Source organism: Marinobacter sp. AN1, assembly GCF_026013985.1.
GTDB lineage: Bacteria > Pseudomonadota > Gammaproteobacteria > Pseudomonadales > Oleiphilaceae > Marinobacter > Marinobacter segnicrescens.
This window is the reverse complement of the sequence record NZ_CP110342.1, coordinates 3,046,865-3,162,207: the sequence shown is the minus strand read 5'-3', so window position 1 is coordinate 3,162,207 and position 115,343 is coordinate 3,046,865. Positions and strand designations below refer to the sequence as shown.

98 protein-coding genes and 4 pseudogenes (2 of these 102 running past the window's edge) are annotated in these 115,343 nt (G+C 57.2%); 75 read left to right on the top strand and 27 right to left on the bottom strand.

Annotated features, from left to right (window positions below; all coding sequences use genetic code 11):
• The 3 genes and pseudogenes from era to pdxJ form a co-directional block, all read left to right on the top strand.
• Window positions 1–286, top strand: partial view of a GTPase Era gene (gene era / locus LJ360_RS14450; RefSeq protein ID WP_091852402.1) — the 3' portion only. Its footprint begins 632 nt before the window's first position; only the last 286 of its 918 coding nucleotides appear in the window; its start codon lies beyond the left edge, outside the window; its stop codon occupies window positions 284–286.
• Between the two features lie 7 nt (window positions 287–293).
• Window positions 294–1,016, top strand: coding sequence for a DNA repair protein RecO (gene recO, locus LJ360_RS14445; protein WP_091852399.1), 723 nt, complete (start codon window positions 294–296; stop codon window positions 1,014–1,016).
• Between the two features lie 45 nt (window positions 1,017–1,061).
• Window positions 1,062–1,795: pseudogene (gene pdxJ, locus LJ360_RS14440) on the top strand (pyridoxine 5'-phosphate synthase).
• Window positions 1,796–1,806: 11 nt separating this feature from the next.
• On the opposite strand, the gene LJ360_RS14435 reads toward pdxJ, so the two are convergent.
• Window positions 1,807–4,683 (bottom strand): ATP-binding protein, encoded by a 2,877-nt coding sequence (locus LJ360_RS14435; RefSeq protein ID WP_091852392.1) that lies wholly within the window; start codon window positions 4,681–4,683, stop codon window positions 1,807–1,809.
• A gap of 260 nt (window positions 4,684–4,943) precedes the next feature.
• Between LJ360_RS14435 and cysM the strand changes: the two genes are divergently transcribed.
• From cysM to LJ360_RS14410, 5 genes are all read left to right on the top strand, one after another.
• Window positions 4,944–5,837 (top strand): cysteine synthase CysM, encoded by an 894-nt coding sequence (gene cysM / locus LJ360_RS14430; RefSeq protein WP_091852389.1) that lies wholly within the window; start codon window positions 4,944–4,946, stop codon window positions 5,835–5,837.
• Window positions 5,838–5,864: 27 nt separating this feature from the next.
• Window positions 5,865–7,196 carry a 23S rRNA (uracil(1939)-C(5))-methyltransferase RlmD gene (gene rlmD, locus LJ360_RS14425; protein WP_091852386.1) on the top strand — a complete coding sequence of 444 codons (1,332 nt, stop codon included), beginning with the start codon at window positions 5,865–5,867 and terminating at the stop codon, window positions 7,194–7,196.
• A gap of 46 nt (window positions 7,197–7,242) precedes the next feature.
• Window positions 7,243–9,480: a GTP diphosphokinase gene (relA, locus tag LJ360_RS14420; RefSeq protein ID WP_091852383.1), complete on the top strand. Its 2,238-nt coding sequence runs from the start codon at window positions 7,243–7,245 to the stop codon at window positions 9,478–9,480.
• Window positions 9,477–10,331 (top strand): nucleoside triphosphate pyrophosphohydrolase, encoded by an 855-nt coding sequence (gene mazG / locus LJ360_RS14415; protein WP_091852380.1) that lies wholly within the window; start codon window positions 9,477–9,479, stop codon window positions 10,329–10,331. Before relA ends, mazG begins: the two co-directional genes overlap by 4 nt.
• A gap of 172 nt (window positions 10,332–10,503) precedes the next feature.
• The gene (locus LJ360_RS14410; RefSeq protein ID WP_091852377.1) at window positions 10,504–10,848 is read left to right on the top strand and encodes a pilin assembly protein; all 345 of its coding nucleotides are present in this window, start codon (window positions 10,504–10,506) and stop codon (window positions 10,846–10,848) included.
• A 205-nt stretch (window positions 10,849–11,053) separates the two neighbouring features.
• On the opposite strand, the gene LJ360_RS14405 is transcribed toward LJ360_RS14410, so the two are convergent.
• Window positions 11,054–11,281 carry a hypothetical protein gene (locus tag LJ360_RS14405; protein ID WP_091852374.1) on the bottom strand — a complete coding sequence of 76 codons (228 nt, stop codon included), beginning with the start codon at window positions 11,279–11,281 and terminating at the stop codon, window positions 11,054–11,056.
• A gap of 114 nt (window positions 11,282–11,395) precedes the next feature.
• Here LJ360_RS14405 and ppc point away from each other — a divergent pair.
• The 6 genes and pseudogenes from ppc (at window position 11,396) to LJ360_RS14375 (ending at window position 18,566) form a co-directional block, all read left to right on the top strand.
• A pseudogene (gene ppc / locus LJ360_RS14400) lies at window positions 11,396–14,073 on the top strand (phosphoenolpyruvate carboxylase).
• A gap of 197 nt (window positions 14,074–14,270) precedes the next feature.
• Window positions 14,271–15,644: an HDOD domain-containing protein gene (locus LJ360_RS14395; RefSeq protein WP_091852368.1), complete on the top strand. Its 1,374-nt coding sequence runs from the start codon at window positions 14,271–14,273 to the stop codon at window positions 15,642–15,644.
• A 207-nt stretch (window positions 15,645–15,851) separates the two neighbouring features.
• Window positions 15,852–16,505 carry an adenylate kinase gene (adk, locus tag LJ360_RS14390; RefSeq protein WP_091852365.1) on the top strand — a complete coding sequence of 218 codons (654 nt, stop codon included), beginning with the start codon at window positions 15,852–15,854 and terminating at the stop codon, window positions 16,503–16,505.
• Window positions 16,506–16,580: 75 nt separating this feature from the next.
• On the top strand, window positions 16,581–17,276 hold the full coding sequence (tsaB, locus tag LJ360_RS14385) for a tRNA (adenosine(37)-N6)-threonylcarbamoyltransferase complex dimerization subunit type 1 TsaB (RefSeq protein ID WP_091852362.1): 696 nt from the start codon (window positions 16,581–16,583) through the stop codon (window positions 17,274–17,276).
• Between the two features lie 24 nt (window positions 17,277–17,300).
• Window positions 17,301–17,672 (top strand): hypothetical protein, encoded by a 372-nt coding sequence (locus LJ360_RS14380; protein WP_091852359.1) that lies wholly within the window; start codon window positions 17,301–17,303, stop codon window positions 17,670–17,672.
• A gap of 60 nt (window positions 17,673–17,732) precedes the next feature.
• On the top strand, window positions 17,733–18,566 hold the full coding sequence (locus LJ360_RS14375; protein ID WP_091852356.1) for a class I SAM-dependent methyltransferase: 834 nt from the start codon (window positions 17,733–17,735) through the stop codon (window positions 18,564–18,566).
• A gap of 1 nt (window position 18,567) precedes the next feature.
• On the opposite strand, the gene plsB is transcribed toward LJ360_RS14375, so the two are convergent.
• Entirely contained in the window at window positions 18,568–21,039 is a 2,472-nt protein-coding gene (gene plsB, locus LJ360_RS14370; RefSeq protein ID WP_091852353.1) for a glycerol-3-phosphate 1-O-acyltransferase PlsB, read from the bottom strand.
• Between the two features lie 114 nt (window positions 21,040–21,153).
• Here plsB and nudC point away from each other — a divergent pair, with 114 nt between their 5' ends.
• Window positions 21,154–21,972 carry an NAD(+) diphosphatase gene (gene nudC, locus LJ360_RS14365; RefSeq protein WP_091852350.1) on the top strand — a complete coding sequence of 273 codons (819 nt, stop codon included), beginning with the start codon at window positions 21,154–21,156 and terminating at the stop codon, window positions 21,970–21,972.
• Window positions 21,969–22,772, top strand: coding sequence for a glutamate racemase (gene murI / locus LJ360_RS14360; protein ID WP_245742598.1), 804 nt, complete (start codon window positions 21,969–21,971; stop codon window positions 22,770–22,772). Before nudC ends, murI begins: the two co-directional genes overlap by 4 nt.
• Window positions 22,773–22,814: 42 nt before the next feature.
• On the opposite strand, the gene LJ360_RS14355 is transcribed toward murI, so the two are convergent.
• Window positions 22,815–24,992, bottom strand: coding sequence for an EAL domain-containing protein (locus LJ360_RS14355; protein WP_091852347.1), 2,178 nt, complete (start codon window positions 24,990–24,992; stop codon window positions 22,815–22,817).
• Window positions 24,993–25,080: 88 nt separating this feature from the next.
• The gene (locus LJ360_RS14350; RefSeq protein WP_264994402.1) at window positions 25,081–26,634 is read right to left on the bottom strand and encodes an HDOD domain-containing protein; all 1,554 of its coding nucleotides are present in this window, start codon (window positions 26,632–26,634) and stop codon (window positions 25,081–25,083) included.
• A 200-nt stretch (window positions 26,635–26,834) separates the two neighbouring features.
• On the opposite strand from LJ360_RS14350, the gene LJ360_RS14345 reads away from it, so the two are divergent.
• The 4 genes from LJ360_RS14345 to LJ360_RS14330 all read left to right on the top strand — a co-directional run bounded on the left by LJ360_RS14345 (window position 26,835) and on the right by LJ360_RS14330 (window position 32,976).
• Complete coding sequence (locus tag LJ360_RS14345; protein WP_264994401.1) at window positions 26,835–28,106, top strand: MinD/ParA family protein; 1,272 nt, start codon at window positions 26,835–26,837, stop codon at window positions 28,104–28,106.
• A 150-nt stretch (window positions 28,107–28,256) separates the two neighbouring features.
• Window positions 28,257–29,801: a fatty acyl-CoA reductase gene (locus tag LJ360_RS14340; protein WP_264994400.1), complete on the top strand. Its 1,545-nt coding sequence runs from the start codon at window positions 28,257–28,259 to the stop codon at window positions 29,799–29,801.
• Between the two features lie 347 nt (window positions 29,802–30,148).
• Window positions 30,149–32,095 (top strand): acetate--CoA ligase, encoded by a 1,947-nt coding sequence (acs, locus tag LJ360_RS14335; RefSeq protein WP_264994399.1) that lies wholly within the window; start codon window positions 30,149–30,151, stop codon window positions 32,093–32,095.
• Window positions 32,096–32,310: 215 nt separating this feature from the next.
• Window positions 32,311–32,976 carry a response regulator transcription factor gene (locus LJ360_RS14330; RefSeq protein ID WP_091852331.1) on the top strand — a complete coding sequence of 222 codons (666 nt, stop codon included), beginning with the start codon at window positions 32,311–32,313 and terminating at the stop codon, window positions 32,974–32,976.
• Between the two features lie 255 nt (window positions 32,977–33,231).
• Here the strand turns inward: LJ360_RS14330 and LJ360_RS14325 are convergent, their stop codons facing one another.
• The 3 genes from LJ360_RS14325 to LJ360_RS14315 form a co-directional block, all read right to left on the bottom strand.
• Window positions 33,232–33,789 carry a DUF1439 domain-containing protein gene (locus tag LJ360_RS14325; protein WP_264994398.1) on the bottom strand — a complete coding sequence of 186 codons (558 nt, stop codon included), beginning with the start codon at window positions 33,787–33,789 and terminating at the stop codon, window positions 33,232–33,234.
• Between the two features lie 136 nt (window positions 33,790–33,925).
• Window positions 33,926–34,111, bottom strand: a complete 186-nt coding sequence (locus LJ360_RS14320; protein WP_091852323.1) for a CPXCG motif-containing cysteine-rich protein — start codon at window positions 34,109–34,111, stop codon at window positions 33,926–33,928.
• Window positions 34,112–34,182: 71 nt separating this feature from the next.
• Window positions 34,183–35,406, bottom strand: coding sequence for a pyridoxal phosphate-dependent aminotransferase (locus LJ360_RS14315; RefSeq protein WP_091852320.1), 1,224 nt, complete (start codon window positions 35,404–35,406; stop codon window positions 34,183–34,185).
• A 200-nt stretch (window positions 35,407–35,606) separates the two neighbouring features.
• Between LJ360_RS14315 and LJ360_RS14310 the strand changes: the two genes are divergently transcribed.
• A complete protein-coding gene (locus tag LJ360_RS14310) occupies window positions 35,607–36,587 on the top strand; it encodes a D-2-hydroxyacid dehydrogenase (protein WP_264994397.1) in 981 nt (326 codons plus the stop codon).
• Between the two features lie 32 nt (window positions 36,588–36,619).
• Here the strand turns inward: LJ360_RS14310 and LJ360_RS14305 are convergent, their stop codons facing one another.
• From LJ360_RS14305 to pilB, 3 genes are all read right to left on the bottom strand, one after another.
• The gene (locus LJ360_RS14305) at window positions 36,620–37,498 is read right to left on the bottom strand and encodes a prepilin peptidase (protein WP_264994396.1); all 879 of its coding nucleotides are present in this window, start codon (window positions 37,496–37,498) and stop codon (window positions 36,620–36,622) included.
• 166 nt (window positions 37,499–37,664) lie between these two features.
• A complete protein-coding gene (locus LJ360_RS14300; RefSeq protein WP_264994395.1) occupies window positions 37,665–38,891 on the bottom strand; it encodes a type II secretion system F family protein in 1,227 nt (408 codons plus the stop codon).
• A gap of 2 nt (window positions 38,892–38,893) precedes the next feature.
• Window positions 38,894–40,612, bottom strand: a complete 1,719-nt coding sequence (gene pilB, locus LJ360_RS14295) for a type IV-A pilus assembly ATPase PilB (protein WP_091852308.1) — start codon at window positions 40,610–40,612, stop codon at window positions 38,894–38,896.
• Between the two features lie 381 nt (window positions 40,613–40,993).
• On the opposite strand from pilB, the gene LJ360_RS14290 reads away from it, so the two are divergent.
• The 9 genes from LJ360_RS14290 (at window position 40,994) to LJ360_RS14250 (ending at window position 50,183) form a co-directional block, all read left to right on the top strand.
• Complete coding sequence (locus LJ360_RS14290) at window positions 40,994–41,500, top strand: pilin (protein WP_320108770.1); 507 nt, start codon at window positions 40,994–40,996, stop codon at window positions 41,498–41,500.
• A 96-nt stretch (window positions 41,501–41,596) separates the two neighbouring features.
• Window positions 41,597–43,009: an IS1182 family transposase gene (locus tag LJ360_RS14285; protein ID WP_264994394.1), complete on the top strand. Its 1,413-nt coding sequence runs from the start codon at window positions 41,597–41,599 to the stop codon at window positions 43,007–43,009.
• 204 nt (window positions 43,010–43,213) lie between these two features.
• The gene (locus tag LJ360_RS14280; protein WP_264994393.1) at window positions 43,214–44,305 is read left to right on the top strand and encodes an IS630 family transposase; all 1,092 of its coding nucleotides are present in this window, start codon (window positions 43,214–43,216) and stop codon (window positions 44,303–44,305) included.
• 104 nt (window positions 44,306–44,409) lie between these two features.
• The gene (locus LJ360_RS14275) at window positions 44,410–45,936 is read left to right on the top strand and encodes an O-antigen ligase family protein (RefSeq protein WP_264994392.1); all 1,527 of its coding nucleotides are present in this window, start codon (window positions 44,410–44,412) and stop codon (window positions 45,934–45,936) included.
• A gap of 585 nt (window positions 45,937–46,521) precedes the next feature.
• Window positions 46,522–46,737 carry a BrnT family toxin gene (locus LJ360_RS20065; protein ID WP_413774369.1) on the top strand — a complete coding sequence of 72 codons (216 nt, stop codon included), beginning with the start codon at window positions 46,522–46,524 and terminating at the stop codon, window positions 46,735–46,737.
• Window positions 46,721–47,026, top strand: coding sequence for a BrnA antitoxin family protein (locus LJ360_RS14270; protein WP_264994391.1), 306 nt, complete (start codon window positions 46,721–46,723; stop codon window positions 47,024–47,026). The genes LJ360_RS20065 and LJ360_RS14270 overlap by 17 nt, the downstream gene beginning before the upstream one ends.
• Before the next feature lie 120 nt (window positions 47,027–47,146).
• On the top strand, window positions 47,147–47,590 hold the full coding sequence (locus LJ360_RS14260; protein ID WP_320108769.1) for a pilin: 444 nt from the start codon (window positions 47,147–47,149) through the stop codon (window positions 47,588–47,590).
• Window positions 47,591–47,786: 196 nt separating this feature from the next.
• Complete coding sequence (locus tag LJ360_RS14255) at window positions 47,787–48,674, top strand: crotonase/enoyl-CoA hydratase family protein (protein ID WP_091852300.1); 888 nt, start codon at window positions 47,787–47,789, stop codon at window positions 48,672–48,674.
• A 192-nt stretch (window positions 48,675–48,866) separates the two neighbouring features.
• Window positions 48,867–50,183 (top strand): hypothetical protein, encoded by a 1,317-nt coding sequence (locus tag LJ360_RS14250; protein ID WP_264994390.1) that lies wholly within the window; start codon window positions 48,867–48,869, stop codon window positions 50,181–50,183.
• A gap of 72 nt (window positions 50,184–50,255) precedes the next feature.
• Here the strand turns inward: LJ360_RS14250 and LJ360_RS14245 are convergent, their stop codons facing one another.
• The 3 genes from LJ360_RS14245 to LJ360_RS14235 form a co-directional block, all read right to left on the bottom strand.
• Complete coding sequence (locus LJ360_RS14245) at window positions 50,256–51,266, bottom strand: c-type cytochrome (protein ID WP_264994389.1); 1,011 nt, start codon at window positions 51,264–51,266, stop codon at window positions 50,256–50,258.
• A 14-nt stretch (window positions 51,267–51,280) separates the two neighbouring features.
• Window positions 51,281–51,928 carry a c-type cytochrome gene (locus LJ360_RS14240; protein WP_091852292.1) on the bottom strand — a complete coding sequence of 216 codons (648 nt, stop codon included), beginning with the start codon at window positions 51,926–51,928 and terminating at the stop codon, window positions 51,281–51,283.
• 166 nt (window positions 51,929–52,094) lie between these two features.
• Entirely contained in the window at window positions 52,095–53,456 is a 1,362-nt protein-coding gene (locus tag LJ360_RS14235; protein ID WP_264994387.1) for an MBL fold metallo-hydrolase, read from the bottom strand.
• A gap of 147 nt (window positions 53,457–53,603) precedes the next feature.
• On the opposite strand from LJ360_RS14235, the gene cysQ reads away from it, so the two are divergent.
• Window positions 53,604–54,374 (top strand): 3'(2'),5'-bisphosphate nucleotidase CysQ, encoded by a 771-nt coding sequence (cysQ, locus tag LJ360_RS14230; protein ID WP_264994386.1) that lies wholly within the window; start codon window positions 53,604–53,606, stop codon window positions 54,372–54,374.
• A gap of 178 nt (window positions 54,375–54,552) precedes the next feature.
• Complete coding sequence (locus LJ360_RS14225) at window positions 54,553–55,836, top strand: UDP-N-acetylglucosamine 1-carboxyvinyltransferase (RefSeq protein WP_264994384.1); 1,284 nt, start codon at window positions 54,553–54,555, stop codon at window positions 55,834–55,836.
• Window positions 55,837–55,925: 89 nt separating this feature from the next.
• Here the strand turns inward: LJ360_RS14225 and LJ360_RS14220 are convergent, their stop codons facing one another.
• On the bottom strand, window positions 55,926–56,591 hold the full coding sequence (locus tag LJ360_RS14220) for a response regulator (RefSeq protein ID WP_264994383.1): 666 nt from the start codon (window positions 56,589–56,591) through the stop codon (window positions 55,926–55,928).
• Complete coding sequence (locus LJ360_RS14215) at window positions 56,588–58,774, bottom strand: ATP-binding protein (protein ID WP_264994382.1); 2,187 nt, start codon at window positions 58,772–58,774, stop codon at window positions 56,588–56,590. Before LJ360_RS14215 ends, LJ360_RS14220 begins: the two co-directional genes overlap by 4 nt.
• Before the next feature lie 247 nt (window positions 58,775–59,021).
• Between LJ360_RS14215 and LJ360_RS14210 the strand changes: the two genes are divergently transcribed.
• A complete protein-coding gene (locus LJ360_RS14210) occupies window positions 59,022–60,416 on the top strand; it encodes a fibronectin type III domain-containing protein (protein WP_264994381.1) in 1,395 nt (464 codons plus the stop codon).
• Between the two features lie 26 nt (window positions 60,417–60,442).
• On the opposite strand, the gene rfaH is transcribed toward LJ360_RS14210, so the two are convergent.
• Entirely contained in the window at window positions 60,443–60,916 is a 474-nt protein-coding gene (gene rfaH / locus LJ360_RS14205; protein ID WP_264994380.1) for a transcription/translation regulatory transformer protein RfaH, read from the bottom strand.
• A 332-nt stretch (window positions 60,917–61,248) separates the two neighbouring features.
• Between rfaH and LJ360_RS14200 the strand changes: the two genes are divergently transcribed.
• The 5 genes from LJ360_RS14200 to LJ360_RS14180 all read left to right on the top strand — a co-directional run bounded on the left by LJ360_RS14200 (window position 61,249) and on the right by LJ360_RS14180 (window position 67,073).
• On the top strand, window positions 61,249–62,031 hold the full coding sequence (locus LJ360_RS14200; protein ID WP_264994379.1) for a Wzz/FepE/Etk N-terminal domain-containing protein: 783 nt from the start codon (window positions 61,249–61,251) through the stop codon (window positions 62,029–62,031).
• Window positions 62,032–62,059: 28 nt separating this feature from the next.
• Window positions 62,060–63,400, top strand: a complete 1,341-nt coding sequence (locus LJ360_RS14195; protein WP_264994378.1) for an MBL fold metallo-hydrolase RNA specificity domain-containing protein — start codon at window positions 62,060–62,062, stop codon at window positions 63,398–63,400.
• Between the two features lie 61 nt (window positions 63,401–63,461).
• The gene (locus LJ360_RS14190; protein WP_264994377.1) at window positions 63,462–64,706 is read left to right on the top strand and encodes a lipopolysaccharide biosynthesis protein; all 1,245 of its coding nucleotides are present in this window, start codon (window positions 63,462–63,464) and stop codon (window positions 64,704–64,706) included.
• Window positions 64,703–65,893 (top strand): UDP-N-acetylglucosamine 4,6-dehydratase, encoded by a 1,191-nt coding sequence (locus LJ360_RS14185; protein ID WP_264994375.1) that lies wholly within the window; start codon window positions 64,703–64,705, stop codon window positions 65,891–65,893. Before LJ360_RS14190 ends, LJ360_RS14185 begins: the two co-directional genes overlap by 4 nt.
• 7 nt (window positions 65,894–65,900) lie before the next feature.
• Window positions 65,901–67,073 carry a LegC family aminotransferase gene (locus tag LJ360_RS14180; protein ID WP_264994373.1) on the top strand — a complete coding sequence of 391 codons (1,173 nt, stop codon included), beginning with the start codon at window positions 65,901–65,903 and terminating at the stop codon, window positions 67,071–67,073.
• Between the two features lie 118 nt (window positions 67,074–67,191).
• Here the strand turns inward: LJ360_RS14180 and LJ360_RS14175 are convergent, their stop codons facing one another.
• On the bottom strand, window positions 67,192–68,136 hold the full coding sequence (locus LJ360_RS14175) for an IS5 family transposase (RefSeq protein WP_041657592.1): 945 nt from the start codon (window positions 68,134–68,136) through the stop codon (window positions 67,192–67,194).
• 143 nt (window positions 68,137–68,279) lie between these two features.
• Between LJ360_RS14175 and LJ360_RS14170 the strand changes: the two genes are divergently transcribed.
• The 18 genes and pseudogenes from LJ360_RS14170 to LJ360_RS14085 all read left to right on the top strand — a co-directional run bounded on the left by LJ360_RS14170 (window position 68,280) and on the right by LJ360_RS14085 (window position 88,329).
• Window positions 68,280–69,089: a GNAT family N-acetyltransferase gene (locus LJ360_RS14170; protein WP_264994371.1), complete on the top strand. Its 810-nt coding sequence runs from the start codon at window positions 68,280–68,282 to the stop codon at window positions 69,087–69,089.
• Entirely contained in the window at window positions 69,079–70,257 is a 1,179-nt protein-coding gene (gene neuC / locus LJ360_RS14165) for a UDP-N-acetylglucosamine 2-epimerase (protein ID WP_264994370.1), read from the top strand. The genes LJ360_RS14170 and neuC overlap by 11 nt, the downstream gene beginning before the upstream one ends.
• The gene (locus LJ360_RS14160; RefSeq protein ID WP_264994369.1) at window positions 70,250–70,933 is read left to right on the top strand and encodes a PIG-L deacetylase family protein; all 684 of its coding nucleotides are present in this window, start codon (window positions 70,250–70,252) and stop codon (window positions 70,931–70,933) included. The genes neuC and LJ360_RS14160 overlap by 8 nt, the downstream gene beginning before the upstream one ends.
• A 2-nt stretch (window positions 70,934–70,935) precedes the next feature.
• Window positions 70,936–72,006, top strand: coding sequence for an N-acetylneuraminate synthase (neuB, locus tag LJ360_RS14155; protein ID WP_264994368.1), 1,071 nt, complete (start codon window positions 70,936–70,938; stop codon window positions 72,004–72,006).
• Entirely contained in the window at window positions 71,996–72,646 is a 651-nt protein-coding gene (locus tag LJ360_RS14150; protein ID WP_264994367.1) for an acetyltransferase, read from the top strand. The genes neuB and LJ360_RS14150 overlap by 11 nt, the downstream gene beginning before the upstream one ends.
• Before the next feature lie 3 nt (window positions 72,647–72,649).
• On the top strand, window positions 72,650–73,705 hold the full coding sequence (locus tag LJ360_RS14145) for a nucleotidyltransferase family protein (protein WP_264994366.1): 1,056 nt from the start codon (window positions 72,650–72,652) through the stop codon (window positions 73,703–73,705).
• Window positions 73,698–74,306: a cytidylyltransferase domain-containing protein gene (locus tag LJ360_RS14140; RefSeq protein ID WP_264994364.1), complete on the top strand. Its 609-nt coding sequence runs from the start codon at window positions 73,698–73,700 to the stop codon at window positions 74,304–74,306. The genes LJ360_RS14145 and LJ360_RS14140 overlap by 8 nt, the downstream gene beginning before the upstream one ends.
• A 175-nt stretch (window positions 74,307–74,481) precedes the next feature.
• Window positions 74,482–76,224 carry a hypothetical protein gene (locus LJ360_RS14135; RefSeq protein ID WP_264994363.1) on the top strand — a complete coding sequence of 581 codons (1,743 nt, stop codon included), beginning with the start codon at window positions 74,482–74,484 and terminating at the stop codon, window positions 76,222–76,224.
• An 892-nt stretch (window positions 76,225–77,116) separates the two neighbouring features.
• Window positions 77,117–77,650, top strand: coding sequence for a hypothetical protein (locus LJ360_RS14130; RefSeq protein ID WP_264994362.1), 534 nt, complete (start codon window positions 77,117–77,119; stop codon window positions 77,648–77,650).
• A 19-nt stretch (window positions 77,651–77,669) separates the two neighbouring features.
• Window positions 77,670–78,638, top strand: coding sequence for a sulfotransferase family protein (locus LJ360_RS14125; protein ID WP_264994360.1), 969 nt, complete (start codon window positions 77,670–77,672; stop codon window positions 78,636–78,638).
• A complete protein-coding gene (locus tag LJ360_RS14120) occupies window positions 78,620–79,615 on the top strand; it encodes a hypothetical protein (RefSeq protein ID WP_264994358.1) in 996 nt (331 codons plus the stop codon). The genes LJ360_RS14125 and LJ360_RS14120 overlap by 19 nt, the downstream gene beginning before the upstream one ends.
• Before the next feature lie 46 nt (window positions 79,616–79,661).
• On the top strand, window positions 79,662–80,864 hold the full coding sequence (gene wecC, locus LJ360_RS14115; RefSeq protein ID WP_264994357.1) for a UDP-N-acetyl-D-mannosamine dehydrogenase: 1,203 nt from the start codon (window positions 79,662–79,664) through the stop codon (window positions 80,862–80,864).
• Window positions 80,865–80,905: 41 nt separating this feature from the next.
• Entirely contained in the window at window positions 80,906–81,994 is a 1,089-nt protein-coding gene (gene wecB, locus LJ360_RS14110) for a non-hydrolyzing UDP-N-acetylglucosamine 2-epimerase (RefSeq protein ID WP_264996049.1), read from the top strand.
• Window positions 81,991–83,637, top strand: coding sequence for a heparinase II/III family protein (locus LJ360_RS14105; protein ID WP_264994355.1), 1,647 nt, complete (start codon window positions 81,991–81,993; stop codon window positions 83,635–83,637). Before wecB ends, LJ360_RS14105 begins: the two co-directional genes overlap by 4 nt.
• 27 nt (window positions 83,638–83,664) lie before the next feature.
• On the top strand, window positions 83,665–84,810 hold the full coding sequence (locus tag LJ360_RS14100; protein ID WP_264994354.1) for a glycosyltransferase family 4 protein: 1,146 nt from the start codon (window positions 83,665–83,667) through the stop codon (window positions 84,808–84,810).
• Window positions 84,807–85,748 (top strand): NAD-dependent epimerase/dehydratase family protein, encoded by a 942-nt coding sequence (locus LJ360_RS14095; protein ID WP_264994353.1) that lies wholly within the window; start codon window positions 84,807–84,809, stop codon window positions 85,746–85,748. The genes LJ360_RS14100 and LJ360_RS14095 overlap by 4 nt, the downstream gene beginning before the upstream one ends.
• Window positions 85,745–86,301, top strand: a pseudogene (locus tag LJ360_RS14090) (sugar transferase). Before LJ360_RS14095 ends, LJ360_RS14090 begins: the two are co-directional and overlap by 4 nt.
• Window positions 86,302–86,391: 90 nt before the next feature.
• Window positions 86,392–88,329: a polysaccharide biosynthesis protein gene (locus tag LJ360_RS14085; protein WP_264994352.1), complete on the top strand. Its 1,938-nt coding sequence runs from the start codon at window positions 86,392–86,394 to the stop codon at window positions 88,327–88,329.
• A gap of 98 nt (window positions 88,330–88,427) precedes the next feature.
• Here LJ360_RS14085 and LJ360_RS14080 read toward each other — a convergent pair.
• Window positions 88,428–89,995 (bottom strand): IS3 family transposase gene (locus LJ360_RS14080; RefSeq protein WP_264996024.1). Its coding sequence is split into 2 segments (ribosomal slippage): window positions 88,428–89,513 and window positions 89,516–89,995, totalling 1,566 coding nucleotides; the frame shifts between segments, so codons are not numbered across the junction.
• 185 nt (window positions 89,996–90,180) lie between these two features.
• On the opposite strand from LJ360_RS14080, the gene LJ360_RS14075 reads away from it, so the two are divergent.
• The 10 genes from LJ360_RS14075 to LJ360_RS14030 all read left to right on the top strand — a co-directional run bounded on the left by LJ360_RS14075 (window position 90,181) and on the right by LJ360_RS14030 (window position 98,322).
• Window positions 90,181–90,417, top strand: a complete 237-nt coding sequence (locus LJ360_RS14075; protein ID WP_264994351.1) for a type II toxin-antitoxin system ParD family antitoxin — start codon at window positions 90,181–90,183, stop codon at window positions 90,415–90,417.
• Between the two features lie 248 nt (window positions 90,418–90,665).
• On the top strand, window positions 90,666–91,391 hold the full coding sequence (locus LJ360_RS14070) for a phosphoadenylyl-sulfate reductase (protein WP_264994350.1): 726 nt from the start codon (window positions 90,666–90,668) through the stop codon (window positions 91,389–91,391).
• Between the two features lie 210 nt (window positions 91,392–91,601).
• Window positions 91,602–92,216, top strand: coding sequence for an adenylyl-sulfate kinase (gene cysC, locus LJ360_RS14065; RefSeq protein ID WP_264994349.1), 615 nt, complete (start codon window positions 91,602–91,604; stop codon window positions 92,214–92,216).
• Window positions 92,217–92,361: 145 nt separating this feature from the next.
• A complete protein-coding gene (locus tag LJ360_RS14060) occupies window positions 92,362–94,128 on the top strand; it encodes an SLC13 family permease (protein WP_264994348.1) in 1,767 nt (588 codons plus the stop codon).
• A 236-nt stretch (window positions 94,129–94,364) separates the two neighbouring features.
• Window positions 94,365–94,730 carry a histone-like nucleoid-structuring protein, MvaT/MvaU family gene (locus LJ360_RS14055; RefSeq protein WP_264994347.1) on the top strand — a complete coding sequence of 122 codons (366 nt, stop codon included), beginning with the start codon at window positions 94,365–94,367 and terminating at the stop codon, window positions 94,728–94,730.
• Between the two features lie 69 nt (window positions 94,731–94,799).
• Window positions 94,800–95,066: a DUF4160 domain-containing protein gene (locus tag LJ360_RS14050; RefSeq protein ID WP_264994346.1), complete on the top strand. Its 267-nt coding sequence runs from the start codon at window positions 94,800–94,802 to the stop codon at window positions 95,064–95,066.
• Window positions 95,059–95,310 carry a DUF2442 domain-containing protein gene (locus LJ360_RS14045; RefSeq protein ID WP_264994344.1) on the top strand — a complete coding sequence of 84 codons (252 nt, stop codon included), beginning with the start codon at window positions 95,059–95,061 and terminating at the stop codon, window positions 95,308–95,310. The genes LJ360_RS14050 and LJ360_RS14045 overlap by 8 nt, the downstream gene beginning before the upstream one ends.
• Window positions 95,279–96,748, top strand: coding sequence for a mannose-1-phosphate guanylyltransferase/mannose-6-phosphate isomerase (locus LJ360_RS14040; protein ID WP_320108768.1), 1,470 nt, complete (start codon window positions 95,279–95,281; stop codon window positions 96,746–96,748). Before LJ360_RS14045 ends, LJ360_RS14040 begins: the two co-directional genes overlap by 32 nt.
• Before the next feature lie 229 nt (window positions 96,749–96,977).
• On the top strand, window positions 96,978–97,967 hold the full coding sequence (locus tag LJ360_RS14035) for a hypothetical protein (RefSeq protein WP_264994343.1): 990 nt from the start codon (window positions 96,978–96,980) through the stop codon (window positions 97,965–97,967).
• Window positions 97,939–98,322 (top strand): hypothetical protein, encoded by a 384-nt coding sequence (locus tag LJ360_RS14030; RefSeq protein ID WP_264994341.1) that lies wholly within the window; start codon window positions 97,939–97,941, stop codon window positions 98,320–98,322. Before LJ360_RS14035 ends, LJ360_RS14030 begins: the two co-directional genes overlap by 29 nt.
• A gap of 411 nt (window positions 98,323–98,733) precedes the next feature.
• Here LJ360_RS14030 and LJ360_RS14025 read toward each other — a convergent pair whose 3' ends face one another.
• The gene (locus LJ360_RS14025; RefSeq protein WP_264994340.1) at window positions 98,734–99,726 is read right to left on the bottom strand and encodes a hypothetical protein; all 993 of its coding nucleotides are present in this window, start codon (window positions 99,724–99,726) and stop codon (window positions 98,734–98,736) included.
• Between the two features lie 517 nt (window positions 99,727–100,243).
• Window positions 100,244–100,480: a SlyX family protein gene (locus LJ360_RS14020; RefSeq protein WP_264994339.1), complete on the bottom strand. Its 237-nt coding sequence runs from the start codon at window positions 100,478–100,480 to the stop codon at window positions 100,244–100,246.
• A 145-nt stretch (window positions 100,481–100,625) separates the two neighbouring features.
• Here LJ360_RS14020 and LJ360_RS19925 point away from each other — a divergent pair, with 145 nt between their 5' ends.
• The gene (locus tag LJ360_RS19925; RefSeq protein WP_091854176.1) at window positions 100,626–101,186 is read left to right on the top strand and encodes a cold shock domain-containing protein; all 561 of its coding nucleotides are present in this window, start codon (window positions 100,626–100,628) and stop codon (window positions 101,184–101,186) included.
• A 44-nt stretch (window positions 101,187–101,230) separates the two neighbouring features.
• On the opposite strand, the gene dapE is transcribed toward LJ360_RS19925, so the two are convergent.
• The 4 genes from dapE to dapC are packed head-to-tail and all read right to left on the bottom strand — an operon-like array spanning window position 101,231 to window position 104,972.
• Window positions 101,231–102,361 carry a succinyl-diaminopimelate desuccinylase gene (gene dapE / locus LJ360_RS14010; protein WP_264994338.1) on the bottom strand — a complete coding sequence of 377 codons (1,131 nt, stop codon included), beginning with the start codon at window positions 102,359–102,361 and terminating at the stop codon, window positions 101,231–101,233.
• A 1-nt stretch (window position 102,362) separates the two neighbouring features.
• A complete protein-coding gene (dapD, locus tag LJ360_RS14005; protein WP_091854174.1) occupies window positions 102,363–103,391 on the bottom strand; it encodes a 2,3,4,5-tetrahydropyridine-2,6-dicarboxylate N-succinyltransferase in 1,029 nt (342 codons plus the stop codon).
• A gap of 17 nt (window positions 103,392–103,408) precedes the next feature.
• Window positions 103,409–103,753, bottom strand: coding sequence for an ArsC family reductase (locus LJ360_RS14000; RefSeq protein WP_091854159.1), 345 nt, complete (start codon window positions 103,751–103,753; stop codon window positions 103,409–103,411).
• A gap of 16 nt (window positions 103,754–103,769) precedes the next feature.
• Entirely contained in the window at window positions 103,770–104,972 is a 1,203-nt protein-coding gene (gene dapC, locus LJ360_RS13995; protein ID WP_264994337.1) for a succinyldiaminopimelate transaminase, read from the bottom strand.
• A gap of 125 nt (window positions 104,973–105,097) precedes the next feature.
• On the opposite strand from dapC, the gene LJ360_RS13990 reads away from it, so the two are divergent.
• The gene (locus LJ360_RS13990) at window positions 105,098–106,243 is read left to right on the top strand and encodes an RNA-guided endonuclease InsQ/TnpB family protein (protein WP_264994336.1); all 1,146 of its coding nucleotides are present in this window, start codon (window positions 105,098–105,100) and stop codon (window positions 106,241–106,243) included.
• 34 nt (window positions 106,244–106,277) lie between these two features.
• On the opposite strand, the gene LJ360_RS13985 is transcribed toward LJ360_RS13990, so the two are convergent.
• Window positions 106,278–108,926 (bottom strand): [protein-PII] uridylyltransferase, encoded by a 2,649-nt coding sequence (locus tag LJ360_RS13985; protein WP_264994335.1) that lies wholly within the window; start codon window positions 108,924–108,926, stop codon window positions 106,278–106,280.
• On the bottom strand, window positions 108,927–109,697 hold the full coding sequence (gene map, locus LJ360_RS13980) for a type I methionyl aminopeptidase (RefSeq protein WP_264994334.1): 771 nt from the start codon (window positions 109,695–109,697) through the stop codon (window positions 108,927–108,929). It lies immediately after the preceding gene.
• A 349-nt stretch (window positions 109,698–110,046) separates the two neighbouring features.
• On the opposite strand from map, the gene rpsB reads away from it, so the two are divergent.
• The 7 genes and pseudogenes from rpsB to ispC all read left to right on the top strand — a co-directional run.
• The gene (gene rpsB / locus LJ360_RS13975) at window positions 110,047–110,799 is read left to right on the top strand and encodes a 30S ribosomal protein S2 (RefSeq protein ID WP_091854150.1); all 753 of its coding nucleotides are present in this window, start codon (window positions 110,047–110,049) and stop codon (window positions 110,797–110,799) included.
• A 131-nt stretch (window positions 110,800–110,930) separates the two neighbouring features.
• On the top strand, window positions 110,931–111,800 hold the full coding sequence (tsf, locus tag LJ360_RS13970) for a translation elongation factor Ts (RefSeq protein WP_091854148.1): 870 nt from the start codon (window positions 110,931–110,933) through the stop codon (window positions 111,798–111,800).
• 204 nt (window positions 111,801–112,004) lie between these two features.
• Entirely contained in the window at window positions 112,005–112,733 is a 729-nt protein-coding gene (pyrH, locus tag LJ360_RS13965) for a UMP kinase (RefSeq protein WP_091854146.1), read from the top strand.
• Window positions 112,734–112,848: 115 nt separating this feature from the next.
• Window positions 112,849–113,406 (top strand): ribosome recycling factor, encoded by a 558-nt coding sequence (frr, locus tag LJ360_RS13960; RefSeq protein ID WP_264994333.1) that lies wholly within the window; start codon window positions 112,849–112,851, stop codon window positions 113,404–113,406.
• Window positions 113,407–113,444: 38 nt separating this feature from the next.
• On the top strand, window positions 113,445–114,218 hold the full coding sequence (gene uppS, locus LJ360_RS13955) for a polyprenyl diphosphate synthase (protein ID WP_264994332.1): 774 nt from the start codon (window positions 113,445–113,447) through the stop codon (window positions 114,216–114,218).
• 128 nt (window positions 114,219–114,346) lie between these two features.
• On the top strand, window positions 114,347–115,189 hold the full coding sequence (locus LJ360_RS13950; protein WP_264994331.1) for a phosphatidate cytidylyltransferase: 843 nt from the start codon (window positions 114,347–114,349) through the stop codon (window positions 115,187–115,189).
• A gap of 2 nt (window positions 115,190–115,191) precedes the next feature.
• Window positions 115,192–115,343 (top strand): annotated as a pseudogene (gene ispC, locus LJ360_RS13945) (1-deoxy-D-xylulose-5-phosphate reductoisomerase) (it continues 1,053 nt past the right edge of the window).

Here is a 115,343-nt window from a genome sequence, read left to right as displayed (position 1 = left end):
GCTGGGTGCCGAATTGCCTTATTCAGTGGCAGTGGAGATCGAGGAATTCCGCCATGATGGCAAGACCCTGCACATCTCGGCACTGATCCTGGTGGAGCGGGAAGGACAGAAGAAGATCGTCATCGGTGACAAGGGGGAGCGCCTGCGCCGTATCGGCCAGGAGGCACGGGCCGACATGGAGCGCATGTTTGACGGCAAGGTCATGCTGCGGCTGTGGGTCAAGGTGAAGCGCGGCTGGGCCGACAGCGACCGGGCCCTCAAGAGCCTGGGCATGCACGACAGCTGAGGCCGCGATGGCAGGGCAGGTACAACAGGAACCCGCCTATGTGCTGCACCGGCGTCCCTTCCGGGAAACCAGTCTGCTGGTAGACCTGCTGACCCTCAACCATGGCAAGGTGGGGGTCGTGGCCCGGGGCGCCAACAGTACCCGCAGTGCTCTCAAGGCCCAGTTGCAACCTTTCCAGCCGCTGCTGGTGGACTGGACTGGCCGTGCCGACCTGAAGACCCTGACCCATACCGACACCCGTCCCGGCGTTCAACTCGGCCACGGCACGGCGTTGTACAGTGGATTCTATCTCAACGAAGTGTTGCAGAAATTGCTGTCCCCCTTCGACCCGGTCCAGGAGCTGTTTGCGGCCTACATCGAGGCCCTCGACCAGCTTGCCTCCGCCGACGGGGATGTGGAACCGGTGCTGCGCCGCTTCGAAATGGCCCTTGCCGAGAATCTTGGATACGGTTTCGCCTGGGATGAAGCGACGGATCTGGGGCAGGCGGTTCAGGCCGGGCAACGCTACTGTTACGATCCCCAGCAGGGCATACTGGCTACCCCGGCGGAACACACCCGCGTGCGCGGACTGCCTGGCGAGGCACTGCTGGCACTGGCCTCCGGAGACCTTCATTCTCCCGAAGCCCGCCGGGTCGCGAAACAGGTCATGAGGTCGCTGACCGACTTTTTGTTACAGGGCAAGCCTTTGAACAGTCGTGCGCTTTTTGGTGGGCGTTCAGGCTCAACCTGATTCCGAATCATCCATCCCCGTATCCAACAACACAGGACGGCAGCCATGAAAGATCGTGTATTGCTCGGAGTCAACGTCGACCATGTGGCCACCCTCAGGCAGGCCCGGGGCACCCGTTTCCCGGACCCGGTCCAGGCGGCCATGGTGGCAGAGGAAGCTGGTGCCGACGGCATCACTATCCACCCCGGGAAGACCGTCGCCACATCCAGGACCGGGACGTGCTGTTGATGCGGCAGACCCTGAATACCCGTATGAACCTGGAGATGGCCGTGACAGACGCCATGCTCAGCTTTGCCGAGAACGTGCGGCCGGAATGTGTGTGCCTGGTTCCGGAAAAACGGGAGGAACTGACCACTGAAGGCGGCCTTGATGTCGACGGCAACGAGGAGCGGGTGGCACGGGCCTGTGACCGGCTGGCTCGCATCGGAGCCGAGGTGTCCCTGTTCATCGACCCCGACCCGGTTCAGATCGACGCTGCGGTGCGTTGTGGGGCACCGGTGATCGAACTTCATACCGGTGAATACGCCGAGGCGGATACGCCGGCGGAACAGGCGCATACCCTTGCGAACCTCAAGCAGGCAGTAGAGTACGCCCGGCGCAAGGGGCTGGTGGTCAACGCTGGTCACGGGCTCAACTACCACAATACGCTGGCGGTGGCGGCCATTCCTGGCATCAATGAGCTGAATATCGGCCACGCCATTATTGCCCGGGCGGTGTTTACCGGCCTGAAAGAGGCGGTCCGGGATATGCGGGCGATTCTGGACCAGGCTCGTAGTTAGGGCTTTTTGGGCTAAACAGGGTTTACCTCATCGCTACGCCGAAACAAGGCCTGCCAGTCCGTCTGATCTCCCCAGATATCCAGTCGCTCCATGGCGGCCAGAAGGTTCTCCCGTAGCGAATTCATATCGTCACTACGCCGCTTCAGGGCGGTTTCGAACTGTTCCGAGGCGTCCCGCAGTTCCGGAACGCCGCAGTACCGGGTAGCACCGTGCAGTTTGTGCACGCATTCCAGTACCGCTTCGTAGTCATCGGCGGACCAGCGTTGGCGAATGGTTTCCTGGTCCGGGCGCAGTTGTTCGAGCAGCATACTGAACAACTCCTCCGCCAGGTCCACCTTGCCGGCGGCCAGGCGAATGCTCTCGGCCACATCCACCACCGGCTTCTGCCGCCGCCTTGTAGACGGCCGCAAGGGGCGGCGGGTGTCCCGGAACTCGGCTATGTTGCCCTGGCTGCGTTGAGTGTCAGTGGGCTGGTAGCCGGTGAAGTCCACCAGGGTGTCCATCAGTTGCTGGCTGTTCACCGGCTTGGCCAGGTAACCATCGAACCCCTGCTGCATAAGCCGTTCCTGCTCGTCTGCCAGGGCGTGGGCAGTCAGCGCAATAATGGCTGTGCGGTGGTGGGAGTCATCCAGCCCCCGCAGGCGGGCGGTGGTCTCGATGCCGTCCATGCCCGGCATCTGCAGGTCCATGAAAATCAGGTCAAAGCTCTGGTTTCGGGCCTTGCTCAGGGCCTCGAAACCGCTGGTGGCACCGTCGGCCGGAATGCCGCAATCCTTCAGCAGGGTAAGCACCAGTTTCAGGTTGGCTTCGTTGTCATCCACCGCCATGATTCTTGGCAGACTCGACGGGCTGTCAGGCGCTGGATAGACACTGCGGGCTGCGGCTTGCTCCAGCTGGCGCTGGCCGGTATCAATGCCATGCACCAGCATCAGCAGTTCGTCATACAGCGGTTCCCTGCACACAGGCTTGGTAAGGTGTCCGCTGGTCAGACCCGAAAGGGCGGTGTCGTGGGTTTCCAGGGTGGGTGTCAGTAGCAGGGTACGGCAGTCCCGGTCGACTTCCAGCGTGCGGATCAGTTCCCGGTACTGGCTGGAGTTGAGCAGGTGACGAGTGATACCGATGATCGCCAGGGCAAAGCCGGATTGCTTCTGCTGGGCCTCTTCCACCCGTTCCAGCAGGTCGGCTGGTGACTGTGCCCGCACCACCTGCATGCCCCAGTCCCGCAGGATATGTTCTACTGCAAGGCCAGTGGTTTTCTGTTGTTCCAGGTACACCACCCGTTCGCCCCGCAGGGCATCGTGGGGCAGTGGTGCATCGGTGCGTGTGGATAGCTCGGTGGTGAGGGTGAACCAGAAGGTGGAACCCTTGCCCAGCTCGCTTTCCAGGCTGATGGTGCCGCCCATCTCTTCCACAAGGCGCTTGGAGATTACCAGCCCCAGGCCGGTGCCACCGTACTGGCGGGCGGTAGAGGCATCTGCCTGGCTGAAGGCATTGAACAATGACTGCTGCTGGGCCCGGGACAGGCCCACGCCGGAGTCGGTAATGCTGATGCGAAGGGTGACCTGGTTGGTTTCCGGGTCTTCTGCCTCCAGGCTGGCGCGAAGGACCACTTCGCCGGTCTGGGTGAACTTGATGGCGTTGTTCACCAGGTTGGTGATCACCTGTTTAACCCGCAACGGGTCACCCATGATGTTGTCCGGCACGTCGGCATAGACCAGGTGCACCAGGTCCAGGTTCTTGCTGTGGGCGGCGGGCGCCAGCATCACCATGACCTCCTCGACAATCTCCCGCAGGTGGAAGGGCACCCGGTCGAGGATCAGTTTGCCGGCCTCGATCTTCGAGAAATCCAGGATGTCGTTGATGATGGTGAGCAGGATTTCCGAGGACTTTCGGATGGTGCTCAGGTGCTCCGCCTGCTGCTTCTGCATCGGACTTTTCAGCAACAGTTCGGTGAAGCCGATGATGCCGTTCAGCGGAGTCCGGATCTCATGGGACATGTTGGCCAGGAATTCCGATTTGATGCGGCTGGCTTCCAGGGCGTCCTTGCGGGCAAAGTCCAGCTCGATGTTCTGGATCTCGATGGTTTCCAGGGTTTCCCGCAGGTCCTCGGTGGCCTGGTCGATGTTCTGCTGCATTTCCGCCTGGGCCTTGCTGAGCTCCTCGGCCATGGCGTTGAGGCCGGATTCCAGCTGTTCGAACTCGGGGCCGGCCCCGGTGTGGACCCGGGTGTCCAGGTGGCCTTCCTTGAGGCGCGCAACGGCGCGGTTGAGTTCGAATACCGGATCGGTGAATGAACGGCTCAGGCGAAGGGCGATGGCAAGGCTCAGCAGTACCCCGGCGACGATCACCAGCAGGGAAATAAACAGCGCCTTCCAGGTTTCCTTTTCGGTGCGGACATGGGACATCTCGACGGCAGCCCAGCCGATGGGCTCCATGGTGCTCGGTGGCGAGTCACGGGACTCAAGGTCCAGCAGGTTCTCCAGCATCAGGTCCTGCAGGTACACCGGGGAAATGAATACCGTATTGCCGGCCGAGGGCCAGTGGGTAACGGCACTCCGGGGGAAATCTTCGGATTTGTCAAAGGTACTTGCCGGCCCGGTATGGAGCAGGCGTTCCTGGCGGGCGTCGTAGAAAGTAATGGAGCGGACGTCCCGCTCTTCGAGCAGGGCATTGGAAAGACTGCTCAGCAGGCTGCGGTTGGCTGTAAACATCCCGTATTCGGCGGCGGCCGCGAGCTGCCGTGACAGTGAGTCACCACGGTCTTCCAGCAACTGGTTGATGTTCTGGACCCAGCTCCAGGTAAAGAAAAGCCCCAGTAGCACCGTTGTAATCAGCGTGGGAACCAGGGTGACCAGCAGGACCTTTTTTCGAATACCCCAACGACGCATACGGTTCTTCTACCTCTTTTCCGATCCCTCGTCGGCTTCCATGGTGTAGTCCGGTGCCTGCAGAAGGCATTCAAGGCGGGCCTTATAGCCGGTAGTCATGGCCATAGCGGTATCGCCTATTGGGCGGGTTGCCCGGATGCGGGTATGATGCCCACCGCGAGAAGGCCTTCCGGAGCCTGCTTCAGAAGCGCCATCAGTGTAACATAGGCGGACTGAAAAGCTGTTAAAGCCAGCCCATCCCGACGAGGAGCGCGAACGCCATGCATTTCCCCACGATTGAGGATTATGTCGGTCATACCCCACTGGTCCGCCTGCAGCGTATGCCCGGTGAGACCAGCAACGTTGTTCTGGCCAAGCTGGAGGGTAACAACCCTGCCGGATCGGTTAAGGATCGACCTGCCATCAGCATGATCCAGGAGGCGGAAAAGCGAGGCGAAATCCGCCCAGGCGATACCCTTATCGAAGCCACCAGTGGCAATACCGGTATTGCCCTGGCCATGGCCGCGGCCATCAAGGGTTATCGCATGAAGCTGATCATGCCCGCGAACATGAGCGAGGAGCGTCGCGCGTCCATGCGTGCCTATGGCGCCGAGATCATCACCGTCAGCAAGGAAGAGGGTATGGAAGGCGCCCGCGACCTGGCCACCCGTATGCAGGAAGAGGGCAAGGGTACGGTGCTGGATCAGTTCGCCAACCCGGATAATCCCCTGGCCCACTATCGCACCACGGGCCCGGAAATCTGGGAGCAGACCAAGGGCCGTGTGACCCACTTTGTCAGCTCCATGGGTACCACCGGCACCATCATGGGGGTGTCCCGCTACCTGAAGGAGCGTAACCCGGATGTGCAGATCATCGGCCTGCAACCGAAGGAGGGCTCCTCCATTCCGGGCATCCGCCGCTGGCCCGAGGAGTACCTGCCCAAAATCTACGATGCCAGCCGCGTGGACCAGGTGCTTGACGTGGGCCAGGACGAAGCCGAGAACACCATGCGGGCGCTGGCCCGGGAAGAAGGCATCTTCTGTGGCGTATCCTCCGGTGGATCGATCGCTGCGGCCCTCAAACTTTCCGAGCAGGTTGAAAACGCCGTGATCGTGGCCATTATCTGTGACCGCGGTGACCGTTACCTGTCCACCGGCGTATTTCCCGGCGCCTGATATATACCGATTTCCAGAGAGCTTTCTATGAGTCGCAGACGCAGGAAACCCCTGCCCAAAGAGCCGTTGCCGTGCATCATTGAAACCCTGAGCCATGATGGCAGGGGCATTGCGCGGGAAGAGGGCAAGACCCGTTTCGTGGACGGCGCGTTGCCCGGTGAGCGGGTAATGGCAAAAATGATCTCCACCCGTAGCAAGTTCGACGAACTGCGCACTGAAGAGGTACTGGAGGCGTCCCCGGAGCGCGCCACGCCCCCCTGTGAATACGCCGACCTGTGCGGTGGCTGCAGCCTCCAGCACATGGCGCCCGATGCCCAGATCCGGTTCAAGGAGAACACCCTGCGCGAGCACTTTGCCCATTTCGGGGGCATCGAGCCGGAGCAATGGGTAGAGCCCATGCGGTCACCGCCCCTGGGTTATCGTCGCAAGGCCCGCCTTGGTGTTCGCTTCGTCAACAAGCGTGACTCGGTGCTGGTGGGTTTCCGGGAAAAGCGCAACAGCTTCCTGGCGGATATTGATCGCTGCGTGGTGCTGGACCCTCGTATTGGCGAGCGCATCGACGATCTCAGAAAGCTGATCTATCAGCTGGAGGCTTTTCAGCACATTGCCCAGGTGGAAGTGGCCTGCGGTGATGACGTGGCCGCCATGATCTTCCGCAACATGATTCCCCTCAGTGAGGGGGATCGCGCGGCGCTGGTCGCCTTTGGCCAGGCCCACGACTTGCATATCTACCTGCAGCCCACGGGGCCGGATACGGTACATCGCATATGGCCGGAGAACGGCGAAGAGCGGCTCAGCTATCGGTTGCCGGAATTTGACCTGACCATGAAGTTCCATCCCATGGACTTTACCCAGGTTAACGCTGACATCAACCAGCGCATGGTACACAGGGCCATCGACTGGTTGGATGTGCAGTCCGGTGACCGGGTGCTTGACCTCTTCTGCGGTCTTGGCAATTTCACCCTCCCCCTGGCCCGCAAGGCAGGCCAGGTGGTTGGCGTAGAGGGTGACGACACCATGGTTGTGCGTGGGCGTGAAAATGCCGAACTTAACGGCCTTTCCAATGTCACTTTCCACGGCGCCAATCTGCATGGTGATTTCACCAGGGAAAGCTGGGCCTCGGAAGGGTTTGACCGGATTCTGATCGACCCGCCACGGTCCGGCGCGCAGGAAATCTGTGAGCACCTCACAGCGTTTGGCGCAAAGCGCATTGTGTATGTGTCCTGCAATCCGGCCACGCTGGCGCGGGATGCGGGTGTGATTGTCAGCAAGGGTTATCGCCTGAAGCAGGCGGGTGTGATGGACATGTTCCCCCACACTACCCATGTAGAGTCCATCGCCCTGTTCGAGAAGGATTGACCCGAACGGGCGGGGCCCGGTTACCGACAGAGACGGCAGCAACGGCATGGTAAAAGTACGGGAAGACTACGCGGTTACCGCAGACGGACAGGTGGATATTGAAGGCTGGGTACGGCAGATCGAGGCTCAGACCCGCCTTGAAAATCCGGATCAGTTTCGCCGGGCCTGTGAACTCAGTGCGGAGATTGACCGCCGGGCTGTCGAGGAGGACCGGCTGTGGGCGCCAGGGGCCAGCAGTTTCCTCACCGGTATCGAAATGGCCCAGGTGCTGGTGGAACTGCACCTGGACCAGGCCAGCCTGGTGGCGGCCATACTCTACCGTGCCGTCCGTGAAGGCCGCATCGAGCTGGAGGAAATCCAGCGGGAGTTCGGTGATGAGGTTGCTGGCCTGATTCGGGGCGTGGTCCAGATGGCGGCGATTTCGGCCATCCATCATCCCCTCAAGGGCAATGTGCTGGGCCAGACAGAAGGCCAGCTGGACAACGTGCGCAAGATGCTGGTCACCATGATCGACGACGTGCGGGTAGCCCTCATCAAGCTGGCGGAGCGAACCTGCGCCTTGCGGGCGGTGAAGAATGCCGCCTACGAAAAGCGCATGCGAGTGGCCCGGGAAGTCTTCGATATCTATGCCCCGCTGGCCCACCGCCTGGGTATCGGGCACATCAAGTGGGAGCTGGAAGACCTGTCGTTCCGTTACCTGCACGAAACCGCCTACAAGAAAATTGCCCGCCAGCTGGACGAAAAACGCCTGGACCGGGAAGGCTATATCCAGAAGGTACTGAAGGACCTCGGGGACGAGCTTCGCCGCTCCGGAATACAGGCTGAGCTGGCAGGGCGGGCCAAGCATATCTACAGCATCTGGCGGAAAATGCGCCGCAAGGGCATCGACTTTTCCCAGGTCTACGATGTCCGTGCCGTGCGCCTGCTGGTGCCGGAAGTGCGGGACTGCTATGCCGCGCTGGGTATCGTCCATAGTCTGTGGCGCCACATTCCCAACGAATTTGACGACTATATCGCCAACCCCAAGGAGAACGGGTACCAGTCCCTGCACACTGCCGTCATAGGGCCGGAAGGCAAGGTGATGGAAGTGCAGATCCGCACCCACAAGATGCATGAGGAAGCGGAGCTGGGGGTGTGCGCCCACTGGCTGTACAAGGGTACGGATACCGGCAATCGCTCCACCGGTTACGAAGCCAAGATCAACTGGCTGCGCCAGGTACTGGAGTGGCAGGAGGAGCTGGGGGACCTGTCCGGACTGGCGGACCACCTCACTGGCGATATCGCCTCCGACCGTGTCTATGTCTTTACCCCCGAGGGCCACGTGGTGGACCTGCCCCAGGGCGCCACGCCGGTGGACTTTGCCTATCGCGTACACACCGAAGTGGGCCATGCCTGCCGGGGTGCCCGTGTTAACGGCCGGATCGTGCCGTTGACCTACCCCCTGAAAACCGGTGACCAGGTGTATATCCTCACCTCCAACAACCAGGCGCCGAGCCGGGACTGGCTTAACCCCAGCCTGGGCTACATCCAGACCCCCCGCGCCCGGGCCAAGGTTACCCACTGGTTCAAACAGCAACACCGGGACCAGAACATTGCCGATGGGCGGGCCATCCTGGAGGACGAATTCAAGCGCCTGTCCCTGTACGAGGTGGACCTGGATGAGCTGGCCCGCAAGGTCAACTACCCGGCCGCCGATGATATGTTTGCCGCCATTGGTGCCGGCGACTTGCGGCCGACCCACGTGGCCCATGTGGCCCAGGAAATGCTGGAACCCCGGGACAAGCAGCTGGATCTGAAACTGCTGGGCAACCGCAAGGGGCAGTATGAAACCGATTCGGACATCCAGATTCGTGGTGTGGGCAAACTCAAAACCCAGGCGGCCAAGTGCTGCAAGCCACTGCCCGGGGATGCTATTGGCGGTTACATCACCGTGGGTCGTGGGGTGACGGTGCACCGCCAGGATTGCCTGACGTTCCTGCACCACAAGGAATTCGAGCCCAACCGGATTATCGAAGTGAGCTGGGGCGGCCGGCCGGAAGCGACCTACCCGGTGGATATCGAGATCGAGGCCTACGATCGCTACGGCTTGCTGCGGGACATCACCCAGGTGCTGACGGCTTCACGCAGCAATGTGTTGTCCCTGAATACCCTGTCCAATATCGATGAGAACACCGCCACCATGTTGGTTACGGTGGAAATCCGCAGCCTGGAACAACTGGCCCGGCTGCTGGCCCAGATCCGTAACCTGCCCAATATCATCGAGGTAAGGCGCAAGCGTTCATGAGCTATACCATCGACGACCTGAAAACCCTGATGGCCCGGCTGCGTGACCCGCAGACGGGTTGTCCGTGGGATACGAAGCAGACCTTCCGTACCATCGTGCCCCATACCCTTGAGGAAGCCCACGAGGTAGCCGACACCATCGAGCGGGAGGACTACGGCCACCTTAAAGAAGAGCTGGGAGACCTGCTCTTCCAGGTCATTTTCTACGCGCAGATGGGTCAGGAACAGGAGCTTTTCGGCTTCGATGACATCGTGGATACCCTGGTACGCAAGCTGCTGCGGCGGCATCCCCATGTGTTTCCCGAGGGTACCCTGGAAAGTCGGGTTGATCCGGATAACCGGCCCACAGACGAGTGGATCGCTGCCAGCTGGGAGCGCATCAAGGCTGAGGAGCGAGCGGGAAAAGGAGAAACCACGGATCAGGAGCCGGCCAGCCGTCTGGCGGATATCCCTGCATCGCTTCCGGCCCTCACCCGGGCTGACAAGTTACAGCGGCGCGCGGCCCGGTATGGCTTCGACTGGCCGGATATCGGCCCGGTGTTCGACAAGCTGGAGGAGGAAATCGGGGAGTTACGGGAAGCCTGGGCCAATGCCCAGCAAGATCCGGCCGCTCGGGATGAGGTGGAAGATGAGCTGGGAGACCTGATGTTTGTCTGCGTGAACCTCGCACGCTTCATGAAGGTGAACCCGGACCAGGCCCTCCGTCGCACCAATCGCAAATTCGAAGCCCGTTTCCGGGCCATCGAACAGGTGCTGGAAGAGGAGGGCAGGGTCATGGAAGATGAATCACTGGAGGTCCTGGATGCCATCTGGAACAGCGTCAAAGGTGTGGAGCGTTCACCGGGCAAGTGAGCACCTCGCCAGCAAAAACAACAAATAAGTACAAATCGTTACCGATTTCCCCGCTTGCATTCTGCACGATTCAACTACACTGCGGGTTGAGGGACGATGTACGTTTGTACTTTTCCGGCAATAGCCCCCAGAATCCAAAACAATCGGGTAGTAGTCGAAGGCAGGAGTCGTTATGAAGATCCGTGATCTGGTCGCACATTGGGACAAGCACGCCAAGGGGCGTCTGACCCGTGACCCTTATTTCGTCAAACTGGCAGATGCTCACCATGAGGAGCTGTCGCGCCTGGCAGCCCTGTACCCCATGAAATCCCCCCAGGACCTGATGCGGGACCTGCTTTCAGCTGCCCTTGATGAGCTTGAGACGTCGTTCCCCTATGAGCAGGGTGACAAGGTAGTGGCCTACGATGAGGAAGGCTACGAGATTTACGAAGACGTGGGTCTGACACCGCGCTTCGTGGCTCTGAGCCAGAAACATATGGAAGAGCTGAAGAGTCGTCAGCTGGTGTCTGTGGCCTGACGGCGGATTTTTCCACAGTTTCGGTCGTAGCACATTTTACTCCCTCTCCCCTCGTGGGAGAGGGCCGGGGAGAATTGGACCCCCTCTCCCCTTGGGGGAGAGGGCCGGGGAGAGGGGTAGCGCGAAGCGCCTCGAGTTGACTGCCCTCACCCCAGCCCCTTCCCAACCCCTCTCCCACAAGGGGAGAGGGGCTTCAAAGCCTTGGTTAGCCTTTCTTCAGCTTATCCTTCAACGGCGTACTCTCCGCAAGATCATCCAGCGCCGCCGCAATCATATCGTTCAGAATATCCGTCTCACTGCGCCCCGGATACATCTCCGCCAGCGCTGCAACCCTGGCGGCATCCTCCAGCGGCAGGCGCAGGTTGTAGTCATGGGTCCGCTCGGCGGGCTTCTTGTCTTCCTGCCAGTGTTGGGGTAAGTCGGTAACTTTCATGGTATCTCCTGTTGATCACCCTTGCGATTGGGCGGCGACGTCGTTATTAGTATCAGTAAGTATCATTGTACGGTTTAAGGTCCGTCAATCGAGATCCCATTATTAACCAAGGAAATGCCCGTGGCCGAATTGCATCCCGAATTGCGAGAGAACGTCCGCCTGCTTGGGGAGTTGCTGGGTGACAATATCCGCAACTATCCCGGCGAGGAGATCTATCAGCTGATCGAGGAAATCCGCGCCGCAGCCAAGGCAGACCGGCGGCAGGAAAGTGGCTCCGGGCAACGCCTGGTGCGCCTGCTGAGCAGTCTGCGTGACGATCAGTTGCTGCCTGTTACCCGCGCTTTCAACCAGTTCCTTAACCTGGCCAACCTGGCTGAACAGTATCATGGCGTACGCCGCAAGCGGGGACACCAGTCTGATCTGATGGTGGAGTCCCTTGGGGAGGTATTCCAGCGGCTGCAAAGCGGCGGCGTGGATGCCGAAGAGCTGCACCGCAAGGTCTCGCAGCTGCGGCTGGAGTTCGTGCTCACAGCCCATCCCACCGAGGTGGCCCGCCGTACCCTGATCATGAAGTACGATGAGATGTCGGCCTGCCTGGCGGCCCTGGACCATGATGACCTGTTGCCGGCTGAGCGGGACGAGGCCCTGGATCGCCTGCGGCTGCTGGTAGCGGAAGCCTGGCACACGGACGAAATCCGCCACGAGCGACCGACCGCCGTGGATGAGGCCAAGTGGGGCTTCGCGGTCATCGAGAACAGCCTCTGGGAGGCAGTCCCCCGATTCCTGCGCAGCCTGGACCAGGCGCTGGACGGTGCCACTGGCAACGGCCTGCCATTGGACGCAACGCCCATTCGGATCGCCTCCTGGATGGGGGGCGACAGGGACGGCAACCCCAATGTGACCCATGATGTGACCCGTACGGTGTTCTTGCTGGGGCGCTGGATGGCGGCGGACCTCTACCTGCGTGATATCCAGTCCCTGCGGGCGGAGCTGTCCATGTGGCAGGCCAGTGATGAGCTCAGGGAACAGGCTGGTGAGAGTCGTGAACCTTACCGGGTCATTCTCGGACGTCTGCGGGAGCGGCTGATTCGTACCCGGGACTGGGCGGAAGCCCGGGTCAACGGTGAGCCGGCGGATGAGACCGATATCCTGTTCGAGAACGAAGACCTTACCGGCCCGCTGGAGCTGTGTTATCGCTCCCTCATCGACTGCGGCCTTGAAACCATCGCCAATGGCCCGTTACTGGATACCCTGCGCCGTGCCCACACCTTTGGCCTGCCGCTGATTCGGCTGGATATCCGCCAGGAAGCCACCCGCCATGCGGAGGCGGTGGCGGAGATGGTGGACTACCTGGGCCTCGGCAACTACCTGGAGTGGAGTGAGGAACAGCGCCAGGCGTTCCTGGTGAAAGAGCTACGCGGCCGTCGTCCCCTGGTGCCCCGCAACTGGGAACCTACGGGGCCGGTACGGGAGGTGCTTGCCACCTGCGAGGTGGTGGCTGGCCAGACCCCGGAGGCCCTGGGTTCCTATGTGATCTCCATGGCCAGTACGCCATCGGATGTGCTCAGTGTGATCTTGCTGCTGCGGGAAGCCGGTATGAAGTTCCCGATGCGTATCGTGCCCCTGTTTGAAACCCTGGATGATTTGCGGGGTGCGCCCGCCGCTATGGAAGCCCTGTACTCCGTGGACTGGTACCGGGAGTATTGCAACGGCCAGCAGGAAGTCATGATTGGCTACTCCGATTCCTCCAAGGACGCCGGCCAGATGATGGCGGCCTGGGCCCAGTACCAGGCCCAGGAGAAGCTCACCGAGGTGGCCAATCGCTTCGATATGCACCTGACCCTGTTCCATGGCCGGGGCGGTACCGTCGGCCGTGGCGGCGGCCCGGCCAACCGGGCAATACTGTCTCAGCCGCCGGGGTCGGTAAACGGCAGCTTCAGGATTACGGAACAGGGAGAGATGATCCGCTTCAAGTTTGGCCTGCCACGGCTGGCGGAGCAAAGCCTCACCTTGTACACCACCGCCGTGGTGGAGGCTACCCTGGCGCCACCCCGGCGCCCGAGCCGGAATGGCGGGAGGCGATGGACTGGCTTACCGAGCGCTCCCTTGAAGCCTATCGGGATGTGGTTCGGGAGAATCCGGAGTTCGTGCCCTATTTCCGCCAGGCGACGCCGGAGCAGGCACTGGGCAAGCTGGCCCTGGGCAGCCGCCCTGCAAAACGCAAGCCCAGTGGCGGCGTGGAAAGCCTGCGGGCAATTCCATGGATCTTCGCCTGGACCCAGATGCGACTGATGCTCCCCAGCTGGCTGGGCAGTGATGAGGCCCTGTCCGAGGCGGAGAAGGCTGGCAAGATGCCGCTGCTACAGGCCATGCGCCAGGACTGGCCCTTCTTCCGCACCTACATCGATATGCTGGAGATGGTGCTGGCCAAGGCGGACCTGCGTATTGCCAGTTACTACGACCAGATCCTGGTAGAGCCGCAGTTGCGCCCACTGGGTGAGCAGTTGAGGGAGCGCCTCGCCGGCTGCATCGAGCAGGTGCTGGCACTGAAGGAGCAGCAGACGTTACTGGAGCACGAACCGGTATTCGCTCAATCCATGAAGGTGCGTAACCCGTATACGGATCCGCTGCATTACCTGCAGGCCGAGTTGCTGCGCCGTAACCGGGAAGCTGAGCAGAACGTGGCCGCGGAGGGATCCGATGCTGAAGTGGTGCCCATGCCGGAGCTGGTTGAGCAGGCACTCAAGGTCACCATGGCGGGGATCGCAGCAGGCATGCGTAACACCGGTTGATACGGGCCGTTTGCCTGGCTGCCTTGTGAGCCTATTCACAGGATGGACAGGTTTGCCGTGTGGGTGACAGCGAACTTGCCGCTGAGCCGGACGGGGCGGTGGGGATATGGTAATCTTCCCGCACCCCGGTAGTGCGTCAGGGCCTTGCTGCATGGCGGCCGGGCTCGCATAGCGTCAGAGTCAGTAAGGAGACCCCCGTGGCAGCGGCCGCCAGAGTCGAGCAGTATCTCAATCGCAAGGGCATCGCCCATGACCTGATTCCAATTACCGCAGACCCCCGTGGCGGCCTGGACGCAGCCGTTCTCGGGGCGGACGTGGAGCGTCGCCAGGTGATCCGCAGCACCGCGCTCATTGATGTGAAAGGCGTCGTGCTGGTGGTCCACCCGTTCGACAGCTCGCCGGACCTGGACGCTATTGAAGCTCGTACCGGCCGCCGCATGCAGCCACTGACCGCTAACCAGGCCGGCAAGGTCTTCAGCGATTGCGCCCCGGGATTCGTGCCGCCATTCGGTTCAGCCTATGGCGTGCCGGTACTGGTGGAGGAATCCCTGTACCAGGCTGAGCGGCTGGTCATGGCCTGTGGTTCCTCATCCAGGCTGCTGGTAATGGCAGCAAGGGACTTCCGCCTGGCCATGGCGGGAGCGGACAAGGGGCACGTCACCATACGGCTTAGCGGTCAGTCCGCCAGTACCATCACCCTCGAAGAAGTAGCCGACAAGCTGCAGAAGCTTTACCGCCTGCCCCCGATGCCGGCCCTGGCACTGAAAATCCTGCGCCTGACCAGCGACCCGGAAGCCTCAGCCCGGGAGCTGGCAGAGCTGATTGAGTATGACCCCAGCCTGACGGCCCAGATCATCCGTTACGCCCGATCGGCACTGTTCAACTACCCGGGACAGATCGAATCGGTGCAGGAGGCTGTCACCCGGGTACTCGGATTCGAACGGGTGGCACATATTGCCCTGGGCATCGCCTCGGTGCGGGCTTTTGACATTCCCCGCCAGGGCCCATTGGGTATGGACCAGTTCTGGCGACACTCCCTCTATTGTGCCTTTGTCTGCCAGCGACTGGCTCCCCAGTGTGGCGCAGACCCCTCCCTGGCCTACCTCTGTGGGTTGTTGCACAACTTTGGCCTGCTGCTGGTGGGCCACCTGTTCCCTGCCGAGTTCGAGGAGCTTAACCGGCTGCGCGCCGCCAACCCCGAGGTCAGCATGAGGGCCCTTGAGCAGCAGGTGTTCGGCGCCTCAGGAGACCAGGAAATGCTCACGGTGGGTCACGGTGTGATCGGCGGAATCCTGCACAAGCTTTGGCAGCTGCCGGATGCGGTGGTCAAATCCGCCGGCGTCCATCAGCAGCCCCGCTACGAGGGGGAGCAAAAGGCCTACGTCATCATGGTCCAGCTTGCCAATGGCCTGCTCAAGGAGAAGGGCGTGGGGGATGAGTTCAACCCCGACGACATCGAGGCGCTGGCCGCGAAGCTGGACCTGCCGGCGACCCAGCTGGACCTTCTTCGGGACGATGTGGATCAGGTGTCTGACGATCTGGACAGCCTTGCCCGCTCTCTGTCATCCTGACCGGCTCGCCTGGATCACGGTCAGAACGTATTGACTGCGACTGACGTCGACTTTCTCTGACGGGCCCGACTTCGTATAATGCCGGCTCTCCGTGAACCTGCCAGGGGTGAGAGAGGCTGTTGCCAAGCCTTGCAGTAACCCGTTCAGGGTTTGGCAACCGCTTTTCAATTCAATGACATAATTATCCAGGAAATGGGAGCACAACCTATGCGTATTATCATGTTGGGGGCGCCGGGCGCCGGCAAGGGGACCCAGGCCCAGTTCATCACTGAGCGCTTCGACATCCCCCAGATTTCTACCGGTGACATGCTCCGTGCGGCCGTGAAGTCTGGCTCCGAGCTTGGCAACAAGGTCAAGGCCGTGATGGATTCCGGTTCACTGGTGTCCGATGAAATCATTATTGCCCTGATCGAGGAGCGGGTGCAGCAGGAAGACTGTCGTAACGGATTCCTGCTGGATGGTTTCCCCCGCACCATTCCCCAGGCTGAAGCACTGAAGGACCAGGGCATCAGCATCGATTACGTGGTCGAGATCGCGGTAGACGACGAGGAAATCGTACAGCGCCTGGCCGGTCGCCGTGTTCACCCGGCCAGCGGTCGTATCTACCACGTCAAGTACGACCCGCCCAAAGAAGATGGCAAGGACGACGAAACCGGCGAGCCGCTGGTTCAGCGCGAAGACGACAAGGAAGAAACCATTCGCCACCGCCTTGCGGTGTACCATGAGCAGACCGAGCCTCTGGTAGGGTACTATCAGGACTGGGCGAAGGAAGAGCCGCAACAGGCGCCCAAATACGTTCGCGTTGACGGCGTCGGTTCGCTGGACGATATCCGCGAGCAGATTCTTTCCAAACTCGGATAATAAAAGGTCCCGTCTGGCTACGGACAAGGCCTTGAGGGGCTTAACCAACACTTTACCAGACGGGATAACAGACACTTGAAGTTACTGGCAATTGATACCTCCGCTGATGCCTGCTCCGTGGCGCTGCTTGATGGCAGCGACCTGAGCGGGCATCTCCGTGTTGAGCCCCGGGGGCACACCCGCCTGATCATGCCAATGGTCAGGCAGCTGCTCCAGGAGCAGGGTGTCGCCATGGGGGATCTCGACGCACTGGCCTTCGCAGCGGGCCCTGGATCTTTCACCGGGTTGCGCATCGCCACCGGAGTGATCCAGGGGCTGGCCTGGGGGCTGGATATCCCCGTGGTGCCGGTTTCCTCCCTGCAGGCAGTGGCCCTCGCTGTAGCCGAAGAGCAGGACGCCCAGGAAGGCGACGGCATCGCCGTGGCCTTTGATGCAAGGATGGACGAGGTTTACTGGGGGTGCTATCGTCTGACCGCCGGGCTTCCTGAGCCACTGGCACCGGAGCGGGTCTGCCCCCCTGAACAGGTCAGTTTGCCTGAAGGGCCTTTACGATGGCTGGCGGGCGGCAGTGGATGGCGCTATGCTGAGCGCATGCCTGACAATGTGGTGAGCCGGGTAGCATCTCCGGAAACGGGAATGGTTCCCGACGCCCGCTTTGTTGTCCGTCTGGCTGCCGATGCCTGGGAAAAAGGTGTCGCGGTACCGGCGGCTGAGGCCCAGCCCGTTTACCTGCGGGACGAAGTGACCTGGAAGAAGCTTCCAGGGCGTTAACCAGACACGGTCCGGAAACCTGCCATGATTGGTGGACTCAACCCCAACAATCCGTATATCGGTACCAACGTTGCCCGCGAACGCAACGATGGTGCCCGTGCGCCGGCGGCCCGCCCAGAGGTCCTGGCCGATGATCGGCAGCAGGCCCGTGTTGTTCCGGCTGGCAACGGTACCACCGACAACGCAGGCGCTTCTCCGACGGAAGACACCGAAGGCTACCTGCGCCGGGTCCAGGCCCGGGCTGCCGCGGAAGACACGCGCCTCGAGCCTTTCCGCTCCGATGATATCCCCATGGCGAACCTTCGAGCGTTACAGGCCTTTGCGGCTGTGGCCAGCCAGCGCGAAGGGATGGATGGTTATGACGCTGAGCTGGCAGGTATCGATATTCGCGTCTGATACCGTTTTCCTTGAGCAGCCCCAACCATTGCCGCATCCGCCTGAGCAGACCCCTTGCCAATGAACCAGCCTATTGAACAGGACTCCAGTGACGCAGGGCACCTGCCTCCGGTGGGGTGTGCCAGCGATGAACTTTCAGGGCGGGCAGCAGCGCTGGCAACCCGCCTTGGCGTCCCCTGGCTGGGTGTGGTATCGCCAAGGCACATTGATGATCACCCCAGAATACTCTTCCTGGATGACCATGGTCTCAGCCTCCAGGCCACAGGTCGCAAAGCTCCAGGCCCGGTGAGGGCTGAATTCGTCGCCGGCAAGGCCGGCTACCGGCTGGCCCACGGCGGCGGCACCGGCCAGCTGATCGCACGTGCTGTGGGCCTCAAACGCACCCATCAGACCCTGCATATCCTGGACGCCACCGCCGGCCTGGGCCAGGACGCCTTCGTCCTCGCCGGCCTGGGCCACAGGGTTACCCTGCTGGAACGTTCCCCGGTTATCCATGCTTTGCTCGAAGACGGCCTGGCCCGTGCCGCAGCCGACGAAACCACCGCCCCGGTAATCGCCCGAATGACACTGATCCTGGCCGACAGCATCCAGTGGTTACAGGACAGGGCAGGGCAGGAACCCGTTGCTGATGTCATCCACCTTGACCCCATGTTCCCCCACCGTGACAAGTCCGCTGCGGTGAAAAAAGAAATGCAACTCTTCCGCCCGGTCGTCGGCGACGACCCGGATGCCGCCGCCCTTCTCACGGCAGCGCTGGCCTGCGCCCGCTACCGGGTCGTGGTAAAACGCTCGCGAAGGGCCCCGGCTATCCCTGGCCCGGCCCCGGCCCTGAAGCTTGAAGGGAAAAGCAGTCGATACGACGTTTACCCGTTGCAGGCGTTGCCAGCCGACTGACTCACTCAGGCCGATTCAACTGGGTCACCTGCGCAATCGCCTGCCGCTTCTCCACGCTCAGCACCAGCCGCGCATCCTCCGACACCTCTTCCAGCTCCCGGGTATAACTCAGCCGGTCATCCTCGCCGGCAACAATCACGCCATTGCCTGCGAGCTCCCCGATAAAGTTTCGGAACAGCGTCTTGTCAAAGAACTCGGGCGCATTCAGACCGAACAGCAGCGACATGCGCTCTGCCATCAGCGCACTCTCTTCCTCGAGCTCCTCCGCCGTCAGAACCCCTGGCCCATGCTTGCGCAGGGTTGCAATCACAATGTAATAGCGCTCCAGGGTCTGGATGATGAATCGCGATAACGTGTGCAGCTGAAGCCGTGCGTCGGTACCTTCCTCCGGCCCCATCACACGGTCGCCATCCGCGCGCAGAATGCCGTGATCTGACAGGGTGCCGATCCAGCGGTCCACCTCTACACCCACGGTTTCCGGGTCATACCGCAGAAACAGCTCTGAGTGCAGGTACGGGTAGATCGCACTGGCCAGGAAAATGACCTTGTCACGGGCCATAGACGTGCAGTTTTCGAACAGGCAGGCAATCAGCGCGGGCAGGGCGAACAGGTGCTGGATATTGTTACGATAATAGGTCATTAGCGTGGCATTGGTACCATCCAGCCCGATGATGTCGCCCAGCTTCTGGGGGTAACGCCCCACCAGTCCCATGGTTTCGCAGTAGCGGATCCATTCCATGCCGTCGCCTTCGGGAAAAGTCACCGTTTCAGCGTAGGTGTGCGTCTTAAGCAAGCTGAGGTAGTGGTCCATCATGGCTGCCAGTTGCCGCTCATCCATGGCAAGGCGCTCGGTGGCCAGCAGCAGGGTTGCTACCAGGTTAACCGGGTTTACTGCGGCGGCGGAATTGATACCGGTGGTTACGTGGCGGGCGAGGTGGTCCACCGCATCCGGTAACCAGGCCGGCCGGGCCTCGGCGCCCACGGCCTCATGCTTCCAGCCGGGCCGGGCCTGCTCCAGGGCTTCGTCCAGGAAGATTGCCTCGCCGAAATTCACCGATACCTTGCCGAAGGAGCTGCGCAGTTTGCGCGCCGTCTTGGCCAGGCCTACAACACTCTCCTGCTTCTTTTTCTTGCCACGCAGCTCGCCCAGGTAGGAGCGGCCTTCCATAACCTTTTCATAGCCGATATACACCGGCACCAGCACAATGGGTTTTTTGTGGTCACGAAGGAAACTGCGAACGGTCATCGACAGCATGCCAGGTCGGGGCTGCAGGGTGCGACCGGTGCGGCTGCGCCCGCCCTCCACGAAATATTCCACCGAATAGCCCCGGGTAAACATCACATGCATGTACTCGTTGAACACGGCGGAGTAAAGCGGGTTGTCCCGGAAACTGCGGCGCATGAAAAACGCCCCGCCACGCCGCAGGATCGGCCCAACCACCGGCATGTTCAGGTTGATGCCCGCCGCGATATGGGGCGGCATCAGGCCGTTGCGGTAGAGCACGTAGGAGAGCAGCAGGTAGTCAATATGTGAGCGGTGGCAGGGCACGTAGACCACGGCATTCTCTTCGGCGACTTCCTGGACTTCCCGGATATTGTTGATACGGATGCCGTTGTAGATGCGGTTCCACAGCCAGCTCAGCAATACCTCCAGGATGCGGATGGTGGCGATAGACATGCTGGAGGCAATCTCATTGGCATACTCGTAGGCCCTTGCCCGGACCTTGTCCGGGTGTTCGTCTTCCCGGCGGGCTGTCTCGCGAATGGCTTCACGCACCGCAGGGGTGCGGATCAGGTCCGCCACCAGGGTGCGACGGTGCGACAGGTCCGGCCCCAGCACCGCCTGGCGCACCCGGCGGAAATGGGTGCGCAGCAACCGGGCGGTCTTGCGGTTGGCCCTGGCCTTGCTGCGGTGGTGTTCCCGCACAATATCAGCCAGTGACATGGGCTCACCGAAGCGTACCAGGGTGTTGCGGCCATGCAGCAGGATGATGAGGAATTTCTGGAAGCGCCCCGCCACGGACCAGGTATCGGACAGCAGCAGTTTGAGCACCGATTTTTCCTTGTCCGGCGACCGCCCCCAGAACAGCGATACCGGCACCAGCTGGATGTCCAGGGTGGGGTCCTCGACGGACAGGTTCACCAGCTGTTCCATCTGTGGTGTCATTACCGGTGTCAGGCGTGGGCTGAAGCTGCTGCGGGCCCGGCGGTACAGAAAGCAGAAGGAATGGTTCAGACCGCCATGCACGGCCATGGGTGCACTGGCTGAAGGCAGCCCGGCACGAGCCACTTCCTGTTCAAGTACCAGCCTGCTGGAGAGGGAGCTGTACTGCATGACGTAGCAGACAGGCCGCTCCGGATCCAGCTTCAGCTCGTCCTTGCCGGCCCCCAGTACATCGGTACGGACCCACAGGAACAGGACCTTGCGCAGCAGTGTCGTGATGGCACCGGAAACAGCCGGGAACAATCGCATTCAGTCAGACTCCGGACAGGGCGAAACAGGGCCACAAGTTTACTTGGTCGGGGGCGCGGGACAAAGGCGAGAATATGGTACATTGCTCCTTTTGAGATTACCGTGGAGTACCCGATGGCAAACTGGAACGCGGGCTGGTCCCGCAAGGCCCCGGAGGCAGATGACCTGGTCATCGCCATGAACGGTCCTGAGATATGGTGCCCCGAGGACGACTGGTACCACCGCTGGGGCAGTGTTGATGGCGCCCTGGACGACGGTACCGAGCCGGTCTATGTGGGCGAGCTGGATGGTCGTAACGTGTATGTGGCCAGCGTTGACCCCGGTATGCTTCTGTATCTGACCCGACCGGTCCATCTCCGGGAAGCCCTGCTGACCATGCCGGACGCCCCGGCGGAAGTGCTGGGCACCGCGGCCCAGGTCCAGCAGTGGTTCCGGGACCATCGGTACTGTGGCCGCTGTGGAACCGAAACCGGTTTCCATCCCAATGAGCGGGCCCGTTGGTGCGAGCCCTGTGGCATGCCTTTCTATCCGCGGCTGGCCCCCTGTGTAATCGTTGTGATTCGCCGGGGTGATCGCTTCCTGCTGGCCCGCTCCACCAGGGCAAAGAGTTACTTCTTCAGCCTGATTGCCGGATTCGTGGAGCCGGGTGAGAGTGCGGAAGAGGCGGTCGCCCGTGAGACCCTCGAGGAAACCGGCCTGACCGTGACCAATGTCCGGTACTGGACCTCCCAGCCCTGGCCCTTCCCCCATCAGCTGATGCTGGGCTTCTTTGCGGATTATGAATCCGGGGACCTGGTCCTCCAGGAAGATGAAATCGCCGAAGCGGACTGGTTCACGCCAGACGAGCATCCCCCCATACCACCGGAAACCACCATCGCCGGGCGGCTGATACTCCGGTTGAAAGAAGAAATGCTGGGGGAACACGGAGCTTGAAGTCGGCAGCTCCGGGCCGGGTGCCCGAAATACTGGTGTTTGATTCGGGCATTGGTGGCCTGAGCATTGCCCGTTGCCTGCACCGGCAGGTGCCGGCGGCAAGGCTCACCCATGTGGCCGATAACGCCGGTTTTCCTTACGGTAACCAGCCCGAGGGAACGGTAACCGGGCGCACCGTGACCCTGGTGATGGAGCAGCTGCGGGAGCGGCCGTTCGATGTCATTGTGGTCGCCTGTAATACCGCGAGCACGGTGGCCTTGCCAGCCCTGAGGGCCGCTACCGATATCCCGGTGGTGGGCGTGGTGCCTGCCATCAAGCCGGCTTCCGCCGTGTCGGAGAATCGCCGTATCGGCCTGCTGGCCACCCCGGCTACCGTGCGCCGGCCGTACCTGGAAGACCTGATCGACGAGTTTGCAGCAGACTGCCTTGTCGAGCGGGTAGGGCACCCCGAGCTTGTTACCTGGATTGAAGACTGGGCCAGGGGGCGCCCGATGCCGGAACCTGCCTTGTCGGTCGCCCTGCAGCCGTTTCGGGAGGCAGGGGTGGATACCCTGGTGCTGGGTTGCACCCATTACCCCCTGATCACAGAAACCTTGCAGAAACTGCTGCCGGAGGTCCGCTTCTGGGTGGATTCCGGAGAGGCGATTGCCCGGCGCACCCTGTACCTGCTGGAACAGGCCGGGTTTGACAGAGATGCCCTGCAACGCTTTCAGTCTTCAGGGCACCGCTGCCTGTTTTCCGGACCGGTGATGGATGACATCGACCGTTTCCTGGATGCCGTTGGGTTCTGCCGGTTTTGATGGCACGCGTGGCCAGGCCGGGGCATCATTGACTGCCAGGTGTCAGGCGCTACTGGCGATCGGCAAGGCCTGGTGGCCCAGCAGTTCAGCAACCCGGTATCCCGGTTGCGCTCGGCCAAACAGGAAGCCCTGTACCAGGTCGCAATCGCTGGTGGACAGATAGTCCAGCTGATCCTGTGTTTCCACACCTTCCGCTACGATTTCCAGCTTCAGGCCCTGGGCCATGGCAATGATGGCGTTCACAATGCAGGCGCCGTCGTTCCCTGACCGAATACCGTGTACGAATGACCGGTCTATCTTGAGGGTATGAATGGGCAGGTGGTGAAGGTAGTTCAGAGAGGAATAGCCGGTACCGAAGTCGTCGATTGCAATGCGAACGCCGTGTCCGGCGAGTTCCCGGAGGGTGTGGCTGACCTGCTCCAGGTCGTTCATGATGACGTTTTCGGTGATTTCGATCTCAAGGTTGGCCGGCGGAAAACCGATCTGTCGCAGTTGTGACATCAGCCGTTCAGTGAACAGCGGGTGCTCTACCTGGACGGGGGACAGGTTAACCGCCAGCCGGAGGTCCTGGTGCCCCGCGGCTATCCACTGGCCCACTTCTTCACAGGCATTCTTCAGAACCTGGTGGCTGATTTCAGAGATCAGGTTGGTCTCCGAGGCCAGTGGCAGGAAATCCGCAGGCAACAGCAGGCCCCGTTCCGGGTGCTGCCAGCGTACAAGGGCTTCAAGTCCGGTTATACGGCGAGTGCGCAGGCACACCTGGGGCTGGTAATGCACTCTGAGTTCACCCTCGCTGATGGCTCTGCGAAGGTCCCGCTCCAGGGTCAGTCGCTCACTGGAGTCCACGGTCATGCTGCTATCGAAGAAGCAATAGCCGTCCTTGCCGCGGGACTTGACCTGGTACATGGCCAGGTCCGCATTGCGGATCAGATGTTCAATCGTGTCCCCGGCTTCGGGAAACATGGCGATGCCGATACTGACGCCAATATAGATATCCTGGTTGTCCAGCACAAAGGGCTCACGCAGTGTATCGATCAGCTTGTTGGCGATGACGGCGGCGTGTTCCCGGTCCGGCACGGCAGGCAATAGCAGGGTGAACTCATCACCACCGAAGCGGGAGAGCGTATCTCCCTTGCGGAGGCATCTCTCAAGGCGTTGGGTAACGGCCTGGAGCAGGCGGTCACCTACGGTGTGGCCAAGGGTGTCATTGATGATCTTGAACCGGTCCAGGTCCAGGAACATGACGGCCAGCTGCTGATGATGTCGGCTGGCGTGGTTGAGCGCCATGTTGAGCCGATCCCTGAACAGGGCCCGGTTGGGCAAGCGGGTAAGCAGGTCATGGTAGGCCTGGAAACTGATAAAGGCCTCGGCTTCCTTGCGCTCAGTGACGTCGCGGGCGATGCCGTAATAGCGGGCATGGAGGCTCAGGTCGCTGTACTCCCTGTCGCCCAGGGTGCGCCAGCTGTCATCACTGATTGGGAAAGCGGTAATTTCGAAGTGTCGTGTCGCCCGGTCTGAGCCGCTGGCCCGCAGGCAGACCTCAAAGGAAACCGGGTGATCTGCGCTGATACCGGGATTCTTGAGTGCCAGCTTGCTCCTGGATGCTTCCTCATCGTCCAGCAACAAGCGAAAGTGCTTTCCCAGCAGGTCTGCCGGCTGGTAGCCGAGCAGGTTGACGACCTTGCGGTTCAGGAAGCAGAAGCGGCCCTGCCCATCCAGCATGAAGACAATATCTGGCGAGTTGTTGACGATGTACCGGTGCAGGGATTCAGACTTCTCAAGCCTTTGCTGGACATCTTCATGGGCCTGCATCAGGGACTGCTTGCCCAAAACATTCTCGAGCGTGGCCAGCACTTCGTCCGGATCGAACGGTTTACGGATATAGTCGCTGGCACCCCGTCTCAGGGCCCGGCTGACAGCGCGGAATGAGGTCTCGCCGCTGACCACTACCAGGGCGCAGTCCGGTTGCAGGCGAGAGGCCTCCTCCATCACCTGGAACCCATCCCTGCCCGGCATGTTCAGGTCCAGCAATGCCATGGTGAAGCGGTGTTCCTGTAACAATCGACAGGCCTCGCTGCCGTTGCTGGCAGTAACCGGTCGAAACCCGTGATCACTGAGCAGGCTAGCAAGGCTGGCCAGCAGGCGCGGATTGTCATCGGCCACCAGGACCTGTTGCCGGGCCCGGAGCCGGTCGGACTCAGAATCGCTTGTCTGGATCATCGCACGTCGCTCATTCACCCTGGCCGGTTTTACCCCCGCCTATCGAGGGTTGTCGTGGCGCCCTGGTCGCGGTGGCTACCCTGGGCCGTTACCGGTCTTCTGTTGGTGTCCACGCCGGAAACAGCAGACGGAACAAGGTCCCCGAATGGCTGCTCTGGCAACTGATGATAGCATCCATGTCATCCATTAACTGCTTGACGATACTCAGGCCCAGGCCGCTATGGGCCCCGCCCTTGGCGGAGGTTACCGGCTCGAACAACTGACGTTTGACTGCATCCGGTAGCCCGGGGCCGTTATCCTCGATGATAAGCTCCACCCACTGCCGGTTCTGTTGCCACATCGGTGCGGCCGTTCGGACCAATACCTGGACGCCACCCCCCGGTCGACTTTCCGCAGCATTGCGGAGGAGGTTCAGCAGCACCTGGCGGACCTGGGGAGCAGGCACGTCCACCGCTGTACCCTCGTTACACAGTTCAAGGCGGCAATGGGTCTGGAGGTCGCGGAACAGGCCTTCGGTCAACAGGTCCGTCAGGGCCAGCACTTCCTGGTTGATCTCCGCGTTACCATGACCTGCCGGTAACAGGAAGTCATCACTGCTGCCCTGACTGGTCAGTTCTGCCAGAAGGTCGCTGGCCCTGGCAAGCTCCTCTTCAATTATGTCGATATCCCGTTCGCCGCCGGGGTCCGACAGGTGAGAGCGCAGGCGAGCAAGGTATTGTCGCACGACGGTCAGTGGATTGTTGATTTCATGGACCTGGCGGCGAACCTGCTCGGGCGTAATGGTTGCTACTGATGTTTCTGCGCTGGCGATCAGGTCGCCAGCCAGCAGGTCGCGAACGGCAGCAACCGTCAGGCGCCGGGTTGCCCCCGCTCCGTCATAGCTGGCTTTACCGGGTATGCCCATATCGTGGGCCAGGTCCAGGGTTTCCAGTCGAATACGCCGGAGTATCTCTGCACTGAGCTCCTCTTCGAGCCCGAACAGGGTCCTTGCCATGACCAGGCCATGCCCCTCCCGTGTTACGAGCTGCACGGCCACCGCGGTCATCCGGCCAAGGTGCCCTGCGCTGAGCAACCCGGTTGCATCGTCGAGTTGCCGGTTCAGGGCGTGCTGAATGTCCACGTCCAGTTTCCAGTGTTCCGCGAGACGGGCACTAAGCTCAGGGTAGGGTGTTTCGCGAGGCCTGTCAGGCTCCGCAACTTCCTGTCGCAGCAGAAGCAGCCGACCCGCATTGTGGAGCATGCCGGTGAGAAAGGCGGTGTCAGGTTCGGGGTAGCGTGTCAGCCTTGCCAGCGCACGTGACGTCAGTGCCACGGCCAGGGCGTCGTGCCAGAAACCGTGAAGGGCCTGCCAGTGTCCCTCTGCCATTTCGAAGAGCAATTGCTGCAAGGCGGCTGTTAGCACCAGGTTGCTCAGCCGGTCTGTACCCAGACGGAGCAGTGCTTGCTCGAGCGTGGTTACCGGTTGGGGCAAGTGCGCCGCAGCGCCGTTTGCCAGGGTGAGAACCCTTGCGGTAAGTGCCGGGTCCTGGTGGATAATGTCGGTTATCCTGCGGTAGCTGTCGTGCTCACGGCAGGCCTCCAGGGCCCTGAGATGGACCTCCGGTAGCGTGGGCAGGGGTTCGGTAACCGACGTTTGTGTCATGGCATTTTGTTAAGTTGCGTAAACAAATGTTACATGTCAGTGGCTTAGCATAGCTAATAAAAGTGACATATCAAGTAATTTCTGTCGATAAAATAAACACTTTACTCGCACGTTCCCGGGAGTCGGCAGGACAGGTATGATAGTGCCTTGGTAGTAGGCGCCTGTCACCTGGCGCTCGTGGAAAGGGATTATGGTCCGGGATGGCTGTCAGCGAATCGTTTAGTCAGAAGTCAGATGATCGTGGTCCTGCCAGCCCGGGGGGTAATGGCAGGGCGCCCGACGTTGTCGCCCTTACCGGTGGCAAGGGTGGCGTGGGCAAGACCTCGGTGGCTGTTAACCTGGCGCTTACCATGGCACGCCAGGGCCGGCGAGTGCTGTTGCTTGATGGGGATACTGACCTTGCCAACGTGAGCATCCTCCTGGGGCAGTATCCGCAGCGTACCCTGGAGCATGCCATCACGGGGCATTGCCCGTTGAACGATGTCATCATGGAGGGACCGTACGGCCTGCATGTCATCGCAGGCGCCTCGGGTGTTCAGCGCTGTATGGATGCGGATGTTGAAGACGCCGGGCTGATTCTTCAGCAGTTGGCCTCGCTGGAGCGTAATTACGACATTATCCTGATTGATACCGCGTCCGGCCTGCGTCCGGCGGGTCTGCACATGATTGCCCTGGCGGCAATGGCCTGTGTGGTGATTACCCCGGACCCCGCCTCACTGACCGATGCCTTTTCCCTGCTGCGAGTGCTTCAGCGTCGCGGGTACCGGCGGGTGCCGGGCGTTATTGTCAACATGGCATCAGGGCCATCACAGGCACAATCGGTCCATCACCGTTTTGCCGGTGCGGTTCGCAAGCACCTTTCCATGGACGTTGATTATATAGGCGCAGTCTGGCGGGATGAGTCCATTCGTCAGTCTGTGGAACTGCAAAGACCGGTGGCCACGCTGGCGGAGACTGACCCTTCCTTCAAGCAGTTTATAACCCTGGCCGACCAGGTGAACCGCCACCTGATGCACCGCCCCTCCAGCAAGGCAGGGATAGCGGCGTACTGGCAGCATCGTACCCGACTGTCCAGCGCGCCCAGCGAGGGGGCCTCATCAGAGGCAGGCACTGAGCCATCTGTGGCGTCACCCCAGGCGGCAGCCCCCGCGCCGGATGTGCCTGCAATGCACTCACCGGAGCCTGGCCGTCCGGCCCCCATCCAGTGTCAGGACCTTTTCCGCCAGTTGGAGGCGCTGCTGGAAGACCACTCCGACGACCGACTGCTCCAGCAGGAGGCATTGAAGTGTACCTCTGCACTGCTGTTGCGCATTGCTGCTGGCTCCAGTGACGTCGATGAAAAGTCGGCGCCGGGCTACAGTATCGCCGATTTTGGCTCACAACGGGCCTTGCTCGAGCGTCTGAGGTCGGAGCCGGACTCGGTTCGGGTGGATGGCTTTCTGGCAGGTTTTTCCGGTGCTTGTGAGCAGTAAATCGACAGTTTAAATCCCGCTGCCTGACTCCATACTGTCATGGTCCCCATGGCAAACTCGCGCCTGCAGGCACACGTAATGACGGCGTTTCTGATCTGGCCCGCATTATGCAAATCTTCCGGACAGCAGACGAGAAGGAGTTCAACCGAGATGACCCACCTGTTTCCTGAATCTGACGATGCCGAATCCTCGGTCCGCCGTGCCCTTGAGGGCAAGCATATCCTGATTACCGGCACCACCGGGTTCCTGGGCAAGGCTGTACTGGAAAAACTGATCCGTGCGGTGCCGGAGGTCGGGGGTATACATGTACTGGTTAGAGGCAATGCCCGCCATCCTGATGCCCGAGAGCGTTTCTACAGTGAGATTGCCAGCGCCAGCGTGTTCGAGCGACTTCGTAACCAGGATAACGAGGGTTTCGAGGCCTTCCTGGAAGAGAAGGTCCATTGTGTCCAGGGTGAACTTACCCGGCCGCGGTTTGGCTTGACCGACGCCGAGCACGGGCGCCTCGCCAGCCGGGTGGACCTGGTGATCAACTCTGCCGCCAGCGTCAACTTCCGGGAAGAGCTGGACAAGGCCCTGAGCATCAACACGCTCTGCCTGGATAATTTGGCAGCGCTTGCCAGGGCCGGCGGTGGCACGCCAGTGGTGCAGGTGTCCACCTGCTACGTTAATGGCATGAACAGTGGCAACATCGGCGAGGACATTATCAAGCCTGCGGGTGCAGCCATCCCCCGTCGCGAGCATGGCTACTATTGTACCGAAGCGCTGGTGCGCCTGCTCCACGACAAGGTCACCGACGTTCGCTCCCGCTACGCCGGCAAGCAACTGGAAAAGAAACTGGTAGAGTTGGGCATTCGCGAAGCCAATCACTATGGCTGGAGTGACACCTATACCTTTACCAAGTGGCTGGGTGAGCAGCGCTTGATGGAGGCGCTGTCAGACCAGGCCCTGACCATTGTGCGCCCATCTATTATTGAAAGCGCCCTGAAAGAACCCATGCCGGGCTGGATCGAAGGGGTCAAGGTGGCAGACGCCATTATCCTGGCCTATGCCCGGGAGAAGGTCACTTTGTTCCCGGGCAACCGTGAAAGTGTGATCGATGTGATCCCGGTGGACCTGGTCGCCAACAGCATCCTGCTGGCCGGCGCCGAGGCCCTGGTGCGGGAGCCGGCACGGCGTATCTACCAGAGTTGCAGCGGGTCAAGGAACCCCATCTCGCTGGGTGAGTTTATCGACCACCTGATGGCCGAGGCGAAGGACAACTACGCCGCCTACGACAAGCTGTTCAGCCGACAACCCAGCAAGCCCTTCATGGCCGTTAACCGAACCCTGTTTGATACGGCGGTGACCGGTATCCGCGTACCCCTGTCGCTGGCCAGCAAGGCCATGAAGATGGCAGGTCACAGTCGGGAGTTGAAGCTGCTCCGCAACCTGGACACCACCCGGGCCCTGGCCACCATTTTCGGCTTTTATACAGCGCCGGACTATGTGTTCCATAACGACAAACTGATGGACCTGGCGGAGCGCATGGGCGACGCCGACCGTGAGCTGTTCTCGGTCGACCCCCGCCGGATCGGCTGGGAAACCTACCTCCGCAAGACCCACCTTGGGGGCCTTAACCGCTATGCCCTGGGCGACCGGCGGGTTTACAGCCTGCGAACCCGTCGCCAGCGCCGGGCGGCCGCAGCCGCCTGACCCGGCTTGCCCTCCTTCCGCCCCGGTACTTTTCACAAGGCCCGGGGCGAACTATCCTTCAAGTATGCAGAGTGGGGCGCATTGACAGCGCCGCAAGCCATTTGTGGACCATTCAACGCTCCCCGGTAGTACGTTGGTCTAATTCAATGGGTGGCCCTTAAATGGTCAGATAGGGCAATTCACTTATTGCAGATGGCGGTTCCTGCGAACTGCCTCTGCACTGTATTTGACAGGTTTCAGGCTCGTAGCACCTGCCGGTCGCCGTAAGACACGGTGTGCCGATGACAAGTTCTGTTCCAACAATTCCGACAACTCAGTAACAGACTCTGTAACGCAAGGGGGAAACAATGACCGACAAGAAGCTATATCCGGTACCCGACCATTTCGCGAAGCGGGCGCTGCTCAGCCGCGAACAATACGAACAGATGTACAAGCAGTCCATCGACGACCCGGATACCTTCTGGGGAGAACATGGTAAGCGACTGGACTGGATCAAGCCTTACAGCAAGGTGAAGAACACCACCTACGATTACAACAACCTGTCCATCAAGTGGTTTGAGGATGGCGTGCTGAACGCCTCCGCCAACTGCCTGGACCGGCACCTGGAGAAGCGTGGCGATCAGACGGCGATCTTCTTTGAAGGTGACGACCCTGCGGAATCCCGCAATGTGACCTATCGTGAACTCCATGCAGAAACGGCCAAGTTCGCCAACGTTCTGAAAACCCTGGGCGTCAAGAAAGGCGACGTGGTCACCATCTACATGCCCATGATCGTGGAAACCGCCGTGGCCATGCTGGCGTGCGCCCGTATTGGCGCCATTCACTCGGTGGTGTTCGGCGGCTTCTCGCCCGAGGCGCTGGGCGCCCGTGTGGAAAACGGCAAGTCCCGCTTCATTGTGACAGCGGACGAAGGCCTTCGCGGCGGCCGCAAGATTCCCCTCAAGAAAAACGTGGACGCGGCCCTTGAAGGCGACTCTGTTCCGAACGTGGAAAAGGTCGTCGTGGTTAGTCGCACCGGTGGCGACGTGCCCTGGGACGCCAGCCGTGACGTTCGCTACGAAGACCTGATGAAAGACGCCTCCGCTGAGTGCCCGCCGGAGCCCATGGGCGCGGAAGATCCGCTGTTCATGCTGTATACCTCCGGCTCGACCGGCGCGCCCAAGGGGGTGCTGCACACCACCGGTGGTTACCTTACCTATGTATCCATGACCCACGAGTACGTCTTTGACTACCAGGACGGCGATGTTTACTGGTGCACGGCGGACTTCGGCTGGGTGACTGGCCACAGCTATATCCTTTACGGGCCGCTGGCCAACGGTGCGATCACGGTCCTGTTCGAGGGTGTGCCAAACTACCCGGACAGTTCCCGCATGGGTCAGGTAGTGGATAAGCACAAGGTCAACGTGTTGTACACCGCCCCAACCGCAATCCGCGCCCTGATGGCTGAAGGCGAAGACTGCATGAAGGGCACCACCCGCGAGAGCCTGCACCTGCTGGGTTCGGTGGGCGAACCCATTAACCCTGAGGCCTGGGAGTGGTATCACCGGGTCATCGGCAATGGCAAGTGCCCGATTGTGGACACCTGGTGGCAGACCGAAACCGGCGGCATCCTGATTTCCCCGCTGCCCGGTGCCGTGGACCTCAAGCCTGGATCCGCCACGGTGCCGTTCTTCGGTGTACAGCCGGCGCTGGTGGACAGCAACGGCAATGTCCTGGAAGGCGCTGCCGAAGGCAACCTGGTCATCATGGACAGCTGGCCCGGCCAGATGCGGACCATCTATGGTGACCACGATCGCTTCAAGCAGACCTACTTCAGCGCCTACCCCGGCATGTACTTCACCGGTGACGGTGCCCGTCGTGACGAAGACGGCTACTACTGGATTACGGGCCGTGTAGATGACGTGCTGAACGTATCAGGCCACCGCCTGGGCACGGCCGAAGTGGAAAGTGCGCTGGTCGCCCACGAAAAGGTAGCGGAAGCCGCCGTGGTAGGCTTCCCCCATGACATCAAGGGTCAGGGTATCTACGTCTATGTCACCCTGGTGCAGGGTGTGGAAGCCACCGAGGAGCTGCGCAAGGAGCTGGTGCAGTGGGTGCGTAAGGAAATCGGCCCCATTGCCTCTCCGGACGTCATCCAGTGGGCGCCTGGCCTGCCCAAGACCCGCTCCGGCAAGATCATGCGCCGCATACTGCGCAAGATCGCCGCCAACGAGCACGATCAGCTGGGTGATACCTCCACCCTGGCCGATCCGGGCGTGGTAGACGAACTGATCAACGAGCGCGCCTTCAAGTAAGCTCGATTGATCGCTGTACCGGTACCCGGTCTGGTCAATGTGCTGACCAGACCGGGTACTGCCGATGCCCGCAGGGTACAACCCCTGCGGGCATCGTCGTATTTGGGGTAGAATAGACGGCAGCCCCGGTGGCTGGCTCGACAATCCGGCTTGTACAGAGCCGGTTCAGCCCTGACGCCGGGTACCAAGCCGGAATAACAAGAGGATGCCCGTGGATGACTCAACACATAATCATCGCTGATGACCACCCGCTGTTCCGTGCGGCGCTGCGCCAGGCTGTAAGCCAGGCGGTCCCTGACGCGGAGGTGGCCGAGGTTGAGAGCATCAAGGCCCTGCAGGCTGCCGTGGAAAAGAAGCCGGACGCCGACCTGGTGCTGCTGGACCTGAACATGCCCGGCGCCCACGGTTTTTCCGGCCTGGTGTTCATGCGCGGCCAGTACCCGGGGCTGCCGGTCGTGGTCGTCTCCGGTTCTGAAGACCTGCAGGTCATGCGCCGCTCCATCGACTACGGCGCCTCCGGTTTCATCCCCAAGTCCGCCCCTCTACCGGAAATCACCGACGCCATCCAGGCGGTGCTGGAAGGGGACATGTGGTTGCCGGAAGGCGTCGCTGAAAAGCTCGAGCAGACGCAGGCGGAAAACACTGACTTCTCCGAGAAACTCGCCTCCCTGACCCCGCAACAGTTCCGGGTATTGGGTATGCTGGCGGAAGGCATGCTCAACAAACAGATCGCCTACGATCTGGACGTCTCCGAAGCCACCATCAAGGCCCACATCACCGCGGTCTTCCGCAAACTCGGCGTGCGCAACCGCACCCAGGCGGTGATCGCGATCCAGCAAATGGAGCTGGACCCGTCGGATACTTCGCTGTCCGGTAGCTAGGTTTTCTTCTGACTCCGTTTTTTTCAAAACCGGATCCTTGCGGGCGAAGATAGCTCCACAGTTCGAGCGCGTGGGGTGAGGGCTTGTTCCGGGACCTTCAAAAACATGGACGTTTTTGAAGAGCCTCCATGGACGGATTCACGGCGTGTCCCGGAACAAGCCCTCACCCCACGCGCTTTGCACGGAATTGAAGGCTACCCCCCTTGTGAATGCTTGATGATATTAACGTTTCCAGGATTGCTGAACGCTCCATAACTAGCGCTTCACAAACTCCAACCTGCCGGGCGCCACCCGCACATCCATCTCCGTCATACCCATCAACCGAGCACCCAGGCTGGTGCCGTCCAGTCGATAAACCGGAATGGTTTCCAGCATTTGCGCCACCACCCGCATGATATTGTCCGTTACCGGCTTCAGCTCACCGCTGCTGAAATAAGGCGTGTCCACGCTGCTTTCCAGCAACTTCAGCCGGCGGATATAGATCGCCTGTTCCTGGCTGTCATACACAGGCGCTCCTTCCACCTTCAGCCTTATGTCAGCCGGGAGCTTCGCCATCAGGGCGTTCAGGGCGACCTGGCCGGACAGGTCTATCACCGCCACATCCCGCCCATCCGGACCAAGGGTGATGTCAGCGTTGTCCAGGGAGAGGCTCAGCGGCGAGCCGGCCTGCAGCTGCTGGCGGTCGTAATTACTGACCGCATCCTGCAGATGGCGCTCCAGTGTGGCCTCACTGATCGTGAGCGGCGAGAAACCGGCACAGCCTGAAAGCAGGGTGACGGCAAGTAACAGGGCAAGCAGGGGGCGCAGGGTCATAGGGATTCCTTCGGTCATGCTGGTGAAGATTGGCTATAGAGTGAATCAGTGGCCTGTGTCAGGCAAGGGCCTGGGTGGCAGTTATTACCCTTACTGCGGGCCTTGGGCATGGTGTCATGGCCTGCCGGGTGGGTCGCTATTCGTTCTCCGGCGTGGCGGTCAGGTGAAGCTCACCGGCCTCGTCAAACACGGCATGGATGAGGATGGGCTGGCAGCAAACCTGGCAGTCCTCCACGTATTCCTGGTCACGAACCGACGGGTCCACGAAGACTTCCAGTAGTTCCCAGCAGTAGGGGCATTGCAGGGTGGCAGGTTCCAGCATGGTTGGTTTTCGCAAGCCGTTAGCCCGCTACGCGGTTGCTGGCGTAGCGGGCCGGAACAGTGGGAGGTTCGTCAGAACTGTTGCTTGGCCATCCACGGAATAATCCGGTCGAAGGCCTCCTCCAGCTTCTCGCAGGTTGTCGAAAAGCTCAGCCGCAAGGCGTTCTGCGTGTGCTCCCCAAAGGCGTCCCCGGGTACGGTGCACACCCCGGTTTCTTTCAGCATGCGCAGGGCCACGTCCGAACCATCCACGTGAGGTGGCAGGGTAGGAAAGGCGAAGAAGGCGCCGCCAGGCTTGTAGCCGGTCAGATGGGGCGTCTGGTCGATCAGTTCGACAATCTTGTCCCGGCGCTCCCGGTAGATATCCACCATGTCCCTGACACACTGCTGGTCGCCGGTCAGTGCCGCCACCCCGGCAAACTGGGACGGTGTGTTGGCAACCGACGTAGTGAACATATGGTACCGGCGCAAACTCTTGATGGTGGCCTGGCTGGAAATCACCCAGCCTACCCGCAGACCTGCCATGCTGAAGGTCTTGGAGAAGCTGCTGATGCACATGATGTTGTCCAGGTCCACCGAGCACTTGAGCACGCTGGCGTAGTCATCATCATCGAAAATCAGGTGGTCGTAGACCTCATCCGCGTAGATCTGTATGCCCCGGTAGGCACACTCCTCCACAATGGTTTCCACGGTCGAGCGGGGGTACACCGCCCCGGTGGGGTTGTTGGGGGAGTTGAGGATGATCGCATAGGTGCGCGAGCCCATGGCCCGGATGACTTCGTCCGGGTCAAGCTGGTGGTCGTTCTCGGGCCGGGTGGGAATGTACTTCACCTCGCCGCCGTTCATGCGGATCAGGGGCGCATACAGCAGGAAGGTGGGGTCGGTAATGATGAATTGCCGGCCGGGTTGGGCGGTTGAGGTAATCGCCAGGTACATGGCCTCGGTGGCGCCGCTGGTGATCAGGATGTTGTCCCGGGTCAGCTTGCGGTTATAGCGCTTGCCATAGTAGTCCCGCAGGGCCACCAGCAGCTCCGGCAGGCCCGCATCCATGGTGTAGCCGGTCTGGCCGGCGTTGAGGGCGTCCACGTAGGCATCAATGATGTGCTTGGGCGTGGGCAGGTCAGGCTGACCGATGGACAGGTGAATCACGTCCTTCATGGTGGACGCCATATTCACCATACGTCGGATACCCGGCACGGGAATCGCCTGCATCGCAGGGTTCCAGGAGGCCTTGGCCTTGCGGTATTTGACCTTGCGCGGCTGGGTTTGCCCGGTATCTTTTGCAGCCTCTGCCATAAGCACCTCTCACGGCCATGAATGGAAGTCTGGTGGGGCGTTCAGGCCCTCTCTCGCAGAGTAGTCCACGAGTCACAGCACATACAAGGGCAAGCCGGTGGTTTACTTCTAAAGTATTGTCCATACCCCGTTTGACCCGCTTAACTCCACCAGCCAAACTCAGGGAAAGCTAAAGGGACAAACCGGAGGATTCACCACCCATGAGCCACGACCAGAAACCCGTAATCACCGTACTGACTGCCCCGGGTGAGCCGGAGCCGCCGGGTATCGACGCGGTTCGAGCCAGGGGTGAGGTCCGGCTGGCCTGGGATGAGGAAACCCTGCGGGAGGCCCTGCCCGACAGCCGGGTGATGATGGTGACGGATTTTCGTACTGAGGCGCTGGAAGCGGCCTGGCCAATGGCGGACAAGCTGGAGTGGATCCATGCTACCAGTGCAGGGGTGGATGCGCTGATGTTCCCGGCGCTGATCGACAGTGATGTGACGGTGACCAACGCCCGGGGGATTTTTGACCGGAGCATTGCGGAGTATGTGCTGTGCACCATGCTGATGTTTGCCAAGGACTTCCCCCGCTCCATGCGCCTGCAGGCCGGACACAAGTGGAAACACCGTGACACGGAGCGGGCTGAGGGACGTGAAGTGCTGATCGTGGGGGCGGGCTCCATTGGTCGTCAGATTGCCCGTCTGGCCAGGGCGGTTGGCATGAATCCCCATGGCGTGGCTCGTCGCGCCAGAAGCGGGGACGAGGACTTTGTGGCCGTTCACGCCAATGAGCAACTCTTTGATCAGCTGGCGGTGGCGGATTTCGTGGTCATTGCGGCGCCCCTGACCCCTCAGACAGAAGGACTGTTTGACCAGAAGGCCTTCGCCGCCATGAAAAAAGAAGCCCGCCTGATCAACATCGGCCGTGGCCCGATCGTGAATACCAGGGACCTGATTGATGCGCTGAACAAGGGCGAGATTGCCGGTGCCGCGTTGGACGTGTTCGAAGAAGAGCCCCTGCCGGAAGACCATCCGCTATGGGAAATGGGCAACGTCATCCTGACGCCCCACATGTCCGGCGACTTCATCGGCTGGCGCAGGGCCCTGACGGACCAGTTCCTGGAGAACTTCGACCGTTGGCACAAGGGCGGAGAGTTGTTCAATCACGTAGACAAGAAACTGGGCTACGCCGGTAGCTGACAAGGTGAGTGGGGTGGGTTGGTTTACGCTACTCAACCAACCCCCAACCACGCATACCACCCGGCCAGAATCTCATCCCCGAACCACAACGCCAGCAACCCCGCTGCTGCCAGGTAAGGTCCGAACGGAATCGGCACATCCCGCCCATGGCGGTGGAACACCATCAGGGTGATTCCCACAACCGCGCCCACCAGGGAAGACAGCAAAATCACTGCCGGTAGCAACTGCCAGCCCAGCCAGGCACCGATGGCGGCCAGCAGCTTGAAATCACCGTGCCCCATGCCCTCCTTGCCGGTGACCAGCTTGAACAGCCAGTAAACGGACCACAAGGAAAGGTAGCCAGCCACGGCACCCCAGAACGCACTGTGAAAGTCCGTCAGATAACCGAAGTAGTTCAGCAGCAGTCCCAGCCACATCAGAGGCAGGGTGATGTTATCCGGCAGCAGCTGGGTGTCGAAATCGATCATGGTCAGCGCAACAAGCGCCCATACCAGCACCAGTGCCCATAAGGTGCCAACAGAAGGCCCGAGCAGCCATACGGTCAACACTGAAAACAGCGCGGTAATCGCCTCTATCAGCGGATAGCGCACTGAAATCCGGGTGCCGCAGTTGCTGCACTTGCCCCGAAGGAACAGATAACTGACTACCGGAATATTTTCCCAGGGGCGAATCCTGTGGCCGCAGGAAGGGCAGGTGGAGGGTGGCCGGGACAGGGTGATGCGTTCCTCGTTACTGCGCTCCTTCTCCGGAACCGCCAGGAATTCTTCACACTGACAACGCCAGTCCTGGTGCATCATTTTGGGCAGGCGCAGGATGACGACGTTCAGGAAGCTGCCAATACACAGGGAAACAAAAAGCACTGAAATGTAGAGCAGCCATGGAGTTGAAAGGAAAACGTCAAGGGTGGGCATTCGATACCTTCTGGATTGGGATCGTTATTTACGGCGATGAAGAATTTAGCTGAGTTACCGTCTTACACTCCCTCTCCCCTCGAGGGAGAGGGCCGGGGAGAGGGGGAGAGCCGCAGAGTGAGAGCCCGAGCTTTGGCTCTCACTCTGCGGAATCACAAGAGTCTACTTAGCCAACAACCTGACCCATCTGGAAGATTGGCAGGTACATGGCTACGATCAAGCCACCTACCAGCACACCCAGCACCGACATAATCATCGGCTCCATCAGTGCCGTCAGGTTGTCCACCATGTCGTCCACCACCGATTCATAGTGCTCTGCCACCTTGGCAAGCATTTCATCCAGGTTGCCGGACTCCTCGCCAATGGCGGTGAGCTGCACGGCCATCACCGGGAAGACGTCGGTCTGTCTCATGGCAGCTTGCAACTGGACACCTGAGGACACTTCGTCCTTGATTTTGAAGATGGCATCACGGTACACCGCGTTACCCGTTGCCCCAGCAACTGAGTCCAGTGCATCCACCAGCGGCACACCAGAAGCGAAGGTGGTCGAAAGCACCCGGCCGAACTTGGCCACTGCTGATTTGTCGATTATCTCCCCCATAATCGGGATTTTCAGGATGTATTTGTCCACCAGGTCTGAGAACTTTTGAGATCGTCTTTTTGCCTGACCAAAGCTAAAAACGAACGCTACGATCCCAAGCAAAACAACGAACCACCACTTCTGCATCCATTCGGACAAGTTAACAACCATCTGCGTAAATACAGGAAGGTCGGCACCAAAGCCCTGGAACAGGCTCTCAAACTGGGGGACAACCTTGACCAGCAGTATCGCCGTTACGATGATTGCCACCACAATAACCGCAATCGGATAGGTCATGGCCTTCTTGACCTTTTTCTTGAGAATCTCGGTTTTCTCAAGGTAGTTCGCAATCCGGTCAAGCATTTGTTCCAGCGCACCGGCCTTCTCACCGGAATCCACCAGGTTGCAGTAAAGATCATTGAAGTGCTTGGGGTGCCGGCGTAAGGCGCCCGCAAAGCTGGTACCTGAAGCGACGTCATTGCGAATGGCAACCACGAGCTCCTGCAGACCCTTGTTGTCCAGGCCATCAGCCACAATGTCGAAGCTCTGCACCAGTGGAACACCGGCCTTCATCATGGTGGCCAGTTGGCGGGTGAACATGGCGATATCAAAGGGCGTGACCTTCTTGCTGCCACCAAACAGCGGCTTGGGCTTGCGCTTGACCTTGCTGGGCATCACCCCCTGCTTGCGCAGCTGGGCCTTCACCAGTGCCAGGTTGGTGCCGGATATCTCCCCCTTGGCCTTGTTGCCCTTACGATCCTTACCTTCCCAGACATACGCCTGAAGTTTTTCTACCTTCTGTGCCTGTGCCATGCTTAATCCTTCGTTACGCGGTTGGCTTCCTCAAGGCTGGTCACCCCTTCAATGACCTTGCGAAGGGCGGACTGACGCAGCGTACGGAAACCCTCTTGCTGGGCCTGGCGGGCTATCTGGATGGAGCTGGCTTCTTCCATAATCATGTTCGCCAGTGACTCGGTAACTTTCACCACCTCGTAGATACCCACGCGGCCCTTATAGCCTCCATTGCATTTATCACAGCCCTTGGGTGTGTACAACGTAAAGCCAGTTTCAATTTGTTCTTCTGTGAACCCTTCCTTTAAAAGCGTTTCTTTCGGCACATCCAGCGGCTGTTTGCAGCTGTTACACAGGCGCCGGCCCAGGCGCTGGGCAATGATCAGGCTGACCGATGTGGCGATGTTGAACGACGGTACACCCATGTTCATCATCCGGGTCAGGGTCTCTGCCGCGCTGTTGGTGTGCAGGGTGGACAGCACCAGGTGGCCGGTCTGGGCCGCCTTGATAGCAATATTGGCAGTTTCCAGGTCACGGATCTCACCCACCATGATCACATCCGGGTCTTGCCGCAGGAACGCCCGCAGGGCTTCGGCAAAGCCCAGGCCCACCTTGTTGTTCACATTGACCTGGTTGATGCCCTCCAGGTTGATTTCCGCCGGGTCTTCCGCCGTCGAGATGTTGATCTCGGGCTGGTTGAGAATATTCAGGCCGGTGTAGAGGGATACCGTCTTACCAGAGCCGGTAGGACCGGTCACCAGGATCATGCCCTGAGGCTGCTTGAGGGCATTCATGTAGAGTTCTTTCTGGTCTTCCTCATAACCCAACGCATCGATGCCCATCTTCGCCTGGCTGGGATCCAGGATCCGCAACACGATCTTTTCACCCCACAGGGTAGGCAGGGTGTTGACCCGGAAGTCGATGGCCTTGGTCTTGGATAACTTCATCTTGATGCGGCCATCCTGGGGTACCCGGCGCTCGGAAATATCCAGCTGGGCCATGATCTTTACCCGGGCGGAGATCTTGGGGGCCAGTTTGATGGAGGGGCGGGAAATTTCCTTCAGCATGCCGTCGGTGCGGTAGCGCACCCGGTACACCTTTTCATAGGGCTCAAAGTGGATATCCGAAGCTCCGCCCCGAATCGCATCCAGCAGGATCTTGTTGACGTACTTTACGATGGGAGCGTCGTCCACATCCGTGGTTGCAACGACAGCGTCATCGTCGTCCTGCTCACCACCCTCTGTTTCCACGCCCTCCAGATCCGCATCGTCAAGATCGCCCATGGCGTCTTCAGCAGATTCCAGATACTTGTCGATGGCGATCCGCAGCGCGGCATCATCCACCAGGATCGCGTCGGTACTCAGGCCAGTGTTGAACTTGATCTCATCGAGGGCCTGGATATTGGTGGGGTCAGATACGGCAATAAACAGCCGATTGCCTCGTTTATACAGAGGCAGGGCGTTGTGCTTGCGAACGAGTTTTTCGTCCACCAGCTTTTCCGGCAGCATCTCCGGTAGAAAGCTGTTCAGGTCCAGAACACTGACGCCGAACTCCATGGCCGCTGCAAACGCCAGCTTCTGGCTGTCCGCCAGGTCGTTCTGGACCAGGTAGGTGATAAGGGGAATGCGATTATTGGCTGCCTGCAGGTAGGCATCCTTGGCGACAGCCTCCTCTAACAGGCCGTCCTCTACAAATCGCCGGGCCAGGCCCGTAAGAGTTACATTGCTTTTATCGGTTGCCATAAAGTTCGAACTTTGTCGGTAACACACTGACAGGCGGGTGAATGGCCTGTGGTGATCAGGTGACAGTGAGTTTAGATGTCCCAAGTATGATTGGAAAGACCGGTGGTTGACCATTTGTGTCACTCAGGCATGTGAGTGGCTTCGCAGTGTGACGTTTTGCGTCAGTGAGCGACCGGATAGGGCATGTGAAGGGTTCCTCAAAACCGCCTGCCAGGCAACAGTTTTTGGTTCATAAGGCCATGAAAAGGCGCAGATAATTGTCCTCTGTCAAAAACTGGCACGGCAGGTGCTGTACTCTTCGCAGGCTCATACCGGTTCGGGGGCAAAGCTCCGCCGGCCCCGGAGCCATACGGGAAAAACGCAAAACACAGAGGCATTGTTATGAAAAACATTCAGATGAATCATGGTCAGAAGGGTTTCACCCTGATCGAACTGATGATCGTTGTGGCGATCATTGGTATTTTGGCGGCGGTGGCTATTCCCCAGTATCAGGACTACACTGCTCGTTCCCAGGTGACCCGCGTAGTGGGTGAAATTAATGCTCTGAAAACGGGTATCGAAGACGCTCTTCAGCGTGGTGCAGAAGTCATTTACGGTTACGACGACGATATGGCCAACAATCAAATTGCGCTTGGGTATGACTCAGATAAGTCTAACCTTCTGGATCCGGGCGCGGGCACTGATGGCATTACCATCACCGATGGTGATACTGCAACGCCGAAAATTGAAGCTCAATTGGGTGGCCAGGCGGCCGCTGCAGTTACTGGAGCTGTAGTAACTATTGAGAGGCAGGCAAATGGAGTTTGGAACTGCTCGATTACTGGTAAAACAGATGGTACAGATGGTTGGAAGGATAGCTACGCACCTGCCGGATGCCCTGCTTCCTAAAAAATAGAAGCAGTAAAAAGGGGGCCCTAGGAGGCTGTGTGAAAACAGCCTCCCAAGCTGGCAAAATAACCGCGACATGGCTCGCGGTTATTTTTTATGAGACATCTGGAAGGCACTCCCCGAAGTCAGACGCTTCTGCTTCCGCCCAGCGTCGAAGATTACGTCCCCGAAGATCACCCGGTTCGCGTCATTGATGCCTTTGTGGATTCACTGAACCTGTCTGAGATGGGTTTCAGGAAAGCGCAGACGGCTCACACAGGCCGACGCCCTTATCATCCCGGCGATCTGCTCAAGCTATACATATACGCCTACCTCAATCAGACCAGCAGCACCCGACGGCTGGAAAAAGAATGTCATCGCAACCTGGAAGTGCTCTGGCTGATGAAGCAGCTGGCACCGGATTTCAAGACCATCGCGGACTTCCGTAAAGATAACGGTGGCGCGGTCAAGAAGGTGTGCCGCCAGTTCATTGTGTTCTGTAAACAGGCAGGACTGGTCAGTGGCCAGTTGGTGGCGATTGATGGCAGCAAGTTCAAAGCGGCTGCCAGTAAAGATCAGGCCATCACCCGCAAGCAGTTGGAGAAACAGCTGGGCAAACTGGACCAGAAGATCGATCGTTATCTCGCTCAGTTGGCGGCATCGGAACAAGGTGATGACGCCGACCTGAACCGTGACAAAGTATCCCAAGCCCTGGCTTACCTGGAAACCCACAAGGCGGAACTGCAGGATGAGCTGAAGACGCTGGCCGATGAGGGCAAGACTCAGCTCTGTCGTACAGAGCCGGACGCCAAGCTGATGAAATCTGGCCGGGAAGGCATGGTGGTGGGCTACAACGCGCAGAATGCCGTTGACGAGGAACACCAACTGATCGTTCACCACGACCTGACACAGGCAGGCAGCGATAACCAGCAATTGAAACCGATAGCCCAAGAGACCCATGACGTACTGGAGGGCGGACTAGAAACCCTCGTTGCCGATGCCGGCTATTCCAACGGTCAGCAGATCAACGAGCTTCAGTCTTCTGGGTACGATGTGGCCGTGCCATCGAACCGGGCGGTCAACAATCAGGGAAGCGGCGAGTACTTCCAGAAAAGTGACTTCACCTATTTGCCCGAAGAGGACGCTTACCGCTGCCCTGCTGGAGAGCGGTTGCTTCACAAGACGGTGAGCAACAAGGATCGTCTGCATCTGTATGCGCGTTCAGGCTGCAATCAATGCCCGCTACAAAGCCAATGCACCAAGGTGGATCGACGCTGGGTCACACGCCACTTCAATGAAGAGGCTCTGGAGAAAGCAACGAAAGCCGCCACACCTGAGCGGATGATCCGTCGCATGGCTGCCGTTGAGCCGACCTTCGCCACACTCAAAAGGCTGCTGAATAAAGGGCGATTTACCTGCTGGGGTCTGAGTTCTGCCAGTAGTGAATACAGTCTGGGGGTTCTGAGTTACAACCTGATGCGGGCGATCAACGTGCTGGGCGTGAAGGGCATGCTGGCAAGGCTGACTTGAGGCACTTACGCCTCTCTATCGCATGGAAATATATGCTGATTGAAAGCAAAAATGCCCCGGACGATGTCCGAGGCATTTTGTGGGCCTGCTCAGAAGCTATGTAAATCGAGTTTTTACACAGCCTCCCTAGTGTGCCGTTCGGTTAATTCGCTGACTCATATTGGTTATAATGAGGCTATCGATCAGTAAAAATAGGTTCCCATTGTGCCCAAGCCAGCAGCCCCGTTTAATCTGACCGTTAACGATCAACTGGAACTTGAAGGCTGGTGCCGAACAAGCACTCTGAGTCAGCATCTGGCTCAACGCGCCAGGATCCTTCTGTTACTGAATGAAGGCGAGACGCCTCAAGGGATTGCAGACTCGCTTCAGGTGAGCACTCAAACGGTCTTCAAATGGCGCAAGCGTTATAGCGAGCAAGGTCTTGAAGGGCTTTATGATGCGCCGCGACCGGGGCAGCCTCGAAAGCTGGACAACAAAACTGTCAAAAAGATTTTAGAAGACACAGTCCATAAGGTCCCGAGAGAAGCCACACACTGGAGTCTCAGCCTCATGGCGAAACATGCCGGAGTGACGCGCTGGCAAGTGCGCCAGATCTGGAAAGCGGCTGACTTAAAGCCGCACCGGCTCAAAACGTTCAAAATCAGCAACGACCCGAACTTCGCTGAGAAAGTGTGTGACGTCGTAGGTCTTTATCTGAATCCTCCGGATAATGCGCTGGTTCTGTCTGTTGATGAAAAGACACAGATTCAGGCGCTCGACCGGACACAGCCAAAGTTACAGCTCAGGCCAGGACAAATTGAGCGTCATACACACGATTATAAGCGCCATGGCACGACCAGCCTGTACGCAGCTTTTAACATTTTGACGGGCGAGGTTATTGGTCGTGTTACTCAACGCCATCGTGCCAAGGAGTTTCTGGATTTTTTGCGACAGATCGACCGAGAAACCCCGAACGATCTGGATCTGCACGTGATTCTGGATAACAGCTCGACTCACAAGACCTCGGAGGTCAAAACCTGGCTGGCCAAGCACCCTCGCTTCAAACTCCATTTCACGCCTACGAGCGCATCGTGGCTGAACGCCGTTGAGGGGTGGTTTGGCCAACTGGAACGGCGCGCGCTTTATCGAGGCATTTTCACCAGCGTTGGTGAGTTGAAGTCAGCTATTAAAAAGTACATCAAGGTCCACAACGAAAAACTGGCCAAGCCATTCCGGTGGCATAAAAGCGCCGAAGCTATTATGACATCAGTGGCGCGGGCAAAGCTGAGCTTAATTGACAATAAGCGCGCGAATTAACCGAACGGGACACTAGGGCCCCTTTTTTTATTTAATAAAGCATATTCAATGCTAAGACCAGTTTTCACTCATTCAGTCAAACCTCGGGCAGGAGCATTCTAGAAATGAGTGTGGAACGTCAGGTCACTACGAATTTCTTTAACAAATACTCGACTTGGGTAGTGAGTATTATTATTGCATTTGTCCTTATTTATGCGATGTTTATAGATTTCTTGCCTGTCTTTTTGGGCGGATATGCGGACCGTCGCCTCCTGTTATGCTTCGTGACTTGGACGAGTGTTGTTGGGTGCCTGGCCTATCTCGTCATCGTAGGGGAACCTGGCCTGACTTGGCTCTTAATTTGGCCTTTTGTGCTCATAACTCTTTGTCTTGGATTAATTGCTTACTATTCTTCTGGCGATTTCGGTACTGTAGAGCCAATCTTCTACGCTCTTTTTTTCAACGCATTTGGATTTACGGGTGCCTGTTTAGTTAAAGCGAAAAGAGTGGGGCAGGTGCTTAATAGCTTGATACTAATCGTGACCGTGTTCTGCTTTTTTTACGGTGCGATGTCGCTAACCGTTTATATGTTTGCCATAGCTGACAATTTTTCGAATCTGGACAAGGTGATTCCCTGGGGGTACGTAAATATCCGATACTGGAGCCATATTGCAACCTGGGTGATTCCGTTATTGCCGTTGGCAACCTTGATAGGCCCATTAAAAAAGAGTCGCCTGTGGGGGGTGGGGGTAATAGTGGCCGGAGCGCTTTGGTGGTGGATAGTATTTCTATCCTCTTCCCGGGGAACTCTTGCGGCCATGGTCGTCGCCATAGTTATGGTGGCATTGATGTTTAGGGGAAGCTGCCTTCCTTGGTTGAAGGTGTTTCTCAAACATTTAGGTTTTGGCTTGATAGCTTGGTTATTCCTGTCGATAGTTATACCCTCTTTCGTGTTTGAGGAATTACAAGTTAGAAGTATAGGGTCCGGCGTGTCCGGGCGCTGGCCACTTTGGGAAGAAGCATGGGCGATGAGCTTGCATACTTTTCCTTTTGGCATGGGGTCGCATTCGTGGCTCACCCATGAAGTCATCACTGATAGCTATCAGACTTCAAAAAGATTTGGGCATCCCCACAATATGTATCTTATGTGGGCCGCTGAGTATGGTTGGTTGACGGTCGGAGCTATGGCTCTTCCCGTAGTCGTGGGATTCAGTAGGCTCTTGCGACAGCGCAGGAGAATTATAGCAGGAGAGTTTGACTCCCTCTCGGCTGGCTTGGTTGGAGTAACCGCCTCCGTTATCGCTGCACTAACGCATGCCGGTGTTTCTGCAGTGTTCTTGGCACCAGCTTCTATGCTTGTGGGCTATCTTGTACTTTCTGTTTTCTGGGCGATCGTGAGCACTGGCTATGAACCTCTATCAGTCGCCTCAAATGTATCATTGAAACGTGCCGGGAGGACCATAGCGTTCTTGCTGATGCTCTCGGTCACATTAGTTGGAGTCTTATGGCTTGAGGAGGTGTTCCGGTACCATAGGGCAATGGTGGCGGACCTCGCGTATTATGATGAGCATGTCCAGCTTCGGAAACTGCCCCGCTTTTGGTTCCATGGTAATTTCCCCCGGCACCCCTCGACCATGCCTCAAAATGAGTAGCGAGTGGGTGCACTGGAGTTGGCAAGCCCTCGATATAGTGGCCTGACTATGGATAGGCACTTGCTGCTGGCTGCCCAAAAGCTAAAGCTCCCCCCCACAATAGACAGGCACTCGATAGAGAAGAATCAGAAGTCACTGGCAAACCTCCCACCAAATAAGTTCAAATTCCTCCTAGCCTCGTCGATTGGCAGATGGAACAGGCAGTTTTGTGAGAAATAGGCGTAGTAGGCCGATATTGAGGCGGGTGCGGGCCCTGGCTTGGTGCCAGTTTGGTGTTAGGAGGATGGGGTGGTCTGGTTCAGGCTGCCGATCGTCGTCGATCCAGGTGGGCCCGCCGGTTTTCCTGGTAGCGGGCCTCGAACTCCGTGGCTTCGGTTAGCCATGCGTCGGCATCAATCTCAAGGCGGTGAAGGATAGGGGGCCGTTGTTCGGGGATGTGGCCGCGCTTCTGCGGATTGATTCGTCACCCTGCGAGATTTTCAGGCTTGAGGATGATGTACATCACCATTTATTGTATGTACAGTAATTGTCAGGGAAATCGAATTTGATCCAGGGAAGGATGCCATCAACACCGAAAAACACGGTGTGTCTTTGGCAGGCGCACGGCTGCTTGAGTGGGAGTGGCTGTGGGCGAAAGAGGATGGCCGGAGGGAGTATGGTGAGCGGCGGATGGTTGGCTATGCGCCGATCGGATCACGTGTCTATTGTGTTATCTTCGTCTCGCGAGGCGCCACACGCAGGATCATAAGCTTCCGCAAGGCCAATCGACGAGAGGTGAAGCTCTATGCAACCAAAATCTAGGTTAGGTCGGGTATTTGAACTCCCTTCTGACGAAGAAGAGGCTGATATCAATGCCGGAATTGCTTCTGATCCTGACACCCGTGAGCTGACGGATCAGGAGCTTGAGGAGCTTCGTCCAGTCGGGCGGCCCAAGGCTGCGGTGACCAAGGAACGGATTACGATCCGCCTGTCGCCGGAAGTAGTCGCCGAGTTCCGCGCGACGGGTAGTGGGTGGCAAACACGAATGGATAAGGCATTGCAGGAGTACCTGAACACTCATGCCCGGGCCGATATTGAGCGGTTAGGATAGCCGCGCGGTACTGCGAAACGCATCGAGTTTTACGAAGATTCAGAGCGCCCACCATTTTGGCCTGGGGTTTGCTGAGCTTGAACCATCCTGGTTCTTAAACAGCTCACAAGGCAGTACCACATGGTTCAAACCAATAAAGGTTTCACCCTTATCGAACTCATGATTGTGGTGGCGATACTCGGTATCCTTGCCACGATTTCAATCCCTCTCTATCAGGGCTACGTCGCCAAGACCCATGTTTCCCGGGCGGTGGGCGAACTAGGCCAGTATCGTACAGCCATCGAGGATGCAGTTGGTGGAAGCAAGCCCGTCACCAACACAGCGATCGGCTACATACCTTCCAACATCACCACCGGCACCAGTGCAACCGATATCGCCACCTTGAATGCTGACGGATCAGGGCAGCTACAAGTGACGCTGGGGGGCAATGCTCACCCCAGAGTGTCAGGGATATTGATCACGTTTCAGCGAAGCACAGCGGGAAGCTGGGAGTGCGTGATAGACAACTCGGCCAACCTGTCGGGGTGGCAAGATAGCTACCTTCCGCCGGGATGCAGGCTGTAACGCCCGGTCGGATCATGGTATTCCCGACAGACCGCTTTTCTGTGTCCCGGGACTATCCGTTCAGTCGGCAATAATGGTTGATAACGACGAGACCATATTATTCTCCCCGTGAATTCTACCGAATAAGTAATACGAATTTGTATCCGGTGCATGGTATGCATAACCTGCATGAACTTTAAAACAGCCCGGAGGAATCATGGCCTTACCAGAACTCGAAACAACCCAATATGAAGTCAAAGACGGCATTGCCACCATCACCCTGAACCGCCCGGAAAAGCTCAACGCCTACAACGCCAAGATGCGTGAGGAACTGCTGGCGTTGTTCGATGAAACGGACGCCGATGATAATGTCCGGGTGGTGGTCATCACCGGTGCTGGCCGTGCCTTCTGTGCCGGGGCGGATTTGTCGTCGGGCGGTGGCACCTTTGACCGCAAGGCACAGTCTGGCAACTTGTCCCGGGAGTCCCTGCGGGTAGGGGATGTGTATCGCGATGGCGGTGGCACCAATACACTGCGTATCTACCAGAGCCTGAAACCAGTTATAGGTGCTATCAACGGGCCGGCAGTAGGTATCGGCGCGACCATGCAGCTGCCCATGGATTTCCGTATGGCTTCCACGACGGCCCGTTTTGGCTTTGTGTTTGTACGCCGGGGTATTACGCCAGAGGCTGCGTCATCCTGGTTCCTGCCCCGCCTGGTCGGCATGCAGACCGCCGTGGAATGGACTATGACGGGGCGCATCTTCGGCGCGGATGAAGCCCTCAAGCATGGCCTGGTCAGGTCCGTGCACGAGCCAGACGAACTATTGCCGGCAGCCTACGAACTGGCCCGGGAAATCGCAGACAATACAGCGCCTGTCTCCGTAGCCCTGGCCCGGCAGATGATGTGGCGCATGTCTGCCGCACCGCATCCCATGTACGCTCATCGTATCGATAGCCGCTCCATCCAGGCCCGTGGCGAGTCTGCCGATGCCCACGAAGGCGTTACTTCCTTCCTGGAAAAACGCCCGGCCGAATTCCCCAACAAGGTTTCCACTGACATGCCGGAGTTCTTCCCCTGGTGGGAAGAGCCGGTGTTTGAATAAGCGCCTGGTTGCTGTAGGTCAGTGTTAAAGTCCGGGAGTCTGCCAACGGGATACTGGCAGGCTCCTGGCTTGATCAGGCCGGACGCTCGCCGGGTTGGCGGCTTTAAAGCTCCCCCCGGCTGACACATAAATTACTCAAGAAATCACCGGTACTGCCGATAACCAACACAGGTTATAAGAGGCCAGCTCACCGTGATTTCATCCAGCCAGATTTCTCTCACATCAAACAGTACCCGCCAGGTTTCGATGCTGGACACCAGCCAGCTACGAATCAATCAGCGCCTCCCGGGCCCCTTGCAAAGTGGGCAGCAGGCCAGTGGCACGGAGTTGTCCCTGTTCCGCCAGGCGGCCTATCGGTACAGCAGCCAGGAGCAGCTGGCATTTGGCAGCACGTCCCAGGTCAGCGGTAATGGTCAAAATGCATCGTTCAACAGCGCGGAACTGGTGGGAAAATCTTCGGAGCTGTTCCTGTTGGGTCAGCAGGCACTTAACGTCAGCCGGGCGGCCTTTGGTGAGGGCGCTGGAGCCGAGGCGAGGGGCGAGTTAACGGTGACAGCAGGCCAGTACCTGTTCTATTCGGAGAGCGAGAGTCGCAGTTTCGCGTCCACCGGCAGTATCACCCTGGATAATGGACAAACGGTCGACTTCACCTTGTCACTGCGGCAGTCGCAATCCCGGACTTACGAATACTCGGAGTTGGTGCAGATCCGGGAGCGTCCGCTCACGGACCCCTTGGTGATCAACTTCGGCGCGTCCACAGCCCGTTTGAACGACACCCTGTTCGAGTTCGACCTGACCGGAAACGGTGAAACCGGTGAGTACGCGTCGCTGGGAAGCGGTAGTGGCTACCTGGTGTTTGACCGTAATGGTAATGGCAAGGTGGATAACGGCTCTGAGCTGTTCGGCCCACAGTCTGGTTCCGGTTTCAGTGAACTGGCCAGCTACGATGATGATGGTAACCGCTGGATTGATGCCAATGACGACGTCTTCCAGTCCCTTTCCGTCTGGGTGCAAACAGCGGAGGGCGACCAGCAACTGAGATCCCTGGCGGAGGTCGGTGTGCAGGCGCTGTATGTGGATAGCGTGGAAGACCGCTTCACCCTGACCAATCCGCAGGGTGTGCCGCTTGGGCAGATCAAGGCGTCGGGCATCTATCTCACGACAGGCGGAGAGGTTCGTACGCTGGAAGAGTTGGACCTGGCCGAGCAGAATACCGAGCAGGCCCCGCCAGTGTCGACGTCGCTGGGTGTTACTGGAGCGGATGGGCAGCAAGCCGGGGACGGGCGAGCTGACGCAAGGGTTGAGGCCATCCAGAAGGCACTGGTAAAGCTGAATGAGATTCGCGAGAAACAGCAGGCCTTTATAGAGCGGGCAAAGGACGAGGGGGAGAAAGACTCTCCCCTGAAAGACTATTTCCGTATTATCGACAGGCTGCGCCTTGAACTACTGAATAGCCAGGATGAAAAGAAACAGGCAGCAAGCAAGTACCTGGAGTTTGCCAGGCTCTGACTGCTGCACTGATCCGGGTTTTGGTAGCAGTTAAAGGCCTCCGTTATGGAGGCCTTTACCCATCCGGCCCTGTTACTCGAACGTCCTGGGCCGCACGGTATCCGGCTTCAGGAAGTCTTTCTCACCCGTGTTGTCGTGATCCCCAAGGGTCTCGCCGGTGGCTTCGCTGGCCTGTCCGTAAAGCGAGTGCTTGTGGAAGGTGGGGCCATATTTTTCCAGGGTTTCCTTTACATCACCGGTGTAACGGGGGTCCTGGGGTCGTTCCTGGTTGCTGATGTAATAGGCAATGTCCCAGGCTTCCTGGTCACTCAGTGACAGGGGCTGACCCAGCGGCATGTTGTTCTTGATAAAGCCGGCTGCCGTAAACACCCGCACAATGCCAGCGCCCCAGTTGTTGGAGCCGTCGCCCCAGGGTGCGGGGAATACCGTCTTGCCATCCACCTGCAGGCCTTCACCGTTTTCACTGTGACAGACGGCGCATTGCTCCTGGTAAAGCTTTTCACCATTGGCGTAGCTCAGCTCTTCCGGGCGTTCCGGGGCCGGGAAGCCGCGGCCGTAAATGGGCTTCTCCGGATACATCTCAACACCCTTGGCCAGCCACTGGAGATAGGCGGCCAGGGCCAGCATGTTGTCACTGCCATACTCCGGTGGCTTGCCATTCATGGAATAGGTGAAACAGCCGGCGATGCGCTCTTCCAGGTTGTTGACGTGGCCGTTCTTGCCCCGGAAGTTGGGCAGGGTGACCGCAGCGGGCCACACCGGAGCACTGAACGGCATGCGGCCTTCGCCCAGGTGGCAGCTGGAGCAGTTCATATCGTTGAACACGTTCTCGCCGCGAAGTTGCTGGGTATCGGTAAACAGGTCATAGCCACGACGGATCACCCGTTTCAGCTCCGGGTGCATGTCGGACGCTTCCAGGTCCTGCATGGTGGGTGGAATATGCACCAGCTGGTTCTCTTTGGGCGCCGGATAGCCCAGTTCGGTCAGCGTGTTCAGGTAGTCTTCAGTGCGCTCGTTGGCCGCTACTCCCCCGGCAAGCAGGAGAGAGCCGGCCAGTGCTGTGATGGCGAACGTCGGTTTCATGGCTTTATCTCCTCTCAGTTGGACTGCGGGGGCTGGGTGGACAACCAGGCGGCTACTGCACGGATGTCCTCATCACTCATGCGCCGCGCAATGGTGCCCATCAGGTCCTGCGGGTCGTTCTTGCGGGTGCCTGCCTGCCAGGCTTTGAGCTGGGCCTCGATATAACCGGCATGCTGGCCGGCAATGCCCGGGAAAGCCTCGCCAGCACCCTGGTTGCCCGGTCCGTGGCAGCTCTTGCAGGAGACAATGTAGTCCGCCCAGTCGCCACGTTGTGCGAGCATTTCGCCACGAGCCAGCGTGGCTTCGTCCGCATTCTCGCCACCCTGGCCCTGGCTGGGCGTCAGCTGGCTGTAGTAGGCGGCCACATCGGCAACCTGTTGCTCCGACAGCATGTTGGCAAAGGGCTTCATGGTGGCGTTTTCACGTTGCCCGGACTTGTAGTCGCTCAACTGCTTGGCGAGGTAGGCAGCGTCCAGCCCGGCCAGTTGCGGCCAGGATTCGCCATTGGGGTTGTTCTTGCCGGTGCCATCAGCCTGGTGGCAGGCAACGCATACCACAGCAGCTTCCTTGCCCTTCTGGGGGTCGCCGTCAGTGGCGGCAAAGGCCCAGCCGGGCAGGGCGGCGGCACCTATGGCAATCAGGGTGATAGGTAAGAGCTTCACGGTCAGTTCCCTCTCGTCAGTATGTATCGCTAACAGTGTGGGCCATGGCTCGGGCGATTGCAGGCCAACATGGCGTTTATTTGATAGTTATCAATAATAGCCCGCGCTCATGAGTGGTGCCTCCCGGTGTGCCAGTGCCAATCAGGGATCTGACCGGCACACGCCTTCAGATCTCCACTTCCTGAAACAACTCCGGCGTCTCGCAATCCCAGCCGAACCGTTCATGCACCCGTTTGCGCATAACGTCCGCGGCCAACATCTCGCCGTGGGTGATGTAGACCTTCTCCGGCGTCAGCTGGCCCTGGCCCAGCCACTCGAGGATCTCGGCGTAGTCACCGTGGGCAGAAAGCGAATCCAGGTTGTGGATTTCCGCCTTAACCGGCCAGTATTCGCCGTGGATTTTGATCGATTCAACACCGTTCACCATGGCATCACCCCGGGTGCCTGGTGCCTGGAAGCCGGCAAAGATAATGCTGTTACGTGGATTGGGCAGCAGCATTTTCAGGTGGTGCAGTACCCGGCCGCCGCTGGCCATGCCGCTGGCGGAGATAATGATGGCGGGGAATTTCTTCGTGGTCAGTTCGATGGACTCTTCCACAGTGCGCACGAAGTGGGTGTTATCGTCGATCAGTTCGCACTGGGCCTGGTTCAGCCGGTGTTCCTTGTGGTGCCGGCAAAAAATCTCCGTGGCGCGGATGGCCATGGGGCTGTTCAGGTACACCGGCAGCTTGGGTATCTTGCCCTGAGCCATCAGCTTGTGCACCAGGTACAGCAGCATCTGGGCACGACCCACGGCGAATGCCGGCATGAGCACCACGCCACCACGGGCTGCAGTGGTGGTGATAATGTCGGTCAGCTCTTCCTCCGGGTCGATTTCCCCGTGCAGGCGGTCACCGTAGGTGGACTCACACACCAGTACATCCGCTTTCTGGATCGGCTCCGGCGGCCGCATAATGACATCGTTCTGCCGGCCCACATCGCCGCTGAAGACCACTGTGCGGTCGTGGCCAGCGTGACGTACATGCACGCAGGAAGAGCCCAGGATGTGCCCGGCTGGCGTGAAGGTCACATGGAAGCCCTTCACCGGTTCGAATTCCTCGTGGTAGTGCAATGACTCGAACTGCTTCAGGGCCTCGTAGGCATCTTTTTCGGTGAACAGGGGCTCGGGATGTTCGTGCTTCGAGAACTTCTTGCGGAAGGCGTACTTGGCGTCTTCTTCCTGCAGGTAGCCCGCATCCGGCAGCAGCACCTTGCACAACTCATGGGTCGCCTTGGTGCAGTAGATCTTGCCCTTGAAGCCATTCTTCACCAGCGCCGGCAGATAACCGGTGTGGTCGATGTGGGCATGGGTCAGCACCACCGCATCGATGGTATGGGGCTCCACGGGGAAGGGCGCCCAGTTACGACGTCGTAACGTCTTTACGCCCTGATACATGCCACAATCCACCAGCATACGATGCTTGTCATCGCTAAGCAGATAGCGTGAGCCGGTAACCGTGCCTGTGCCGCCAAGGAACTGTAATTTCATCCGGGTATCCTTATGGAGAGTTGTGTTGTCACTATGGAGCATAGCTTGTCAGCGAGCATTGATCTGGTGCAAAGATGTGAGTCGCTTCCTCCGGGCTGATAAACTCATTGCCTTGCCGATAAACGCTTCAACAAATCAGGAATCTCAATGAACCACCAATCCCTGCTGGACAAAGTCCTCGAGATCGCCGACACCGCAAGCCGCAAGGTCATGGAAATCTACCAGACCGATTTCGAGGTGCAGACCAAGGACGACAATAGCCCGATTACCGCCGCCGATATCGCCAGCCACCACGTGATCGTGGACGGCCTCAAGGCGTTGACCCCGGATATTCCCATCCTGTCCGAAGAATCCGCCAACGCTCCCTGGGATGAGCGTAAAGGGTGGACCCGCTTCTGGCTGGTGGACCCCATTGATGGTACCAAGGACTTCACCAACCGTACTGGCGAATTCACCGTTAATATCGCCCTGATCGAAAACGGCGAGCCCGTCATGGGCGTGGTTACTGCCCCGGCGCTCGAAGAAGCCTACTGGGGCATCAAGGGGCAGGGCGCCTGGAAGCGCGAAGCGGACGGCAGCACCCGCAAGCTGGAAGTGGCCAACCCGCCCAAAGCGGTTCGCGCCGTGGCCAGCAAGAATCACATGAATGAAGAAACCCGTGCCTTTATCGAACAACTGGGCGACCACGAGTTGGTCCAGGCGGGCAGCAGCCTCAAGTTCTGCCGCATTGCGGAAGGCCAGGCCGATATCTACCCGCGCCTCGGCCCCACCTGCGAATGGGACACCGGCGCGGCCCACGCCGTGTTGGTCGCTGCTGGTGGCAAGGTCACCCAGCTCGATGGCACGCCGCTGGCGTACGGAAAGGAAGATGTGCTGAATCCTTATTTTGTTGCATCGGGCGCCTGGTACAACGCCTGAGTTTCCACTGTCTTAGTCCCCTCTCCCCCGGCGGGAGAGGGTTAGGGAGAGGGGGTGACTTCACCCCCAAAACTCGCCGCCTCCCTCTCCCCCACCCCTCTCCCATCAGGGGAGAGTGGAGTTAAAACCACCCCAGCCAGGCAGTCGGGGCATGAAGCCAAGCATGGGACCACACCCCATGATCCAAACCAGGAAGGTAACCGTGGAAGCATTCAACACCCTCAGTATTTCCCGTGGGCATCTCGAAGGGCTGGTCAAGGTCAGCGGCGCCAAGAACTCCGCGTTGCGCCTGCTGGCGGCCAGCCTGCTGACCGACGGCAACGTTACCCTGACCAACTACCCGGCCGGCCTGCTGGATGCCCGCATCCACGTGGAAATGCTGGAAGCCCTGGGTAAAACCACCGTACAGGCTGGCGATGACACCATCACCATCGCCGAGAACGACCCCCTCAGCCAGCGTCTGGAATGGGATGGTCGGTCCATCCGCAATACCCTGCTGATTCTCGGGGCGCTGACAGCCCGCACCGGCGAGGCGGCCGTACCCTTACCCGGTGGCTGCAAGCTTGGAGAGCGCAAGTACGACCTGCATGTCATGCTGCTGGAAAAGCTTGGCGCAAAGGTCTGGGAAGACGGCGACTACCTCTGTGCCAGCGCCCCGGATGGTCTGAAAGGCACAGATATCCATCTGCCCCTGCGCTCAACCGGCGCCACCGAAAACGCCGTGATCGCCGGCACCCTGGCACGGGGCGTCACCCGCATCTGGAACCCCCATATCCGCCCGGAAATCCTCGACCTGATTGCCCTGCTGAGGGGTATGGGCGCACAAATCCGGGTATTCGGCCAGGAGCATATCGAAGTCACCGGAGTGGAAGGCCTCAACGGCACCGAGCACCGGGTGATCCCGGACAACATGGAAGCGGTCACCTGGCTGGCCGCCGCGGTGATCACGGAAGGTGACATCGAAATCGAAGACTTCCCCTACGGCGATCTGGAAGTGGTACTCGCCCACCTCCGGGCCGCCGGCGCCAAACTGTACCAGGGTGACAACTCACTGATCGTGCGAGGTGGCTGCTGCTACCCCATCGAAATCAGCACTGGCCCCCACCCCGGTATCAACTCCGACGTACAGCCCATCCTCGCCGCCTGGGGGGCGAAGGCCCGGGGAGAGTCCCGCATCGTCGACCTGCGCTTCCCGGGTCGTTACGGCTATGCTGAGGAAATGGCCAAAATGGGGCTGCACTACGAAGTTACCGGCGACATGCTGCGCATCCACGGTAATGGCGGTGGCCTCTACGGTGCCACCGTCAAGGCCCTGGACCTGCGGGCAGGGGCAGCGCTGGCGCTGTGCGGGCTGACGGCAGATGGCGAAACCACTATTACGGACGCCTGGCAGATATCCAGGGGGTATGTGGATTTCGCGGCCAAGTTGCGCAGCCTGGGGGCGCGGGTGCGGGAGAGTTGACCCGGGCCGGCGCCCGCCGGGATGGTCACAGTGTGGTTGCCTGCAATGGGCTGGTCGGTTCTGTCAGTTATGAAGGGGGCAGGGGGGCTTCAGGGAGAGTACAACCCGATGCGAATTGCCTCACGTACCGCCTCGGCCCGGCTGTTGATGCCCAGCTTGCCGTAGACGTTTTTCACATGTCGGGCCGCCGTGTGATAGCTGACGCCCATCAGGTCCGCCGCCCTGGCAATCGTGTGGCCTTCCGCAATGAGGGTCAGGGTTTGCTGTTCCCTGGGGCTGAGGGATTCCTGCCCCTCTGCTTCCAGGCCGTTAACGGGCTCGCCGGGTAGTGGCCGCTGGCGGTAGTGCTCCAGCATCCGGCGAGCAATCAGCGGCGACAGGGGGGGCGCTCCATCCGTTACCACGGAGCGGAGCGCGCCGGCGATGGCCGTCTGGGGTTCATCCTTTAGCAGGTAACCACTCGCACCTGCCTGCAATGCCGGCATCAGGTGGATGTCGTCGTCATAGATGGTGGTGACCACCTGGTAGCATGCCGGGTGCCGCGTGCGACAAGCCTCAATGAAGTTAACCCCGGTGCCATCCGGCAGTTTCAGGTCGACCAGGCAGATATCCGGCGTATTCTCCGTGATCCAGAGCAGTGCCCTCCTGAGGGTTGTGCAGCAGTTGACCTGGGCTGAAGGAAAGGCCAGCAGTGCGGCTTCCTGTAACCACTTTTGAGCATCCCTCAGGTCCTCCACGATTAGAACCTTCGTCATTTTGCCTCCTCTGCACTTTCTGGTATCAGGCAACAGATGCCGGCACCACCCTGGATTGGGCAGAAAAGCGCCATGCTCCCATGCAGTTCGGCACACCGCTCGCTGATACTGTGGATACCTATCCCCATAGAGGTCTCTGTCATATCACGGGGCCAACCGATGCCATCGTCCCGCGCCATAAGAACCAGTTGGTCCTCTTCACGGTGAAGTCTGAGTTCAATGTGTGACGCCTGTGCGTGCCGCAGGGAATTGCTGAGAATCTCCCGGATAATGCTGGTGAGGTTGCGATCCGCGCGGCTGGTGAAATCCATGGTGGCGGCCTCGGGAGACAGGGTCATGTCCAGGTCGACACCAAACAGCTCGCACCGTTTTCGGGCTTCGTTTCGCCATCGCTCGAAGCTTACGTCCAGGTGTACCGTCTGCTTCTGCAGGCCCTGAATCACATCCCTAAGCTCATGCAGGGATTCCCGGGCCAAGTTACGAAGGTCTGAGTCCTGCGTGCGGTAGACGATGGAAAGCAGGCGTGCACCCACATCATCGTGGAGGTCCCGCGCCACACGTTTCCTCTCGGTCTGGACGCCCTGGCGGAACGAGTCCCGGTAATGTTGGGCATAGCGGAAAAGGTCCAGGGCCTGGGTGGTAAACTGAAGGTCTTCCCGGTCAAACAGGCGGTGCCCCTGGTTGGCGTAACTCAGCACCAGGCTGGATTGTTGGTCAAGCATGGGTACACGAAGGCGCAGGCCATCGTTCACGATCTCCGCCTGGCTCGCCGGCGTCCGGCTCTTGCTGAGCTTCAGGGGAGCGAAGGAGGTCTGCAGCGCTTCCTGCCATTGCTGGTCCGGATTATGGTGGGCGTCAAAGGCATGGCTGATCATCGACGAAAGCTGGTTCCACAGGTCCTTGCGGCGCGATGAGGGCTGCAGTTTTGAAAGCAACAATTGGCGCAACGGAAAGTAAATCCAGCCTACGACAATCAGGCTCATAACCAGGCTCAGGTCCTGCTGAAGGTTGAGCCAGACCAGGAAGATGCCATCAAACAGCAGGATCAGGATGCCGCAGGCAAACCAGAACCAGGCCATCAGTATCCACCGGTCCAGGTCAAACAGGCGATAACGGACAATACCCAGCGCAATGCCGAGGTAGGTCAAAACGAAGAAGCCCCAGGCATACTGCTGGTGAAGCACTGAGGGCAGGCCGATCAGCTGTGGGGCAACCACCAGCGACATATAGGCAATCACGCCGCTGAACCACGCGTAAACGAACCATTTAAGCCGGGCCCGGGCCACCGGCTCCCGGCGGGTACGCCGCCACTGAGTCACGGCAAGCACAATGTCCGCCGTGGCCCAGCCAAGCAGCGTTACCCGGGCAATGAAGTCCAGGCTGGACATCCATTGCCCCCAATTGGCCGCCAGGATCAGGCCGACCAGCAGAACCATCAGCCACTCGAACCGAAAAGGGCTGATGCGTGTCGGGTAATACCACAACAAGGTGGTCCCCGCCCCGGCAAACAACATGGCGCCAAGCTGATTAACGCGGGAGAGGCCGAGGAACAGGTCAGCCGGCAAAGCCAGTGCACGGGTGGTATACACAGCGCTGGTGGTGATGGCAATCGCCATCGCAAAGCCCGCGAGGGCATAGAAAAAGGGACCACGCTCGTTCTGGGCGAACGCCCAGGCCGCAATGCCCATCCAGAAGATCAGCAGGCCACAAATCACCTGGTACCAGAAGCTGGCTGGAAGCTCTGATGGGTGGGTGGCTGGTGCGATGGTGATGGTTACCCACTCGGGCTCGTATTCCAGCAGCGCCGGGCTTCCGCCTCTCTGTACCCGGAGAGAGAGCCTTTCGGTCTCAAGCAACGGCCAGATCCGGGCCTGCCGCTCGAAGAACCGGTTGTAGGCATCGAAATGGCTGCTGTCATCCGGCTCCCTCATACCATCCGGTGGTTCCAGGCGAAACTCGCCATGCCTGTTGCCGATGGCCAGGAGCTCATCGCCCGCTGCGACAATACCGGCCAGCGGAGAGCTAGCACTGACCGAGGTGACGAGAACCCCGTCCTGGCCGGGCGCCGTCCGGATGCCCAGATACGGCAGGCTGCTGGCAAGGTAAATCGCCATTAACAGCAAACCGAGTCCGGCAATCAGACCCGCAGAAAGGATTCGGGAGGGTGCCCATTGCTTGGGCATAAGCGGACAAGTCCTTTTGAGTTTGGAATTATCGGGCAGGTCTCGCCATTAATAGTCCGACTAGTAAAGCGACATATAAGGTTGAGTGCAAGCGTTACGTCCAGTTGCTATATTTTTCAGTTAGTTACAGTCCGTTACGTTGCCAAAAAACCGTCAGAAACGCCTGCCACAAACAACAACCGGCTAACAGTTTTGCTGACGCTGACCCTCTAGGATGGAACCCTGAATTTCCCTCCGGAGGTGCTTCATGGTTGTCGCCTGTTTTCCCAGACTCTTGCTCGCTGCCAGCTTATCGGTGCTGCTCTCTGCCTGTGGTGGAGGTGGTGGCGGTAGTGACACGGCCGCCTCGCCTTCCGGATCAGCCAATACTGCTGATACCGCGAGTGACGAGAGGGCCGTCAATATTTCCGGGTACGCCGTAAAGGGCGTTATTTCAAACGGCATCATTACCGCCTGGGGCGTCGAAGATGGTGGATCCCTGGTCCGTCTGGGGGAGTCGGTTCGTACTGGCAAGACAGGCTTCTACGACCTGGATCTTTCCACCAGCGCCGATCTCATCAAGCTGGAACTCAGCAGTGATGGCAACACCCGCATGCGCTGCGATGCCGTGTACGGCTGTCAGGGTTACGGCGGATCGGCCACTGCCGCATTCGGGGAAGACTTCTGGCCCGGTCCCAACCTGCAACTGGAAACCATGGTGTCCGTTGGTGTTGACCAGGAGCAGCCCGGGGGGCACCTGACCCCGCTCACCACCCTGAGCACCAGCCTGTTTGAATCAACCGGCGCAAACACCGGATGGCAGGGCTTCCTGCAGGCCCAGCGCAAGGTAGAGGGCTGGTTCGGCCTGCAGCCGGGCGCGGTTGGACTGACCCCGGTGGATATCACCAGCGCCCTGCCGGCGGATATTGACCAGGCAGAGCTGGAAGCGGCACTGGTAAACTCAGCCTTCCTGGGCCTGGCCGAGGAATTTCCCGTGGACGGCGTGCAAGGAGTTATCGACGCTTTCCGGAGCCAACTCCTAGCCACCGGGACTATCAGTGATGATGGGGCTGAAGGGCAGCTGGGAAGTGATCTCATCCAGCTATATGCAGCCCTCCAGGCCGATACCCTCGCCGAAGACGAAACGTCGTCCGCCAAAGCGGTCCTGGCGTCAGCTGGTGATCGGCTGATCAGTGGCGTGGACATTGCCGACGACAGTGGCGCACAGCCGGACAGTGACCCGATTGTCGACACGGATGACGGTGCAACAACGGATGAATCTGAGCGGGCACCAGCGCCGGAACAGGACGTGGTGCAATCCCCGGCTCCGGCCCCGCAGCCTGAAGAGAGTGTAGAGACGACCCCTGAACAGGAAACCACACCAACCACGCTGACGGCCACACTTACCTGGCAGGCGCCGCAGACCCGGGCAGACGGAACGGGGTTGGCCATGGGTGAGATCGGTCAGTACATTGTCCGCTACGGCACCCAGCCGGATGTGGAGGCCATGACCAGCGAAGTCATTGTTGAGGACGGGCAGGCGATGGAAACCGAAGTCACTGGCCTTGAGGAGGGTACCTGGTACTTCGCCATGCGTACCGTGGACCAGAATGGGCTGGAGAGTGCCTGGTCAGATGTGGCCAGCAAGGTCATAACACGGTAATCCTGCCGGGGCTGACCACCCCGGCTTTATAGATCTCCCAGCCGGACCTTGACCACCTGCTGCTTCTGCATAAACGAAATCAGCACAATGGCCCGCTCCTCACCATCGTAGGCCTGGAAAATCCCCTCCACGCCCCGGAACGGACCTTCCTGGATCTCTACCTTCTCGCCTTTCTTTAAACCTCCCTGTTCCTCAACCGCTGTCAGACCACCATGGATGTACTCGATCACCTCATCCGGCACCGGCACCGGCTTACCGCCAAAGCCCACCACCCGCAGCACGCCACGGGTAGAGCGTAGCTTGCCCCATAGCGGGTCCGACGGATCTATATTGATAAACAGGTAACCGGGAAACAGCGGCTCCAGCCGGGTAGTGCGCTTGCCGGCGCGGATGCGCTCCACCGTGACCTTGGGGTAAAAGCAGCGGGCGTCCTGGTTCTGCAGGTTTTCCAGCGCCCGATCCCCCTGGGCGGGTTTGTGTTGGATGGCGTACCAGGGCATGGGAACGTTCCTTGCGCGTTTAGCGTCAGCATAGCCAGAGGAGGGCCTGCCGTGAACAACCGGACCCTCGAAAAGGCGCAGAGGGTACGCACAAAGCCAATAAAAACAAATGCATTCCCGAATGTTTAACAACGGTTAACCAAAAGACACACAGAAAGTCCGTGTTTGGACCAAAGTGCCCTTGCCGTAAACGTTTGATGAAGTAGAATTGCATCACATTTTTCGGGGCCCCTTTGGCCCTGCAGAAATTACAATCAATGCTATTGCCAGAATGCACTGTGAACGGGTCGGTGGGGCGGTAGCGTGGAAAACGAGCCATTGCAGGATAGCGGATGAATCAGACAGACCAATACCCTCAGCGATACGACGACGAAATCAGCCTGGTTGACCTCGCGACTACCTTCATCCGCCGCCGCCGTGTGTTTTACGTGGTTTTTGTTGGCACGCTTCTGTTGGCCCTGCTTTATGCGTTCTTCATGGTCGGTGAGGTGCGGGAATATTCCACGCTGGTGCAGTTGGCCGAGGACAATAACAAGCCGCTGGAATCGCCGGCTTCGGTGATCGCCAATATTGAGAGTCGTTGGTACCCCAGGCTACAAGGTGAATATCGGGCGCAAAACAACGAGAAACTTCCGTTCGAGATCAGGTCAACTAACCCCGAAGAAACCAATCTGATCAAGCTTACGTCCGACGCATCGCCAGAGCTGTCAGGTGAAGTGAAAACCTATCACCAGACGTTGGTAGACAGCATCAACGAACGTCAGGGCGAACTGCTTAACCGGCAAAAAAAGGAACTGGAACAGCGAATTGCCTCAACAACGGAATATCTTGAGGAGCTTTCTGAAATTGAAGCGACCGGAGAGGCCCAGGCCCAGTTGATTCAGCAGCGTGCCGCTAAGTTGTCTGAAATTGAGTCGACCAGGATAAGGATTGAGAAGCTCGAGCCAGCAGAAACACTTGTGGTTGCCCGTGAGGGGCTGGATAACAAGGGAACATCAAAAGTGCTTATTCTGGCCTTGGCCATCGTCCTGGGCGGCATCCTCGGCATTTTTGCGGCCTTCATGGCAGAATTCATCAGCCACGTACGCAAGGCCATGGCAGTGAACAATACCTGAGCGGACCTCACCAAAAGGGCAAAGGAAAATGCCAATAAAACCGAGTATAGAACACCACGGCGCCAAAACCGGCGTCACCGGCTCCTGCCACCAGCTGCACATTGATAACCACCACGGCCTGCTGGTGGATTGCGGCCTCTTCCAGGGGCAGGAGGCCGGCAATAGCCGACAAAGCCAGGACATCGACTTTGACATCAGCACCGTCAGGGCGCTGGTTGCCACCCACGTCCATATTGACCACGTCGGCCGCATACCCTGGCTGCTGGCAGCGGGTTTTACCGGGCCGATTATCTGTTCCCGGCCTTCAGCGAAGTTACTGCCCCTGGTACTGGAAGACGCGTTCAAGCTGGGGATCAGTCGCGAACGACATCTGGTAGAACGCTACCTGAACACCATTGAAAAGCGCCTGTTGCCCCTGCCGTATAATCAGTGGCACACAGTGGTGGACACCCCGCAACACCGGGTAGCTATCCGTCTACAGCGGGCAGGGCACATACTGGGCTCCGCCTATGTGGAAGTGGACCATAACGACACCCGCATCGTGTTCAGCGGTGATCTGGGCGCCAGCCACACTCCGCTGTTGCCGGCGCCGCAGTCACCGGAGTGGGCAGACACCCTGGTTCTGGAGAGCACCTACGGCGATCGCAACCACGAAAGCCGGGCAGACCGGAAGCATCGCCTGAAAGACGCCATCGACCGGGCACTGCAAAACCAGGGCACCGTACTGATACCTGCCTTCAGTATCGGTCGCACCCAGGAGTTGTTGTACGAGTTTGAGGAAATGATCGACGGCGAACTTCCCGTCATCCTGGACTCGCCCCTGGCGGCAAAATTCACCGCCGTCTACCGGGAACTGCAAGCCTACTGGGACGAGGAAGCCCACGTCCGGCTGCAACAGGGCCGTAAGCCCCTGGCCTTCGACAATCTGCTGACCGTGGAAGGTCACCACGAACACCTGAAAATGGTCCATCACCTGACCCGAAGCGCCAGACCCGCCATCGTCATCGCCGGCAGTGGCATGTGCAATGCCGGGCGCATTGTCAACTACCTCAAGGCTATGCTTGGTGACAAGCGGCACGATGTGCTGTTTGTGGGCTACCAGGCCGAGGGCACGCCGGGGCGGGATTTGCAACGCTACGGTCCGCAAAACGGCTATGTGGTGCTGGATGGTGAGCGGTATACCATTCGTGCCGGCGTCGAGACCGTTGGGGGGTATTCGGCCCATGCGGATCAGGATGGCTTGATACATTTCGTGAAGGGCATGAAGAAAAGGCCCGCGGATATCCGGTTAGTGCATGGAGAAGAACTCGCCAAGCAGGCTCTCATGAGGGGTTTGGAAGCACATGGGGTTTCGCTCGTTCAAGCATGAGGTCTAAGTGTTAAGGAAGCTCAAAAATAATACCTTGCTGACGGGCACAGGGGTTTACCTGTTGTCCAACATCCTCAACGCATTGGTACCCTTCGTTCTGCTTCCCATACTCACTCGTTACCTGACTCAGGAAGAGTACGGTCAGGTGGCGATGTTCCAGACTCTGTTTGGCGCACTAATGGCGTTCGTGGGGTTAAGCCTGAACGGGGCCGCCGGCCGAAAATTTTACGATGGACATCTTGGCGAACACGAGCTCAAGGAATTTATAGGCGCATGCCTCCAGATCCTCCTTGTAACTACCGCGAGCACGCTGGCTGTACTTGGGTTGCTCGGCGGATATTTTTCAGAGTGGTTGGGCCTGACGCCCGAATGGATCTTGCTGGCCGTCCTGGTGACCGCGTCGAAGATGATTTTTCTGATTCGCCTCGGGCAGTGGCAGGTCCGGAAGCAGGCCAAAAAATACGGCATCATGCAGGTATCGCAGAGTCTGCTGGATCTGTTGCTGTCTCTGGCTCTGGTTATTGCTTTTTCTCAGGGGGTTGGTGGACGAATATCAGCCCAGGTCTGGGCCATGGGGCTTTTCGCGCTTCTGGGCATCATACTCTTGAACAGAGACGGCTTACTCAAACTAAACGTCTGGCGGCCGCAATATACCAGTGAAGCTCTCAGGTTCGGTGTGCCTTTGATCCCCCATGTTGGCGGTGCTTTTTTACTGGTTTCGGTTGATCGGTTCGTCATCAATTCAGAGCTGGGGCTCGCACAAACCGGCGTGTATATGGTCGCCGTACAGTTCGGGGCCGCCGTGGCTTTGGTGTTTGATTCCATCAACAAGGCGTATGTGCCATGGTTATTCGAGCGACTCAAGCGCGATGATGACGCCGAAAAACGACAGATTGTTCGCTATACGTATGGCTGGTACGTACTGATCTTGTGCGGAGCGGGCCTCTCATTTCTGGTAGGCCCTTCGCTGGTTACGTTCGTCGCGGGGGAACAATACGATAGGGCAGGAGAGATCATCGGGTGGGTAGTCCTTGGTCGAGTCTTCGGTGGTATGTATTTGATGGTGACAAACTACATTTTTTTCTCCAAGCGGACGGGTTTGCTTTCATTAGTCACGATAGTTTCTGGTTTGCTAAACGTTGTGCTCCTATTGTTACTCATAAAGCAGTTTGGCCTTGAAGGGGCGGCCTACGCCTTTTGTATAGCCATGGCACTGAGATTTATATTTACATGGGTAGTGGCTCAAAAGCGGCACCCCATGCCCTGGTTTGAAATGAATTCACTCTTTCCCCGGACCAAAGTATGAACTCAACTTTATCTCTCATCGGCAGAGAAAAAGAACTTTTCACGGCCGACATTCAACGAAGCGAAGCTGAATTCTCAGCGATTGTCAGTAACTGCCGGTTTCTGGTCCTGGGAGGAGCTGGCTCTATCGGCCAGGCAGTCACCAAAGAAATCTTCAAGCGCAACCCGGCCAAACTTCACGTGGTGGATATCAGTGAAAACAACCTGGTAGAACTGGTCCGCGACGTCCGCAGCAGTTTCGGCTATATCCCCGGTGATTTCCGCACCTTCGCGCTGGACATTGGTTCGGTTGAGTACGATGCGTTCTTCAAGTCCGGTGGCGGCTACGATTACATTCTCAACCTCTCCGCGCTCAAGCACGTGCGCAGCGAAAAAGACCCCTACACGCTCATGCGCATGGTGGATGTTAACGTCTTCAATACAGACAAGACGCTGCAACAAGCGATCGAAGCAGGCGCCAAAAAATACTTCTGTGTGTCCACTGACAAGGCCGCAAACCCGGTGAACATGATGGGGGCGTCCAAGCGCATCATGGAAATGTTCCTGATGCGTCGAAGCCTTCAAATGGACATCTCCACGGCCCGTTTTGCAAACGTTGCCTTCTCGGATGGTTCCCTGTTGCATGGCTTCAATCAACGCCTGGAAAAACGCCAGCCGATTGTGGCGCCGAATGACGTTCGTCGGTACTTCGTTACCCCGAAAGAATCCGGCGAGCTGTGCCTGATGTCTTGCATCTTCGGAGACAACCGGGACATCTTCTTTCCGAAACTCAGCGAAGAACTGCACCTGATCTCCTTTGCCGACATTGCCGTGAAGTACCTTGCAGAGAAGGGCTATGAACCGGTCCTGTGTACAGATGAGGACGAAGCCAGGGATCTCGCGAAAACCCTCCCGGAACACGGCAAATGGCCGTGCCTTTTCACCAGCAGCGATACCACTGGCGAGAAAGATTTTGAAGAATTCTTCACTGAACAGGAAACGCTGGACATGGCCCGCTTTGAGAATCTCGGCATTATCAAGAATGAGGCCGTATTCGACGAGCAATTGCTGGCCGAGTTTGAAGAGCGGATTGCGGCAATGAAGCGCGATCTTGCCTGGAGCAAGCAGGACCTTGTGAGCCTGTTCTACCGCATGATTCCGGATTTCGGGCATAAAGAAACCGGAAAATATCTCGACAGTAAAATGTGAGGCAGCTTTGAGTGACCAACTGATCCAGTTTGTCAGAGACCATTTTGACACCAAAGACTTTATCCCGCTCCACGCTCCGGTATTTCCTGGTCGTGAAAAGGAGTACGTCGCCGATACCATCGAGTCCACCTTTGTCTCAAGCGTCGGTGCCTATGTGGACCGGTTCGAGCAGGATATGGCTGGCTATACTGGCTCTCCCAAGGCTGTGGCCACAGTAAACGGAACGGCAGCCTTACACATTGCGCTAAAACTTGCAGGTGTGGAGTCAGGGGATCTGGTTATCACACAGCCGCTTACGTTTGTCGCTACCTGTAACGCGATTGCCTATTGCAACGCCGAGCCCGTATTTGTTGATGTAGACCGGAATACGCTGGGGTTGTCTGCCAACGCCCTGGAAGCCTGGTTGACAGAAAACACAAGTCTGGATTCAGAAGGCGTGTGTCGTACCCGCACCGATAACAAGGTAGTTCGGGCCTGTGTGCCGATGCACACCTTCGGGCATCCCGCGGATCTGGATGGCCTGATATCGGTGACCCGTCGGTGGAATATCGCGCTGATAGAAGATGCCGCCGAGTCTCTGGGCAGCTTCTACAAGGGAAAACATACGGGTACCTTCGGCACGTTGGGTACGCTCAGTTTTAATGGCAACAAGATCATGACCACCGGAGGTGGGGGGATGATCCTGACTGACGAGGCTTTGGCCAGTCGCGCCAAGCACCTGACTACCACCGCCAAAAAGCCTCATACATACGAGTACATTCACGATGAGCTGGGTTACAACTACCGGTTACCGAATCTGAACGCAGCCTTGGGATGCGCCCAGTTGGAGCAGCTAGAAACCTTCATCGAAAATAAGCGCGCCTTAGCTGCGGCCTACGAAGACCTCTTCTCAGGTACCAAACTGGAGTTCGTGAAGGAACCTGAAGGCTGTCGCTCGAATTACTGGTTGAATGCCGTTATCTGTGAGGATAAGTTGCAGAGAAATGAACTACTTAAAACCACTAACAAGCAAGGGGTTATGACGCGGCCAATCTGGGCATTGATGAACCATCTGGCCATGTATCAGAGTTGTCGCCGTGGTAATCTGAGTAATGCGGAATGGCTGGAAGCGCGAGTGGTCAATTTGCCGAGTAGCGTTTGTGTGCCAGCTAGTGTTAGGGAAGGTCTGAATAACTGCTGATATTTGCCGATCTTGGGTTTAACCGGCAAAAAATCGAAGATTCAGACACTATTTTCCCGTTAGTTGTGTGTTTCTTGCCCGTTTCCCGCCATTTTGGCGAAAAACAGGCGCACTGGCCCTACGCCAGCATGTATTTTTCACCAATCAGCAGGTTGCTGAACGCGGCCAGCAAATGCAGCCGGTTGTTGTTCTTGGCTAGACCGCGATAGCGGACCTTGCTATAACCGAAGACCTGTTTAATGTACCGGAAGGGATGCTCCACTTTGGCACGAACACTGGCTTTGATTTTCTCGGCTTTCAGCTTGTCAGCATCCAGCTTCTTCCGGGTGCCAGGCCGTTTGGCAATGAACCAGGAGACGTTTTCACGGTGCTTATGCTCATCCCGCTTCTGAATGCCAAGGTACCCGGCATCGCCGAAGACCCGTTGCTCTTCACCGTGCAGCAGCTTGTCGGTGGGCACGATGTCGTGCACGTTGGCTGCGGTGGTATCGATGCTATGAATCAGGCCCAGCGTGTCGTCGACGCCAATGTGCATCTTCATGCCAAAATGCCATTCGTTGCCCTTCCTGGTCTGGTGCATTTCAGGATCGCGCTTGCCGGTGCTGTTCTTGGTGGAGCTGGGCGCAGAAATAATGGTGGCATCGACGATGCTGCCTTCACGCAGCATCAGGCCGTTTTTCTCCAGGTGTTTGTTCACCTCTTTAAACAGTGCCTTGCCAAGACCGTGTTGCTCCAGGAAATGCCGGAAGTTGAGAATAGTGGTCTCGTCCGGCAAGCGGTCCAGCTTCAAACCGGCGAAGTGCCGCATGGACTCAATCTCGTACAGAGCATCTTCCATCGCCGGGTCGCTCAGGTTATAGAACAACTGCATGCAGTGAACTCGAAGCATGGCAGGCAGCGGATACGGAGGCCGACCGTTCTGACCCTTGGGGTAATAACGGGCTACCTTCTTCTCCAACTGCTTCCACGGAATCAGCTTGTCCATCCGTTCCAGAAAGATCTCGCGACGCGTCTTGCGCTTCTTGGTCTGGTACTCAGCTTCGGAGAAAGTGATCTGATCCATGGTGGCAACGAATCCTATGCGGTTGGCGATGGCCATATTATCGCTGATTTTGAGACTTATTCAGAGTCTCCTTAGGGAAGGATAACCTCCTGTAGTTATCTTATGATTTCGATACGTAAAAATGTACCTTTGGGAGGTAATTTATGGATATTAGAACAATCAAAGACAAAGGTGAATTGCTAAAGTATAAAAGCGATATTCTTAAGCTTTTTTCGCAGGTGTTCGATGAAGAGCTATCCGAAGACTTGTGGAGGTGGGCGTATATAGATAACCCATTCGGAGACCCTTCTGTATCGCTTTGTCTTGATGAAGGTGTAGTGGGCCATTACGCAGCAATCCCGTATCCCCTAGAGGACAACGCTCGAAATGAATATAGCGCTTTCCTTTCCATGACCACGATGGTGGCGTCCAGCCATAGGAAATACGGGCTATTCACGAAGCTGGCAACTGCAACATATCAGGAACTAAGAGACCGCGGTGCGGATTGGGTGATGGGATTTCCAAATGAAATGTCTGCCCCGGGTTTCAGGAAAAGGTTGGACTGGACAGTATTGGATGCGGATTATGTCGTATCGGTTAACCGGAAGCAGCTACTAGAGGTGGCCGAGTCAATTAAAAGCCATATGGATGAAATGCCAAGAACACTTACTGCTAACCTCTCTGAGGAGTCTGTCCGTACCTGGAGGCTTTCAAAGCCAGGAGCAGACTATAAGTGGACAAATGGGGTTGCCTACAAAACATTCGGTGACCAAGTAGATGTGATGTACTATGAAGATGTCGAGTGTCTTCGTGAGCTTCCGGAAAGTCCATTATATAATATCTTAGTTCCAAGAGATGTAGTGAAGAATATGGAAGTCGTATCTTTTGAGTATCAGTTTGGTGGTATTGGTCTGAATAAAGATTTCTCCCCGGAGCATGTCCGCCGACAGATGTGTATGTCTGATGTCTTCTAAAAAGCTGAAAATTATTGCGTTCACCTCGATCAGGTCAGAATATGACCTGATGAGCGGATTGTATAAGGAGCTGTTTCACGAGCGGAATCATGATTTACGGCTGGTGGTATCCGGTGCTCACTTGGTGGAATCCTATGGAAATACAGTTCAGCAGATCGAGAGTGATGGATTAAATATCGGTTATCGCGTGGAAAATCTCTTGGCTGCTGATAGTGAAGTGGCTCGAATAAAGTCTGCGGCGATTCTTCACTCTGCTTGTGTTGATATTTTGAGCAACGAGAAGCCGGACTTGGTGATCTTTGCGGGGGATCGTGAAGACGTGTTGATCTACGCGATGGTCAGTGCATTTCTCAGTATCCCTTCGATTCATTTCTTTGCTGGTGATCACGCACAGGACGGTCACGTCGATAATCCGGTGAGGCATGCAGCCTCCAAATTGGCCTCACTGCATTTCGTAAGCACCGAACAACACCGCAAACGCCTATGGTCGATAGGGGAGCAAGACGAAAGGATCAAAGTGATCGGTAGTGTAGCGCTGGACAAGTTTGTTCATGAACCTCAAATTCCCAAAAGACAGTTACTGGATCTACTGGAATGCAAGCATCTTCCTGAACATGCCAAACTTGCAGTTCTTATATTTCACCCTGTCGCGGCAGAGCGAGACAAAGCTCCAGGCTACCTTGAGAGCATCGCCAACGTGCTTACTCGGAATGGGTATCATGTTTTAGCGAGCATGCCGAATAGTGATCCGGGCAATTATGCCATCCGGAGAGCGCTTACGACGCTTGGCGAATCCCCTCATTTCTCAACCTATCAGAATCTGTCTCGTTCTCTATTCGTTAACCTTCTTCGGGCCGCCAATCTTATAATTGGTAACTCATCAGCTGGTCTTCTGGAAGCCCCTTCTATACCGATCGCAACAATAAACGTGGGTGAAAGGCAGAAAGGAAGGCTTGCTGCAGATAGTGTGGTGTTTTGCGAGGGTTCAGAGCAAGCAATAGCAGAAGCCCTGAAAGAAGTGGAGTCGGAACCATTCCAGGCAAAACTATCCTCCCTGACGAACCCCTATGGCGATGGAAAAAGCGTAAAAAAGGCAGCAGATCTGATCGAACAAGTTAACAGTAAGGCGTTTGCGTTGAAACCAGAGGATCCGCTTGAAAATGCCTAACCTAAAGCTCCAATCGGCGTTAGTCATTGCCCCTCACCCAGACGATGAAACCTTGGGCTGCGGTGGTACTATCCTTAAACTGAAGGCCATGGGTGTATCGGTCCATTGGTTGATCGTTACAACCATCGATGGTGTGGCTGGCTTCCCGCAGGATAGAGTGGCTGTTCGTGCAAGAGAAATCGAGTCTGTCAGGGATGCGTATGGCTTTGATGGCGTGCACCAATGCTTTTTGCCCGCTGCTGGGCTCGACACCCTGGGAAAGGGTGAACTTATCGGGGCTATCGGAAAGGTAATCCGGTGTGTAGAGCCAGATAGCCTCTACGTTCCATACAGGAACGATGTTCACAGCGATCATGCAGCGGTATTTGATGCGGCAGTTTCCGCGGCAAAGACGTTCCGCTCTCCATTTGTGAAGGCGATATACGCCTATGAAACCCTTTCGGAAACAGACTTCGGCCTGCGGCCCGATGACCCCGGATTTCGACCCAACCTCTACGAAGACATTACCGGGTATCTGGACAGGAAAATCTCAATAATGTCTAAGTTCGACGGCGAAATGGGGGAGTTCCCGTTCCCTCGCAGCGAGGAATGCCTGCGGGCGCTGGCCACGCTGCGGGGCGCTCAGGCCAATTGCAATGCGGCGGAAGCATTCATGACTCTCAAGGAAATACGCTGACCATGTCGGTACTGATTATTGCTGAAGCCGGTGTAAACCATAACGGCGAAAGAGATAAGGCGTTTGCCCTGATAGACGTGGCTGCAAAAGCTGGCGCAGACGCGGTTAAATTCCAGACGTTCAATGCTGAACGTCTGGCGGCTATGACGGCTCCGAAGGCAGCCTATCAGAATAGGACAACCGATGCGTCCCAGTCACAACTGGAAATGCTGAAGCGGCTGGAGCTGCCAGTCGAGTGGCATAAAGAACTTCAGGCGCATGCCAGTGGGCAAGGTATACAATTTATCTCCACTGCGTTTGACCTGGACAGTCTAGCTTTTCTCGAGTCCCTCAACCTGCCTTATTACAAGATCCCATCGGGTGAAATCACCAATGGCCCGCTGTTGCTGGCTTTTGCAAGAACCGGGAAGAAAGTCATTCTGTCGACGGGTATGGCAACCCTGGGTGAAGTCGAGCAGGCTCTCGCCATTCTTGCCTGGGGCTATCTGAAAACGGAATCACCGGCTTCCCTGGCCGAAGTCTGGCAGCATTGGTCTACATCTCAGGCAGGGGCTGCTATTGCGGAGAATGTCTCATTGCTGCACTGCACCTCGCAATATCCGACTCCAATGGAAGAGGTGAATCTCCGCGCAATGGACACGCTCCGTTCGAGCTTTGGTTTACCTGTTGGCTACTCCGATCACACTCAGGGTGTGCTCATTCCGGTAGCCGCTGTGGCCAGGGGCGCCCAGATTATAGAGAAGCATTTCACGCTGGACAGTAGGCTTCCCGGCCCGGATCACAAGGCATCACTGGAGCCGGACGAGCTCTCTCAAATGGTGGAAGAGATTCGCTCTGTGGAGACCGCCCTCGGAGATGCCAGAAAACGGCCCCAGATCAGCGAATGGGATTCCCGCACGGCCGCCCGTCAACAGATCATTGCTACTTCATCGATAATCGCAGGTGAAAAAATTACATCGGCTCACCTTGGCACAGCCCGGGCCGGCATGGGTGAATCTCCCGCCTACATCTGGGATCTGATCGGCACCACAGCCACCCGCGATTACAGCGTTGGAGACACGATTGAGCGCTAAGATCATACTCGTAGGCGCGGGCGGCCACGCAAAAGTTGTTCTGGACGCTTTGCAAGCCGCCGGCCTGGTGGTTGGCGGTGTTGTGGATCCCTCCCTTGCGGGTAGCAGTGATTATTGGCGTGGTGTACCGGTTCTGGGGGATGATCGGGACCTCCTGAAACTTAAGCCTGGCGACGTTGAGCTGGTCAATGGCATAGGCAGTATGCCGGGGCAGTCATTGCGCAGGGAAATCTTCAGGAAACTCACCTCCGCCGGCTTCAACTTCCTCTCAGTTATACACCCCTCTGTGATAACAGGATCGGGTGTGCGGCTAATGGCTAGTGCTCAGTTGATGGCAGGGGCCATTGTGCAGGCAGACAGCCTCGTTGGAACGAACACCATCGTGAACACCAGTGCACATATCGATCACGACTGCAAGATTGGCTCTGATGTACACATTGCCCCCGGTGTTGCGATTTCCGGAGGAGTACAAATCGGGGACGGTGCCCATATTGGTACCGGCGCTTCTATTATTCAGGGTATTAGCCTGGGCAGAGGTGTTGTGGTTGGCGCAGGTGCCGTTGTGGTGCGGAACGTGCCGGATAATGCCAGAGTAATGGGTCCAGCGCCCAGAGTTACACCCGGGCAAGGTATGGAGTAGTGAATGAAACAATGGCGTAACGCACTCGCGAAAAGTGGTATCAGCCTGGAACAGGCCATCGAGATTCTGGATAAAGCTGCCATGCGCATTGTACTGGTGGTCGACAACGATGAAAGACTGCTGGGCACCCTGACTGATGGCGACGTACGGAGAGCATTGCTCCGGCATCTGCCGCTGGATTCAGCCGTAGACGGGGTGATGAACACAAGCCCCAAAACCGCAGACGAAAGCTGGACAGAGAGCCGGATTCTGTCGCTCATGGAACAGTACCAGGTACTTCAGTTGCCGCTAGTGGATGACGACGGGAAGGTTGTCGGGCTGGTGAATCTTCATGATCTGCTGAACAAGCACCGCCACGATAATCCGGTGTTCCTCATGGCTGGCGGTTTCGGTACCCGCCTGCGGCCGCTGACCAACAACTGCCCCAAGCCCATGCTGAAGGTGGGCGACAAGCCGATTCTGGAACAAATCCTGTTGAACTTTGTGGAAGCGGGGTTTCATCGTTTTTACGTCTCGACCCATTACATGCCGGAAGTGATACGTGACTACTTCGGCAATGGCGAGCAGTGGGGCGTAAGCATTGAATACGTTCACGAAGACGAACCGCTGGGCACAGGCGGCGCTCTGGGCCTATTGCCGCATGATGAAATAAATCAACCGCTGTTCATGATGAACGGCGACCTGTTGACTTCCCTCAATCTGCACAGCTTTCTGGACTTTCACGAAAAACACAGTGGTATAGCCACCATGTGCGTACGTGAATACGAACACCAGGTGCCCTACGGCGTGATTACCAGTGAAGGAACCAAAGTGAAATCCATGGTGGAGAAGCCCATTCATCGGTTCTTTGTGAACGCAGGGATTTATCTACTGGATCCCGCTTTGGTGAAAAGTGTAAAACCCGGCACCCGAATTGACATGCCGACGCTGCTGGAGCAACAGATCGAAGGAGGCGAGGCCGTGAATATGTTTCCGATCCATGAGTATTGGTTGGATATCGGCCGGATGGACGATTTCAACAAGGCAAATACAGAAGCAAATGGTTCACTAAATGGCTGACGCTGGCAATATTCTGGTAGTTATCCCGGCCCGGGGCGGTAGCAAAAGACTGCCTCGGAAAAATGTATTACCACTGGCCGGAAAACCTCTGATCTGCTGGACGATTGAGGCAGCGTTAGAGGCACGCCTCAACGCCAAAATTGTAGTGACAAGTGATGACCGGGAAATCCTTGGTCTGGCTCAGCAATATGAATCTCAAGGAATAATTGCGCACAAGCGCCCTGATCATCTGGCCTCGGATACTGCCGCCACAGCAAGCGCACTTACTGATGTGGTAGAAGCACAGGAGGGTGCAGGTTTTACTCCGCACACCATTATCCTGTTGCAGCCCACCTCACCGCTACGGAATGCCAGCGATATTGTCGCATCGCTGGACCTTTTCCACTCAACTGGTTGCCACGATACAGTAGTCAGTGTTTGTGAGGTAGATCATCCCACTGCATGGGTAGGGACAATGGCCAGCAACTCCGTTTTTGCCAATACCAAATTGTCGGAGATGAGATCACAGGAGTACGCAAAGGAGCATCGTTTAAATGGTGCGATCTATATAAGTCGAGCTGATGTGTTGAAAATTCTGGCTCTTTGTTCACGAGCCAGTTGAGAGGGGCCGTAATGAGTCGTGTCCGCTCGATCGACATCGATGATCTTGTCGATTTCAAGATCTGCGAGAGTCTGATAAATTATTATTGTTAATCGAATCAATATTTCAAAATATCTATTCGCATTTTCGACGGCCCTTCGACACCAATCACAATTGTATTGAGTCCTTTACAAGCATGCGCCCCTACCAGAAACTAAAGAATAGTGACTACGACATAATTGCGTATCAGGTGCACATATCGGAAATCGAACAGCTGATAGATAATGAACCAGATAGCGACGTTGGCTTTGCGGTACTTGGAAACTGGCTGATCAAAGGGAGGAAGCATTACGTCGATAAGATTAAGAGCAACTTCGATTATCGAAAAATTGTGGACGACTGTACGGATGAGCAGAATCGAGCTACGCCATTAGGAGATTGGTATGCCGAATTCACTTATCCGCATCGAGTACGTAGCCAATGCGAAGTGAAAGTATTAAATACGATACTTGAGAGTGCTCTTACTCTAACATTGCCAAAAAGAATTCTAGTGTGCTGGAAAAATAAATCCGCTTATGAAATTTCTCGTAAGGTCGGCGTCAGCCACAAACGTTCAGCTTACCAGAAAAGAGAAAAATTAATAAAAGCACAGTGTAAAAAGGCGCTCTACCATATTGTAAGAGCCTCGGTCGGATTGGTCAGAATCCTGAAATTTAAAAGGTCTAGCAGAGCCTCCATGAACAATATTGGTGTTCTCGTTGGTAGCTCAGATATATATCGAATAGTGGATGGACGCTATGAAAACCCGGTAACGGGAGAGGTAAGGCGAGAGTTAGAAAAACTTAATTGTAACGTTATTTATATGAGCTCGCCCCACGATTCTGGTGATAGCTACGCGAAGTTGAAGGCCTATGTTCGAGATGAAGGGGCCATAACGCCAGAAGCGGTAATCGTTTATTACGCTTTCAGGCATCCACTTACACTCCTTTTGAGCCTAATTGATCGAGTTAATCCTCTTCAAAACGATAGTAAAGCCTTTTACAGGCTAATCGTTCAGGCATTTAAGGAGTTTTTGGAAGCAACTTCGGTCGATGCGGTCCTTTTATCCGGAGAGTATTCTAGAATTCCAAGGTCAGCAATAACTGCTGCCAACGATATGAGTATCCCCACAGCGGGAATGCAGCACGGCGCTATTGCGCCACGGCACCCAGGGTATAGTTTACGGCACTACTCGGCTAGAGTGACTACACCAAAGTCACTGCTTCTTCACGGTGATGCATACCGAACGCTCCTCGAGGAATTACATGACGAATATTGTCCAAAATGTTGGGTGGTAGGAAATCCAGCCACAAAGATAAATAATATTATTGGAGATATAAAAGACCAAACGCTCGATAGTGATCGATGCTTTAATGTGTTGTTCGCGTCACAGCCTCAGCTTCGTCCTTTGTTACGGGAGGCGTTCGATAACATTCCAAGAGCTCGTCAAAATAATGCCATCAAGGCTACTTTTAAACTACATCCTGCCTACGAGGCGAGCGGTGATTTCTTTAAGAGCGAGAGGTTCCAGGTTTTTTTTAAGGCAATCGACGTTCTCCCTGTGATCTCAGATGTTGACTTAGCGTTGAGCGATGCAGATGTTGTGGTCTCAAGAACTTCAACTATACTACAAGAGTCGTTGTCCCAAGGTATCTTCACAATCGAGGTGCTGGATGAGGCTTCTGACTACTCCCTAACAGAGACGTTCGCGAAAAATGGTTGTCTCGAAAACTGTTTGGTGGTGAGAGCCGGCGATCTGCCACAAGTCCTGATCGATTTGCAGAGGAGCGGCCTTAACGGTACGTGCAATGATGAATCCTCTACCCCCTCCAGACTATGTTCAATAAATATGCCGTATACGACAGTTTCAGAATGGGTGAACTATCTTTTTGATTCTTAGATTGGCTCGTTTCTCTAGACGATAATTTAGTTTAGTTCGTTTTTGGATTTTCTTGGATGTTCTTCGACAGTTTGGCTCGTGAGTTTTAGCCGTCACTTTACCGCATCATCGTGGGGCTGTTGTTTTATTAATAGATTGTTTTGCGAAGGATTGATATGGTGGTGGCGGTTACTTTAACTCTTATGTCAATAATGCTAGCGATATTAAGCATAGCTTGGTTGTCAAAGGCTCGAATGGTTTTGAGTATTTATGCGCCAGCTGTGGTTGTGCCATTTATGATGATGTATTTGGCCCCTTTATACTATTTGTCTGGCGGAAGCGACTATCGTGTATTTAGTGATTCTGCGCTAACGTCATTCTCGCTTCTTTGCTTGGTAACGTCTTTTACGATGTTGCTGAGTGTTTTTCTTTACGTTTATTTGCGACGTAGGCATATCGTTAGTCCAATAGTTTTGTCGGAACGATGGTTTACTTTGGGAAACAGCACGCTCTTGCTTTTTTCTTTTATTGCTGCTTTGTGTGCTATTGGATTGCTGGTAATTAATTTTTCTCAGATGTTGCTCTTCGATTTTTTAAGTTTAGCTGATTCTCCAGCCGAGGCAAACTCTATAAGATACGATAGGACTAGTGCTGAGGGTGCCTTCTTTTTCAGTTTCCTTGCGATGCTTTGGTTTCCCGCCTTATTATTGATGCTGTCTTTAAGAACTGATAATAGTTTTATAAGGCTTATGCTGATCCTGGTCGCCTTGATGATAGCCAGTCTATCGTTGCATAAAGCGCCTTTAATGCTAATTCTTGCATTTGTAATGTTGTTTGGGAACAGGAAAGGTGCCGCTCCCAGAACTACGAGGTTGGCTTTGGTCGTCATTTTCTTAGTGGTTATATCGCTTGCATGGTATATTCTTGTAAAATCTTTTTTTCTGCTGGTTCTGATCGCAGTTTGGAAGAGTTTGTTTGGAGCTTTTTTCGAAGGATATTCGTTTCTCAGGCGGTTGGCGGCATTGTCGCTTTTGATGTTTTCGAAGTAGGCGGGTTCTCGGGTCTTTCTCCAGAGGTATACTCGGGCTATAAGCGCGAGCTATGGTCCGCTATCTATGGAGAAGGCCAGGGTTCTTCCACCACTCTCCTCTTGCATGACCTGTTACTTAGGTTTGGCTGGTTCTTCGGTGTCAGTGCATATTTTTTTGTTGTACTTGGCGCGACCGTTTGGTTTGCTGTAATAGATAATGTAGCCGACCTAAGTAGATACGCCGTGTTGGGAAGATTTTTCGCATATCCGACATTCTGGTTTGCGGTTGTTTTGAATATTGGTGCTTTGGCATCTACCCTCGGTCGTTTTCTTCCGTTTGTCTTGCTATTTGGTCTGGTTGTTTTTATTTATGGTTCTATATCCAAGGTTCCGATACTAAATTTTAAAAGGGTTTGATTTTTGCGGATTTTTCATAATGGATAGGTATCGTTTCGTTTTTATTCTCGGTGTTGGAAGGTCAGGGACGTCACTCCTGCAAAGTATGTTCGCCGCGAACAAGTTTGTTCGTTATCTTCCTGAGACCGCGTTTATTAGAAGATATTTGGCCAGTGGGCGTTTGAGAAAAATATATCGTGCCGGCGGGTTGGAAGCTGTTAAAAGCGATCTTGCAAACGATCGTTTATTAAATCGCACTGGTGTAGATTTTGACGTTATTCTAGATGGGGCCGAGAGTGGTTCATTTGCGGATGTCGCAAAAATCTTTGTCCGAATCGCGGATAGTTTTTGTGATGGAGAAGCTAGTTGGCTAGGTGATAAAGACCCTAGGTTGGTTGAGTTCATCCCTCTTTTACCGTTGCTAGCACTCAACACAACAGCATTACACATAATTCGTGATCCTCGAGATGTTTTGCTCTCAAAAAAAAAGGCAGATTGGTCAAGAACCAGTCATGTCTGGAAACACATTTTTGCTAATCGTGTGCAGTTGAAACTTGGTGTAGTCTCGGGCCCTAAGGCTCTCGGGCCGCGCTATCACGAAGTTATCTATGAAGAGCTGATCGCCGACCCTGAACCTGTTTTGAGAGAACTTTGCGCTTACATCGGGCTTCCATTCGATTCCGCCATGCTCGATTTTGGCGATGCGGCTAAGAAACTGGTTTCCAAAGAAGAGGTTAGTTGGAAGAAGGAGACCTTTGGCCCGTTGCTCTCGGATAATAAAGAAAAGTGGAGAGAAGGCCTCTCTGCCAGGGAAATAGTGCTCACGGAGCTCTGTTGTCGGCAGGCATTCCGGATCGGTGGCTATCAATTTGATCCCCGCCCGAAGTCGCTGTCAATCAGAGATCGGCTTTGGGTTCTCGTCGGGGCCTCCGCCATTATGCTGATGGACTGGCCCTATCGTCTGTATCGTGGCTATTCTGTGAAGCGCGCATGCAAAAAACTGACTTGATTTCCGGGCGGGTGGTCGCTGTTAAACCGCACGAGCTACTTGTAGCGCGGGGCGCGAAGCTTCTTAAAAGGTTCCAGGAAGGGGCAGGGCTGGAGTTGTGGCATACGCTGCCTGTCTCCTGGTGGCAGCAACTGGCGATGCAGGTACCTTTTGCGGCAAGAGCGCTTCGGCTGGGCGTTCATCATGTTGTTGAAGCTCAGGGCAAAACCGTAATCGTCGCCAATAAAGCGTCCTACCTTATTGATGAGGGGGGCATTACCTCCCTCGGAGAGTTACAAGGCTCCCGCCCTATGGCGCTTTGCGCCGCAGAAGGCCAGGTCTATTACGGTGAGTACCGCTCTAATCCCGAACGTTCAGCTGTGCATGTTTTCGGGCTGGATGTTGAGAGAAAGGTTTGGACGCCGGTCTGGAGCTTCCAGGGAGTCAGGCATGTTCATGGGGTCTTTTATGACCCTTATGCTCAGGCGTTTTGGGTCACAACTGGGGATTCCAATGAGGAATCAGCCATCTGGCGGACGGACGATGAGTTCTCCTCGCTGAAAAAAGTGGTTGGTGGGTCCCAACAGGTTCGGGCGGTGCAGCTGCTTTTTACTGAGGACCATGTTTACTTCGGCTCAGACGCACCGGACGAGCCCAATCATATCTACCGTATGGACAGGGGCGGGGCTAAGGTAGAACGTCTCTGCCCTGTCGGTGGTTCGGTATTCTATGGCTGCAAGGTGGGAAATCACTTGGTTTTCTCGACTGCCGTTGAGCCTAGTGACGTCAATACCGGGAAGGAGGCAGAGGTCTGGCACTCTTCCGAAGGGGAGCATTGGAACAGATTGCTATGCTTTCCGAAAGACCGGCTATCCATGAAGTATTTTCAGTATGGCCAGGTTCTGTTTCCTCAGGTGTCTGAAGGCGCTGGGAATACGCTGTATTGCACCCCATTTGCGGTGAAGGGTCACGGTAAAACCCTGGAAATCCCTTTGTGACCTCTTGATAGCATTCTGATTCTTTATCATCAAGGCAATTACTTCTATGTTTTCTGATCTGAAAATCTGTGTCGTTGGTTTGGGTTATATTGGTTTGCCCTCCGCTGCGTTGTTGGCCAATCGGGGATATCAGGTTCAGGGTGTTGATGTGGCGCCGGACGTTGTGGATACGATCAATCAGGGTGATATCCATATTGTGGAGCCAGACCTGGATTCGTTTGTCCACTCTGCGGTGAACTCCGGGCGGCTCGAGGCCTCTTTGGAGCCGGAACCTGCTGATATTTTCATACTGGCGGTTCCGACTCCGTTCCATGACGGATTTGTTCCCAACATTGACTATGTTCTGGACGCGACCCGTTCTATCGCCGGTGTGGTGAAAGCCGGCGACCTGGTCATCCTTGAGTCGACGTCCCCGGTTGGCACGACAGAGCGAGTGGCAGGGACTCTACGTGAAGGTGGTGTGGATACTACCCAGGTATACGTAGCTCATTGCCCGGAGCGTGTACTCCCTGGCCACATCATGCGCGAGTTGGTGGAAAACGATCGCATTGTGGGAGGTATTACACCAGAGGCCAGTGAAAAAGTTGCTGCGTTTTATCGGACCTTTGTCACTGGGGAGGTACTGGTCACCGATGCCAGAACAGCAGAGATGGCCAAGCTGACTGAAAACAGTTTCCGCGACGTGAACATTGCCTTCGCGAACGAGTTGTCTTTGCTTTGTAATAGGTTCGGTATTGATGTGTGGGAGCTGATCCATCTGGCCAACCGGCACCCCAGGGTAAATATTCTGCAGCCCGGTACCGGTGTGGGTGGCCACTGCATAGCGGTTGATCCATGGTTTATCGTTCATGAAGGGGGTGACGATGCGCGCCTGATTCGCACCGGGCGGGAAGTGAACACTCGCAAAACGGAATGGGTCGTTGAGAAGGTCAAGTCGGAAGTCGCCTCTTATCGTGACTCTAACGGGCGTAATCCAGTAGTGGCTTGTATGGGGCTGGCGTTCAAACCGAATATTGATGATCTCCGGGAATCCCCCGCCCTCTGGGTGTTCCAGCAATTGGTCGCTGCTGATGTTCAGCCGCTAGCAGTGGAGCCGAATCTGAGAACACACCCGAGTATCAGTCTCACGCCCTGGAACGAGGCCGTTGCTCAGGCCGATATCGTGGTGTTCCTCGTAGCACACCGGGAGTTCAAGTCGGTCAATGTGAATGCCAAAGTATTGGATTTCTGTGGGGTGACTCAGGCGTGAAAGTTTTGCTCGTTTTTGGTACCCGTCCCGAAGCCATCAAAATGGCACCATTGGTTAAAGCGCTCCAGGACGACAGCTTTTTTAACGCTCGACTGGCGGTTACGGCACAGCACCGGGAAATGCTGGATCAGGTATTGGATTTATTCAGTCTGGTTCCGGACTATGATCTGAATATCATGCAGCCCGGACAGGATCTGTATGATGTAACCAGCAAGGTGTTGCTGGGGTTGCGAGATGTCCTGACAGACTTCAAGCCGGATTTGGTGTTGGTGCATGGTGACACCGCAACGACATTTGCGGCTTCCCTTGCTGCCTTTTACCAGCAGATTCCGGTAGGGCATGTGGAAGCCGGGCTCCGTACCAATGATTTATCCTCGCCCTGGCCAGAGGAAGCCAACCGTCAATTGACCGGCAGGCTCGCCCATTGGCACTTTGCGCCGACGGAGCGTAATCAGCGTGCGCTGCTTGCGGAAGGCGTTGAGGCCGAGCAGATTCTGGTTACGGGCAACACGGTGATTGATGCGTTGCAGTGGGTAGTAAAGAAGGTTCAAGCTACACCTGAGCTACTACAGAAGATACATCAAGCGCTGGCCGGAGCAGGTCTTACCATCAAGCCAAATGATCAGCGTTACGTACTGGTAACCGGCCACCGCAGGGAGAACTTCGGCAATGGCTTTGAGAATATCTGCAAGGCGCTCAGAGGGCTGGCCGAAGCGAACCCGGAGACTCACTTTATCTACCCCGTCCATTTGAACCCGAATGTCCAGGGGCCGGTTAAACGTCTTCTGGGTGGTTTGGACAATGTCCATCTGATTGAACCGCTTGGCTACGAGCCCTTCGTATATCTGATGCAGAACGCGTACCTGGTACTGACGGATAGCGGCGGTGTGCAGGAGGAGGCACCCGGATTGGGTAAGCCTGTTCTGGTTATGCGTGATAACACGGAAAGGCCTGAAGCTGTGGACGCCGGCACGGTGCGACTGGTTGGCACTGAGAGTGGTGTCATCAGGGATGCGGTTCAGCAGCTGCTGGATGATGAGGTTGTATACCAATGGATGTCACAGGCCCATAATCCTTATGGGGATGGGCTCGCTTGCCGTCGCATTGTGGAATTTCTGAAGCAGCAATGAAGCGTCTGAAGCTGTTATTTCACACGGTGCGATATCTGCGGGTCAGACAGCTTGGCTACCAGGTCTACTACCGGATTCGTAAGCCCCGTCTGAGAAAATTACCGGCACCGGTACTTCGTGGTGAGCTGGATGCATGGCCGGGGGAGGCTTACCTTGAGCCGGCGACAAGGGATGGCCGAACGTTTACCTTCCTTGGACAGACCGCCCGTTTTGACGGCAACTGGAATGATCCTGCTGTCCCGAAACTCTGGCTGTACAATCTTCATTACCAGGATCATTTGAACGCCAGGGGCGCAGAATCCCGCATTGATTTGTGTGAGCACATGGTGGATGCCTGGGTTGAAGGCAACCCTCCACTGGCCGGAAATGGCTGGGAGCCTTATTGTCTGTCTTTGCGGATAGTCAACTGGGTGAAGTTTTTCAGTCGTCTGGGTCCCGGTCGGGTCAAAGAAACCTGGTTGCAGTCACTGACGCAACAGACAGACGCACTTGAGCAGCAGCTGGAATTTCATATTCTGGCAAACCATCTGTTTGCTAACGCAAAGGCCTTGGTATTTGCGGGCACTTATTTGGGTGGCACCCAGGGTGATCGTTGGCTCCGTAAAGGGCTTGCTCTACTGGATAGAGAAGTGCCAGAGCAGTTTTTGGAAGATGGCGCCCACTACGAACGTTCACCCATGTACCACGGGACGTTGCTTTGGGACCTTGCCGATTTGATTGCGCTTTTTCAGGCAACCCGGTTTGAGGAGCTGGAAAAGCGGGTTAATGACTGGCGGCAGAGGGTCGAAAAAGGGCTGGAATGGCTTGCCGCCATGACTCATCCGGATGGAGAAATTTCTTTCTTTAATGACGCAGCATTCGGTATTGCTCCCAATCTTACCGATTTAACCAATTTCGCTGGTTCTTTGGGGCTTGCTGTGCCTTCCGGTGAGTGCCCAGAGAGAGTGCAAGTTTTCCTGTTACAGGAGAGTGGGTTTGGGGTAATCGATTGGCCAGAGCGTCACCGGCTGTTAGTGGATGTTGCACCTGTAGGGCCGGGTTATCAGCCTGGACATGCCCATGCGGATACACTGAGTTGTGAACTGAGCCTGTTTGGTCAGCGGGTGCTGGTGAACTCAGGTATCTCTCAGTATGGTCAGGATGTTGAACGGCATAAGCAGCGGTCTACTGCCGCTCACAATACGGTTGAGGTGGATGGGCAGAACTCCTCGGAAGTATGGGGTGGGTTTCGGGTAGCCCGGCGCGCCATGCCGTTCGATGTCGGGGCCAGTCAGGGCGAGTTAGAGGTGCGTGTGTGGGGAAAGCATGACGGGTATCGGCGTCTCCCGGGAGGGGTTATACATCATAGAGAATGGCGGGCAAGCAGTGGGAGAATTGTCATAGAAGATGTCTTGTCAGGCTCTTATGGTTCGGCTGTCGCATACTGGCACTTGCACCCGCATATAAATATTGAACCCATCCAAGATTTTAGGCTTCTGTTGACCATGCCAGGTGGCCAGAAAGTTTCGTTTATTATTGAAGGCGCTAAAAGCCTTCGGTCTATTGATAGCCAATGGCATCCGCAGTTTGGTCTTTCTATCAAAAATACGAAAATTGCTTTGGAGTTATCCGGGAAAAAACTGGTAACCAGACTTGAATTTTAGCCTTCTACGTACCCGCATCAGGAATTCATGAAAAAGATCGCCTTCCTATCTACTTATTCTCTTAATGAGCCAGTACTGAAGAATAGGATAACCCCATTCATTGATATTGCATTAGAGCGCGGCTTCACCGTTACTTTGGTCAACCCGTCAGGTGGTGAGTATCATCAGAGTGCTGATAAGAACTTTCGTCACCGGGCCTTGAATATACCGCAGGCGAATAGGGGTAATTTTTTTGTCAGAACGCTCCGGGAGATAAGTCTTGCGCGCAAAATTCTGAAAAGCGCACCCGATGACGTTGACGTTACATTCGTAACGATACCATCAATGTTTTTGTTGTTCCTTTTTGGTCGAGGTCGCTTTAAATATTCCGTGCTGGACGTTCGTGATCTTACCTGGGAGTACCTAAGTGAGGGCTCCGCCGTAATGCGTTCAGCGAAGAGGGTTTTCAGGCTTTGTGCAGGATTAAAGGTGCCCAAATTTAACCTTTACACAGTGACAAACAAGGCTGAAGAAAAATATCTGCTAGACCGGTTTGGCGTTTCTCCGGAGCGTATAATCCTATGTCCGAATGGGATCTCCAGAAGGCAGTACGAACAGGTTCTGGCGATGCCAGAACCTGTAAAGGTGGCTAAAAACGAGAGTCCGACGATGGTTTACGTTGGAAACGTGGGGCTTGCTCAGAATCTTGTCACGTTGGTCGAAACAGCAAAAATGCTTCCGAATTTCAATTTCGTAATTGTTGGCGGGGGCTCAGATTTTGAGAGAATTCAGAAGTCTGCCAAGGGTGTGCCCAATATAGATCTTAAAGGCCGTATTGACTGGAATGAGGTTCCTTCAGTCTATCAGCAGGCAGATATTCTTTGGGCTCAACTCACACCCGAATTCGCTGGTGCAGTGCCATCGAAGCTCTACGAGTACCTGGCGACCGGCAAGCCCGTCATTTATGGTGGGATGGGAGAGGCGGTATCGGTTGTCTCCGGATTCGAGCGAGTTTGTCTCGTTGCGCCAGAGGATTCAAATGAACTAGTCGCTGCCATTGAATCATTCCTGAATGATAATAATGTTTCTCGCCTTAGTCGTAATAACCAAAGAAAAATAGCGGATAGCTTTATTCGTGAAAATTCAGTGCATCGTTTTTATGAAAAACTGCTGAGTAACAAGGAGCTGGATTGAAGATATTGCTAACTGGAAGTACCGGTTTTATTGGTCGCCGAACCTCAGCCTTGCTGACTTTCCGGGGACATCAGGTAACCAATGTTGTTCGGTCCCATTCCGGTGACTCCTCTAACTCGATGGTGATGGACAGTCTCGATGGGGGCAATGACTGGACCGCTGCCCTACGGGACAAAGATATAGTGATCCACACGGCCGCCTTGGCCCACAGTAGGGCTAAAGTTTCTTCGAGCGATGAATTGTCCGACGATGTTTACCGGGTCAATGTCGCAGCGACGGCGAATCTCGCCCGGCAGGCTGGTGAGGCTGGCGTCCGGCGCTTTATTTTTATAAGTTCCATTGGCGTAAATGGGTTTGTTAATGATAAGCCATTTACCGAGAGCGACCTTGAGAATCCCTGCGACCACTACGCACGGTCCAAATTTGAAGCTGAAAAACAACTTTGGGAAGTCGCTCGTCAAAGTAATATGGAGGTGGTTATTATCCGGCCTCCACTCGTTTATGGCCGGAATGCGCCGGGCAACTTCGGGACGCTAGTGCGATTGGTCGAAAAAAGGATTCCGTTGCCGCTTGGGGCGGTCAATAACACGCGGTCACTGGTAGCCCTGGACAATCTGGTGGACTTGATCATTACCTGCATTAACCACCCTGAAGCTCGTAACGAGGTGTTTTTTGCGGGTGATGGTGAAGATTTGTCGACTACTGAACTACTGCGTGCGGTGGGCCAGGCAAAGGGAAAACCTGCACTCCTGATACCGGTTCCAGCTGGCATCTTGATGTTCGTTGCAAGGCTGTTTGGAAAAAAGGTGGCCGCTCAGCGTGTGTTGGGCTCGTTACAGGTTGATATATCTAAGGCGCGTTCTCGTCTGGGCTGGGAGCCACCTCTGACAGTTCAGGAGGGTATCAGACGCTGTTTCATCTCGGAGAATAACTTTTGATTCGATTGTTTGATTTCGTTTTGCCTCTCTTGGGCTGGTGATGGGGCTCCCGGTACTTCTTCTGCTGTTGCTTGTGGGGCTGTTTGATACAGGTTCGCCAGTCTTCCGCCAGGAGCGCGTTGGCCGTAATAAAAAGCCGTTTACGTTAATAAAGTTTCGCACTATGAGAAAAGACACCGCCTCAGTAGCGAGTCATCTGGCAAACGCTGATGCAATTACGCCGTTTGGGCGCTTCCTTCGCCGTACGAAGTTAGATGAATTACCCCAGCTATGGAATGTGCTAAAGGGTGAAATGAGCTTGGTTGGACCCAGACCTTGCTTGTTTAATCAGCAAGATTTGATTAATGAACGTGAACGTCGGGGTGTTCTTGAGGCTCGACCGGGTATCACTGGGCTTGCGCAAGTGAATGATATAGACATGTCAACCCCACGATTACTGGCTGAAACTGACCAGAAGATGCTGGAAAATCTGACAGTAGGCGCCTACTTCCGCTACATCCTTATGACTGTGGCTGGCAAGGGAGCTGGTGACCGGGTCCCAGGTCGTGACTGAGATTCGTTTTTAATCGTTACACAACGTCAACTTTAGTTGAGTCCTAAGTACTCTACACTTGTTAAGAATCGCACTTTTCCAGGGATAGCCATGCTGCAAGCCTTTCTCAATTTGCCCAGAGTTTATAAGCGTCTCGTATCGGTAGTTTCCGATGTGGTTTTACTGACGTTCTCTTTCTGGGCGGCCTTTGCCTTGCGCCTGGAGAATCAGCAGTGGCTGCCGAATACAGATCAGATGATGGTAGGAGCTTTGACGGTTGGCGTCTCTATCATCTTCTTTGTCCGGCTGGGGTTGTATCGGGCGATTATACGATATATGAGCGACAAGGCGTTCGTTACCATTAGCATTGGGGTGGGGGCGTCCGCGCTCACATTGATTGCGCTAGCGTACCTGCTTCAGATTTTTGTTCCTCGTTCTGTACCTGTTATCTACGCGGCTCTTGCTTTTATCTTTGTAAGCGGCACCCGTATGGGTGTGCGCATGCTGGTTGGACGTCCCTCTCAGCGCAACAAGGAACCAGTGGCCATCGTCGGTGCGGGGGAGACAGGTATACATCTTGCGGAAGCCCTGCGCCAGGGCACTCAGTTCCAGCCAGTGATGTTTGTTAGTTACCGTAAGGCCAACCACCGGACGTTGATCCATGGCCTCCCAGTGTATGGCATCGATCATATCGAGAAGGCGGTGCGTAAGCACCGGGTCAAACGCCTGTTGCTGGCTCTGGACCCGAATACCCAGCTTGACCGAAAGCAGCTGTTGCGGGAGCTGGAGCCATTGGCGGTTCCTGTGCAGACGGTCCCTAGCATGGCGGAGCTGGTGTCTGGCCAGGCACGTATTAACGATATTCGTGACCTGGAAATCGAAGATCTACTGGGCCGTGATCCTGTTTCGCCGGATAGCGCTGTGGTGGCCTCCAGCCTGTTCGAAAAGTCGGTATTGGTTACGGGTGCCGGTGGCTCCATTGGTTCCGAGTTGTGCCGGCAAATTCTGCGTCATCGTCCCGCCCGGCTGGTGTTATTTGAGCAGTCTGAGTTCTCGTTGTATGCCATTGAGCGTGAGTTGCAGTCCATTAACAGCATTGAGGGTCTTGCGGTAGAGATTCACGCGGTTTTGGGTAGTGTGATGCAACGCCGCCGCTGTGCTGCCGTGATGAAGGCCTTCGGCATCCACACCGTCTACCACGCCGCCGCCTACAAGCACGTGCCCCTGGTGGAACACAATGTCATCGAGGGCGTGCAGAACAACACCTTCGGCACCTGGCATGTGGCGGAAGCCGCCATAGAAACCGGCGTGGAGCGCTTTGTACTGATCTCCACGGACAAGGCGGTGCGACCCACCAACATCATGGGGGCGAGCAAACGCCTGGCGGAGCTGGTGCTGCAGGGGCTGGCAGAGCGGCAGACTGGTACCCGGTTTACCATGGTGCGGTTCGGCAATGTGCTGGGGTCGTCCGGCTCGGTGGTGCCCTTGTTCCGGGACCAGATTCGTGACGGGGGGCCGGTCACGGTTACCCATCCGGATATCATTCGTTACTTCATGACCATCCCTGAGGCCAGCCAGCTGGTCCTGCAGGCTGGCAGCATGGGCCAGGGCGGTGAGGTGTTCGTGCTGGATATGGGCGAGCCGGTAAAAATCGTCGACCTGGCCCGCAAGATGATTCACCTGATGGGCCTGTCCGAAAGAACCGAAGAGCGTGTGGATGGCGATATTGAAATCCGCTTCACCGGCCTGCGCCCGGGGGAAAAGCTGTATGAGGAACTGCTCATCGGCGACGACCCCCAAGGCACCAGCCACCCCCGCATCATGATGGCCCGGGAAGCATCCATGCCCTGGGATGATGTGGAGTCCCTCCTCAAGAAACTCTCCCTCGCCAGCCAGAACTTCGACTGCGGTCGCATTGCGGAACTGATCCGTGAGGCGCCTACCGGCTATGCCCCCAATGGGGATGTGGCGGACCTGGTTTGGTGTCATTCCAATGAGCTGGTGCAGTCGGCGGACTCCGACAGTGGCGTTCGGCGGTTGGGGGCTTGAGTTTAAGGACTTGATTGGCCACGGAATCCACAGCCCTTCGACAGGCACCCTTCGGCAGGCTCCGGTAATTTTCAACCCAGTTGTCCATTTTACTGCGTTTAAGCAGCCGATTTATTCAGCTCGATTTCCTGCAATTTGCCGGGGTTGAGTGACACAGCACCCACAGGCTTCCAGTTTCGGGTTGCCTTGGACCAGCGCCGAGGATTCCGACGTTTGGCTGCCTCATACACCCGCTTACGATGCTGCAATTGCTCCAGATCCTTTCCGGTATGACGCGCACTCGGGGTGACGAAGTTGATGCCGCTATGCAGGTGATGGTTGTTGTACGCATTTTCGAACGCCAGCATCCAGTCGCGCCCCTCAACCAACGAGGCAAACCCCTTTGATGGCCAGGCCGGGCAGTATTTCAGTGTCCGGAACAGCGACTCTGAGTACGGGTTGTCATTGCTGACACGAGGCCTGCTGTGTGACATCGGCATGCCCAGTTCAGCCAGCCGTGCACGTAACGTGTGCGACGTCATAGGCGCCCCATTGTCCGAGTGCAGAACCGGTGGCTTGTTCCAGCAACCTTCGCGCAACAGCGCGCGCTCGATGAGCTGTTTTGCCAGCATTCCGGACTCAGCATCATGTATTTCCCAAGCCACGATCTTGCGGCTGTAAATGTCCAGCACCAGGTACAGGTACCAGTGCTGACCACGAACCGCCGACGGGCAGTAACTGATGTCCCAGCTCCACACCTGATTGGGGCCAGTGGCGGTAAAGCTGGTGGGCTCCGGCACCTTGCGCCTTGGCTTCATATGCCCTCTGTGGTTCTGCTGCTGATGCTTTTTCAACACCCGGTAAAACGATGATTCAGACGCCAGGTAGACACCCTTATCGGCCAGCTGAGGAACAATCTGCGAAGGCGGCAGGCTGCGGTATTCAGTCTGATTACAGGTGGCCAGAATGGCAACCTCCTCGGCAATCGTCAGCTGATGTGGCTGTTCAGCCTGCTTGACCAGTGGCCGGCGATCCGGGGTAACCATCCCGTCGGCTTGTCGCCAGCGCTTTACCGTGCGCTCGCTCAGACCCATGAGCTCGGCTGCCTTGTGCCTAGGGGCGCCGCCAGCCACAGCCTCATCAAAGTACTGCAACAGCCTTGTACGCTCAGCCAGCGAGGTCAGTTGTCCTCGTTGTCCGGGGTTTCGCCGTACAAGGCTTCGAGCTTTTTTGATAACACCAGCAAGGAGGTCGTTTCCGCCAGTACACGGTCTTTGCGACGCACTTCTGCCTGGAGCTTCTTGATAGTTTTGCGTGCCTCACGCTGCTGCTTATGAGCGGTCTTATCGCTTTCCACCTGCATGCCTGCGCCCTGGAGGCAACCCGCCTTCCAGCGCTGGATTTGCTCGGGGTACAAGCCCTTCTCGCGACAATACGCGCCGAGCTCGGCTTCAGACATGGGCGCTGTTTCAATCACAGCAGCCAGCTTGGCTTCAGGAGACCACTCGTCTCCATTGTTACGATTACCCGGCACAGGCATTCCTTGTTGTCGACACTGTTTCAACCAACTATACAGGGTCACATCGGAGATGCCTTCCTCTGCGGAGACAGAGACAACGGTCCGGTTATGGGGTGGCAAGAGCTTGTTGAGAACTGCCGCTTTACGTTCATCGGAATAGCGTGGCATGTGTGCATCCATACCGCCCCCTGTGATGTGGTTTCAGGCAAAACTGCCTACTGGACAACTAGGCTGACACAGGGGGGCTCAGGGTGAGCGGAGGTTGCGGGAAAAGGGTGGAGGGCAAGTCGGTTGGTTTCTGATCTTTATTGCGTTATTGTGCACCAATAGTGTGATTATTGGATGAATGTGGCATGAGCACGGTACGTAAGACGATCACTCTGACGGATCAGCAGAACGATTGGGTTAAGTCCCGCATTGCGTGCGGGGATTTCACCAATGACAGCGAGTATTTTCGCGATCTTATCCGACGCGACCAGGCACGCAACGCCGAGCTTGAGCGGCTTCGTGCAGCTCTGGCTGAAGGAGAGCAGAGCGGTGTAAGCAACCGTACCCCGCAAGAGATTCGCCAGGCAGCGAAAGCAAAGTGATTACGTGCTTGTGGTCAGGATACTGCGTAGTCAGGACGTGAGTGCGGCCCTGGAGGAGAAGAAAGTTTAATCGAGCGGCAGCTTGCCGTCTTTCGAATGGCTCAGCTTGGTTGTAGTACGCTGCCTCATTACTTGGCTAAGCCTATGCGAATTCTTATGAGAATAACAAAATAATTTTTTGTTCCTTTGCGTTCTAATAGCCTTGCCTTACCCTGTGGTCAGTGAAATTTTCCGCCACAGGGGGCGAAATGTCCGTTTCCAGTCTGGTTCCCAAATCCCCTTCCTCATCTGAATCCTACCGCTCGGTCGGTGTCGATTGGCTTGAGTCTGCCACCGCCGAGCAGCGTGTCGAGTGGGCGCTGGCTAACCTGCCCGGCACCTTTGTGCTCAGTTCCAGCTTTGGTATCCAGTCCGCCGTCCTGCTGCACCTTGTCACCCGTATTCGTCCCGATATCCCGGTTTTGCTGGTGGACACCGGCTATCTGTTCAATGAGACCTACCAGTTTGTGGAAGCCCTGCGTGACCGGCTGGACCTGAACCTGAAGGTGGTTTCTTCAGGCTTGACCGCTGCCCGGTTGGAGGCGGTGCATGGTCGGTTGTGGGAGCAGGGCGTTGAGGGAATTGAACGGTACAATCAGTTGATGAAAGTGGCGCCCATGGAGCGGGCGCTGGATGAACTGGGTGTGGGTACCTGGTTTGCCGGACTGCGGCGGGCGCAATCCGGTAGTCGTGAGCAGCGTCCGGTTGTGGAGCAGCGGCAGGATGGCCGTTACAAGGTTTACCCACTGATTGACTGGACTAATCGGGATATTCACCGGTATCTGGTTAAGCATGATTTGCCTTATCACCCATTGTGGGAAGAAGGCTATGTTTCCGTGGGGGATTGGCATACGTCTCGCCCACTCACGCCTGGGATGACAGAAGAAGAAACGCGGTTTTTTGGGCTTAAGCGGGAGTGTGGGCTTCATCTTTGACAGTAGTTTTCGGCGCCCTTTGGGCGCTCCCCCTCTCCCGCCAAGGGAGAGGGAGTAGCTTTCCTTACAATTGCCCGCAAACCCAACCCGCGGCAGCTTTAGCCCCTCTCCCCTTGCGGGAGAGGGGTTGGGGAGAGGGGTGTTTGCGGTCCATATCACCAGAACCTATAATCTTATGCCGTAACTCATTCCCCGGCTCAGGATTAGCCCGTGTCTTCCAATATTGTCTGGCATAACCATAAGGTCACCCGCGCCGAAAGGGCGGAAAATAAACATCAGCGTCCGTGCCTGTTATGGTTCACCGGGCTGAGTGGTTCCGGTAAATCCACCATTGCCAATGCCCTGGATGTCGCACTGCATCAACGTGGCTACCATACCTTTTTGCTGGACGGCGATAATGTGCGCCATGGTCTGAACAAGGACCTGGGGTTTTCTGATGAAGACCGGGTTGAGAATATCCGGCGCATTGGTGAAGTCAGTAAATTGTTTACCGATGCTGGCCTGATTGTGCTGAGTGCGTTTATTTCACCGTTCACCAGCGACCGTCGCATGGTGCGTAACCTGTTTCCTGCCGGTGAGTTTGTGGAAGTGTTTATGGACACTCCGCTGGCAACCTGTGAAGAGCGTGACCCAAAAGGCCTTTATGAAAAGGCGAGGGCGGGGAAGATCAAGCACTTCACGGGGATTGACTCCCCCTATGAAGCGCCAGAGCGCCCGGAAGTCAGGCTGGATACATCAAGCATGTCGGTGGATGACTGCGTGGATCATCTGATCGATTACCTGTTGCAGCGGGAATTGATCTTTGAGTCAGGCCAGGCCGGCTGACGGCGCTCGTCGCCCTATGCGCTAATTACCTTATTCGTATTCTGTATTTGGAATAGCATCGTTTTCCGGTTCTACTGTGCGATCTGGTTATTAGCGCGGTCTTTGCTATTCCTCTTCAGGTTAGTGGGTAAGGAGCCCTGATTTCATGGCGTGGGAAGCCGTCTTTACACTCGGTTTGCTGGTGGTTGTACTTGGGTCCCTGGTTCTTACCCGGGTGTCTGCTGACCTTATCCTGATGGGCTCTCTGGTTACCCTGGTGATTACCGGCGTGCTGACCCCGGCATCGGCTCTCTCGGGGTTTGCCAACCCCGGTGTGATTACCATTGCTACCCTGTACGTTGTCGCCGCTGGCCTCAAGGAAACGGGAGCGGTTCAGTGGATTGCCCGTCGCTTGCTCGGGCACCCAAAGACGTCCGCAGGGGCCCAGGCCCGCCTTGTCGCCCCCACCGGTATCCTCAGTGCCTTCATGAACAACACCGCCGTGGTGGCCATGTTCATCCCCGCCGTCCAGGATTGGGCCCAGCGCCTGAATATCTCTGCTTCCAAGCTCCTGCTGCCCCTGAGTTATGCCGCTATTCTCGGGGGTACCTGTACCCTGATTGGTACCAGCACCAACCTGGTGGTGGACGGCCTGCTGCAGAGTCGGCTGGACATTCATCTGGGGCTGTTTGAGCTCGCGTGGGTGGGTGTGCCGCTGCTAATCGTGGGTGGTGTCTTCCTGGTGTTGTTCGCCAACCGCCTTTTGCCGGACCGGGGTGGCCTGAACGAAGAGCTGGAGCAGGTTCGCGAGTATGGGGTGGAAGTCGAGGTCGTCAGCCCCGGCCCACTGGTGGGGCGCACGGTTGCAGAGGCCGGCTTGCGGGCCCTGAACTACGGCTACCTTACCGAGATCGACCGCCAGGGTCGCCTGATTACCGCCGTGGAGCCGGACCGTACATTGCAGGCCGGCGACCGGCTGTATTTTGTGGGGGCACCGGAATGTGCCAGCGAACTGCGCCGCATTCAGGGCCTTAAGCCTGCCAACGGCAGTGTTCACAAGCTGGACCTGGCCAACCACCAGCGCTGTCTGGTGGAAGTGGTGCTGGGCCCGGAATTCGCGGCCCTGGGCCAGACCGTGCGGGACAGTCGGTTTCGCTCACGCTTTAATGCCGCGATTCTGTCCATCTCCCGGGAGGGTAAGCGGGTGCCCGGCAAGCTGGGGGATATCCAGTTCAAGATGGGCGATACCCTGTTGCTGGAAGCCAGCCAGGAATTTGCCCAGCAGTACCGTTTCCGCCGGGATTTCCTGCTGGTCAGTGCGCTGAACGATTCCACGCCACCGGATTTCTCCAGGGCGCCCACCGCCCTTGGAATCCTGCTGGTGATGGTGGCGGTCAGTGCGTCTGGCTTGCTGAGCATTCTGGAAGCGGCTTTCCTTGCCGCAGGTGCGATGATCATGTCCGGCTGCATCACTGCCAGCCGCGCGCGCCGGAGTGTGGACTTGCCGGTATTGGTGGTGATTGCCTCCTCTTTTGCACTGGGTACCGCCATGTCAGAGACAGGGGCGGCTAACTGGGTGGCGGGCAGCCTGTTGAGTTTCGGTACGCTTACCCCCTGGGTTGCGTTGGCGCTGGTGTATTTGTTGACCGCTACATTTACTGAAGTGATAACCAACAATGCCGCAGCGGTGCTTATGTTTCCTATTGCGCTGGCGGTTTCCGAACAGTTGGGTGTGAGCTTCCTGCCTTTTGCCGTAGCCGTAATGTTTGCGGCCTCCGCAAGTTTTATTACGCCGCTGGGGTATCAGACCAACCTGATGGTTTATGGTCCGGGGCGTTACCAGTTCACTGATTACATGCGTATTGGTATTCCGCTGAGCCTGATTGTTGGGGCTACGGCAGTGCTGCTTATTCCATTTGTCTGGTCATTCTGAGGATTGGTCAAACTGTTGCTGGTTAAAATGCGAGCTGTTGGGTCACTTGTTCTCTCAGTTTTCAGGAAGTGTTCGGAAACATCAGTAGTGCGCAATAACTGTTTCTTATCGTTTGTTCATAATAATCTGGAAACTGGTTCTTTATTATTCAAAACATTCTTATATGATTGCCGGTGACTCAGGGATTGATTCGGAATTACCCTTCCCACATTCCAGATTTAAAAGGTTCATTTTTCATGGCAAATATCAACGATTACTACCAGAAGAAACAACTGCTCGAAAAGCTTTCTGAAGAACTGAACAAGATGGAACAGGACCAGGCCCTGAAAAGCGACCTGGAGTTTGAAAACAAGGTCAAGGGACTGATGGACGAATACAAGAAGTCCCCGAAAGATGTGCTGCAGATCCTGGGCGCGATTGATCCGTCCATCGCCGGCGGCAAGGCCGACACCACTGGCACCCGTGCCAAGCGCCCGCTGAAGACCTACAAGAATCCCCACACTGGCGAAGTCGTCAAGACTCGCGGTGGCAACCACAAGACGCTGAACGAATGGCGCCAGAAGTACGGTAAGGAAGCCGTACAGAGCTGGCAGGAAAACTGAGCCAGCCCGGCCCGGGCGTGCTGTCGCCCGGGCTGATATACCTACCACAAATCCAGAGGGAGCTGGATCTTGCCTGTTATTTCTACGTTCTTCGGTATCCTCATCCGGATGTGGCACGATGATCATCCGCCTCCGCATATCCATGTTGAATACCAGGGTTTCGAAGCACTGGTTGAGATAGAAGCCGGTAATGTTAAAGCTGGTCAATTACCCCGTAAGGTTGCGCGGATTGTGCGCGAGTGGTGCTTTGAACATCGTCAGGAATTGAGGGAGAATTGGATTAAGGCCCAATCATTTGAGCCACTCGACAAGATTCAGGGGGCTGATCGTGATTAAAATTCTTACCTGTGAACACCTTGGGAATTCACGGCTGCTGTTGGAATTTTCCGATGGTGTAAAGGGCATCTTTGATGTCAAAGCCTACCTGGACACACACAATGGCCCGTTACTGAAGCCACTGGCGGATGAAGATTACGTTCGCAGGGTATTCATCGAAGCCGGAGGGTTGACGTGGCCAAACGGGCTCTCCCTGTCTCCTGCAAGATTACATGAGCCGGCGTTGCTGGAAGCTGTTGCCTGACCATTGTTTCATTATCTCGATAAGGACCCGTCATGCTTGCGATCATTCTTTCTGGTGGTTCCGGAACCGCCTTTGGCCGCTTTCCCGTGAAGCCTACCCCAAGCAGTTCATTCCCGTTGTTTCTGAAGAATCCCTGCTGTCGGATACTATTTCCCGCGGGTTGAAGCTGGGCGCGGATGTGCGTGTCATGGCCATCACCAATGAAGAACATCGTTTTGTGGTGGCCGCGAACCTGCATCAGCTGGCGGCAGATCGTACTGCCGGTATTATCCTGGAGCCAGTAGGCCGCAATACGGCGCCGGCCATTGCGCTGGCCGCGTTGGCGGTGGCAGAGCAGGACCCTGACGAACTGATGCTGGTGATGCCCTCGGATCAGGTGCTGAAAGACGAGGAAGTGTTTGCCCGGGCTGTGGCGGCAGGCGCAGAGGCGGCAAAAAAGGGCAAGCTGGTGACCTTTGGTATTGTGCCGTCTTCCCCTCATACGGGGTATGGCTATATCCGGGCCGGGGCCAGCCAGGGCGCCTGGTCGCCGGTGGATGCCTTCGTTGAGAAGCCGGACGCCGACACCGCCCAGCGTTACCTGGATGAGGGCGGTTATTACTGGAACAGTGGCATGTTCCTGTTCTCTGCCGGCCGTTACCTGCAGGAGCTTGGGCAGTACCAGCCAGCCATGCTGGAGGCCTGCCGAAACGCCTATAACGCCCGCCAAGGTGACCTGGATTTTACCCGCGTGGACAAGGAGGCGTTTGCGGCCTGCCCGGACGATTCCATCGACTACGCGGTGATGGAGCACACCCGGGACGCGGTGGTAGTGCCACTGGACGCTGGCTGGAGTGATGTGGGCTCCTGGTCCACCCTGTGGGAAATCCAGCCCCAGGATGAGAATGGCAACGCCTGCCATGGTGATGTGATCCTGGAGGACGTATCCGGCTCCTATGTGCACTCTGAGGGGCGGCTGATCGCTGCGCTTGGCGTTAGCGATCACGTGATTGTGGAGACTGACGACGTGGTGCTGGTGGCCGACCGCAATCGTGTGCAGGATGTAAAGAAACTGGTCAATCGCCTCAAAGAGCAGGGCCGCCCGGAGTACAAACTCCACAAAAAGGTCCACCGCCCCTGGGGTACCTACGAAGGTGTCGCCAGCGGTGAGCGCTTCCAGGTGAAGCGGATTACCGTCAACCCGGGTGCCTCGCTGTCGTTGCAGAAGCACCACCACCGGGCCGAGCACTGGGTGGTCGTCAAGGGAACGGCGAACGTCCAGCGGGGCGATGATGAGATCCTGCTGACCGAGGACCAGTCCACCTATATTCCCCTGGGCGTCACCCACCGCCTGACCAATCCCGGTGTTATTCCGCTGGAACTGATTGAGGTACAAACCGGCAGTTATCTTGGAGAAGATGACATAGTTCGCTTTGAAGATACCTACAATCGGGTCTAAACTTCCTGTCTGAGTCGTTTATCGGTTTAGTCTCAAAACTCCGTTGCATTTGCAAGAGAGGAAATGTGACGGAGTTCCTGCTATGAATACCTGAATGACTCGAAATCCTCGTTCTTTGTCGTAAGTGTGATCAAGGCGAAGGACGGGTATCGGCGGGGCAGGGTAAGCTCGTTACTTTCTTCGAGGAGGAGCTTTCCGGCTCCCGCGTACCGTAGGCAGGGGTGGGTTTATGCGACTGGGTCAGGTACCGGCAACCGGGCGGGCCGCCAATCCGGTAGTGATTACGGATGCTTCCTGGTATCGCCTGGCGGATGACCTGGCCGTTGCGCTGGCATCATCGCCCCGGGGGCTTATCTGGGTAACCGCTGACCGTGGGACGGGCAAGACCGCCTGGTTGCAGGCCCTGATGCCAGCCATGCGCACGGATTTTTACCTGATGGACCTGCGAGACCAGTTGGAGACCGCTGCGACTCTCGAGCAGCTGCAGGATTATTCCAATCACTTGCAGGGCACCCTGCCGGCGTTGTTGCTGGACAACCTTTCACCCGCCGACCTGATGGCACTTCTGGCAGAGCCAGACCACCCCGCCAGACAGCTGGTCCCCAACCATAACGGCCCGATACTGCTTCTCAGCCCTGAGCAGGAGGACGATGCTGTAGCCGCCCGCCGCATGGAAAGGGTGATGGGCCGGTCCATGATACGCCATGATCTGCCGGCCAGCAGTCGCTCCCAGAACCAGGCGGTGCTGGTGGCTCACCGACCGGTGATTGAAGCCCGCTGGAAGGTAAGGATTACCGATGCAGCCATGGGGCTTGCGGTATCCGGCCTGCACTACCGGGCGACCCCGGGGCAGGTTGTGGAATGGCTGGAGCGGGCAGCCGCCAGGGTCGCGGTGGTCGCCGATGAGGGGCCAGCAGAGAGCCGACGTCTTCGGTCGGAGCTGGAAACCCTGGCTCGTCGCATCGAGGTCAATCGGGAGACCGGCGAGCCGGTGGAACCGTTGGAGCAGGAATTCGAACAGCGTTCGCTGGAACTGACCGCCGCTGAGGTGGACTGGTTTGAACGTCAGTCCCAGGGCACCCTGCGCCAGGTTTTTCCAGAAGATGTCCGCGCCGAACTTGAATCCCTGACCGGCAGCAGCGATCATCCCGACTTGCATGTACCAACTGATGTCGCCGGAGGCGCCCGCCGTGCAGGATCTGGAAATCTACGTTCGTGACCTTGACCCCGCCCGCCTGACCGCGTGGCTCGAAATCAACTTCGACCAGTTGCTGGTACCCCTTACTCCCTTCGGTAACAAGCCTGGCCTGTACAAGGGTGAAGGCCGTTATGGCGATGGCCTGGTGCGCATTACCGTGTATGCGGAAGCCTTTGGCAAACGCTTCAGCTCCGTGGTACTTGAAGGCGAGGACCTGCCCTGGAACACCGACCTGGACTGCGCCCGCAGTGCCTGGCGAGCCCTGGACACCGAGATCCGCTGTAGCCAGGGCGAATGGCAGGAAGGTGACCCGGTGGAAGAAGAAAAATGGTGGCGCCTGGATGACCGGGGTGAAAAGCTCGTTGTCTGGAACTGAGGATTGCTATTTTGTAATTTATGGTGTGATGTGTCCCCCGAGGTTGTTAACGGGTTCGGATCTTCTGGTGTACCCCCAGCCATACCCAATACATGTTGGCAGACTATGGTGTCCAGCCAGCTGTGGTGGTCGAGGGTCTTGTAGAACCGAAGTTAGGCCATTGGTTAGAGGATGCTGTTTGTCGACTTCACGAAGCAGCAGTAATCCGGTATCGGCGGTGACTTGGTCTGCGGAATAACCGGCTTCTATCTGGTCGTGGATGAGTGGCGAGAAGATCAATTTTTCAGGTTCCATTTTGGAAACGGCTTCTAGTGCTTGGTGGATTGGGTAGTTTATTGAAAAAATAGCACTTTCAGCCGCTTCCTTTTATGCTCAATGAGAAAATTGGGCTAATTAGCGAACTGTTAAGCCTTAACCGAGGCTTGGTCCGGTGGAGGGTGTTTCGTCCAAAAAATGACTGTCGTATATTCGCACCTCGAGCGGCGCATAGACTTCTGTTATCGGACCTGAGCCCCCTTTTGAACGCCCTTGCAAAAACTGTCCGTAATTGCTGCGCGACCGAGAAGACCGGTGCCCAAGCACTTTGGATAGAAACACATTGTTTTGCCAGAGAGCTTTTAGATCCGCTGAGAGTTGGTGGCGGTAAGAATAGGGACTTAGGTCTCCCCAGCCCAGAGACTTGGCGGCGCGCTTGAAGGCTCTGTACCAGCTGCTGTAGCTTGATGTTTTTACGTAAAGTTCGCGAGTTTTCTGAGATTCCATGATAGCAAGAAGTTCTCGGGCTAGGGGGAGAGATTGGTTAATTGTCAGGCGCCGAAATGGTTGTCCCCCCTCCGTAAGATCACTGACTTTGGCACCGAGGATTTCGATGATGAGTTCTTGGTTTATGATCATCACAGACACCCCTTTTCCTAGCTCAGATGGGCGGCACCCCGTAAGTGCCGTAACAATACCATAGACCTTGTACGGTTCTGCTAAAGCCTCATGAACGCATTCTCTCCAATTGTCGGGTTTTCCTCGAAGTGATTTACGTTTCGTTCCTTTCTTTCGCCGTACTGCTGGGGAATAGCGAACTGATCGGCCGTCTCCAAGCTCCGAGACTTTTTTTGGCAGAATTCTATATAGTAGATATAGGTTTTCTATCCTTGTTTCGGTTTTGAGTCCGTCGAGAAGGTACTTGATAGTATCCGCACGATGAAAGCACCATGCGGCTCGGTAAACTTGAGCGGTGTTCTGTTGGAGCTGATTTTCGATTGCGTAGTCGCGCCAATGTCGTCCACCGAGTCGTATATGATTCGCCTTGTATTTTTTTAGCGTTTCGTCGCTTAGGTCTCGGCAATACTGTCCTACCAGTCCCTCTGCCAGGCTGCTGGTTTGGGTGTCTAAGGGTTTTATCTCGATCATCATTTTCTCCGTGGTGGTTTTTTGTCACCCAAATATGATAAACCGACGAGCACCCTTAAAACCGCGCTTACCCCTATTGATGCCAGCACCCCGATATCGTCATGGCTGGCGTGGTAAAATTGGCGTAGACGAGTATTTTTGCGGCACTGATATCATCGTGTGCTATGGAGGATGGAAATGATCACTTCTGGCGGCGCGACTGCATGTTTCAGTGTTGCCGGTATGTTGAATGATTAGAATGCGGCGAATAGCGCTAGCGAACAGCGCCGAACTTGCCCGTGCTTCCGTGTACTCGAGACAGGGCTGTGTCGGGGAAGCTTGGAGTTTGGCTGTGATTCAACACCGGACAAAGTAAAAAGAACTCGGCGCACCAATGATCTTGAATGGCTTTAGCAAGGTTCTACTCAGGGGCGCAGCTGAATTTCCGCAGGGTCAGATTGATGATGGTCAGCGGGACCTCTGTTTCTGGGCCTCATTCTCAATCTGGAGTATGGTCGTTGATCTGCATTCGTCATTTTCAGTAGTGAGGCGGTGGAGAATCCTCATGCTCGGGTTTGATGTTCGATGGTGAAATTTCAGAAATTTGCTTCTTCAGATGCTGCTTGGCTTCCCACAGTTTGCGGATATCCAGCTCCTGCTGGGCGACCTGGTCTGACAGGGTGTTGATCAACTCATCCTGGAAGGCCAGGCGAGTTTCCAATTCATCCATTCTTTCCAACAGTTTTTCTGTCGTGTTTGTGTCGGTATTCGCCATTATGTGGAACGCTTTGGTCAGGTTTGTGGGGAATCTGGTATTATGCCCGCTTTATTTGCCGGGGTGTCGGGTTTTGGCACGTGTCCGGTGAATAATGGTTATTTCCACAAACGTTATCAATGATTTTACGGAGCCCGTTGTATCCATGCGTAATCCAAAAAGAGCAATTCTGTCAGCGGTATTGGTTGCGATCCTCGCCCCGCTGGTTCTTGGATTTATCCTTGTAAACACCACGCCAGAAGTCCTTTACATCCTTTCCGCCGCCGGTAGCAGTGCGATTGCAGACAGCCCGCAATTTGTTCTGGGCAGCGCCCAGGGTATTGCTGCCTATATCATCACCTTTGTGTTGTTTGCCATTGTGGGTGTGCTGACGGTTGTCATCAATGAGCGCAAACCCGGTAAGGTATCCCGCCCCGTCAGCAACCAGGGTCAGCAGCGTTCACGCCCGCAGGCTCAGGACGACAATGACGAATACGATGATGAAGATTACGGCCCTGAGGGTGAGGAAGAAGGCACCGTCAAGTGGTTCAATGTGAAGAAAGGCTTTGGCTTTATTGTCCGCGAAAGCGGTGATGAGGTGTTCGTGCACTTCCGCGCCATCCGCGGCCGCGGCCGCCGGGTCCTGCGTCAGGGCCAGGCTGTGCGGTTTGATGTGGTCGAAGCGTCCAAGGGCTTGCAGGCGGATAACGTCTCTACCCTCGATTGACCGTTATATCCCTCTCCCTGTGATCAGGGAGAGGGATAGGGTTCTCAGCCCAGCAACTCCACCAACACCTGTTCGTAAATCTCGGACAAGGTGTCCAGGTCCTCTGCTTTAACGCACTCATCCACTTTGTGGATCGTCGCATTCAGCGGCCCCAGCTCCACTACCTGTGCGCCCGTCGGGGCGATAAAGCGACCGTCGGAGGTGCCGCCGGAGGTGGACAGTTCGGTCTCACGGCCGGTCACACGACGGATGGCGTTCTGTGTGGCTGTCACCAGGGCTCCCCGGTCCGTCAGGAAGGGGCGACCGCTAAGGTGCCATTGCAGGTCGTACTTCAACTTGTGCCGGTCCAGTATGGCTACGACCCGCTCTTCGAGGCTCTCCGCCGTGTTTTCCGTGCAATAGCGGAAGTTGAAGTGCACCAGTAACTCGCCGGGAATCACGTTACTTCCCGTCCCCGCCTCGATCTTGGTGATCTGGAAGGTGGTGGGCGGGAAGAAGTCATTGCCATTGTCCCAGAACTCATTGGCCAGCGCGTCCAGCGCCGGGGCGGCCAGGTGGACGGGGTTCTCCGCCAGGTGGGGGTAGGCCACGTGGCCCTGCACGCCGTGGACGGTCAGGTACCCGTGTAGCGAACCACGGCGACCATTCTTGATGATGTCTCCCACCTGATGAGTGCTGGACGGCTCGCCGATCAGGCACCAGTCGATCTTCTCGTTGCGCTTCTCAAGAGTATCCACCACCTTGACCGTGCCGTCCTGGGCGGGGCCTTCCTCGTCGCTGGTGATCAGCAACGCGATGGAGCCCCGATGCTCCGGGTTTTTCGCCACGAAGCGTTCGCAGGCGGTAACGAATGCCGCCAGGCTGCCTTTCATATCGGCGGCGCCTCGGCCATACAGGTAGCCATCGCGGATCACCGGATCAAACGGCGGGTGGGCCCAGTTTTTCTCAGGACCGGTCGGTACCACATCGGTATGGCCGGCAAAGGCCAGCACCGGTCCTTCGGAGCCCTTGCGGGCCCAGAGGTTGTCGGTTTCGCCAAAACGCAGGTTCTCACCCGCAAAGCCCAGCGGGGCCAGGCGGGACATCATCAGTTCCTGGCAACCCGCATCGTCCGGTGTGACGGACTGACGGCGGATAAGGTCGATCGCGAGCTTGAGGGTGGGGGACAGGTCCATATCAGTTATTCGCGTGCAAATCTTCGTTCAGCTCGATGGCGGTCTTGTTGGTCTTGCACTCCACCGCACCAGTCTGGCTGTTGCGACGGAACAGCAGGTCCGGCTTGCCAGCCAGGTCGCGGGCCTTGATGACTTCTACCAGGTTGTTCTGGTCATCCAGCAGGGCAACCTTGGTGCCAGCGGTAATGTACAGGCCGGCTTCTACGGTGCAGCGGTCGCCCAGGGGGATGCCGATACCCGCGTTGGCACCCAGCAGGCAGTTTTCGCCAACGGAGATGATGATGTTGCCACCACCGGACAGGGTGCCCATGGTTGAACAACTACCGCCCAGGTCTGAGCCCTTGCCGATCATGACGCCGGCCGATACGCGGCCTTCGATCATGCTGGTGCCTTCGGTGCCGGCATTAAAGTTGATGAAGCCCTCGTGCATCACCGTAGTACCTTCGCCCACATAGGCACCCAGGCGGACACGGGCGGTGTCGGCGATGCGCACACCACGGGGTACCACGTAGTCGGTCATCTGCGGGAACTTGTCCACGGATTTGACTTCCAGGATGCGGCCTTGCAGGCGTGCCTGCAGCTGGCGCTCCGGCAATTCATCCAGGTCGATGGCGCCTTCGTTGGTCCAGGCCAGGTTGGGCAGCAGGCCGAAGATGCCGTCCAGCTTTACGCCATGGGGCTTCACCAGACGGTGGGACAGCAGGTGCAGCTTGAGGTACACCTCAGGGGTGCTGCTGGCGGTGTCGTCGGTTTCCAGGATGGTGACGGCCACTGGCCTGTTGCTTTCGGCGGCCTTCAGTGCCAGCTCTGCCTGGGCTGTTTGGGCGGTGGAGCCCAGTGCATCGGCGAAGGCCTTGAGCTGCTCCGCGGTGGCTTCAATGGCCTGGTTGCCGCCCTGGTAGCCCAGGGTGTTGCCGGCAATCTCGATCAGGTCGCTGTCCGGCATCAGCACCGGCTGCTGATAAAAGACTTCCAGCCACTCACTTTTCTGGTTCTGGCTGCCGATGCCAATTCCGAATGCAAAACTCATCTGGTGCTCCTCTGAAATCATTTCTTGAATCGTGTTGCCCACTCTTCGGCGTTGAAGCCAACGCTCACCTGATCACCGCTCTCCACCACCGGCCGTTTAATAATCGACGGGTTGTCGAGCATGATCTCGTGGGCGGTCTGGGCGCCAATGGTATCACGAAGCTCCTCCGGCAGCTTTCGCCAGGTGGTGCCCCGTTTATTGATCAAGGCTTCCCAGCCGATGGCCTGTTCCCAGCGGGACAGCAGGGTTTCATCCAGGCCGTCTTTCTTGAAGTCGTGGAAGTCGTAAGCGATGCCGTTGTCGTCCAGCCACTTGCGGGCCTTCTTGACGGTGTCGCAGTTCTTGATGCCGTAGAGTTTCATTGGTTGGTCCTGGTTTTTAAGCTTCTCTGCTCCGCAGAAACTTCACAATCCGCTCAGCCGCTTCTACACACTCTTCCAGCGGCGCGACCAGCGCCATGCGTACGCGGTTCTCGCCGGGGTTGTAGCTGTCGACGGTGCGGGACAGATAACGACCTGGCAGCACGTGTACGTTCTGTTCGGCGGAAAGATCACGGGCGAAGGCTTCGTCGCTCATGGGCGTTTGCGGCCACAGATAGAACCCGGCGTCCGGGAAATCCACCTTCATGACCTGCTGCAGGATGGGCACCACCGCTTCGAACTTGGCCCGGTAGGCGGCGCGGTTTTCCTTTACGTGGTCCTCGTCCTGCCACGCGGCGATGCTGGCCAGTTGGTTGTGGATCGGCATGGCGCAGCCGTGGTAGGTGCGATAACGCAGGTATTCTTTCAGGATATTCGCATCGCCGGCCACGAAGCCGGAGCGCAGGCCGGGCAGGTTGCTGCGCTTTGACAGGCTGTGGAACACCACGCAGCGGGCGTAGTCGTCCCGGCCGATGGCGGCGCAGGTCTGCAGCAGTCCTTCCGGCGGGTTGGCTTCGTCCGGGTAGAGCTCGGAGTAGCATTCATCGGAAGCAATGATGAAGTCGTGCCGGTCGGCCAGTTCGATGACCCGAACCAGGGTATCCCGGGGTATCACGGCGCCACTGGGATTGCCTGGCGAGCACAGGAACAGGATCTGGCAGTCTCTCCAGACACTCTCGGGCACAGCGTCAAAATCCGGGATGAAGCCGTTGCTGCCATCGCAGGGCAGGTATACGGGTGTGGCACCGGCCAGCAGGGCGGCGCCCTCGTAGATCTGGTAGAAGGGATTCGGGCTGACCACGGTGGCCGGACGGCTGGCGTCAATCGCTGCCTGCACAAATGAGAAGATGCCTTCCCGGGTGCCGTTAACGGGTACCACGTTGCCATCGGCCCTGAGGGTGCCCGGGTTCAGCTGGAACCGGCGGGTGGCCCAGTCAGCAATGGCCTGGCGCAGTTCCGGCATGCCGCCGGTGGTTGGGTAGTTGGCCAGCCGGTCCAGGTTGTCGGCAATCACCCGTTTGACGAATTCCGGCGAGGGGTGCTTGGGCTCGCCAATGCCCAGGGAAATCGGGGGGGTGTCAGCCGGTGGCACCACATCGGCCTTCAACTTGGCCAGTTTCTCAAACGGGTAGGGGTGTAGTCGGGACAGGTTGGAGTTCATCGCTATCGTTGCGAGAAATCCCCACGTTGGGTGAGGGGATAGCGTGTCGGTGCTAACCGACTCTGTTCTCGCGGCCTCCTTTAGATTGATTTCTATTTTACAGTTTTATGGCTATTGTGTAAGCCATGAAGAAGCGTGCCTACAAATACCGATTCTACCCAACGTCCGCGCAAGAACAGCTTCTTGCTCGGACGTTCGGGTGTGTACGTTTCGTCTACAATGCGGTGCTTCGCTATCGCACTGATGCTTTCTATGAGCGCCAGGAAACAATTGGTTATATTCAAGCCAATGCCCAACTGACGGCCTTGAAGAAAGACCCGGAATTGGCCTATCTGAGTAGGGTTAGCTCGGTGCCGTTGCAGCAATGTCTCCGGCATCAGCAAACCGCGTTCAAAAACTTCTTTGAGGGTCGGGCTCGTTACCCCCGGTTCAAGAGCAAGCGGCACAGCCAGTCGGCGGAGTTCACCCGTTCGGCATTCAAGTACCGGGATGGGCAGTTGTACCTGGCCAAGTCCAAAGAGCCGCTGGCGGTTCGCTGGAGTCGGGACCTGCCCTGCGAACCCACAACGATCACGGTTTCCAAAGACAGTGCCGGACGCTATTTCGTGTCCTGCCTGTGCGAGTTTGATCCAAGGACGTTGCCGGTCACTCCGAGAATGACCGGCATAGACCTGGGCCTGAAAGACCTGTTCGTGACCAGCGATGGATACCGAGTCGGCAATCCCCGCCATACGGCGAAATACGCGACCAAACTGGCGAAGGCGCAACGGCGCCTGAGCCGGAAAAAGCTTGGCTCCCGGAATCGGGCCAAAGCTCGGATGAAGGTGGCGCGTATTCACGCCAAGCTCTCTGATTGTCGGATGGACAATTTGCACAAATTGTCCCGCAAGATCGTCAACGAGAACCAAGTGATCTGCGTCGAATCCCTCAATGTCAAGAGCATGCTGCGCAACCGGGCCCTGGCCAAATCCATCAGCGATGCCGGCTGGGGCGAGTTCGTCCGCCAACTGGAATACAAAGCTGACTGGGCCGGTCGCCAGGTGGTGGCGATTGGCCAGTGGTACCCGTCCAGCAAACGCTGTTCGGGATGCGGCTTTGTGATGGACTCCATGCCTCTGAACATCCGGCACTGGACGTGCCCGAAATGCTCAGCCAAACATGATCGCGACCTGAACGCCGCGATTAACATTAAAGCCGCCGGGCTGGCGGTGTTAGCCCTTGGAGAGAATGTAAGTGGCATGGAGTCAGCCTCCTTGTCCGGTTCTCTGTGAATTGGGAATCCTCTTCCTTCAGAAGGGCGAGCAGTCAATGAATGTTATCCAGCATGATACGCAGGTCTTCTTGTAGGGCCTGGCAGACTTCCGGGTCGCGGATTGGCCAGCCATGCTCATCAGTGACAAAGAAAGCATCTTCTACCCGTTCGCCGAGGGTGGCGATCTTGGCGTTAGTTAGCCGCACCCGGTGATCCAGCAGGACCTGCCCAACCCGGGCCAGCAGCCCAGGGCGGTCGGGGGTGATCACTTCGATAACCGTGCGCTGATTATAGGTATCATTAGAAAGTGTGATCTCGGTAGGAAACGAAAAATGCTTCAGCCGCCGGGGCGTGCGCCGTTGAATGATTTCCGGGTAGTTGTCAGGGTCAGCCAGTTCTTCCTCAAGCCGTTGGCGTACGCGCTCCTTGCGGGCAGGATCCTTGCCAAGGGGTTGATCTTGGTCATCCAAAACCACGTAAGAGCTGATGGACCAGGGCCCCTTGCTGGCCACGCTGATGCGGGCGTCCACGATATTGAGGTTGAGCTGTTCCAGTATGGCGGTGGTCGCCGCGAACAGGGCTACCCGGTCCTTCACGTAGATGACGATGTGGGAATAGCCGTCAGTGGGGCCGCCCCGGGTGTCACGGATCAGCACCAGCGGCTTGGGGTCGTCACCATGCCGGATAATGGCGGCCGTCTGCCAGGCGATGTCCACCGTGGAGTCCTGCAGGAAGTATTCCTCGTCCAGGGTGTCCCAGATGCGGTCAATCTGTTCGTCGGTAACGCCCTGGGCATTGAGGATGCCCCGGGCTTCCGCCTGGGTGGCACGCACCCACTCTTCCCGGTTGAAGGGCGTCTCGGTGCCCCGGCGCAGGGCCCGCTTGGTTTCCACGTACAACTGGCGCAGCAGGGAGGCCCGCCAGGTATTCCACAGTTTGGGATTCGTCGCGCTGATGTCGCAAACCGTCAGCACGTACAGATAGTCCAGGTGGACCTGGCTGGGCACCGCCCGGGCAAATTCGTTGATGATGTCCGGGTCGGAGATGTCCTTGCGCTGGGCGGTCATGGACATGAGCAGGTGGTTCTCCACCAGCCAGGCGATGAGCTGGGTGTCCCGCTCGCTCAGGTGGTGGCGCTGGCAGAAGGCTTCCGCGTCCTCTGCGCCCAGCTCGGAATGGTCGCCACCACGGCCCTTGGCCACGTCGTGGTAAAGGCCGGCCAGGTAGAGCAGTTCCGGTTTTGGCAGCTGGTGCACCAGTCGCGAAGCCAGGGGAAACTCGGTGCGGCTTTCCGGGTGGTTCATCCGCACCATGTTGCGGATCACCCTCAGGGTGTGGGTATCCACCGTGTAGATGTGGAACAGGTCGTACTGCATCTGGCCGATGATCTGGCCGAATTCCGGCAGGTAGCGCCCCAGCACGTTGTACTTCTTCATGTGGGCCAGGGTTTCGTCCAGGGGATGGGGTGTCTTGACCAGTTCCATGAACAGGGAGGTCACCGCCAGGTCGTTTCGGAACTGGTCATCAATCAGGTGCCGGTGCGCCCGCAGGGCACGAATGGTGGACGCCCGTATACCCTTGATGGAGGGGTGCTGGGCCATCAACAGGAAGATTTCCATGATGGCGTAGGGGGCGTAGGCAAACACCTGGGTATTGATGGCTTCGATGTACTGGTCGCGGATGCGGAAGCGGCGGTTCAGGGGCTGGATCTTCGCTTCCTGGTCCTGCTGCAAGATGGCCTCGTCGTAGTACTGCAGGATAACGTCGGTCAGCTCGGACAGGGCCAGTACGGTGCGGTAATAGACCTGCATCATCTGCTCGACGCCCAGCTTGCGGCCCTTGTCCCGGTAACCCAGCATATCCGCCAGGGCCCGCTGGTGGTCGAACAGCAGCCGGTTCTCGTTGCGGTCGGCAATCAGCTGCAGGCCGTATCGCAGGCGCCACAGAAAGGTCTCGCCCTTGAGCAAAATGTCGTGCTCTTCCTGGGTGAGGATACTGAACCGGGTCAGGTCGGCGATGCTGTCCAGGCCAAAATGGCGTTTGGTGATCCAGCCGATGTTCTGGATGTCCCGCAGGCCGCCGGGCGCGCCCTTGAGGTTCGGCTCCAGGTTGTAGTCGGTGTTGCTGTACTTGCGGTGGCGGGCCAGTTGCTCTTCCCGCTTGGCGATAAAGTAGCTGCGATCGCTACAGACTTCATCGGAGTAAACCATGCGGGTGAGTTCGGTGCGCAACTCTTCCGGACCCGCAATCATGCGGGTTTCCAGCAGGTTGGTGAGCACCGTGACGTCGTCACGGGCGGCCTGGCGGGATTCGTCGAGGCTGCGCACACTGTGGCCGATGTCCAGCTTGAGGTCCCACAGCAGGGTGACGAAGGCGCCCAGGTCATCGTGCCAGCTCTCCGCAATGCCATCGCGGGTCAGGATCAGCAGATCGATGTCTGAATGGGGGTGCAACTCCCCGCGGCCATAGCCGCCCACTGCCAGCAGGGCAATGTCCGGGGAGCTGGCAAAGTCATAACGGTTCCAGATGGTTCTCAGTACCCGGTCGACCGTATCGGCTCGGGACTTCACCAGGTCGCGGACATCGGCGCCATTGCGGAACGCCTGGGCGTCGGCCTCGTAGGCATCCCGTAACAGCTCCCGGGCGGCCCGCACGGGTGACGGGTCGTTAGCGATCTGGTAGGTGAGAACCGTGGTGTCCACTCAGAAAGACTCTTCCTTGCGCTTGGTGAGCACTTCGTGGCCATCCGCGGTGACCAGGATGGTGTGCTCCCACTGCGCGGAAAGTTTGTGGTCCTTGGTGACGGCGGTCCAGCCATCCCCCAGCACCTTGGTGTGGTACTTGCCCTGGTTGATCATGGGCTCAATGGTAAAGGTCATGCCTTCTTTCAATTCCATTCCGGTGCCGGGCTTGCCGTAATGCATCACCTGGGGCTCTTCGTGGAAGACCTTGCCAATGCCGTGGCCACAGAAGTCCTGCACCACGGAATAGCGGTGCTTCTCCGCGTGTTCCTGGATCACATGACCAATGTCCCCCAGGCGGGTGCCAGGTTTGACCAGCTCGATACCCTTATATAGGCACTCCTGGGTAATTCGGATCAGTCGCTCGGTGCCCGGCTTGGGGTTGCCGACGACCCACATCTTGCTGGTGTCACCGTGGTAACCATCTTTGATCACCGTGACATCAATATTGATGATGTCGCCGTCCTTGAGCACCTTCTTCTCTGTCGGGATGCCGTGGCAGACCACATGGTTGACAGAGGTGCAGATGGACTTGGGGAATCCCTTGTAGTTCAGGGGCGCCGGAATGGCCTGCTGCTCGTTGACGATATAGTCATGGGCAACACGGTCGAGTTCCTCAGTGGTAACGCCGGGCTTGACGTGCTCGTCGAGCATTTCCAGCACCTCGGCCGCCAGGCGACCGGCCACACGCATCTTCTCGATTTCGTCCGGTGTCTTGATGGATACAGTCATTGGAATTCCTGCTGAATGAATGGGGTCGCCTGGTGGGGCCGCACTGGTTTATCGGGTACCGGCATGGCACCTGCTGCGGCCTCTGCCGTCATGGGCAGGCGGGGCGAAGTCCCTATTTTAAGGGGCTGCCTCCACAGGTACAAGGAAGCACGAAAGACTGGCCTCAACGGGCCGGTTTATGGTATAAACGCGCCGCCGAAATGCGAACCCGGGCCTGGCCCGGAGCCGCCGGCAAAATCACACACGCGTCAGCACGTTGTTCCAGGGTGCCTGTTTTATGGCTGAAAGCCGCTCAGGTTGGAGCAATCGGACGTGTGGAGGACTAACCCGAAGCTAAAAGGTAACTATCATGGCTCAGGTAAATATGCGTGACCTGCTCAAGGCAGGTGCTCACTTCGGTCACCAGACTCGCTACTGGAACCCGAAAATGTCGAAGTTCATCTTCGGCGCCCGCAACAAGATTCATATCATCAACCTGGAACAGACTGTTCCTGCCATGAACGATGCGCTGCAGTTCATTGAGCAGCTGGCAGGTAACAAGAACAAGATCCTGTTCGTCGGCACCAAGCGCGCCGCCGCCAAGATCATCAAGGAAGAAGCCGAGCGTTCCGGTCAGCCGTTCGTCAACCATCGCTGGCTCGGTGGCATGCTGACCAACTACAAGACCATCCGTCAGTCTATTCGTCGCTACCGTGACCTGGAAACCCAGAGCCAGGACGGTACCTTCGACAAGCTGACCAAGAAAGAAGCCCTGGACCGCACCCGTGAAATGGAGCGCCTGGAGCGTTCTATCGGTGGTATCAAGGATATGGGTGGCCTGCCGGACGCCATGTTCGTTATTGACGTGGACCACGAGCGTATCGCCATCAAGGAAGCCAACAAGCTGGGCATTCCCGTTATCGGCGTTGTCGACACCAACAGTGATCCGGACGGCGTTGACTATGTGATTCCGGGCAACGATGACGCCATCCGCGCCATCCAGATCTACGTGAAGGCCGTCGCCGACACCTGCATCGAAGCTGCCCAGGCTGGCGGCGCTGCTGACGAGTTTGTTGAAGTCAGCGAAGAGCCTGCAGCCGGCGAAGCCCCCGCAGCCGAGTAACGCTGCTGGTCATACGGCTATCACGTTGACCCGATTGAATGGGGGGCGAGGGTAACCGCCTCCCTTTCGCTGGATTCAACCGCCGGGCCCAACCAGGGTCCGGCTGGTTCTAACTGTTAAGAGGATTGAACATGGCTGCTATTACCGCTGCAATGGTCAAAGAGCTCCGCGAGCGCACCGGCCTTGGCATGATGGAATGCAAGAAGGCACTGGTGGAAGCTGAGGGCAGTGTTGAAGCTGCAATTGAAGAGCTGCGCAAGTCGTCCGGTCTGAAGGCCGCCAAGAAAGCCGGCCGTACCGCCGCTGAAGGCGTGTCCCTGGTAAAGATCTCTGACGACAACACCGTCGCCTTTATCCTGGAAGTGAACTCCGAGACTGACTTCGTGGCCCGTGACGACAACTTCGTCAACTTCGCCAACGATGTGCTGGATGTTGCTTTCGAGCGTGGCGAAACTGACGTCGCCAAGCTGATGGAAGGTGACCTGGAAGCCAAGCGTGAAGCGCTGGTCCAGAAGATCGGTGAGAACATTACCGTTCGCCGTATTGTAAAGGTAGAAGGCCCTGTGGTCGGTGGTTACGTGCACAACACCAACAAGATTGCCGCTGTCGTGGCAATGACTGCTGGTGACCCGGAAATTGCCCGTGATGTCGCCATGCATGCTGCTGCCGTTAACCCCCGTGTAGGCAAGCCGGAAGACATGCCTGCCGAGGAAGTCGAAAAAGAGAAGGACATCATCAAGGCCCAGCCGGATATGGAAGGCAAGCCTGCCGAGATCGTCGAGAAGATGATGGGCGGCCGTATCAAGAAGTTCCTCAAGGAGAACAGCCTTGTAGAACAGCCTTTCGTGAAGAACCCGGACCAGACCGTTGGCGAACTGCTGAAAGCCAACGGCGCTGAGCTGGTCGGCTTCGTTCGCCTGGAAGTGGGCGAGGGCATCGAAAAGGAAGAAGTGGACTTCGCTGCCGAGGTGGCTGCCGCCGCCGGTACCGGCAAGGCCTGAGTCTGCTGACCCCCGGGGCGGTGTTCATCGCTCCGACGGGGTCTCCGGTTTTTGCCGGAGCCCCCTCAGTCTGCCACGCCAGTGCGGGTTCGCCCGGGCTGCCGTGGCGGGCTTGTATCTGAGATGCCCCTTTTGCCAGGGCATGAGGAGCATGTCAGATACAGGTCCATAGCACCCAGAAACTCCAGCGACGAGGGGAACAGCATGCCAGCATCATCCAAAACCCAGCCCAGATACAAGCGCGTTCTGCTCAAGCTCAGTGGCGAGGCCCTGATGGGTGAGCACGAGTTTGGTATTGATCCCAAGGTCCTCGACCGGATGGCACTGGAAATTGGTGCCCTGATCGGTATCGGTGTCCAGGTGGGGCTGGTGATTGGTGGTGGTAACCTGTTCCGGGGCGCTGCCCTGAACGCCGCCGGGATGGATCGCGTGACCGGTGACCACATGGGCATGCTGGCGACCGTCATGAACGGGCTGGCCATGCGGGACGCCCTCGAGCGCTCGAACATCCGCACCCGGGTCATGTCCGCCATTCCCATGAGTGGTATCGTGGAACACTACGACCGTCGCCGGGCCGTGCGTGACCTCAAGGACGGCGATGTGGTGATCTTCTGTGCTGGTACGGGAAATCCGTTCTTCACCACGGATTCCGCGGCCTGTCTCCGGGGTATCGAGATTGAGGCGGATGCGGTGCTCAAGGCCACCAAGGTGGATGGCGTTTACTCCGCGGATCCCATGACAGATCCTTCAGCGGTGAAATACGACCGCCTGACCTATGATGAGGTTCTGGACAAGAAACTGGGTGTGATGGACCTGACTGCCATCTGCCTGGCACGGGACCACGGCATGCCGCTGCGGGTATTCAATATGACCGCGCCGGGTGTGCTGACCCGCATTGTGACCGGTGAGCCGGAAGGGACGCTCGTCGAATAGGCGCCCCACCCAGCCACCGGGTGGAACGGGCGAGCTAGCCTCCCGGCCAGACGAATTCATGCTCCATGCCTGACTGGCGTGGGCAGAGACAAACAGACAAGCGAGGACGCGCAAAGTGATTGACGATATCAAAGCCGATGCCGAAAAGCGCATGAAGAAGAGCCTGGAGGCCCTTTCATCCGCCTTCAACAAGATCCGTACAGGTCGTGCCCACCCTGCGATCCTGGACAGTGTGCACGTTAACTATTACGGCCAGGATACACCGTTGAAACAGGTGGCCAGCGTTAACGTCGAAGATAACCGCACCCTGACCGTATCACCCTGGGAGAAGAACCTGATTCCCACCATCGAGAAGGCCATCATGTCCTCCGACCTGGGCCTGAACCCCGCTACCAGTGGCGACATCATCCGCGTGCCCATGCCCATGCTGACGGAAGAGACCCGGCGGGAGATGGTCAAGCAGGCCAAGCACGACGCGGAAAATGCCCGGGTAGGTATCCGTAATGCCCGTCGTGACGCCAATAACGACCTGAAAGAGCTGGAAAAGGAAAAGGAAATCACCGAAGACGACCAGCGTCGCGGTGAAGACCTGATCCAGAAGCTGACTGACCAGTACATTGCCGAGGTCGACAAGGCGCTCAAGGCGAAGGAAGATGACCTGATGGCGGTATAACCGCCAGAAGTAATGCCCGATCGGTACCAGGGGACTGCATGACGGATTCAGTAACAGCGGAAATACCGGTAGAAGCCGGCAAGGTTCCGCGTCACGTCGCCATTATCATGGATGGCAATAACCGCTGGGCCAAGGCCCGGCGGCTCAACGGAGTGGCTGGCCACAAGGCGGGCGTGAATTCGGTGCGGTCGGTGGTTGAGACCTGCGCCCGGGAAGGGGTGGAGGTGCTCACCCTGTTCGCCTTCTCCAGCGAGAACTGGCGACGGCCGGAGGACGAAGTGTCCGCCCTTATGCGCCTGTTCCTGTTTGCGCTGGAACGGGAAGTTAAAAAGCTTCACCGCAACAACATCCGCCTGCGTATTATCGGTGATCGCAGCGCTTTCACCCCCTTGCTGCAGGAGCACATGGCGAGGGCGGAAGAGCTGACCCGGGATAATACCCTGATGACCCTGGTGATTGCCGCCAATTACGGAGGCCACTGGGACATCACCCAGGCGACCCGTCAGGTCGCGGCCAGGGTGGCAGCCGGTGAACTGACGCCGTCGGACATTACTGACGACCTCATCCAGCAGTACCTGTCCATTGGTGATCTGCCCATGCCGGACCTGATGATCCGCACGGCAGGGGAGCAGCGCATCAGCAACTTCCTGTTGTGGCATCTGGCCTATACCGAGTTCTACTTCTCCGAGGTGTTCTGGCCGGATTTTCGCAGCGACGAGATGCGCAAGGCCCTGGAGGCCTACGCCCGGCGCAAGCGCCGGTTTGGCCAGACTGACGACCAGGTGGACCAGCGTCTGGCTGCCCAGCAATAATTGCTCAGTAACAAGGCGTTGCGGGCTGCTCCCGACGGGTTCGCTGGCCAGGCTCCGGTGGCTATCGGGGCTGGCCTGCGCCAGAGAACAAGAAACAGACTGAGCCAAGGACAAGAGCGAATAGCGACGTGCTCAAGACCCGAATTCTGACCGCGCTGATCCTGGCGCCCATTGCCGTCATCGGCATCTTCTTCCTGCCGCCGCTGGGCTTTGCCGTATTTACCGGCGTGGCGATCACCCTGGGTGCCTGGGAGTGGGCCAATATGGCCGGCTATACCAGTGGTCCGGCCCGCGCAGGCTATGGTGCCCTGGTGGCCCTTATCCTGGTTGCCGTCTATAACCTGCCGACCCTGCCACTGCTGTGGCTTGGCCTGGCCTGGTGGCTGGTGGCCCTGCAGATGGTACGCCTGTATCCGCGGGCCAGCGCCCTTTGGAGCAACCCGGTGGTCAGGGGTCTGATGGGCCTTCTGGTGCTGGTGCCGGCCTGGGTCGGCCTCAATCACCTTCGCAACGGCACGCTGCTGTTTGGCGAGCTGGACAGCGGCCTGCTGGCGATTCTCTATGTCTTCCTGGTGGTCTGGGTGGCTGATATTGGTGCGTATTTCTCCGGCAAGGCATTTGGCAAGGCCAAGCTGGCACCCCGTGTCAGCCCGGGCAAGTCCTGGGCCGGGGTCTGGGGTGGCCTGGTGGCGGTGGCCCTGCTGGCCATTGCGGCGGGGCTTGTAGCAGGCGCCCAGACGGCCGATATCCTGTTGCTGCTGGTGGCCAGCGTTGTGGTGGCGGCGGTTTCCGTTGTAGGGGATCTGCTCGAAAGCATGCTGAAGCGTTTTCGCGGCATCAAGGACAGCAGCCAGCTTCTGCCCGGCCACGGCGGTATTATGGACCGGATTGACAGCCTGACCGCCGCCATTCCCCTTTTCGCCCTGATCATTACCCTGGTGGGCTGGTTATCCGCAGGAGCTACGCTGTGACGATCCAGGCTGCCAAGCGTCACCTGACCCTGCTGGGGGCGACCGGATCCATCGGGCTCAGTACCCTGGACGTGGTACGCCGTCATTCGGATCGATTCTCTGTGTATGCGCTCACGGCGTCCACCAACGTGGACGACATGGCCGCCCTGTGTCG

Excerpts from the sequence above, each read along its gene's own strand:
- neuB (WP_264994368.1), top strand. The coding sequence starts at position 70,936 with ATGTCGGTACTGATTATTGCTGAAGCCGGTGTAAACCATAACGGCGAA.
- LJ360_RS14355 (WP_091852347.1), bottom strand. The coding sequence starts at position 24,992 with ATGATCCAGACAAGCGATTCTGAGTCCGACCGGCTCCGGGCCCGGCAA.
- mazG (WP_091852380.1), top strand. The coding sequence starts at position 9,477 with ATGAGCTATACCATCGACGACCTGAAAACCCTGATGGCCCGGCTGCGT.
- LJ360_RS14210 (WP_264994381.1), top strand. The coding sequence starts at position 59,022 with ATGGTTGTCGCCTGTTTTCCCAGACTCTTGCTCGCTGCCAGCTTATCG.
- LJ360_RS14350 (WP_264994402.1), bottom strand. The coding sequence starts at position 26,634 with ATGACACAAACGTCGGTTACCGAACCCCTGCCCACGCTACCGGAGGTC.
- LJ360_RS14020 (WP_264994339.1), bottom strand. The coding sequence starts at position 100,480 with ATGGCGAATACCGACACAAACACGACAGAAAAACTGTTGGAAAGAATG.
- LJ360_RS14285 (WP_264994394.1), top strand. The coding sequence starts at position 41,597 with ATGAGACATCTGGAAGGCACTCCCCGAAGTCAGACGCTTCTGCTTCCG.
- LJ360_RS14220 (WP_264994383.1), bottom strand. The coding sequence starts at position 56,591 with ATGACGAAGGTTCTAATCGTGGAGGACCTGAGGGATGCTCAAAAGTGG.
- LJ360_RS14375 (WP_091852356.1), top strand. The coding sequence starts at position 17,733 with ATGAACCAGCCTATTGAACAGGACTCCAGTGACGCAGGGCACCTGCCT.
- dapE (WP_264994338.1), bottom strand. The coding sequence starts at position 102,361 with ATGGACCTGTCCCCCACCCTCAAGCTCGCGATCGACCTTATCCGCCGT.
- LJ360_RS14380 (WP_091852359.1), top strand. The coding sequence starts at position 17,301 with ATGATTGGTGGACTCAACCCCAACAATCCGTATATCGGTACCAACGTT.
- LJ360_RS14105 (WP_264994355.1), top strand. The coding sequence starts at position 81,991 with ATGAAGCGTCTGAAGCTGTTATTTCACACGGTGCGATATCTGCGGGTC.
- LJ360_RS14000 (WP_091854159.1), bottom strand. The coding sequence starts at position 103,753 with ATGAAACTCTACGGCATCAAGAACTGCGACACCGTCAAGAAGGCCCGC.
- LJ360_RS14070 (WP_264994350.1), top strand. The coding sequence starts at position 90,666 with ATGTCCGTTTCCAGTCTGGTTCCCAAATCCCCTTCCTCATCTGAATCC.
- LJ360_RS14120 (WP_264994358.1), top strand. The coding sequence starts at position 78,620 with ATGCAAAAAACTGACTTGATTTCCGGGCGGGTGGTCGCTGTTAAACCG.
- cysM (WP_091852389.1), top strand. The coding sequence starts at position 4,944 with ATGCATTTCCCCACGATTGAGGATTATGTCGGTCATACCCCACTGGTC.
- LJ360_RS14225 (WP_264994384.1), top strand. The coding sequence starts at position 54,553 with ATGATCCAAACCAGGAAGGTAACCGTGGAAGCATTCAACACCCTCAGT.
- LJ360_RS14255 (WP_091852300.1), top strand. The coding sequence starts at position 47,787 with ATGGCCTTACCAGAACTCGAAACAACCCAATATGAAGTCAAAGACGGC.
- LJ360_RS14345 (WP_264994401.1), top strand. The coding sequence starts at position 26,835 with ATGGCTGTCAGCGAATCGTTTAGTCAGAAGTCAGATGATCGTGGTCCT.
- LJ360_RS14275 (WP_264994392.1), top strand. The coding sequence starts at position 44,410 with ATGAGTGTGGAACGTCAGGTCACTACGAATTTCTTTAACAAATACTCG.
- uppS (WP_264994332.1), top strand. The coding sequence starts at position 113,445 with ATGACGGATTCAGTAACAGCGGAAATACCGGTAGAAGCCGGCAAGGTT.
- LJ360_RS14340 (WP_264994400.1), top strand. The coding sequence starts at position 28,257 with ATGACCCACCTGTTTCCTGAATCTGACGATGCCGAATCCTCGGTCCGC.
- rlmD (WP_091852386.1), top strand. The coding sequence starts at position 5,865 with ATGAGTCGCAGACGCAGGAAACCCCTGCCCAAAGAGCCGTTGCCGTGC.
- LJ360_RS14100 (WP_264994354.1), top strand. The coding sequence starts at position 83,665 with ATGAAAAAGATCGCCTTCCTATCTACTTATTCTCTTAATGAGCCAGTA.
- LJ360_RS14260 (WP_320108769.1), top strand. The coding sequence starts at position 47,147 with ATGGTTCAAACCAATAAAGGTTTCACCCTTATCGAACTCATGATTGTG.
- LJ360_RS14085 (WP_264994352.1), top strand. The coding sequence starts at position 86,392 with ATGCTGCAAGCCTTTCTCAATTTGCCCAGAGTTTATAAGCGTCTCGTA.
- map (WP_264994334.1), bottom strand. The coding sequence starts at position 109,697 with ATGACTGTATCCATCAAGACACCGGACGAAATCGAGAAGATGCGTGTG.
- LJ360_RS14185 (WP_264994375.1), top strand. The coding sequence starts at position 64,703 with ATGAACTCAACTTTATCTCTCATCGGCAGAGAAAAAGAACTTTTCACG.
- LJ360_RS14270 (WP_264994391.1), top strand. The coding sequence starts at position 46,721 with ATGCAACCAAAATCTAGGTTAGGTCGGGTATTTGAACTCCCTTCTGAC.
- LJ360_RS14405 (WP_091852374.1), bottom strand. The coding sequence starts at position 11,281 with ATGAAAGTTACCGACTTACCCCAACACTGGCAGGAAGACAAGAAGCCC.
- LJ360_RS14315 (WP_091852320.1), bottom strand. The coding sequence starts at position 35,406 with ATGGCAGAGGCTGCAAAAGATACCGGGCAAACCCAGCCGCGCAAGGTC.
- cysQ (WP_264994386.1), top strand. The coding sequence starts at position 53,604 with ATGAACCACCAATCCCTGCTGGACAAAGTCCTCGAGATCGCCGACACC.
- LJ360_RS14135 (WP_264994363.1), top strand. The coding sequence starts at position 74,482 with ATGCGCCCCTACCAGAAACTAAAGAATAGTGACTACGACATAATTGCG.
- wecC (WP_264994357.1), top strand. The coding sequence starts at position 79,662 with ATGTTTTCTGATCTGAAAATCTGTGTCGTTGGTTTGGGTTATATTGGT.
- LJ360_RS14290 (WP_320108770.1), top strand. The coding sequence starts at position 40,994 with ATGAAAAACATTCAGATGAATCATGGTCAGAAGGGTTTCACCCTGATC.
- LJ360_RS14160 (WP_264994369.1), top strand. The coding sequence starts at position 70,250 with ATGCCTAACCTAAAGCTCCAATCGGCGTTAGTCATTGCCCCTCACCCA.
- LJ360_RS14300 (WP_264994395.1), bottom strand. The coding sequence starts at position 38,891 with ATGGCACAGGCACAGAAGGTAGAAAAACTTCAGGCGTATGTCTGGGAA.
- LJ360_RS14325 (WP_264994398.1), bottom strand. The coding sequence starts at position 33,789 with ATGACCCTGCGCCCCCTGCTTGCCCTGTTACTTGCCGTCACCCTGCTT.
- LJ360_RS14215 (WP_264994382.1), bottom strand. The coding sequence starts at position 58,774 with ATGCCCAAGCAATGGGCACCCTCCCGAATCCTTTCTGCGGGTCTGATT.
- relA (WP_091852383.1), top strand. The coding sequence starts at position 7,243 with ATGGTAAAAGTACGGGAAGACTACGCGGTTACCGCAGACGGACAGGTG.
- LJ360_RS14170 (WP_264994371.1), top strand. The coding sequence starts at position 68,280 with ATGGATATTAGAACAATCAAAGACAAAGGTGAATTGCTAAAGTATAAA.
- LJ360_RS14130 (WP_264994362.1), top strand. The coding sequence starts at position 77,117 with ATGGTATATTCTTGTAAAATCTTTTTTTCTGCTGGTTCTGATCGCAGT.
- plsB (WP_091852353.1), bottom strand. The coding sequence starts at position 21,039 with ATGCGATTGTTCCCGGCTGTTTCCGGTGCCATCACGACACTGCTGCGC.
- LJ360_RS14245 (WP_264994389.1), bottom strand. The coding sequence starts at position 51,266 with ATGAAACCGACGTTCGCCATCACAGCACTGGCCGGCTCTCTCCTGCTT.
- LJ360_RS14175 (WP_041657592.1), bottom strand. The coding sequence starts at position 68,136 with ATGGATCAGATCACTTTCTCCGAAGCTGAGTACCAGACCAAGAAGCGC.
- nudC (WP_091852350.1), top strand. The coding sequence starts at position 21,154 with ATGGCAAACTGGAACGCGGGCTGGTCCCGCAAGGCCCCGGAGGCAGAT.
- adk (WP_091852365.1), top strand. The coding sequence starts at position 15,852 with ATGCGTATTATCATGTTGGGGGCGCCGGGCGCCGGCAAGGGGACCCAG.
- LJ360_RS19925 (WP_091854176.1), top strand. The coding sequence starts at position 100,626 with ATGCGTAATCCAAAAAGAGCAATTCTGTCAGCGGTATTGGTTGCGATC.
- recO (WP_091852399.1), top strand. The coding sequence starts at position 294 with ATGGCAGGGCAGGTACAACAGGAACCCGCCTATGTGCTGCACCGGCGT.
- LJ360_RS14200 (WP_264994379.1), top strand. The coding sequence starts at position 61,249 with ATGAATCAGACAGACCAATACCCTCAGCGATACGACGACGAAATCAGC.
- pyrH (WP_091854146.1), top strand. The coding sequence starts at position 112,005 with ATGCCAGCATCATCCAAAACCCAGCCCAGATACAAGCGCGTTCTGCTC.
- LJ360_RS14055 (WP_264994347.1), top strand. The coding sequence starts at position 94,365 with ATGGCAAATATCAACGATTACTACCAGAAGAAACAACTGCTCGAAAAG.
- LJ360_RS14235 (WP_264994387.1), bottom strand. The coding sequence starts at position 53,456 with ATGAAATTACAGTTCCTTGGCGGCACAGGCACGGTTACCGGCTCACGC.
- acs (WP_264994399.1), top strand. The coding sequence starts at position 30,149 with ATGACCGACAAGAAGCTATATCCGGTACCCGACCATTTCGCGAAGCGG.
- neuC (WP_264994370.1), top strand. The coding sequence starts at position 69,079 with ATGTCTTCTAAAAAGCTGAAAATTATTGCGTTCACCTCGATCAGGTCA.
- LJ360_RS14195 (WP_264994378.1), top strand. The coding sequence starts at position 62,060 with ATGCCAATAAAACCGAGTATAGAACACCACGGCGCCAAAACCGGCGTC.
- LJ360_RS14125 (WP_264994360.1), top strand. The coding sequence starts at position 77,670 with ATGGATAGGTATCGTTTCGTTTTTATTCTCGGTGTTGGAAGGTCAGGG.
- LJ360_RS14410 (WP_091852377.1), top strand. The coding sequence starts at position 10,504 with ATGAAGATCCGTGATCTGGTCGCACATTGGGACAAGCACGCCAAGGGG.
- LJ360_RS14040 (WP_320108768.1), top strand. The coding sequence starts at position 95,279 with ATGAGCCGGCGTTGCTGGAAGCTGTTGCCTGACCATTGTTTCATTATC.
- LJ360_RS14035 (WP_264994343.1), top strand. The coding sequence starts at position 96,978 with ATGCGACTGGGTCAGGTACCGGCAACCGGGCGGGCCGCCAATCCGGTA.
- LJ360_RS14025 (WP_264994340.1), bottom strand. The coding sequence starts at position 99,726 with ATGATCGAGATAAAACCCTTAGACACCCAAACCAGCAGCCTGGCAGAG.
- tsf (WP_091854148.1), top strand. The coding sequence starts at position 110,931 with ATGGCTGCTATTACCGCTGCAATGGTCAAAGAGCTCCGCGAGCGCACC.
- rpsB (WP_091854150.1), top strand. The coding sequence starts at position 110,047 with ATGGCTCAGGTAAATATGCGTGACCTGCTCAAGGCAGGTGCTCACTTC.
- pilB (WP_091852308.1), bottom strand. The coding sequence starts at position 40,612 with ATGGCAACCGATAAAAGCAATGTAACTCTTACGGGCCTGGCCCGGCGA.
- LJ360_RS14320 (WP_091852323.1), bottom strand. The coding sequence starts at position 34,111 with ATGCTGGAACCTGCCACCCTGCAATGCCCCTACTGCTGGGAACTACTG.
- rfaH (WP_264994380.1), bottom strand. The coding sequence starts at position 60,916 with ATGCCCTGGTACGCCATCCAACACAAACCCGCCCAGGGGGATCGGGCG.
- dapC (WP_264994337.1), bottom strand. The coding sequence starts at position 104,972 with ATGAACTCCAACCTGTCCCGACTACACCCCTACCCGTTTGAGAAACTG.
- wecB (WP_264996049.1), top strand. The coding sequence starts at position 80,906 with ATGGCACCATTGGTTAAAGCGCTCCAGGACGACAGCTTTTTTAACGCT.
- LJ360_RS14305 (WP_264994396.1), bottom strand. The coding sequence starts at position 37,498 with ATGCCCACCCTTGACGTTTTCCTTTCAACTCCATGGCTGCTCTACATT.
- LJ360_RS14060 (WP_264994348.1), top strand. The coding sequence starts at position 92,362 with ATGGCGTGGGAAGCCGTCTTTACACTCGGTTTGCTGGTGGTTGTACTT.
- LJ360_RS14435 (WP_091852392.1), bottom strand. The coding sequence starts at position 4,683 with ATGCGTCGTTGGGGTATTCGAAAAAAGGTCCTGCTGGTCACCCTGGTT.
- LJ360_RS14330 (WP_091852331.1), top strand. The coding sequence starts at position 32,311 with ATGACTCAACACATAATCATCGCTGATGACCACCCGCTGTTCCGTGCG.
- LJ360_RS14075 (WP_264994351.1), top strand. The coding sequence starts at position 90,181 with ATGAGCACGGTACGTAAGACGATCACTCTGACGGATCAGCAGAACGAT.
- LJ360_RS14310 (WP_264994397.1), top strand. The coding sequence starts at position 35,607 with ATGAGCCACGACCAGAAACCCGTAATCACCGTACTGACTGCCCCGGGT.
- LJ360_RS14145 (WP_264994366.1), top strand. The coding sequence starts at position 72,650 with ATGAAACAATGGCGTAACGCACTCGCGAAAAGTGGTATCAGCCTGGAA.
- LJ360_RS14140 (WP_264994364.1), top strand. The coding sequence starts at position 73,698 with ATGGCTGACGCTGGCAATATTCTGGTAGTTATCCCGGCCCGGGGCGGT.
- dapD (WP_091854174.1), bottom strand. The coding sequence starts at position 103,391 with ATGAGTTTTGCATTCGGAATTGGCATCGGCAGCCAGAACCAGAAAAGT.
- LJ360_RS13990 (WP_264994336.1), top strand. The coding sequence starts at position 105,098 with ATGAAGAAGCGTGCCTACAAATACCGATTCTACCCAACGTCCGCGCAA.